General features: G+C 46.4%; 99 protein-coding genes and 2 pseudogenes (2 of these 101 running past the window's edge). 58 read left to right on the top strand and 43 right to left on the bottom strand.

What is annotated here, in order from left to right:
- The 14 genes from ONB37_03565 to ONB37_03500 all read left to right on the top strand — a co-directional run.
- Nucleotides 1–189: the 3' portion of a gliding motility-associated C-terminal domain-containing protein gene (locus ONB37_03565; protein ID MDZ7399225.1), read on the top strand. The gene continues 4,383 nt to the left of window position 1, outside the view; only the last 189 of its 4,572 coding nucleotides appear in the window; its start codon lies beyond the left edge, outside the window; its stop codon occupies nt 187–189.
- A 316-nt stretch (nt 190–505) separates the two neighbouring features.
- The gene (locus tag ONB37_03560; protein MDZ7399224.1) at nt 506–2,257 is read left to right on the top strand and encodes a type IX secretion system membrane protein PorP/SprF; all 1,752 of its coding nucleotides are present in this window, start codon (nt 506–508) and stop codon (nt 2,255–2,257) included.
- Nucleotides 2,258–2,281: 24 nt separating this feature from the next.
- A complete protein-coding gene (locus ONB37_03555; GenBank protein ID MDZ7399223.1) occupies nt 2,282–3,853 on the top strand; it encodes a MotA/TolQ/ExbB proton channel family protein in 1,572 nt (523 codons plus the stop codon).
- Nucleotides 3,854–3,875: 22 nt separating this feature from the next.
- Entirely contained in the window at nt 3,876–4,283 is a 408-nt protein-coding gene (locus tag ONB37_03550; GenBank protein MDZ7399222.1) for a biopolymer transporter ExbD, read from the top strand.
- Nucleotides 4,284–4,310: 27 nt separating this feature from the next.
- Complete coding sequence (locus ONB37_03545; GenBank protein MDZ7399221.1) at nt 4,311–4,724, top strand: biopolymer transporter ExbD; 414 nt, start codon at nt 4,311–4,313, stop codon at nt 4,722–4,724.
- Nucleotides 4,725–4,738: 14 nt separating this feature from the next.
- On the top strand, nt 4,739–5,812 hold the full coding sequence (locus tag ONB37_03540; protein MDZ7399220.1) for a hypothetical protein: 1,074 nt from the start codon (nt 4,739–4,741) through the stop codon (nt 5,810–5,812).
- A 486-nt stretch (nt 5,813–6,298) separates the two neighbouring features.
- On the top strand, nt 6,299–6,982 hold the full coding sequence (locus ONB37_03535) for a hypothetical protein (GenBank protein MDZ7399219.1): 684 nt from the start codon (nt 6,299–6,301) through the stop codon (nt 6,980–6,982).
- 760 nt (nt 6,983–7,742) lie between these two features.
- Nucleotides 7,743–9,857: a response regulator gene (locus ONB37_03530; GenBank protein ID MDZ7399218.1), complete on the top strand. Its 2,115-nt coding sequence runs from the start codon at nt 7,743–7,745 to the stop codon at nt 9,855–9,857.
- An 83-nt stretch (nt 9,858–9,940) separates the two neighbouring features.
- Nucleotides 9,941–11,158, top strand: a complete 1,218-nt coding sequence (locus ONB37_03525) for a response regulator (GenBank protein ID MDZ7399217.1) — start codon at nt 9,941–9,943, stop codon at nt 11,156–11,158.
- A 61-nt stretch (nt 11,159–11,219) separates the two neighbouring features.
- A complete protein-coding gene (locus ONB37_03520; protein ID MDZ7399216.1) occupies nt 11,220–11,702 on the top strand; it encodes a hypothetical protein in 483 nt (160 codons plus the stop codon).
- A 140-nt stretch (nt 11,703–11,842) separates the two neighbouring features.
- Complete coding sequence (locus ONB37_03515) at nt 11,843–12,214, top strand: hypothetical protein (GenBank protein MDZ7399215.1); 372 nt, start codon at nt 11,843–11,845, stop codon at nt 12,212–12,214.
- A gap of 94 nt (nt 12,215–12,308) precedes the next feature.
- Nucleotides 12,309–13,133 carry a peptidase MA family metallohydrolase gene (locus ONB37_03510; GenBank protein ID MDZ7399214.1) on the top strand — a complete coding sequence of 275 codons (825 nt, stop codon included), beginning with the start codon at nt 12,309–12,311 and terminating at the stop codon, nt 13,131–13,133.
- A 25-nt stretch (nt 13,134–13,158) separates the two neighbouring features.
- Nucleotides 13,159–14,079 carry a lysophospholipid acyltransferase family protein gene (locus tag ONB37_03505; protein ID MDZ7399213.1) on the top strand — a complete coding sequence of 307 codons (921 nt, stop codon included), beginning with the start codon at nt 13,159–13,161 and terminating at the stop codon, nt 14,077–14,079.
- Between the two features lie 139 nt (nt 14,080–14,218).
- Nucleotides 14,219–16,123 carry an ABC transporter ATP-binding protein/permease gene (locus ONB37_03500; protein ID MDZ7399212.1) on the top strand — a complete coding sequence of 635 codons (1,905 nt, stop codon included), beginning with the start codon at nt 14,219–14,221 and terminating at the stop codon, nt 16,121–16,123.
- A gap of 68 nt (nt 16,124–16,191) precedes the next feature.
- Here ONB37_03500 and ONB37_03495 read toward each other — a convergent pair whose 3' ends face one another.
- The 14 genes from ONB37_03495 to ONB37_03430 form a co-directional block, all read right to left on the bottom strand.
- Complete coding sequence (locus ONB37_03495) at nt 16,192–17,136, bottom strand: hypothetical protein (protein MDZ7399211.1); 945 nt, start codon at nt 17,134–17,136, stop codon at nt 16,192–16,194.
- 281 nt (nt 17,137–17,417) lie between these two features.
- Nucleotides 17,418–18,536: a DUF3108 domain-containing protein gene (locus ONB37_03490; protein MDZ7399210.1), complete on the bottom strand. Its 1,119-nt coding sequence runs from the start codon at nt 18,534–18,536 to the stop codon at nt 17,418–17,420.
- 18 nt (nt 18,537–18,554) lie between these two features.
- Nucleotides 18,555–19,073 (bottom strand): low molecular weight protein arginine phosphatase, encoded by a 519-nt coding sequence (locus ONB37_03485; protein ID MDZ7399209.1) that lies wholly within the window; start codon nt 19,071–19,073, stop codon nt 18,555–18,557.
- Nucleotides 19,063–19,707 carry an L-threonylcarbamoyladenylate synthase gene (locus ONB37_03480; GenBank protein ID MDZ7399208.1) on the bottom strand — a complete coding sequence of 215 codons (645 nt, stop codon included), beginning with the start codon at nt 19,705–19,707 and terminating at the stop codon, nt 19,063–19,065. Before ONB37_03480 ends, ONB37_03485 begins: the two co-directional genes overlap by 11 nt.
- A gap of 17 nt (nt 19,708–19,724) precedes the next feature.
- Complete coding sequence (locus tag ONB37_03475; protein ID MDZ7399207.1) at nt 19,725–20,432, bottom strand: NTP transferase domain-containing protein; 708 nt, start codon at nt 20,430–20,432, stop codon at nt 19,725–19,727.
- A complete protein-coding gene (locus ONB37_03470; GenBank protein MDZ7399206.1) occupies nt 20,433–21,551 on the bottom strand; it encodes a CDP-glycerol glycerophosphotransferase family protein in 1,119 nt (372 codons plus the stop codon).
- Between the two features lie 304 nt (nt 21,552–21,855).
- Nucleotides 21,856–22,881 (bottom strand): lipopolysaccharide heptosyltransferase II, encoded by a 1,026-nt coding sequence (gene waaF, locus ONB37_03465; GenBank protein ID MDZ7399205.1) that lies wholly within the window; start codon nt 22,879–22,881, stop codon nt 21,856–21,858.
- Between the two features lie 54 nt (nt 22,882–22,935).
- Nucleotides 22,936–24,042, bottom strand: a complete 1,107-nt coding sequence (locus ONB37_03460; GenBank protein MDZ7399204.1) for a glycosyltransferase — start codon at nt 24,040–24,042, stop codon at nt 22,936–22,938.
- Nucleotides 24,024–24,770, bottom strand: a complete 747-nt coding sequence (locus ONB37_03455) for a glycosyltransferase family 2 protein (protein ID MDZ7399203.1) — start codon at nt 24,768–24,770, stop codon at nt 24,024–24,026. The genes ONB37_03460 and ONB37_03455 overlap by 19 nt, the downstream gene beginning before the upstream one ends.
- A gap of 82 nt (nt 24,771–24,852) precedes the next feature.
- Complete coding sequence (locus tag ONB37_03450; GenBank protein MDZ7399202.1) at nt 24,853–25,698, bottom strand: glycosyltransferase; 846 nt, start codon at nt 25,696–25,698, stop codon at nt 24,853–24,855.
- A 225-nt stretch (nt 25,699–25,923) separates the two neighbouring features.
- Nucleotides 25,924–26,868 (bottom strand): hypothetical protein, encoded by a 945-nt coding sequence (locus tag ONB37_03445; protein MDZ7399201.1) that lies wholly within the window; start codon nt 26,866–26,868, stop codon nt 25,924–25,926.
- A gap of 205 nt (nt 26,869–27,073) precedes the next feature.
- Nucleotides 27,074–28,960 (bottom strand): DUF2079 domain-containing protein, encoded by a 1,887-nt coding sequence (locus ONB37_03440; GenBank protein ID MDZ7399200.1) that lies wholly within the window; start codon nt 28,958–28,960, stop codon nt 27,074–27,076.
- A gap of 229 nt (nt 28,961–29,189) precedes the next feature.
- Entirely contained in the window at nt 29,190–31,253 is a 2,064-nt protein-coding gene (locus ONB37_03435) for a GxGYxYP family putative glycoside hydrolase (GenBank protein MDZ7399199.1), read from the bottom strand.
- A 121-nt stretch (nt 31,254–31,374) separates the two neighbouring features.
- Nucleotides 31,375–33,525, bottom strand: coding sequence for a S9 family peptidase (locus ONB37_03430; protein MDZ7399198.1), 2,151 nt, complete (start codon nt 33,523–33,525; stop codon nt 31,375–31,377).
- 400 nt (nt 33,526–33,925) lie between these two features.
- Between ONB37_03430 and ONB37_03425 the strand changes: the two genes are divergently transcribed.
- Both ONB37_03425 and ychF (ONB37_03420) read left to right on the top strand, forming a co-directional pair.
- Entirely contained in the window at nt 33,926–36,163 is a 2,238-nt protein-coding gene (locus tag ONB37_03425; protein MDZ7399197.1) for a heavy metal translocating P-type ATPase, read from the top strand.
- A 708-nt stretch (nt 36,164–36,871) separates the two neighbouring features.
- A complete protein-coding gene (gene ychF, locus ONB37_03420) occupies nt 36,872–37,942 on the top strand; it encodes a redox-regulated ATPase YchF (GenBank protein ID MDZ7399196.1) in 1,071 nt (356 codons plus the stop codon).
- A gap of 297 nt (nt 37,943–38,239) precedes the next feature.
- Here ychF (ONB37_03420) and ONB37_03415 read toward each other — a convergent pair whose 3' ends face one another.
- The 4 genes from ONB37_03415 to ONB37_03400 form a co-directional block, all read right to left on the bottom strand.
- A complete protein-coding gene (locus tag ONB37_03415; GenBank protein ID MDZ7399195.1) occupies nt 38,240–39,406 on the bottom strand; it encodes a hypothetical protein in 1,167 nt (388 codons plus the stop codon).
- Entirely contained in the window at nt 39,406–39,852 is a 447-nt protein-coding gene (locus ONB37_03410; GenBank protein ID MDZ7399194.1) for a hypothetical protein, read from the bottom strand. The genes ONB37_03415 and ONB37_03410 overlap by 1 nt, the downstream gene beginning before the upstream one ends.
- A 127-nt stretch (nt 39,853–39,979) precedes the next feature.
- Nucleotides 39,980–40,321, bottom strand: a complete 342-nt coding sequence (locus ONB37_03405) for a helix-turn-helix domain-containing protein (protein ID MDZ7399193.1) — start codon at nt 40,319–40,321, stop codon at nt 39,980–39,982.
- A gap of 293 nt (nt 40,322–40,614) precedes the next feature.
- Nucleotides 40,615–40,944, bottom strand: a complete 330-nt coding sequence (locus ONB37_03400) for an IS30 family transposase (protein ID MDZ7399192.1) — start codon at nt 40,942–40,944, stop codon at nt 40,615–40,617.
- An 866-nt stretch (nt 40,945–41,810) separates the two neighbouring features.
- On the opposite strand from ONB37_03400, the gene ONB37_03395 reads away from it, so the two are divergent.
- The 4 genes from ONB37_03395 (at nt 41,811) to ONB37_03380 (ending at nt 47,445) form a co-directional block, all read left to right on the top strand.
- Nucleotides 41,811–42,656: a lysophospholipase gene (locus ONB37_03395; protein MDZ7399191.1), complete on the top strand. Its 846-nt coding sequence runs from the start codon at nt 41,811–41,813 to the stop codon at nt 42,654–42,656.
- A gap of 152 nt (nt 42,657–42,808) precedes the next feature.
- A complete protein-coding gene (gene glpK, locus ONB37_03390; GenBank protein ID MDZ7399190.1) occupies nt 42,809–44,260 on the top strand; it encodes a glycerol kinase GlpK in 1,452 nt (483 codons plus the stop codon).
- A 100-nt stretch (nt 44,261–44,360) separates the two neighbouring features.
- The gene (locus ONB37_03385; GenBank protein ID MDZ7399189.1) at nt 44,361–45,914 is read left to right on the top strand and encodes an FGGY-family carbohydrate kinase; all 1,554 of its coding nucleotides are present in this window, start codon (nt 44,361–44,363) and stop codon (nt 45,912–45,914) included.
- Nucleotides 45,915–46,128: 214 nt separating this feature from the next.
- Nucleotides 46,129–47,445: an acyltransferase gene (locus ONB37_03380; protein MDZ7399188.1), complete on the top strand. Its 1,317-nt coding sequence runs from the start codon at nt 46,129–46,131 to the stop codon at nt 47,443–47,445.
- A 414-nt stretch (nt 47,446–47,859) separates the two neighbouring features.
- On the opposite strand, the gene ONB37_03375 is transcribed toward ONB37_03380, so the two are convergent.
- From ONB37_03375 to ONB37_03345, 7 genes are all read right to left on the bottom strand, one after another.
- Nucleotides 47,860–48,312, bottom strand: a complete 453-nt coding sequence (locus ONB37_03375) for an N-acetyltransferase (GenBank protein ID MDZ7399187.1) — start codon at nt 48,310–48,312, stop codon at nt 47,860–47,862.
- Complete coding sequence (locus tag ONB37_03370) at nt 48,290–49,522, bottom strand: aspartate aminotransferase family protein (GenBank protein ID MDZ7399186.1); 1,233 nt, start codon at nt 49,520–49,522, stop codon at nt 48,290–48,292. Before ONB37_03370 ends, ONB37_03375 begins: the two co-directional genes overlap by 23 nt.
- A complete protein-coding gene (argB, locus tag ONB37_03365) occupies nt 49,515–50,297 on the bottom strand; it encodes an acetylglutamate kinase (GenBank protein ID MDZ7399185.1) in 783 nt (260 codons plus the stop codon). Before argB ends, ONB37_03370 begins: the two co-directional genes overlap by 8 nt.
- Nucleotides 50,294–51,313 carry an N-acetyl-gamma-glutamyl-phosphate reductase gene (gene argC, locus ONB37_03360; protein MDZ7399184.1) on the bottom strand — a complete coding sequence of 340 codons (1,020 nt, stop codon included), beginning with the start codon at nt 51,311–51,313 and terminating at the stop codon, nt 50,294–50,296. The genes argB and argC overlap by 4 nt, the downstream gene beginning before the upstream one ends.
- Before the next feature lie 262 nt (nt 51,314–51,575).
- On the bottom strand, nt 51,576–52,790 hold the full coding sequence (gene argJ, locus ONB37_03355; protein ID MDZ7399183.1) for a bifunctional glutamate N-acetyltransferase/amino-acid acetyltransferase ArgJ: 1,215 nt from the start codon (nt 52,788–52,790) through the stop codon (nt 51,576–51,578).
- 247 nt (nt 52,791–53,037) lie between these two features.
- A complete protein-coding gene (locus tag ONB37_03350) occupies nt 53,038–54,195 on the bottom strand; it encodes a hypothetical protein (protein ID MDZ7399182.1) in 1,158 nt (385 codons plus the stop codon).
- A 329-nt stretch (nt 54,196–54,524) separates the two neighbouring features.
- Nucleotides 54,525–55,700, bottom strand: coding sequence for a phosphatase PAP2 family protein (locus ONB37_03345; protein ID MDZ7399181.1), 1,176 nt, complete (start codon nt 55,698–55,700; stop codon nt 54,525–54,527).
- A gap of 346 nt (nt 55,701–56,046) precedes the next feature.
- On the opposite strand from ONB37_03345, the gene ONB37_03340 reads away from it, so the two are divergent.
- Entirely contained in the window at nt 56,047–56,493 is a 447-nt protein-coding gene (locus ONB37_03340) for a hypothetical protein (protein MDZ7399180.1), read from the top strand.
- Nucleotides 56,494–57,012: 519 nt separating this feature from the next.
- Here ONB37_03340 and ONB37_03335 read toward each other — a convergent pair.
- Entirely contained in the window at nt 57,013–58,854 is a 1,842-nt protein-coding gene (locus tag ONB37_03335; protein ID MDZ7399179.1) for a phosphoenolpyruvate carboxykinase (ATP), read from the bottom strand.
- A gap of 1,495 nt (nt 58,855–60,349) precedes the next feature.
- Here ONB37_03335 and ONB37_03330 point away from each other — a divergent pair.
- A pseudogene (locus ONB37_03330) lies at nt 60,350–61,217 on the top strand (C10 family peptidase).
- A 463-nt stretch (nt 61,218–61,680) separates the two neighbouring features.
- Nucleotides 61,681–62,772: a redox-regulated ATPase YchF gene (gene ychF / locus ONB37_03325; protein ID MDZ7399178.1), complete on the top strand. Its 1,092-nt coding sequence runs from the start codon at nt 61,681–61,683 to the stop codon at nt 62,770–62,772.
- A gap of 367 nt (nt 62,773–63,139) precedes the next feature.
- Here ychF (ONB37_03325) and ONB37_03320 read toward each other — a convergent pair whose 3' ends face one another.
- From ONB37_03320 to hutI, 17 genes are all read right to left on the bottom strand, one after another.
- A complete protein-coding gene (locus ONB37_03320) occupies nt 63,140–63,988 on the bottom strand; it encodes a PHP domain-containing protein (protein MDZ7399177.1) in 849 nt (282 codons plus the stop codon).
- Between the two features lie 190 nt (nt 63,989–64,178).
- Nucleotides 64,179–65,240, bottom strand: a complete 1,062-nt coding sequence (nadA, locus tag ONB37_03315; GenBank protein MDZ7399176.1) for a quinolinate synthase NadA — start codon at nt 65,238–65,240, stop codon at nt 64,179–64,181.
- A complete protein-coding gene (gene tatC / locus ONB37_03310) occupies nt 65,230–65,994 on the bottom strand; it encodes a twin-arginine translocase subunit TatC (protein MDZ7399175.1) in 765 nt (254 codons plus the stop codon). The genes nadA and tatC overlap by 11 nt, the downstream gene beginning before the upstream one ends.
- A 359-nt stretch (nt 65,995–66,353) precedes the next feature.
- Nucleotides 66,354–66,995 (bottom strand): hypothetical protein, encoded by a 642-nt coding sequence (locus tag ONB37_03305; GenBank protein ID MDZ7399174.1) that lies wholly within the window; start codon nt 66,993–66,995, stop codon nt 66,354–66,356.
- 18 nt (nt 66,996–67,013) lie between these two features.
- Entirely contained in the window at nt 67,014–68,060 is a 1,047-nt protein-coding gene (locus ONB37_03300) for a hypothetical protein (protein ID MDZ7399173.1), read from the bottom strand.
- Between the two features lie 441 nt (nt 68,061–68,501).
- Complete coding sequence (locus ONB37_03295; GenBank protein ID MDZ7399172.1) at nt 68,502–69,143, bottom strand: RnfABCDGE type electron transport complex subunit A; 642 nt, start codon at nt 69,141–69,143, stop codon at nt 68,502–68,504.
- 30 nt (nt 69,144–69,173) lie between these two features.
- Nucleotides 69,174–69,770 carry an electron transport complex subunit E gene (locus tag ONB37_03290; protein ID MDZ7399171.1) on the bottom strand — a complete coding sequence of 199 codons (597 nt, stop codon included), beginning with the start codon at nt 69,768–69,770 and terminating at the stop codon, nt 69,174–69,176.
- A 161-nt stretch (nt 69,771–69,931) separates the two neighbouring features.
- On the bottom strand, nt 69,932–70,534 hold the full coding sequence (locus tag ONB37_03285; protein MDZ7399170.1) for an RnfABCDGE type electron transport complex subunit G: 603 nt from the start codon (nt 70,532–70,534) through the stop codon (nt 69,932–69,934).
- Nucleotides 70,531–71,646: an RnfABCDGE type electron transport complex subunit D gene (locus ONB37_03280; GenBank protein MDZ7399169.1), complete on the bottom strand. Its 1,116-nt coding sequence runs from the start codon at nt 71,644–71,646 to the stop codon at nt 70,531–70,533. Before ONB37_03280 ends, ONB37_03285 begins: the two co-directional genes overlap by 4 nt.
- Before the next feature lie 33 nt (nt 71,647–71,679).
- Nucleotides 71,680–73,017 (bottom strand): electron transport complex subunit RsxC, encoded by a 1,338-nt coding sequence (gene rsxC, locus ONB37_03275; protein ID MDZ7399168.1) that lies wholly within the window; start codon nt 73,015–73,017, stop codon nt 71,680–71,682.
- A gap of 127 nt (nt 73,018–73,144) precedes the next feature.
- Nucleotides 73,145–73,591 carry a transcriptional regulator NrdR gene (gene nrdR / locus ONB37_03270; protein ID MDZ7399167.1) on the bottom strand — a complete coding sequence of 149 codons (447 nt, stop codon included), beginning with the start codon at nt 73,589–73,591 and terminating at the stop codon, nt 73,145–73,147.
- A 17-nt stretch (nt 73,592–73,608) separates the two neighbouring features.
- A complete protein-coding gene (locus tag ONB37_03265; GenBank protein MDZ7399166.1) occupies nt 73,609–74,901 on the bottom strand; it encodes a serine hydroxymethyltransferase in 1,293 nt (430 codons plus the stop codon).
- Between the two features lie 65 nt (nt 74,902–74,966).
- The gene (rpiB, locus tag ONB37_03260; protein MDZ7399165.1) at nt 74,967–75,407 is read right to left on the bottom strand and encodes a ribose 5-phosphate isomerase B; all 441 of its coding nucleotides are present in this window, start codon (nt 75,405–75,407) and stop codon (nt 74,967–74,969) included.
- 690 nt (nt 75,408–76,097) lie between these two features.
- A complete protein-coding gene (locus ONB37_03255) occupies nt 76,098–77,384 on the bottom strand; it encodes a tetratricopeptide repeat protein (protein MDZ7399164.1) in 1,287 nt (428 codons plus the stop codon).
- 377 nt (nt 77,385–77,761) lie between these two features.
- Nucleotides 77,762–78,985 carry an outer membrane protein transport protein gene (locus tag ONB37_03250; protein MDZ7399163.1) on the bottom strand — a complete coding sequence of 408 codons (1,224 nt, stop codon included), beginning with the start codon at nt 78,983–78,985 and terminating at the stop codon, nt 77,762–77,764.
- Between the two features lie 89 nt (nt 78,986–79,074).
- A complete protein-coding gene (locus ONB37_03245; protein MDZ7399162.1) occupies nt 79,075–80,271 on the bottom strand; it encodes a DNRLRE domain-containing protein in 1,197 nt (398 codons plus the stop codon).
- Nucleotides 80,268–81,587 carry an imidazolonepropionase gene (gene hutI / locus ONB37_03240; GenBank protein ID MDZ7399161.1) on the bottom strand — a complete coding sequence of 440 codons (1,320 nt, stop codon included), beginning with the start codon at nt 81,585–81,587 and terminating at the stop codon, nt 80,268–80,270. Before hutI ends, ONB37_03245 begins: the two co-directional genes overlap by 4 nt.
- Nucleotides 81,588–82,321: 734 nt before the next feature.
- Between hutI and ONB37_03235 the strand changes: the two are divergent.
- From ONB37_03235 to ONB37_03065, 35 genes and pseudogenes are all read left to right on the top strand, one after another.
- Nucleotides 82,322–82,435: pseudogene (locus ONB37_03235) on the top strand (zinc ribbon domain-containing protein).
- 34 nt (nt 82,436–82,469) lie between these two features.
- Entirely contained in the window at nt 82,470–82,616 is a 147-nt protein-coding gene (locus ONB37_03230; protein MDZ7399160.1) for a hypothetical protein, read from the top strand.
- Between the two features lie 115 nt (nt 82,617–82,731).
- Nucleotides 82,732–83,016 carry an HU family DNA-binding protein gene (locus ONB37_03225; protein ID MDZ7399159.1) on the top strand — a complete coding sequence of 95 codons (285 nt, stop codon included), beginning with the start codon at nt 82,732–82,734 and terminating at the stop codon, nt 83,014–83,016.
- Between the two features lie 206 nt (nt 83,017–83,222).
- Nucleotides 83,223–83,996 (top strand): class I SAM-dependent methyltransferase, encoded by a 774-nt coding sequence (locus ONB37_03220; GenBank protein MDZ7399158.1) that lies wholly within the window; start codon nt 83,223–83,225, stop codon nt 83,994–83,996.
- A gap of 965 nt (nt 83,997–84,961) precedes the next feature.
- On the top strand, nt 84,962–86,188 hold the full coding sequence (gene xseA, locus ONB37_03215) for an exodeoxyribonuclease VII large subunit (protein ID MDZ7399157.1): 1,227 nt from the start codon (nt 84,962–84,964) through the stop codon (nt 86,186–86,188).
- Nucleotides 86,189–86,192: 4 nt separating this feature from the next.
- Nucleotides 86,193–86,405: an exodeoxyribonuclease VII small subunit gene (gene xseB / locus ONB37_03210; protein ID MDZ7399156.1), complete on the top strand. Its 213-nt coding sequence runs from the start codon at nt 86,193–86,195 to the stop codon at nt 86,403–86,405.
- A gap of 315 nt (nt 86,406–86,720) precedes the next feature.
- On the top strand, nt 86,721–87,605 hold the full coding sequence (locus tag ONB37_03205; protein ID MDZ7399155.1) for an NAD(+)/NADH kinase: 885 nt from the start codon (nt 86,721–86,723) through the stop codon (nt 87,603–87,605).
- A 334-nt stretch (nt 87,606–87,939) separates the two neighbouring features.
- The gene (gene mutS, locus ONB37_03200; protein MDZ7399154.1) at nt 87,940–90,564 is read left to right on the top strand and encodes a DNA mismatch repair protein MutS; all 2,625 of its coding nucleotides are present in this window, start codon (nt 87,940–87,942) and stop codon (nt 90,562–90,564) included.
- Nucleotides 90,565–90,635: 71 nt separating this feature from the next.
- The gene (locus tag ONB37_03195; GenBank protein ID MDZ7399153.1) at nt 90,636–91,616 is read left to right on the top strand and encodes a hypothetical protein; all 981 of its coding nucleotides are present in this window, start codon (nt 90,636–90,638) and stop codon (nt 91,614–91,616) included.
- Nucleotides 91,617–92,241: 625 nt separating this feature from the next.
- Nucleotides 92,242–93,111, top strand: coding sequence for a YicC family protein (locus ONB37_03190; GenBank protein MDZ7399152.1), 870 nt, complete (start codon nt 92,242–92,244; stop codon nt 93,109–93,111).
- 269 nt (nt 93,112–93,380) lie between these two features.
- Nucleotides 93,381–93,647 (top strand): DUF370 domain-containing protein, encoded by a 267-nt coding sequence (locus ONB37_03185; GenBank protein MDZ7399151.1) that lies wholly within the window; start codon nt 93,381–93,383, stop codon nt 93,645–93,647.
- Between the two features lie 12 nt (nt 93,648–93,659).
- Complete coding sequence (gene gmk, locus ONB37_03180) at nt 93,660–94,247, top strand: guanylate kinase (protein MDZ7399150.1); 588 nt, start codon at nt 93,660–93,662, stop codon at nt 94,245–94,247.
- 522 nt (nt 94,248–94,769) lie between these two features.
- Nucleotides 94,770–95,087: a DNA-directed RNA polymerase subunit omega gene (locus tag ONB37_03175; protein MDZ7399149.1), complete on the top strand. Its 318-nt coding sequence runs from the start codon at nt 94,770–94,772 to the stop codon at nt 95,085–95,087.
- Between the two features lie 2 nt (nt 95,088–95,089).
- Nucleotides 95,090–96,295 (top strand): bifunctional phosphopantothenoylcysteine decarboxylase/phosphopantothenate--cysteine ligase CoaBC, encoded by a 1,206-nt coding sequence (coaBC, locus tag ONB37_03170; protein MDZ7399148.1) that lies wholly within the window; start codon nt 95,090–95,092, stop codon nt 96,293–96,295.
- Between the two features lie 237 nt (nt 96,296–96,532).
- Nucleotides 96,533–97,231: a uracil-DNA glycosylase gene (locus tag ONB37_03165; protein ID MDZ7399147.1), complete on the top strand. Its 699-nt coding sequence runs from the start codon at nt 96,533–96,535 to the stop codon at nt 97,229–97,231.
- Nucleotides 97,232–97,348: 117 nt separating this feature from the next.
- Nucleotides 97,349–98,725: a replicative DNA helicase gene (gene dnaB / locus ONB37_03160; protein ID MDZ7399146.1), complete on the top strand. Its 1,377-nt coding sequence runs from the start codon at nt 97,349–97,351 to the stop codon at nt 98,723–98,725.
- Nucleotides 98,726–98,769: 44 nt separating this feature from the next.
- The gene (locus tag ONB37_03155; GenBank protein MDZ7399145.1) at nt 98,770–100,971 is read left to right on the top strand and encodes a bifunctional (p)ppGpp synthetase/guanosine-3',5'-bis(diphosphate) 3'-pyrophosphohydrolase; all 2,202 of its coding nucleotides are present in this window, start codon (nt 98,770–98,772) and stop codon (nt 100,969–100,971) included.
- A 49-nt stretch (nt 100,972–101,020) separates the two neighbouring features.
- Complete coding sequence (locus ONB37_03150; GenBank protein ID MDZ7399144.1) at nt 101,021–101,329, top strand: integration host factor subunit beta; 309 nt, start codon at nt 101,021–101,023, stop codon at nt 101,327–101,329.
- A 123-nt stretch (nt 101,330–101,452) separates the two neighbouring features.
- Nucleotides 101,453–101,911: a Holliday junction resolvase RuvX gene (gene ruvX / locus ONB37_03145; protein ID MDZ7399143.1), complete on the top strand. Its 459-nt coding sequence runs from the start codon at nt 101,453–101,455 to the stop codon at nt 101,909–101,911.
- Entirely contained in the window at nt 101,912–103,480 is a 1,569-nt protein-coding gene (gene lnt, locus ONB37_03140) for an apolipoprotein N-acyltransferase (protein MDZ7399142.1), read from the top strand.
- 505 nt (nt 103,481–103,985) lie between these two features.
- Complete coding sequence (locus tag ONB37_03135; GenBank protein MDZ7399141.1) at nt 103,986–105,011, top strand: hypothetical protein; 1,026 nt, start codon at nt 103,986–103,988, stop codon at nt 105,009–105,011.
- 268 nt (nt 105,012–105,279) lie between these two features.
- On the top strand, nt 105,280–105,912 hold the full coding sequence (locus tag ONB37_03130) for a hypothetical protein (GenBank protein MDZ7399140.1): 633 nt from the start codon (nt 105,280–105,282) through the stop codon (nt 105,910–105,912).
- A gap of 10 nt (nt 105,913–105,922) precedes the next feature.
- Nucleotides 105,923–106,687: an outer membrane protein assembly factor BamD gene (bamD, locus tag ONB37_03125; protein ID MDZ7399139.1), complete on the top strand. Its 765-nt coding sequence runs from the start codon at nt 105,923–105,925 to the stop codon at nt 106,685–106,687.
- A gap of 48 nt (nt 106,688–106,735) precedes the next feature.
- Complete coding sequence (gene nadD, locus ONB37_03120; protein MDZ7399138.1) at nt 106,736–107,332, top strand: nicotinate-nucleotide adenylyltransferase; 597 nt, start codon at nt 106,736–106,738, stop codon at nt 107,330–107,332.
- A 112-nt stretch (nt 107,333–107,444) separates the two neighbouring features.
- Nucleotides 107,445–108,077 (top strand): 1-acyl-sn-glycerol-3-phosphate acyltransferase, encoded by a 633-nt coding sequence (locus tag ONB37_03115; GenBank protein MDZ7399137.1) that lies wholly within the window; start codon nt 107,445–107,447, stop codon nt 108,075–108,077.
- A 263-nt stretch (nt 108,078–108,340) separates the two neighbouring features.
- Nucleotides 108,341–109,018, top strand: coding sequence for a Crp/Fnr family transcriptional regulator (locus ONB37_03110; GenBank protein MDZ7399136.1), 678 nt, complete (start codon nt 108,341–108,343; stop codon nt 109,016–109,018).
- 16 nt (nt 109,019–109,034) lie between these two features.
- A complete protein-coding gene (locus tag ONB37_03105; protein ID MDZ7399135.1) occupies nt 109,035–109,469 on the top strand; it encodes an NUDIX hydrolase in 435 nt (144 codons plus the stop codon).
- Nucleotides 109,470–109,964: 495 nt separating this feature from the next.
- Complete coding sequence (locus ONB37_03100; GenBank protein MDZ7399134.1) at nt 109,965–110,750, top strand: EcsC family protein; 786 nt, start codon at nt 109,965–109,967, stop codon at nt 110,748–110,750.
- Nucleotides 110,751–110,767: 17 nt separating this feature from the next.
- Nucleotides 110,768–111,319: a GNAT family N-acetyltransferase gene (locus ONB37_03095; protein MDZ7399133.1), complete on the top strand. Its 552-nt coding sequence runs from the start codon at nt 110,768–110,770 to the stop codon at nt 111,317–111,319.
- 64 nt (nt 111,320–111,383) lie between these two features.
- A complete protein-coding gene (locus ONB37_03090) occupies nt 111,384–112,049 on the top strand; it encodes a lysoplasmalogenase (GenBank protein ID MDZ7399132.1) in 666 nt (221 codons plus the stop codon).
- A 270-nt stretch (nt 112,050–112,319) separates the two neighbouring features.
- Entirely contained in the window at nt 112,320–112,784 is a 465-nt protein-coding gene (locus ONB37_03085; GenBank protein MDZ7399131.1) for a DUF488 domain-containing protein, read from the top strand.
- A 511-nt stretch (nt 112,785–113,295) separates the two neighbouring features.
- Nucleotides 113,296–113,751 carry a division/cell wall cluster transcriptional repressor MraZ gene (gene mraZ / locus ONB37_03080; GenBank protein ID MDZ7399130.1) on the top strand — a complete coding sequence of 152 codons (456 nt, stop codon included), beginning with the start codon at nt 113,296–113,298 and terminating at the stop codon, nt 113,749–113,751.
- Nucleotides 113,748–114,680 carry a 16S rRNA (cytosine(1402)-N(4))-methyltransferase RsmH gene (rsmH, locus tag ONB37_03075; GenBank protein ID MDZ7399129.1) on the top strand — a complete coding sequence of 311 codons (933 nt, stop codon included), beginning with the start codon at nt 113,748–113,750 and terminating at the stop codon, nt 114,678–114,680. The genes mraZ and rsmH overlap by 4 nt, the downstream gene beginning before the upstream one ends.
- Before the next feature lie 21 nt (nt 114,681–114,701).
- Entirely contained in the window at nt 114,702–115,064 is a 363-nt protein-coding gene (gene ftsL / locus ONB37_03070; GenBank protein MDZ7399128.1) for a cell division protein FtsL, read from the top strand.
- A gap of 142 nt (nt 115,065–115,206) precedes the next feature.
- A protein-coding gene (locus ONB37_03065; protein MDZ7399127.1) for a penicillin-binding transpeptidase domain-containing protein crosses the window boundary here: on the top strand, nt 115,207–115,343 show its 5' portion. 2,014 nt of this gene lie beyond the right edge of the window; the window shows 137 of its 2,151 coding nt (coding positions 1–137); the start codon lies at nt 115,207–115,209; its stop codon lies beyond the right edge, outside the window.

Raw genomic sequence — 115,343 nt, 5'->3', positions numbered from 1 at the left:
GCTCCTGTGCTAAAGCTGTTTGATATCTCAGGTCGAATGATCAATACCACAACGGTTACCCAGGGCTATGAATTTCTCTGGGATGGGAACGATCGCTATGGAAATCCAGCACAACCTGGCGTCTATCTCTACTTGTTGGAGGATCAAAATCGCATCATTGCCCATGGGTATGTGGTGCTGGCGCGGTAGCTCTGCTTGATGAGAGCAGCTTGAGAAGTTCACTCCAAGTTCCAACAGCGCAAATGATCTCTGTCGCGGCACAGAGCGAAATCTTTGGTATTATCAGGCTGATTACGATGCCGGGTTATGTGTTGCGAGGGGTTAGCCGTCGTATTTTCGCATGAAATAGTTACCGAGAACCATTTTCCTCGTGAGATGAGGTTCTGAGAGAAGAACTTAAGCTTATTTGTCTCTTCATTCGAAAAAAGTCGCATAAGAAATTCAGTACAATATCGAGGAGGCCATAAAATTGTCAGGGCAAAGGGCGATCGAGCAGAGGCTGACAATGACACGAACATGTTGGTTTTGGCTGATGGTCGGGATGGTTCAGTTGGTGATAATCTCAACCATCTCGGCTCAAAATTTGATATCCGGTGATCCATCTGATAGCTATAGTGAAGAAACATTGTTCGTCAATCCAGCGGTTGTGCCGTTCCATCGTCACCAGATCATGGTGGGCATGAAGGTTTACCAATTGGGTTTTTTGAAGGGCAATGATTTCGGTCTTCGCAGCAGCTATATCGGTTACTCTTTGCCTGAGGAAAGTTTAGGCTTGCTTAGCTTGGCAGTGACAGGGCAAAACTTCACAGCACCCCTATATGGCCAAACCAATTTTTCGTTGGTGCTGGCAAAGCAGCCAATTCAGCGAGTTGCGGTAGGGTTACGCTATAATTTATTCACCAAATCATATCATCAAAAATATTTTGATATGACTGATCCTGGGGATCCTGTATTTGCTGATGGGACGGTCAAATTTGCCCAGAGCATTGGCGCAGGCGTCATTTTCTTTCCCTGGTCCACAGTTGCGGTTGGGTTTTCGTGCGATCATCTTAATCGTCCTGATATTTCGTTGTCAAAAGATGAGTACCGACAGCCGCTGATTTACGATTGGGGGGTAAGTTATTCGTGGCGGTGGTTCACGGGTTCGCTCTCTTTCAATTATATGCAAAGGCATTGGCAGACGAATTTGTTGGTGGAGGCGCGGCCGGTGGCGTTTTCTGCCTTGAGAGTGGGGGTGGTGCAGCAAGCTGCGAAGATCGGAGCCCGTTTTGAAGTTTCACCTCGGCTTTCATTTAACTATAATTATGATTATCCGCTGTATGAGATCAATCGGCTGAGCAGCGGTAGCCACCAGATCAGTATCATTTATCAACTAGGTCATGATGAAAACTTCATTAACCTGACGCGGAGCCGCTACGATGAAGGTCATTTTCTGCGATTTGACATAGAACCCCAATTTTTTGTGGACATCGAGACGGAGAAACTGGAGATTCTGGCGCAACAAATCAATCATAGCGTGGCGGAAGATGTACCAGTCAGCGCACTTAAAAATCTCGATGCCGAAGAATTAGCTATAAACGATTCGCTGGTCGAAGTATCGAAATTGTATAATCATGGCGGAACGACGAATCAACGGCTGCCAAAGCTGATAACGGCTTCCCGCTACTCGAAAAAATATGAGTCCTGGCTGGCGGAGAACCTGCTTCAGAGAAAGATTGCCTCGGTACGTTTTATCCCTGAGGAAAGCGCAATAGAGCGGGCGAAACACCTGCGCGATTATATGATCAATCATGCGCCGTTTTTAGCAAACCAGATTCAGTTTCAGCCGATGCTCCAATTGGATTCGAATCGGACGACGGTCGGGGATGTTCAGCAACTGAGCAGCCGGCAATATCATTCCCTCACTCCAAAATCGGTCCATTTTAAGATTTCATCAGTCAAGATGCGCAAATATCATGGCCAGTGGAAACTAGAAGTTCGAGATGGGAATCATCAAATCATCAAGACTTTCGCCGCAGAAGCGCCCGTTCCAAAATCGGTTCATTGGGATTGGCGGGATGATCATGGCAATATCATACGCCCTGACGTTTATAGTTATGCTTTTTATTGGCAAGATAAGCAGGGACAATGGCAACATAGTGATGAAAAGTTCTTTTTTGTCCAGAAAATATCGCGAAGGTTGGAGATTGACATTCGATCTCAACCGAAACCTGAACACGTGCCAGGCGGAATTGTGGAAATTAAATTTGTAAATTAGCATCCAATTTTGAGGAGCAGAGATATGATCAACAAGCGCATTGCATTAGCTGCTATTTTCAGCATGTTGTTATTTGTGGCATTTCAGACATTCGTCGCATTGGCTCAAACGCCTGCCAGCGACAGCACTGCCACACAAGCAAGCGGACAAGGCATGAATCCTGATTTGTTGACCAATATTCGAGACTTGAAGTCGCTTTGGGACATTACGCTGCTGGCTGGATTTTGGCGGTATATCATCATTGCCGATTTCATATTGGGGATGATGACCGTGTTCTACAAAGGAACAGAACTAGCGTTGGATCGTCAGCATGCCCGAGAATTAGAACGGCTTGACTTGCGCAAGTCCACTCTAGTTGACATCATCCGGGTGATCAAGAACACCAAGGACAGCATGTTGAGCCGACTGTTCAAGCACATGCTTGACCTTTATCAAACGCGCAAATCTGCCGAAGGATTTAGCAACGAGATTGTCGATTTCGTCCAGATTCAGCAGAGCCGTTTCCAGACGTTCCAGGCCAAGATGGCATTTTTCTCCGACACGGCTGGGGCGCTAGGGCTTTTAGGGACGGTATGGGGAATGTTTCTCACCTTTTTTGGCGGCGATCTTGAAAAACATAAGATCCTCAGCGGAATGGGTGTGGCTCTAGTCACCACCCTTATGGGCTTGGTAGTAAGTGTCTTCTTGAATTTGTTTACCACCCAAACATATAGTTATTTCCGCAAAAGAATTGATCGAGTAACCGATCTCGCCGGGCAATTCCGATTAAGGCTTCATCAGATGGAGCAAACGCTGGATAATTCAATTCCTGATGATGAATCCGAACTGGCTCCTCCAGTGGAGAGTCCAGCATACGACCTATCTGAAGCCGTGATCGCCGCAGTCGATCGTCAATTGAAATCGAAAGAACCGATTTTTGATGTGGCAAATTCGCTGGTGTCCAATCCTCGAAATGGGAATAGCGATTATAAGCTGATACCGATTTCTGGGGATAATCAAGCAGTGATGGTGAACAACCGACTGGAAAAACCGTTAGTGGTTCAGATTTCCAATGGAAATGGGAATGGGGTCGCCGACAAAACGCTGGTATTTGAAGTTGTCAGTGGCAATGGCAAGCTGGCCAATGGCCGAAAACAGCAGGAAGTAACTAGTGATGCCAGCGGCTTAGCACAGGCCGAATTGATCTTAGGTAGTACGGCCGGAGAAAATCGTGTTCAAGTGCGATTGAAAGAGAGCAGTAATTCAGCGATCTATTTCACTGCCTGGGGGAAACCGACTGAACCCGACCGGGTCATTTATGTTTCGGGCAACCACCAAAACTCCGCCGCCGGAAAAGAGCTCAAAGAACCATTCGTTATCAAGGTGGTCGACAAATTTGATAATCCAGTGCCCAATTTGCCAGTCACCTACAAAGTCATCAAAGGAAAAGGATATTTTCCCGAGAAGAAAACCGTTTTCACCACGACGACCGACGAGAATGGCATTGCGGAAGCATATTTTACACTCGGGAGCAAGCCAGGGTTCAACTCTGTCCAAGTGACCGCCAAAGGAATACGAAAGGCGCGACTGGAGTTTGAAGCTCTAGGCCAGGGCTAAGCCATCGGGAGGAACGGACAATATGACCAGCGGAAATGCAACGGTAATTCGTCTCATTGATGTCGTTTTGATCCTATTATTTGGATTCATCTCCATCAGTGAAATCAGCAGTCGAAGCGTGCTGGAACTACCTAAGAGCACCCAGATGGCCTATGTTTATCCAGATAAAGAGGAATTATTGATCATCGGTATTACCAAAGAGGGGAAATTCTTGGTAGAAGACGAGAGCAAAGTCATCACCGATTTCGGCACATTGAGAGAATATGTCGAAACCAAACGGCTGGAGAACATAAAAAACAAAATAGATACTCGCGTGCGGATCCGATCCAATTGGAATACGCCAATCAAGTATACTCTTGCGCTTGCCAACCTATGTGATCAATTAGGTATTCCCAAGGGGGTCGATGTGATTCTTGAGAACAAGAAGTAATTTCTACATATTCCAAGGAATATTGGTATGTTCAGAGCTGGAACAATCATTCGCCTCATAGACGTTGTACTCATCGTGCTGTTCGGATTTTTGAGCATCACTGACGTCAAGAATAAAAGTCAGATCAAGTTACCTTCCAATTATGGTCAGGCGAAACAAGAAGTTGAGCAACAGATCGTGTTTCTTAACATTCAGAATGATCATCATTTTTCGCTGATCAATCAGGAGACGACGAACGAAATTGAAGGGATAGCCGAATTGGAGCAGCGAGTAGTTCAGCTTAATAATGATTATCGCAACAATCATAAGCAGATGATCCTCGTGATCGAGCCAGATGCAGAAACCATGATTCAAACAACGGTAGATGTGATGGACCTCTGTGAGAGGCATCAGATTCTCAAAAATTTGTCCTATCCAAGGATCAATTTGGAACAACAGTAACAGAGGAGAATAGCATGGAATGGATCATTGAAAGATACAATTGGGGCGAGTTGAAAGGCAAAATCACCAATTACCGGCGCATGTGCGATCTCATGGTCGTGCTATTCATCATATTATTGTACATTTTTCTCAAAACTTCAGAGATCCCTCCATTGAACATCCAGTTCACGAAAAAGTATCGCGAACTCGATATTGAGAAAATTTCTCCAGAACGGATCAAGCTGATCAAACGGCACGAAGTTCCTATGCCGAAAGTTCAAAATGAGAATGGGGCGATGGCACAACCAGAACGGGCAGAAATTGTCGACACTGATTTGCTGAATCGGGATGTGACGTCCGTCATCAACCAGCACCCCAATCTTAATTTACTAAATGTCCCAAAGCGGCCGATCTCTCAACCAATTGAGCCGGCCATCTTGCCGGATCAACTGCCGCCAATTCAATTAGAGAAATCGACCGATATTTTGCATGACAATGCGACCCAACTATCGCCCATTTTTAGAGTCGAACCGACGCAGGTGGGGCAAACAGTTGCAATCAATGATGTCGCCGTGAATCAGCACACTGCTGGAAGAAATATCATTCTCTCTCATCATTCTGGTTCAGCAATTGCAGATACCAAAATTTCAGCTGAATCAGGACAGTTGGATATTCAATTGATCAGCGGTGAACAAGCCAAAAAACGCAGCGATATTTCAGTTATCATCGATGACCTGATGGAATGGATGAAAAGACATCCCAGCCAATTCATTCCTGTGGTCAGAAGTTTTATGATGTATGAAACGGGAGATCTTACATCGCGAGTGACTTTTCAGCATCGAGATCGCCGGTTTGAATTTTATCTGCTTTACAAGCCTAATCGCAGGGAAATTCGGATTTGCTTGGTCGAGGGGAATCAATCCACCATGCTAATCGACAGTGGCTTCAAGAAGCAGAGTAATTATTTACGGACTGGGTCGATTACTCGAGGCACGGACCGCGAAATTTTCGCATTCAGCACCAGTCAGTTGCCAGCTAATGAACAAAAGACCATGGAGTTTTATCAAGTATTTTTGACCTGGTGGGATCAGGTCAAGCCGAAGAAATGATCTGGACCAAGATTATCGTGTCGATAGGGACGCCTGAATATGCGTAAAAGCATAGGGGTAAGATAAATCAACCGACAGCTTTTTGGTGGTATAGTCACCTAAAGTTGTCGGTTAGATTTTTCTGGATGGATACAATTCAGTAATTTAATTGCAAAATTCTAAAAAAAGCTGAAATGTCATGCCGTATGCCATTTGACGAAAAGGCAGCTCTAATCTTTAACTTCTTTTGATTTTTAATAAAGGGTATTAAAGAGATTCCTGCATTCGCAGGAATGACACGGCTTATTGCAACTCTGCATTTTACACCAGAAACTAATAAAGCCAGCAGTATCGCAAGCGCGAGCTGATTCGTTTCAAGAGGTGGGACAGATGAAAAGGGCTGGCCGAAATTTTGTCGGATTCATCTATTTTGCACCAATTAAGTAGGCTGATTCATCGCTTCCGATCATCGGAATGAAATATAAAGAAAACTTTGGAGAAAGCAGAATGAAAAATTTTCTTTTTAAAATGTTCATCATCTGTGCGATGGCTGCGCCTTGGTCATTCGCTCAAACGTTCAATTCATCCCAAGCTAGGGTCACTCAGATCAGCGTGCCAATGATGACCATTACAAACCAAAGCTTAATCAAACTGCTGATGGATGAATTCTTTATTCCTGAAACTCTGGTGACCCGGATGGAGATAATTGATGTAGGCAGAAATGGATTTGGTCCCAAGGACCTAGTGCGGGTATATCCGTCGGATGAGATCTATTTTATCGAATACGTTTCGAAAAACGCGCAGGACTTGATGAACAATTGGGAATTCAAAGCCAATTTTCAAATCGTTGCCCAAAATTCAGATCCGAATATGGTAAACGATTATACCGAGCGAAAACCAGCCTACAACATTTTCATATCATTATTGCGAAGCTTGGATAAGAATTATAAAGACCTTCCGATGAAACTCAAGCTGGAGCGCGATTCCACAACGGTGATGTTTGAGATGTGGGATTATAATGAATCAGCGCTAAACTTTCTTCCAAATACCGATTCATCAAGCCCAGGGCGTCGCGGGTGGGACTGGTTTTCAGCAGGAGATAGCACGTATTACGACTGCATTTTCGTTTATAAAACAATTGTCGACACCGTGTATATCTATCGTCCTGGGCCAAAAAGTGATAACAAATGAATCGCCCCCAGCGAAGATGTCATCTCAATTCGAACAATGAATTCTTGCTAACACACCTCTTGAAGGCAATGGTTTCAAAGTTTGATTTAACTCTAAAAATAGGCAAATTGTCTCACCGCAAATTGAAGTTCGGAAAGTGATAAATCAAATTGAAATGGGCTTGGCACAAGCTGCGTATTTTGACCTCATTGCCTCCCTCTCTTAATGGGGGAGAGTTTTAAAAATTGCCTCATTCAATATAAAGGGGAAGGATGAAGAAGGGGCGTCAATGATAGGTCTTATTTTGGTGGATGTTTTAGCGTTTTCACCAGGGATGAAGCATCAACAGCGGGACGTATGAGGATGGGGGAAATTTGAATAACATATGTTGCTATCAGCTTGTTCTTTTTCGGAAGATAAAGGCAACTTTGTTTGGTCGGGCATGGTCAATTAGAAATAGAGGAAAAGCTTGCTGCGGCTTGGAGCAGCAAGAATTCCAATGGCTGTCATAGCGAAGCCGGCGCGATTGAGCAATATGCACCAGATGACGAGATCTTCCGATTAGATACCCAATCTCTCTGGAATGAGCAGAACGCTGCAACTGGCGAAGAAACGGACCAAGATTGCTTGTGAAGCATTGGTTAATGTTGTGTTGGAGGCGCGGAACGGCTTCACAGAAGTGTCAAAAAAAATGCTTGACATCGGATTGAATTTTGATTATATTGGAAATATCTAAACCAGGAGAGAGAGTTCGATTTTGTCCATACAGCGAGAAGATGGTATGATGAATCCAACAGTGCTGGTGGCAGATGGGGATGCCAAGAATTTGCAGATTCTCAAAGAGAACCTTGAGGCCTCAGGTTTTACCGTTATTACGGCTTCCAATGGCAATAAGGCTTGGGAAGAGATCCAGCAATCCCCACCGCAGTTGGTCTTGACCGAAGTGAATTTGCCAGGATTGACAGGTTTTCAATTGTTGGAACGGCTTCAAGCTGATCCTAACACCAAGTCGATCCCGCTGATCTTTTTGACCAATCAGCGCGATATCCAGCAGCGGGTGCGCGGCTTTGAATTGGGGGCAAAAGACTATTTGGTCAAACCGCTTCATGTCAAGGAAGTTGTCGCTCATATTCGAATGGTATTGCGACGGCTGGAGCGAAGAAAAAGCGAGCAGTTGGATGCTTATATGAGATTTTCGGGTCGATTGGATCAACTCACTTTAGCGGATTTGATCGAGAGCTTTGGGGTAGAGAGAAAAACTGGAGTATTGACGCTGAGCAATGGCCGAAGAACCGGGCAAGTCTATTTTCGGGATGGTGCTGTGGTCAATGCCAGCCTGGGTGACATCAAACAAGAGCCTGCGATCTATCAGATGCTGACCTGGAATCGAGGCTATTTCACGATGGTATTCAAGGAGATCGATGTGCCGGACGAGATTTCGGTCAGTAACTTAGGGTTACTGCTCCATGGGATCAAGCGACTGGAACTCCGCGAACAGTTGATCAGCCAATTATCCTCACCGCGAACCGCATTCACCATTACTCCGACATTCAGAATGCTAATTCAGAAAAGGCGAGTCAATGGTGAAATCGCCAATTTTGTGAAGCTGTTTGATGGGAAACGAGAGGTCGATCAGATTATTGAGGATAGCGGTTTGGATGACCTTGTGGCATTGAAACGGATTGTGCGGCTATATCAGCAGGGATTCATTAAGCCGACGATTCCACCAGAGGCCAAGCCACTACCGCAACAGCAGTCAGGCTTGATATCGGAAAAGTTGGAATCGATGGAAGCTGAAGAAGTCTCGTCAGATGAACGTGAATCAGTTGAGACCGAACTGGTGGATAAGATTGAATTGGAGAGTCAGCCGCTTCCTAAGTTTAAAGAGATCGAGCGAGAGATCCGGCCGATCCTTGAGCGGATTGAGCAGGAGAAGCGTGCTGTGACCGTGTCAAAGCCCGAAAGCGAGGCATCCGAGGTTCTGCCCAAAGCGCCAGATGACAGGGCTGCGCCGATTGAACCAGAGCCAATGGAAGCGGATGAATTCGTCCAGCCGAGCCGAGTTCAACGTGATGAGACGGCTGAAATTTCACAGGAGACTTTCGTCGATGAAGAGCTGATTCAGCAGTATAGTATCAGTGCGCGGGAGGATCGGCCCACGGCAATGCGTGATCTCACGTCGCAGGCTGAACCTGAACCGCCTGTTGAGCCGCCCAGCAAGGCGGTCGAGTTATCGGCTGAAGAGGAGCCTCGAGTCATTGCTTCGCTGACTGATCGGGTTCCAGTTGCGGATCGCCCCCCAATATCGGACCAATATGAAAAGAAATTTGCAACATCAGCAGAACAAGCTGCTTTGAAGAACCATATCGTCGTGATCAGTGTGGATGATGATTGCAAAGATGAATTGATGGACATTTTGACGCAAGATCATTTTACGTCGACCAAGATCCAGGCATTAGGTGATATGCAATTGGACGTGGGGAGAATTCGGATCGATGGGTTCACTTCATATCAATTAATTGCGGTGTCGGTGGACAAGCCATTCCATGTCTTTTTAGAGTCGGTGAAATCAAAACTCGCTGGTTTCATATTCGCGGTTGATTGTACCAAGCCTGAGACATGGGAATACAGTTCATATCTGATTCATTCCCTAACAGCGCGCTACCAATTGCCCTATGCGGTCGCTGCGATGAATTTTCTCGATCAAAATAATGTGACGATGGATGTGATTCGATATCAATTTAAATTGGACGAACTCGTACCCTTAATCGCCTGGGATGAAGTAGATAAGTCTTCGATCCGGAAAATCTTAATCGCGGCAACGCGTTCCGCTTCGGAAAACATGATGCGCAAAGCAGCGATTAAGGATATTCGCCTGAAAACCGCCATGATGTAGGAAGAAAGAGCCATTGGGAGTCCTTTCGCATTCAAGCTATTTGAGCGCCGAAAGTTTTGATGACGGATTGATAGGTGGTGGAAATGGAAGATCTGGAAAAGATGAAGAAGATTTTGATCATTGATAACGATCCAAGCTACACTGTTCCGCTGCGCACGGCATTGGTAAAAGCCGGATATGAGGTGACATGCTGGGAGGATGGTTTAAAAGCCATGGAAATGGTGAAAAATCTGCCAGCCGATTTGGTGATTTCTGAAGTCGAGCTGCCCCAATTCAATGGTCATGAATTCTTCAAAGAGATCCGCTCCAATCCATCCCTGAAATCGATCCCGTACATATTTATCAGCAATCAGAAACGAGTGGATGATCGCATCAAGACAATTGAGCTTGGCGTTGATGACTATATTGCGAAGCCGTTTTTCGTCGAGGAAGTGGTCGCCCGCGTGGATGCATTATTTGCCGAGCTTTCGCAGCTCAGCGAAACGCAATCTCAACCGGAGCGGGGATTTTCCGGCAGCCTTTTGGAAATGAATTTAGTCGATCTACTTCAGACGTTAGAACTGGGCAAAAAATCAGCGATCGTGAGATTGACGCATGACTCGCGCGAGGGGTTTGTGTATGTCAAAGATGGTGAGGTGATCGATGCATTGCTTGAGGATCTTGCTCCCGAGCAAGCGCTGCTGAAGATGTTTAGTTGGAATATTGGGAGTTTTGCGGTGGAGATGACCGTAGTGGAGCGCGAGCGACGACTTCAAAAATCCAACAAGGAATTGATTACCGCTGGAATGCGGGAAATCAATCAATGGGAGCAACTGAAAAAGGGATTACCGCCATTGAACACCATCGTTGGCCGGACTGGGGTCAATTCCTATCAGGATTTGAGTGACGAAGAGAGAGAGATCCTTTCGAGCATAGATGGGGCAAAGAGGATTTCCGATATTATCGAGCAGAGCCGCTTTAGCGATGTCACATCATTGGCCATCATCAAGCGACTCTATCAAAAGGGCTACCTGGAGGAAGCTGAAGAGAATTTTGTCAGTTATACCAACAGTTATTTAGCGCGTCTCAAGCAACAGGCTTCTCAAGCTAAGTCGCCTCGGGAGCGGGTGGCAGCAATTATCGCCAATGTGTTTAAAAGTTCCCAGATTGACAATTCGCGGAACGAGCAACCATTCAGCGAAAGAAGGCAACTCCCTGATCGTCGGCGCTATGGCCGCCGGCGTGAAGATCGATTGAAAGAATCCAATCAGATTCGTTTGACAAAAGCTGATTTACTAATGATTCGGGAGCGCTTAAGCTAACTGTCAAACCGATGAGGCATGAAGTGAATTCTACTGTGGGTGAACTGGGGAGGGACTATCTTTGAGGATCGGGGAAGTTGCAATCATCAGTCACGCATCGAATGAAGCAGAAGCTTTTGTCCGTGCAATTTGCCAGCGTATTGATTTCAGCAGCAAATCCGTCAGCTTTGGTCGGTTGGAAGTAAATGAAAATTTGATGCTGCACCTGTATGGGATTAGCGCCGAATTGAATTTGCGCTCATTAGACCTGGTGTCCCAAAAGACACTGGGATTTATTATTATTTTTGACTGGGAAGATAAAAAAGCGCTGGAATTTACCAAATCGATTCTGGACCATTGCTCCAGAAATTTTAATGCGCCGATTGTCGTTGTTGCCAGTATCAAAGATAAAAAAGATCCTCCAATCCCTGATCGCTTTTATCAACTTGAAGGCATCCCCTTATCTGCTGGTTGCAGATTCACCTTCGGGCAAATCGATGATCCCCAAAGTGCTCGAGATGCCATGCGGCTACTGATCAACATGCTTATCGAGAAAGCGTCCTAAGCTCAATGAGTTGAAGCTCGCTTGTTCAGATTCAATTATCAATTGGCATTTTGCTTAATTCGGACGGCAAATGATCGCGCAGGGAAAATTCCCTGCCTTACGGAGTCGGGTTATTTATGGTGCTGGAGTCGAGAATAGAATTGAGACTGAGTGACCGCCTGGAAATCATCTATTATCTGTTTCATGGCAAGAAGGTAAGTGATTTGATCGATAAATTGGATGACTATGGAGTGAGTGGTCTCCAAAAATTTTTATGGGAAAAGACCGTGGAATTCGGGATCGTCTGTCGCGGCAAAAAATTTGATCGCAGAGAAATTACCCGCAAGATGACCCCATCATCTGAATATCAGTTAAAACAGCATTGTTCATTTAGCCTCTATCAATGCAAGGCATCGCAATGTGTTTTTGTGAACTCGAAATGTGCTCGAAAAAAAATAAAAGAACAGGTGGATGTGATGGTGCAGGCGATCTGGGAGTATATTCGATTGGTCAAACAACAGACCCAAATGTGATATGTGGAAAGTTCGTTGCATCTGCTGCTCGATAGTTGCAGTTTTGGTAGGGATCGCATCACCCTATTGCGCTCTGCATCAGAGCTGGCAACAGATGCCAGGTCAGCACTTCATTTGTTATTTTCAAAACGACGAGATCAAAGTTTGTCAGAAACTATTAATAGGCCTCGAATCGGCGTACCAGCAGCTCATACAAGAATTGGGGATTAAGCTCGAAAAAACTATCGCCGTCTATTTAACACCGTCACAACAGATTTTTGATGCTCTGGTGGGTCGGTACGCTCCTCATTGGAGCGATGCCATTGCCGTTCCCACCAAAAATATCATTGTCCTCAAATCCCCAACCTGGAGCACTCCCCCGCACGAATTATTGAGCATCGCAACCCACGAACTGGTTCATATGTTGCTTCATCAGATGTTAAAAGGTCAAGCAATTCCTCGCTGGTTCGAAGAGGGGTTGGCCGTTTACTATTCTGGCGAAAAGCGATATGCCTCAAGCAGCTTGGTCTCTCGCGCCCTTCTGACAGGATCATTGCTCTCTCTGGATGAAATTGACCACGTGCTTGAGTTCCGCGCCGATGTGGCTCAATTAGCCTACCAACAAAGCTATCTGGCAGTGGTATTCTTAATGAAAAATTACGGTGCAGCAGCCATGCGACAGATCATTAACCATCTGGCAATAGGAGAGCCATTCGACGACGCATTGGTCCATAACATCGGCCTCGATCGTTGGGAATTTGAACAGGCATGGCTGAAATACATACAGCACCAATATCGATGGCATTTTTTGGTGGATTTTGATAGTTATCTTTGGATATTCGTTCTGTTGTTGTTCTTAGCAGGATATATGCTAATGCGGCGACGCAATCGGCGCATCTTGGAGCAGTGGGACACCGAAGACGAACGTCTGGTGAATTGATCATTTTAAAAATTTGAATGGGGTCATGATCCAATACAAGATGGAATATTTGTTAAGCCGAATGGTGGGATTGTTTGCGAGACATACATCGCTTCAGTTTGCCCATCGGATCGGCGATCTGATTGGAGATCTATTCTTCTATGTGATTCGGATTCGAAGGGACGTGGCGTATCAGAACTTAAGCGATTGCTTTGGTACTGATAAAAGCCCCCGAGCGTTGCAACTCATTCTGCGGAAGAACTATCGTCATTTCGGCCGCGTGTTGATGGAATTTGCAAGGCTACCGATCCTGAAGCGTGCTGATATCGTGGATCAAATACCCGTCCGAAATATTGAACACTTCGAGGCGGCGAGGAGAAAGCAGCGGGGGTTATTTGTAATGTCTGGCCATTTCGGCAATTGGGAATATATGGCAGCAGCAGTGGCCAACCTGGGCATGCCAGCGTTTTGTGTGTTCAAAGAACAAAAAAACCTTGCGATCGACGGGATGATCAAGGAAGTCCGTATGGGGCTTGGGCTGCAGCCTTTTAAAGTAAAAGGCGGCGCGGCTCGAGGAATATTGAGCGCGCTGAAACAAAAAGGCCTGGTCATCATTTTAATCGATCAAGATGCTGGCAGAAAGGGGATGATGATCGATTTTTTGGGCAAACCAGCCTCTACCAATCCCGGTCCAGCCATCATCGCAATTAAGCATAGGGTCCCTGTGGTCATGGCGTTCGGCGTCCGTGAGGCCGATGGCAAAATCCGAGTCCATTTCGAACCTTTTCCTGATAGCGCTCAATTTGCAGATAATGACGACGGCGTGAAACAATTTATCATCGAATACAATAAAATACTGGAGCGATATATCAGACAATACCCAGAACAATGGTTCTGGATGCATCGACGGTGGAAGACGAAGGCGGTTGATGAGAGGAATCAGTTATCAGTAGCCAGTGATCAGTAATCAGTGATCAGTAATCAGTGATCAGTCTGTTGTTGCCGATTAAGCGTGTTTTTTGAGGAATCGATCAGCGAGTCACCACTGTGATTGCCAATTTTGATAATTCACTTGAACGAGTTAAGACATTGATGGTAGTTTGAAGATGAAGAATTTCTCCCGGTTATTTCGAATCATGCTCCGCCACTGGGTTTATATGGTGGTGGGATTAATTTTTATGTTCGGTTATGCTGCATTGAGCGGTGTGACAATTACCATGGTGATTCCTTTGTTCGACTACATTTTTAAACCGCACGACACTCCCGCCCTTTATCATAATTTATCCCAGCTTTGGGATGCCTTAGTTCAGACAATCGGCATGCTTAAAGAGCAAATTGGCAATTTATTTTCCTTCGCTCGTTCAGCTGATTTCAAACCGATTTCAGAACAGCTTAAACAGATCATGGCTCATACGGAACCATTATTTTTGCTGTATGTCATTTGCGGCACGGTGATCATCATTACGTTGGTGAAGAATCTTTTCTTTTATCTCAACAAGATCATGTTTGCCAATCTGCGGGGAAAGACCATCATGTCGATCCGCAACGCCATGTTCGAAAAATATCTGAAACAATCGCTGGCGTTTTTTAATGCCAATAAGGTCGGCGACAGCATCGTTCGGATGGTCTCTGATGTTGATATTGTCAATGATATGATGCTTTTCCCCTTGTTCAATGTGGTGAGAGATGTGGTTTTGCTTTCAGTCTATATCATCATTGCGCTATCCATCAACGCCCAGTTGTTTCTTTACAGCTTGCTCATTCTTCCGATTTTCTCATTGCTCCTGTCGTTATTGGGCAAAAAAGTGAAGAAGTACTCGAAAAGGATCCAATCCAAATTTTCCGATATGTTCTCCGATATCGAAGAAGTGCTGAATAATATGCGCATCGTCAAGGCCTTTTCGCGGGAGGAGCGAGAGCTGGATCGGTTCAAAGATATCAATCTGAAATATTTTCGATTTTGGAGAAAATCGGTCATCTACGCTGGCATCAATATCCCGCTTTCCGAATTAACTGGCACTTTGATCGGTGTGGTGATCATCATTTTGGGGGGCAGTCTGATCTTATCCCCAGGAAGCAATCTACAATTGGGATCGTTCAGCGCGTTTCTATTAGCGGTTTTTTCCATGCAGCACCCGATCAAAGAACTGACCCAGGCATATGCGAATATCAAGAAAGCTCAGGTGTCGCTGGAACGCATTTTTCATGTGTTAAGCCAGCGATCCGAAATTGTGAATAGTCCAAATGCTATGCCGAAAAAGACATTCGATCGAAGCATTGAACTGAAAAATGTATGGTTCTCATATGATGGTGCTGCTGATGTATTGAAGGATATCTCACTGGAGATCCGAAAGGGCGAGAAGGTGGCCTTGGTGGGCAGTAGTGGTTCTGGCAAGACCACCCTGGTCAACCTGTTGCCGCGAATGTATGATATTACTCGGGGGGAGATCTTGATTGATGGGATCAATATCAAAGATATCGATCTTAAGGATTTGAGGATGCTATTTGGGACTGTGACGCAGGATTCGATCTTGTTCAGCGATACTGTTGGCAATAATATTCGTTACGGTTCACTGCAAGAGATTTCGGATGCGCAGCTCAGAGAGGCCGCACGAATCAGCTATGCAGATGAGTACATTGAGAAGCTCCCGAAAAAATATGATGAAATGCTTTATCAGAAGGGTGCGAATCTGTCTGGTGGGCAGAAGCAGCGGCTTTGCATCGCGCGCGCTGTCGTCAGCAATCCACCGATCCTCATCTTCGATGAAGCCACCAGTGCCCTGGACACCGAGTCTGAGCAAAAAGTGCAGCAGGCGATCGACCAGGCCACCCAAAATCGGACTGTGGTTGTGATTGCCCATCGATTATCAACGGTTCTTGCAGCGGATAAAATCGTGGTTCTCGATCAGGGAAGGATTGTTGGCATGGGCAAGCATCCAGAGCTGTTGAAAACCTGTCCGCGCTATCAGAAGTTGTATCGTTTGCAGTTCAGTGACTACCAAGAAGCATAAACCCATTTTTGAAAGCCAAGGTTGCCAGCGAATTTCTAGTTTGACCGAAATTCATTCTCGCCGAATTTTTACAACGCCTCCAATATTGCAGCTGTCAGCAGCGGGATCATAATTTCGTGATGGCCGATAAAATAGTAGCCTTGGCCCCCAGTTTGGGTCGGCCGTTGGACCACATTGACCTGTGGTCGGTAATGCCGGATCATATCGAAATTGGCAGTGGTGAACCCGTGAGCTGGATAACCCAGATTTCGAGCGATAGAGAGCGCTTTAAGGAACACTTCAGGCAGGATGACGGCTGAGCCGAAATTGAGCACCAGACTGCCTTTTGATAATTTTGCGACTTGCGAGGTAAAGATCTTAAAATCTCGGTAGCTCAACTCCCCCACAATTTTTCCGTCAGTAGATGGATGCTGATGGATGATATCGGTCCCAATGGCGACATGAACGGTGACTGGAATTTTGAGGCGATAGCCAGCCGCCAGAACGCTTAGATGTTTGAACTGGCAATCGCTTTCCCAAATTTTTTTTCCAACCGCTTCCCCCAGACCAAGTCGAAGGCGGTGCCCAGACTCCAAAGCATCATTGATAAAAGCCGGTGTTTCTGCTGCCATGCCAAAGCTCCCATCTTGCAGCGCTTCTGCCACGTCTTCTGAGGTTGTCCCCCAGTTGGCAATTTCAGAATCGTGAATGATCCCAGCCCCATTCAGCGCCAGACAGCGGATGATACCAGCTTCCATCAATTGAATAATGAGCGGGCTAAGACCACATTTGATCACATGAGCACCCATCATAGCAATAAGCTGTCGCCCATCACGGTGTGCCTGGACTGCTGTTTGGACCAAATGTTTGAAATCCGCGCTGACCAAAATTCCTGGCAGCGATGCGAAAAACTGTTGGAACGAAGCGCCGCGTCGGTACGGCTTGGCAAAATCCGTTACGGCCACTTTATTCAAACGTTGTGCGATCGAATATGTGCTGATCTTGTTCAGATCAATTTGCTCATAATCCGACATATCGACATCCCATGATCCTTTTAAGGGAAAAAGATCTCCGAATGGATCCTTCTCTCATTCGCTTCTATTTAGGCTTCTGCAAAATGACCAGTTTGCGAGGAGATGAATGTCATACCTGCGAATTCAGGAGTCTTGTTAACTCTGAAAAATAACAAATCAAAAGATGCCTGCATTCACAGGCATGACATAAATAATTAAGTCGTCTCGTTTTTCAAAGCTAGATCGTTTTTATGACAAAATAAGGCTCTATTACTTGGTGTCATTTCGTGGGAAGGAGGCATTTAATTCGCCTGTTTCCTGGTATTGTTTCGCGCTATCACTCCCTCCATCTCCCTTAGCTCGGCTGTAATATATCCCACTGGGATCTTGCTTTTCATTTGAATTGGAATTCTTCGGTCATCATCGGTGAGCCAAATGATGAGCCTGCCTTTGCTTTTGAACAACCCGCTGGCTCGAAGGATCGGCTCGACAACGACGCAATCGAATTCACCTGCTCTCACTTTGATTCGCTCTTTTTTATGCACCTTTACTTCCATGGGATAGAGCTTATTATCAGAATGATTGTCAATGAAAAGGGATTTGCCGACCTCCAACTTCTGGGTTCGGACGTAATAGAATGAAGACAGGACATCCTGAACGCAGGGGGGGATGCGCATACTATCGCGTTGATTGGTGACTGCCCAGCCGTGGATTTGGTCATACTCGACCAATCGATCGGCCTTATAATTGCCCTCGCGCAGGCTCTTTTGAAAGCGCCAGGTGAACAAGCCCTTTCGATCGACATAAGATTCCACTCGATCTTGGACGCGATAGAACGCTGAAAAAAATGCGCTGGAGCGAGCCTCGGTAACAATTTGATAGACCTCTCTGCCTCTAATTTTGGTGACTTGGGGGATTGCCATGGTTGCGCTTCCAGCAACGATCGCACCATAGCGCACCACGAAAGTCAATTTTTCGCCAACGGTGAAGGCGGAATTTGGAACGATCCGGTCAATGGATTGTGAGGCATCGAAATAAGCAAATTTATCTTTCTTCAGATTGACGGGCAGGAGAATTTTATTTGAAGTATCGAGTGGTGTCGGGATCGGAATTCTGTCATCGCTCAGTAATGTGTCGCCCGAGTCAATGTAACGCTCATCTAACTTTGGTTCGCTGGTTCCCACTCTCGGGTGTTGAGCATGGGGCTTCAACGTTTGCGGGCGCTCTTTTTTCGCTGCAGTATCCGAACTGGCAGTTTGGAGACTTTTTGCTGCTTTTTGGGGTTTTTGGGCCAGCAAAATATGGCTACTGAATAGTGTAACGATCATCATCAGCACCGCTGCGGTCCGGGCCTTCGATCGCCGATACCGATGGATCTCCTCAGCATCAAATTTCTTGTTGTTCGTCCCTGTCTGGCCCATATCTTTCCTCTGCGGTGATTATTTTTCAGCTTCAGCTAATGTCTGGTCAATTAATTTTCTTAACTGAGGCAGAATTCGCTCTAGCTCTTGGTCAATTTGATTGATGACGCGACGATAAGTTCTCAGTCCCTCGCCGATCGGATCCTGAATGCCAAGATTTTTCTGCTTTTTATCTCCTAAATTAAACGCCTTGAGCAAAAAAACGTTTTCTTTGTATTTAGGGAAATACCGTTCCAAAAATTCCTTGTGATGCTCCTCCATGGCAAAGATGATATTGGCGCGAGCCACGAGCGCCTCGGTTATCCCTCGTGAACTGTGATTCGAGATATCAACCCCCTTTTCTTTTGCTGCGGTAACGGCGTGAAGTGTCGCCGGGTTGCCATTTATGCCCAGAGTACCAGCCGATTCCACCCGCACTTTGCTTTTATAAATGGGGTAGAGTTTTTTTTTCAAAAGCCCTTCAGCCATGGGACTGCGACAACTATTGCCAGAGCAAACGAACAAAATTGTATAAGTGGTATTTTCTTTATCTTTCATGGATCTTGAGATGCATAAAATGTTCAATGGTTGATTTAGAAATTGCGCCCTCCCGCAGCAAAATCAGTTGATCACCGCTAATCCCTATTACGGTTGAGGCGATGGGGGAGACGGAAGGTCCGCCATCGATGATCAAGTCAAGTTGATCGCCAAAATAGTTGATAACATCACTGGCAGTGATGGGATTTGGCCGGCCCGATATGTTGGCACTGGTTGACGTGATAGGAACGCCACACTGCCGGAGAAGTTCCAGACAAATGGTGTGAGCTGGGATCCGAATGCCGACCTTGCCTTCAGCGCTGAGCAATGCTGGGGGCAATCCCGGGCGTGCTGGGAGCACCATGGTCAATGGTCCTGGCCAAAATCGTCCTGCCAGGCGTTCGGCGAGCTCCGGCCAATGAACCAGTTGTTTCACTTGGTTCACATCCCCCGCGATCACCAAAATAGGTCGTGAGCGGTCACGGCCTTTCAACTGAAATACGCGGTCGATCGCTGCCGGATTGAACGCATCGGCTCCAAGACCGTACACCGTTTCCGTTGGATAACCGATCACCTGACCGGATAAGATTGCCTGAGCTGCTTGTTCGATCAGCTCTGGTTCGGGATGCTGTGGATTTATCCGGATTAATCGCATCAGACAGACACTAAAATTTACTTCCCGAAAATTTGAAGCGCGTGATGATACGCTTCGGGCGTATCAATGTCGATCCAAAAATCATCCCGCTTCATAAACACGGCTTCCATATCATCTTTCTGGATCAGCCCTTGAATCGCGGCGCTGATCGATTCCTGTTGCAATTTCAATCGCTCCCGCATCGCTTCGAAAAATCGAGGCGTTAATTTGAATACGCCACAATCGATGCCATTGTACTGCTGAATTTCTTTTCCAATATCGAGGATGCGATGACCAGTCACTCGTACTTTGGTGGCATCATCCAAGTCGAATACAGCATCGATTCGGGGATCGACTAAAAGCAAATTTTTCAAGCTGGAGTGACGGACGATCTGATGAATCGCTGATACCGATACAAGATGATCGGACATTGAAAGCAAAAAAGGCTGGCCATTTACTGCTGGTTCAGCCGCCAGCACAGAAATGCCATTGCCTCGCTGCCACTCTGGATTTTCGATCAGGTCAATTTGATAACCGAAGTGATCGTTCTCCGCAAGGTACTCGACGATCAACTCTTTGCGATAGCCGACCACAATGACAAATTCCCGCACCCCAGCGGCCGCGATGTTACGCAGGATCGTCGCCAGAATCGTTTTATTATTGAATGGCATGAGAGTCTTCGGTATCTGATCATTTTGGCCCCAGAGTCGACTCCCCATTCCCGCCGCCACAATTACCGCTTTCATCTATGCCTCCTCTGGATCGTTTTCATGTCCACCCTCTTCATAAAGCTGCTCCATTTTTTTTACCAATCGTTCGGTGGCATGACCATCCAATTTGTAAAAAAAGCGTTCGCGATAGGCATTAGCAGCCTCGATCATGGCGGCTGTGGGATGGAGACATTGTTCCACCGCATCCCGGATCTGCTTCCCGGAGTCGATATGCACGAAGGCTCCTTTGAGAAACTCACGATTATCGATCTCCAGCAACGCCTGCCCATCCGAATGTTTCAGGCGATCGCAGGGCAAATCGAACACAATCCCAAATTTTTCCAGCGCCAGAAAATCAAATACCGTGCTGGAAGCTTCGCTGAGCACCACATCGGCTACCGCGTAATAGGGTACGATATTGTACTCCTCGAATGGGAGCAACACCGCATGATCATATTTTTTCACCCTCCGTTCGTAGATCCGATGTTGCTTATGCGGCGCATATTTGCCCATCCAGCTATAAGGGTGCAATTTCACGATCAAGTTGTAGTCACGAGTTTGCTCAAAGATGTCATCCTTGATCTGGTATAAACAGGTTGGCTTATAAGTTGGTGCAAACAACACCGTTGGCTTATTCGGATTCAATCCCCAGCGCTGCAAAATGGCGGCCTTATCCCGATAGCGTCCTTGAAAATAAAAATCCAACTTGGGCAGTCCAACCAAATGCACCTCGTTTCTGCCGAGCGATGGGGAGTTCAGTAACGACTCGACCCGATGCGGTCCTTCCACAAAGATCTGATAGCGATCATGCGGCACACGCGCCAGGTTGCGATACAAAATCGTCTTGATGCCAGTACCATGATTGACAAATACCAGTAACGTTTTGCCATAGGCACGCGAGTTGCGCAAGGTATCACCCGTGATCACGATGTCGAAACCGCGGGTCTCTTTCGTGAACCGATAGCCGAGCTTCTGCCATTCCTCAATGATCCGATCGCGATATGGGAAATCAAAAATAAAATAGCGTTTTTTCTCCTGATCCAATGAAAACCAAATATCATATTTCTCATCATGCATCAGATATTCGATGATCGGATCAAAAGCAGCTTTGTGATAAGCATAACCGATCTTGAAAAGCAATTTGATTTTTGACAATGAATATCTCCTCTCTTAGTCCCTCAAGAAAATTAATGAAAGCCTATACGGAAATCAGAAAATATGAATTAAAAATGATATTCCGAACGAAGTAAGGAATCTGGTTGCATTAGGATTCTAAGACCTACAGATTTCTCCCCGGCAACTGGCGGGCCGAAGTGACAATGAGGTGAGTTCTCGTTCAAGCACGAATCATCCGAAACTTATTCAGTTTGATTCGCAGAAGTGACACTCTCATGCCTGCAAAATAATCGTTGTGCCGAAGTCAGATATAGGCAACATTACAATTCAAATATCAACTTCTTTAGAACCCCTTATCCTGAAGCTTCGCCTTTACAGCATTGAAGACCATCTCTGGTGAAATCTCCTTCATGCAGCGATGATGTTTCAATGGACATTTTTTCCCACCATGCGAGCTGCACGGCCGACAGTCCAGCTCGATCTCGATGACCTGATCGCTTGCGCGAAATGGATAGAAACCGAAACTGGTCACGGTGGGGCCGAAGATGGCGATCACATCGGTCTTCACCGCATTGGCGATGTGGAGGGGAGCGCTGTCATTGGTCACCATCAGGTCACACCGTTCGATTAATGCAGCCGATTCCAGCACCGTTAATTCGCCAGCAAGATTTACGGCATCTGTGCCAGCACGAATAAAATCGCAGAGCGCGTGGTCATCCGCTCCGCCGATTAAAACGCATTGAATATGCTCTTGCTCAAGCCGTTTTACCAATTCGGCGTAATATTCTTTCAACCAGCGTTTGGTGTACCAGATCGACCCGGGGGCGATTCCGATGATCGGCCGGTGGCGCTCCTTCAGAGGCGCCATGATTTCATCAGCATGCGCGTCCTCGGCTGAGGACCAATGCAGTTCGGTTTGCATATCAAATTTTTGGCTGGTGAATGGCTCAATTAAGCGCAACACCTTCTGAATTTTGTGCATGCCACTGACATGAGGCACCGAATGGGTCAATAATTTTTGTCGTGAGAAACCCAGTCGAACTGGAATGCGGCCCAATACCATTATCAATGCCGAAGTCAGGGAGCTTTGAACTGAAATCGCCAAATCATATCGGCGTTTTTGGATCTCAAAGATCAATCGGACGAAAGAAGAAATTTTATTTCTTAGCTTGCGCTTATTAAATTCTAATATGTCGCTGATGTAGGGGTTATATTTCAGCACGGCGCTGGTTTCAGGGATTAAGAGCACCTCCAGCCGCGCATTCGGCAGAACAGTGTTAAGAGCGCGGAGCAGGGGAGTGATCAGAATTACATCCCCTAAGAACGCTGTCTGAATAACCAACACCCTTTTAAAGTTTCGATGCAGCAAACGATCCCTCGTCCCTTTCAATACTAAAGCAGAGTTTAGCGATCCGAGCAACGGTCATTCCGAAAGCAGGGTTTGATAGAGCTTCAGGTTGTTTTTGACCGTAATAGCGATATCGAATTTTTTAACTGAACGCAAGGCATTTTTTCCAAGCTCAATCCGAAGCGCTGGATCGTTAATCAGTGTTATTAACGCGCTTGCCAAAGCGGTTTCATCTTGTGCTGGTACCAACCAACCATTATAGCCGTGTTCAATGATTTCGGGAATGCCACCACTTCTGCAAGCGATGACCGGCAACCCAAGTGCTTGCGCATCCAAGAGTGAAGTGCCCAGCCCTTCCTGTTTGGAAGCCAGCACAAAGATATCGAAATTCTTAAAAAAATCTCCGATGTTCGTGCGATAACCTGGCAGAACGAATCGTTGGCCAAGGCCCAATTCCCGATGAAGTTGGAGGATTTTATCCCGTTGTGATCCATCGCCCACTGCACAGAAGGTGACATGGTCCAGGGTATTGCAGACGATCTTTGCTGCGCGGAGCAGTGTCGGATAATCCTTATGCCCAGCCATAGCTGCAACTGTTCCGATCAGCATGTGGTCGACTGGGATGTTAAATTGAGCTCGGAAATCAGCAGATGGTTTTATCTGATCGAATTTATGGAGATCAACGCCGCTGTGGATGGTCACCAACTTATCGCTGGGTATGCCATCTTGGAGTAGAACTTGGCGAATAGCTTCTGAAATACAGACGATGCGATCCAACCAACGATGCCGGTATTTAAGCCGGCTGAGCCAATTCCGCTGAATATGAAAATCCACCCTGCGAACGGCGATCAGTTTCAGCGATCGCAAAAACAGTTTGGCCCACAAACCGATGCTTAGGGCGTGGCTCGAATGCAAATGCAAGATACGAAAGCCATGACGTCGACACAATGCTGCAACTCGGCGACCTGCGATAACATCTCCTTCTCCTAAGATGCGCAGCGGGAAAAAAGGAATTCCCTTGTTCTGGCAGAACTGACCTATCGCTGAATTTGGCCCTCCAACCATGGCAGTGGCATAGCCGCTGCGATGCATGGCTTCAATAAGATAAGCAGCTTGTTGTTGGCCTCCCCGCCAGTTCAGTTCCGTGTCGAGATGCAAAACCCTTATCGCTGATTTTCCCATAGCTTCAAATATTTTAGATAAACGCCGAACGCTGAATTATAGCAAAGAACGAACCCGATTCGACCGTCCCGAAAACCCTGCTGCAAAAAGTACATCTTGATAAATTTGACCACGCCCCGTGCCACTGCGCCGAAAAGCGAGGAGGATCGATGCTGTGCCATGAGTTTGATCAAACCCAATTCGGTGTAACGATTCATTCGGTCGATATGAGAGCGAATGGTCGGATAAGTGTAGTGCAAAATCGGTTGTTCAATTTTTGCTACTGAGCCATTCACACTCACCGATTCATGGACGATGCTGTCGTTGAAATTGCCATAGCGGCGATCGAACAACCGCAACGGATAATCCCGTTGCCAACCGCAGAATCGAATTGGCTGGCCCAGGTAAAAGGACTGGCGCTTGATACGATAGCCAAGAAACTTGGGCTGCTGCAAAATCTTTCGAATTTCCGATTGCAAACCTAAGCTCACTTCTTCATCCGAATCAATTGATAAAATCCAATCATGAGAGGCAGCGTTGACTGCCAATTGTTTGAGCGGCCCAAAGCCCAGCCATTCGGGCTGAGAGATCACCTTTGTCGCGTATTGCCGACAGATTTCGGGCGTCCGATCGGTCGAGCCATTGTCAACCACCACGATCTCATCCGCCCATTGTACCGATTTCAGACAGCGCTCGATGTTATTTTCTTCATTTTTTGTGATGATGGCGACTGATAGTTTTTCGGACATGGGCAAACCAAGCTCTCAGAACGATAACAGATATTATAACTGACCGGCCGCGACAAGCGACCGTCCAGTGACTGCCTAAAATTTAGTTAAGATTCCGAATGACCAATTCCTCATTCCCCAAAGGATTATCGAGTCCATATTGGCAGCGAAACTCCCCACGATTAATGGCGTTGATGCGCTGCCTATAATATGTCAAATTCACGCGCGTGCCGTTCTGATGATGGGGGGCATGAAATAGATGCAATGGGAATTCATTGCAAAATGGATTTTTTCCACGAATACCAGCAGCATATAGCCGGCGCCCCAAATCGTCATCTTCGTTGCCCCAGCCTTGGTAATTTTCATCGTAACCGTTGATCGCCACAAAGTCATCGCGATTGATGGCTACTGCACCTCCGCGCAGTTTTGGACCTCGATGCAGCAAATGCAATGACCGAATGATCTGATAAAATTTATCCTTGACATATTGCCTTTTTATTTTTTGCCGCTGAGCTTCTGTGACAATTCCTTGCCAATCCCCTCGCTCAATCAGCTCTGGCGTCACCAATTGGCTCTGATCAGCGGTCAAGCGCACCGGATATGAGACACAAAATCGGCGCTCGCGGCGTTCCTTCACACAAATCTCCAAAAAGGATCGATTCAAAACAATATCTTGGTCGATAAAAATGAAATAATCGCCTGTTGCATGTCTTGCCCCATTGTTTCGACATTTTGCCAATCGAAACCCCTGGTGTTTCTGACTGACATATTTTACTGAGAAGCTAAAGCCGCGAATAATGCTTTGAATAGGCCCCAAAATGTCTTCCTCCGAACCATCATCTGTGAGGATCAATTCGTGAGGTACGAGAGTTTGAAACCTTAGCGACCATAAGCATTTCGTTAATAGATGAGCACGGTTATAGATTGTGATAATAACCGAAATTTTCAATCAAGAGCCTCCTTATCGCCCTACCATGATCTTACAAAATTGCTGGTCCATGATCCAATACCCAAAAATCAATAATAGATTCCATTAGCTTTTTTGGCATTTAACGAAGTTGCAAATCACCACAACCAAGCTTTTCCCGAGTCGTAATTTGGGGCTAAATTTAGCCTGAAGGTCGCAAAATTGCTTTAGACACTATATGGCAAAACGTGACCTCAAAGCGAAGCATCAAACTCTCAACAAATGATAATTTTGAAACCCTCCAATCTGCCGACCTCCCATCAAGTGCTGTTCGATCCAGGACAGCAACCGATATTTCAATCGCTCATGTTTGTGCGGTGCGCGATAAGGATTGGGCGGGCCCGAATATTGCAATTTGTCCTTCCAATCCATTTGGGCAATCCGATCCAACATTACTTTGGGATGAGTTCCTTTGAAAACCGCCAGACGATTTAACGGACCATAGTCAAATTCCTTAGGAACTTTCTCATAATAATCCCGAGCGCGTTTCGATCCCCAGTGCACTGAGTCCAGTGCTCGTCTTTTATTCTGCATGAGACGAGGCGGCCGAACCCAGCCGTAGTGGTAAATTTCGGCATCGACCTTAGCGACTTTCAATTTGTGATGTCCGCGTTCCTGACGTGGATTATCATAATAATCGAATCGGCGAAATGACTGCGCGCTCTGCCAGGAATATATGTCGGGCCGGTTGCGGATGATTCGGATCTCGTACGGATACCAGCCATGACTCGATTGATAATGATCGTAATCCCCCCAAAAATGCTTATAGCGAAATAATAGACCTTCAACGTCTTTGTTGTTCAGCAGTTCCTCACAGCGGGCCTGAATAATCGGCAAGTAGCGTTCATGAACCACCTCATCCGCTTGCAAATAAAAAAGCCAATCCCCATTACAAGCAGCCTTGGCAATATTGGTCTGGATCGCGTTGATCACACCTTTGGTGAAATATCGTTCTTCCCAAACCGTATCGATGATTTTGATTTTTGGATCCCCAATTGCCAAAATCTGTTCCCGGGTGGTATCATCAGGATCCCCTTGGCCGACCGCAATCACGAATTCATCGACGATGGGCAAAATGGATCGTATCGATTCGACCACTGGATAATACAATTTAATCCCATTTCTCACAAACGAGAAGCCGCTGATCTTCATTGAAATTCCCTGTGCTGGTCCAAAAAATCGCCTACTAATTTAGAACAATTCGGTTAAAAAGCAAGTCTTTTTTGGGCGATTGGGAGAGTTGGTGAATGGGAAATTGGTCTTGTGGGGAATCAGGCAACTGGAAGACTGGCGATTTTGCTACTTCACGATTGGGCAAGCTGGATAATGACCGAATGAAGTTTGAGTCGATATTTCCTCAGTGAAAATTGAAATCGAACAGATAGTGCTGTCGCGATGGGTTGCTGAGGGAAAGCGACGCGATTATCGAGCATATCTTTGCCTCTGGATTTTTAGGTCGATCGATGAACAAGTGATCGGCGATGATTTTTTCAGTTGGCCAATTCGCCAAAGGCATGCGAGTAACAAGGGGCTGATCAGGGATACTCTGAAGCGTATCTGGAAGCTTCAGATAATAACTGAGCTTGGCTGTTGGAGCAAGTGGTTTTGATTTCTTCCAGTAGAGCATAAAATGCGCTTGTTGTTTGCCGATATAAACCGGCTGCCAGCCAATGAATTCCAATCCTTCATCAAATACGCAACTATCAACAGCAATCATTGCGTCTGGCACGGTATCGAGGGCAAAAAATTGCTCGGCAAGCTCCGAGCGATTCGATAATCTCTGGAGGCAATAAACGTTATCTTCGACCCAGAGCACATGCAACGATGTGTCCTCAAGTGCGGCGCGAGTCCAATGGTTCATTGCAGGGAGTCTGCGGATTCGGGCGGTGCCCACCAGGTTTTTGATTTCGACATCGGGCCGATTGAACTCCAGCACCACGATGTCAGCTTCGGAACTGCGCTCGGGAAAGTGATAGAGTTCGCGCCGGTTGGCCAGATGGGATCCTGCGCGAGCAGTGGTAGAGACCGAAAGATGAGCAGGGATAGCATGAAGCCGCTGAGATAATTTGCGATGGCTCTCAGTCACCTGCCATGTTTTATTGAGGCGCAAGATTGAAAATTGGGTGGTGGAAACGATCGAGGCCAATGCGATTGCAATGCTGAACGCGAGAGTCACTCTCAGCTTATGATGATGAAATGATCTGTTCAGTCGCTGACTTAAATTGGCCAGTCCGCTGATGGCTGCCAAAAAGATGAACGGCGTGATGGTAGCGGTATAATGATATTCGATCTGATGCATCTGCGGCCATCGGCTCATCAGGTTTAAAAGCAACGTCGGCGCTGCAATGAGCAGAACGTCAAACGATAGGAAGCACAAGCCGATGACTGGCAAGACCAATTTCGCCAAGTATTTGACATTTTCTTGAGACAATAGCAATTGAACAATGGATGAAAAAGTTTGTATGGGCGAACGAACCAGATGTGTCAATGTCAGGTGTTCCCAGTTCGGGACCATGCTCGTGGTCTGGGCCAGCTCTGGCGCTCCGATGAATTGAAATCGCAGGAAAAAAACGGTCAGCCAGCCAGCGCTGAGCAGCAGCAAAGGGATCGCGATGCGCAAATTCCTTTTTCGGATCCAGGCAAATAGGCCCAAAGAAAAAATGGCCAAGGCTACATCTTCGCGGCAGACCAAACTCAAACCGGCAAAGAAAAGCGTCAAAGATATTTTTGATTGATCGAGATAATAAAAAGTGAATAACAAGAAAGGAGTAGCCAGGGTTAACCCATGCAGATCGAAAAGATTGGCTCCATGCAAAGCTGGATAGAATAAATAAGCAAGCGCGAAGAATACTGCTGCCACTGGCGATGCGAATTTTTTAGAGGCAAATCGATAGATCGGGATTGTACCACAGGCCAAAGTGAGCGCTTGAAGATAGAGCAACAGGGAAGTTGAAGGAATGATCCGATAAATGAACGCCAAGGGAAGGTAAATGATCTCCCAGTGAGCCACTGCCAGTCGTGACGCCGAAAATCCGAGGTTGACGGTTTCATGGAGAATTTTGCCATGAGCCGTGTTCCAGATTGCCTGGAGCATGATGCCCATATCCCACAATGTGGCATTGAAACTCACATATCGGTTTACTGACCAGGTGCCGATGACGATCGTGTAAGTAACGATCATGCCGACCAGCGTGAGGGCAGCGCTCCAGTTGTTTCTTTTTTCATCGAGTTGATTGCAGTTCATGGTGCACACGTTTCTTTTAAAGTAACATTCTCCCTGAATGTCCCTGGTAAGCTATCTGCTTTTTGATAATCAAAATAAAATCCTCAGTAACTTCTTGATGTACATTTCTGTGGATTCCATTTCCATGGAAGAGTCAGACATTGGCTGCAAAAGTAAGGAATTTAAAGCTGATAGTCAATTGAAATAATTGTAATGAAGGGCAGGGCAGGATGCCATCCTGCCCCACAGGTTATTCTAAAAATCGTTCTTTGAAGGTGGGCTGGTTTCCTGCAAGTTTCATGAAGATATCCAAAGGCACCACTTCGAATTCGGAGCCCAATTTATCGAGAATACCTTTCACACGTTTCACATCGCTGGACTCGCGGACATGGACCAAAAGGAAATACGGCCGAGCTGAATTAACCCTGGCCAATTCCTGAAGATCGGCGACGGCCTCGCTCTCGGGTATTGTGGGGGAGAGGTAATAGTCATACGAGATGAGTGGCCGACCATCGCGGCAGGTGAAAGTATATGCTGGCGCGTACCCATTGACAAAGCCGATGGCTTCGGGCATATTTTCGTAGTAAGCATCGACGACCCGACGAGTCAATTCGGTATTTCCTTCAACTGTGGCGCCCTCTGAATAATCCATTATCTCGAACACGCGGAGGTCGAGCTGCTTCATCAGGTCGTTCGCCCTCCGAAGCAAGCCAGGCAATAATTCAGGGGGGACGGCCTTGGGGTACATATAACCTGGCCCAGAGAGGCAGCCGATAAAGTAATCGTTCGGCGTGGCCATAGTGTAGAAATATTCCAAAAGAACGGGCGCTAGCCAGACATAATTCATAATCATCTCCCAGGCGTAGGGGATTTCGCCTCGACCTGGGCGCAGCCAGGCACCAATGCCCATCCCGTCAGATTGAATACAAGTGATATAAACTTTGTTTTTTGGTCTGTAAATTTTTCCAGGGACGATATGATGATTGTTTTTGATCTTGAACCCTGGTGCAAACGGGATTTGATGATCAAAGCTGAAATTGGGCAGGGTATGGAGGCCCTCGACCACATGGCCATATTTAGAGGTCAATTTCACATGGTCGCGCTCCCGATCTTTGGCGTAAGAATGCCAACCCATAACGATCGAGCCAGGTTTCATCTCGCTGAGCAAGCGGCAAGCCAGCTTGTATTCGAGCGTGTCGCTTTCCCTGGTAGATAAATCCTGAAAGAAGACCTGCTTGTAAATACCCCAATCGGCCACCCCTGGTTTCATGATTTTGCCAGCATCGCCGCCCAGCCAGACGATGAATTCTTTGTTGCATCGAGGCCAGTATTGATCATAGGCCCAACTATAAATTTGATAATCGCTCTGACCAACGAATCTTCCCCGAAAATCCTCGATCATCTTCAAACCGGCATTTTCAACCATTGGGATCAATTCAGAACTGACTACCACAGCGCTATCTAAACCGGCCACAGTAAAGGCAACGATCAGCGACGTCCGCACCGATTTATCCCATACCACATAGCCTTTGAGATGGTCTTTGAAAAGGTTCAGCGCCTGCTCGATGCTCGATAGCTCTGTAAAGGTGAAATTGCGTCTATGTCGATAATAATCGAATAACGATGCAGTGTAGACGAACGGCCAATTTTCAGGATAGATGAAATAGAGATTGGGGCCAGAACGGTTGGCGTTCCCTTGGATGCTCAATAGCAGCGCGTTTCGGTCCAGACTGCCAGCTACTTCCCATTCATCTTTGATCCGCATGAAATAGGCTTGCTTCGTGCCAGCGCGCTTGAGTTGATATTGCAACGGCGAGCCTGATGGCCGCGTCGATCGCTCGATGCGGTAGAGCAACACTTCGCCACCTTCAATAAGCTGGTAGCTATGGGTTTCTATCATTGGCTTGTAGCCCTGTGAGCCACGGATTTCGTAGCGGTAGCTTAGTTTCAAAAGTGCACCATCGTTTTCCCACCAGGCTTTGATCTGCCGCTTGCCACCAACTGGCATGGCTAATCCCATGAACACGTTGGTGGGAAATACGCGATCGCGAATAGGAAAGTCCCGCGCGATACCATCGGCATTGATTTGAATCGTATCCGAAAAGCTGCGGCTAGTACCCCATTTCTGGATGAGGGTGATCGATTGATCCGCGATGGCGAAATCGATCGACAACGTCCCATAAAGGCCAATCTCGCTGCTTTTCTCTGGAAGGAGGGTCCATTGACCATTGAAAACGGAGTTGCCCTGTGAAAACATCAGGCCTGGGATGAATAAGAAAATGAGCGATAAAATTACAATTGCCTTTTTCGACATGATATCTCTCCGCTATTCTGTGGGACAGGTTGGCAACCTCTCCTACAGTTTAAGAGACAGGATGGCAACCTGTCCTACAATTCTTGAGGCAGGTTAACAACTTGCCTTATAGTTCAATTGATTAATCTCTAATCCCCAGCAAATCCAACATGAACGCATATTCCATTGCTGTCAGCCGATGGCGCTCGAAGCGGCCTGCTTTGCCGCCATGACCCGCTTTCATATCGGTATGCAGTACGAGAATATTGTTATCGGTCTTCAATTCACGCAGCTTTGCCACCCACTTGGCTGGCTCCCAATATTGCACCTGAGAATCGTGCAGACCGGTGGTGACGAACATATTGGGATAATTTTGGGCGACCACGTTGTCATAAGGCGAATAGGATAACATGTAATCGTAATATTCTTTCTGTTTGGGATTGCCCCATTCGTCGAACTCATTGGTGGTCAGCGGAATGGACTCGTCGAGCATAGTGGTTACCACATCGACCCAAGGCACTGCGGCGATGACACCTTTAAATAGATCGGGACGCATATTGACCACCGCGCCGATGAGCAAGCCTCCCGCGCTGCCTCCCATTGCGAACAATTTTTCAGGATTGGTGAATTTTTCGGCGATCAAACACTCTGCGCAGGCGATGAAATCGGTAAACGTATTTTTCTTTTTCAGCAGCTTGCCGTCCTCATACCACTGTCGTCCCATCTCCTGACCGCCGCGAATATGCGCGATGGCATAAACAAATCCGCGATCTAACAGGCTCAGTCTCACCGAGCTGAAACTGGCATCTGTGCTCGCGCCATAAGAACCATACCCATAGAGCAGCAACGGATTGTTGCCATCTTTCACCAGGCCAACCCGATAGACCAACGAAATTGGAATTTTCACGCTGTCCTTCGCCGTTGCATAAAGCCGTTCAGTTTTATAATTTTTCGGATCGAAACCGCCCAAAACTTCTTCTTGTTTCAGCAACGTCTTTTCTCGGGTTCGCATGTTGTAATCGTAAGTCGAATTCGGGGTAGTAAGCGAGGTATAACCATAGCGCAACAGCTCAGTGTCGAATTCGGGATTGATCGACGCATAGGCTGTATAAGCGGGCTCGCCGAAATCCAGATAATGTTCCGTCCCATCGGTTTGATCAACGACGCGGATCTGTCGCAGACCATTTTTCCGCTCGCCAATGGCTAAATAATTCTTGAACACCTCAATATCTTCCAGCAAAACATCATTCCGATGCGGAATTACCTCGCGCCAATACTTCTTGTTCGTGTTTCCGACGGGTGTCTCCATCAAGCGGAAATTTTTGGCGTTCCAATTGGTCACGATATAAAACTTGTCCTCAAAATGTTCGATGCTATATTCGTGATCTCGTTCCCGAGGATTGAAGATCGTGAATAGGCCTGTGGGATCATCAGCCTCCAGATAGCGATATTCAGTTGATAACGTGCTGGTCGAGTTGATCAAGATATATTTTTTTGATTTCGATCTATAGACATAGGTACTGAATGTGCTGTCTTTTTCATGGAAGACTTCGGCGTCTTCAGCTGGATCCGTTCCCAAGATATGGCGCATGATCTTAAAGGGCCGTAGGGTCGAATCTTTGGTGGCATAGAAAACAGTCTTGTTATCGCTCGCCCAAGCAGCCCCACCAGAGGTGTTGGGAAGCGCATCTGGCAAAAGCTCGTTTGTCTCCAAATTCTTAAAGTAAATCGTATATTTCCGTCGACTCACCGTATCGACGCCGAAGGCAAGAAATTTATTATCATCGCTGACGCTGAGTCCCACCACCTGGTAAAAATCATGTCCTTTCGCCATTTCGTTGACGTTCAGCATGATCTCTTCTTGCGCTTCAAGGCTCCCTTTCTTGCGGCAGTAGATCGGATGTTCTTGGCCCTCTTCGTAGCGGATATAGTAATAATAGCCATTGTCCCTGTAAGGAACGGACATGTCGGTCTGTTTAAATCGGCCGATGATTTCTTTATATAGCTTTTCTTGCAGCTTTTTTGTATGCTTGAGTACCGCATCTTTATAATCGTTTTCTGCCTGAAGGTAAGTAATTACCTCAGGGTTTTCTCGCTCGCGCAACCAGAAATATTTGTCGATACGCGTGTGGCCATGGATGGTGAGCTCTTTGGGAATTTGCTTCGCTTTTGGGGGGACTATATGTTGGCGCTGGGCATGTTGAAATGAACATCCTGCCCAGATCAGCGTGAAAAGAAACGATGTGAAAAAAAGAAAAGCAGTGTTAAGTTGAGAACGGGTTGAGCGTTTCATTGTTCACCTCTTGGGATTGATTGGATGAATTGATTCGTTGTCCATTTTGCGATCTGCTCCGCATTTAATAGAGCTAAAGAAAAGAGCCACCAGGCTCAAGACAATGCTTAGCTATATTCGATTGATTGGCGAAATGAGTGATTTGGGACAATAATTAATTTCGGGAATTTGGCCAATCACTGGAAGAAACAGCGAGCACTGAATTCGCGCTTAAGTTGTCTTCGCGAAAATGGTTTCATCTTAGAGAAATTTTCGGCATAAAATTTTCAAGGATCAAATTTGAAAAAATTTAGTTGCATTATAAACCGGTTTGACGAAAAAGTCAAGGGAAATTTTTAAGTATTGGGAATGCTTTGCTAATTGCTCAATGCTGGGAGAAGCTTTTATTGATGAGTGAGATATGAAATCAGAAAAAATCGAATTGGCTATAAAAGGAATGACCTGCGCAGCTTGCGTGCGTCGGGTAGAAACGGCGCTGAAAAGCGTGGATGGCGTCGTTGATGCGGTGGTCAATCTTGGCACCGAACGGGCGACAATTACCCTGGAGCCAAGAGCGGCCGATATCGAACGGCTGAGAGCTGCGGTCGCCGACGCCGGGTATGAGGCCGAGGCGATCCGTGAGGAGTTCAGTGCGGATTGGGATCGGAGGATCCGAGAGGAGCGATACCGAAAGCAGTTGCGACAACTGATTTTTAGCACCGTGTTGACCTCCATCATCATGATCGGGTCGATGGCAGATATGGTGAGTCACTTGAAAGTCGTCCCACAACAGCCGCTATGGATCATCTTGTTTGCGCTGACCACATTAGTGCTGATCATGTCGGGCAGACAATTTTTCTTCGGCGCATGGAAAGCCTTGCGGCATGGTACGGCTGACATGAATACCCTGATCGCTCTCGGCACTGGGGCAGCTTATATTTATTCAACTGTGGCCACCTTTTTCCCGAATTTTCTGCCAAGCGATTTGCAGCATGTCTATTACGACACAACCGCTGTAATAATAACGCTCATTTTATTCGGCCGATTGTTAGAGGCCCGGGCAAAGGGCCGTACTTCCGAGGCGATCAAAAAGCTCATGGGTTTGCAACCGAAAACTGCTCGGGTGTTTCGAAATGGACAAGAAATTGACCTTCCGATCGAACAGGTTCAGGTGGGAGATCTGGTCCTTGTTCGGCCTGGTGAGCGTATTCCCGTGGACGGTCGAGTGGTGGCTGGTAGTTCTGCTGTGGACGAGTCGATGCTCACTGGAGAAGCATTGCCAGTCAAGAAATCGATTGGGGACACGGTGATCGGCGCCACGATCAACAAAACTGGCTCTTTTCAGTTCAGAGCGACCAAAGTTGGTAAGGACACAGTGCTCGCGCAAATTATTCGGCTCGTCCAAGAAGCCCAGGGCTCCAAAGCTCCAATCCAACGCCTGGCGGATTTCGTCGCAAGTATCTTCGTGCCCGTGGTCATTGGCATCGCAATTTTAGCTTTTTTTATTTGGTGGCGATTTGGACCAGAGCCGAAATTGATCTACGCCCTCGTCACATTCGTGACAGTATTGATCATCGCCTGTCCCTGCGCCTTGGGTTTGGCGACACCTACCTCCATCATGGTCGGGACCGGGAAAGGGGCCGAACTGGGTATTTTAATCAAAAATGCCGAAGCGCTGGAGAACGCACATAAAGTCGATACAATTATCTTTGATAAAACCGGCACGGTGACACTCGGCAAACCAAGCGTAACCGATACGATAGCTATAAACCATTTTGACCCTGATGAACTGTTACGACTGGCCGCTTCTGCTGAGCAAGGCTCGGAACATCCACTCGCTGGAGCGATAATTGGCTCGGCAAAACAGAAGGGATTAAAATTAACTCCTGTGGATCATTTTACGGCTCTACCTGGATTCGGTATCGAGGCAGAGGTCAATGGCGATCGAGTGCTGTTGGGAAATTTAGCGTTTATGAAAGATCGCGGCTTGGAGTTCGCTGAAATTGAGGCGAAGACTGCTGCGTTGGCCGAAGAAGGGAAAACCCCGATCGGGATTGCGCTGAATAATAAAATCATTGGGCTCATCGCTATTGCCGATCCAATTAAACAAGAATCGCCAAGAGCCATCCGAAAATTGCAGGAAATGGGACTGGAGGTGGTGTTAATGACTGGAGATAATCGAAAAACTGCAGAAGCTATTGGACGCCAATTGGGAATTTCTCGCATATTATCCGAAGTTTTGCCTGATGAAAAAGCTGGACAAGTGAAGTCTCTCCAGCAGGAGGGGAAAATCGTTGCGATGGTCGGCGATGGGATCAACGATGCTCCAGCACTGGCCCAGGCAGATGTTGGGATTGCTATGGGAACGGGAACAGACATCGCTATGGAAGCGGGGGACATCGCCCTGATGAAGGGCACATTGACCACTGTGATCACAGCGATTCAACTCAGCTATGCTACCATGCGCAACATTAAGCAGAACCTATTTGGATCATTCATCTATAATACGCTAGGGATACCCATTGCCGCTGGTGTCCTCTATCCATTTTTTGGCCTACTGCTGAATCCGATGATTGCAGCCGCTGCCATGGCCGCAAGCAGCGTCACTGTCGTCTCCAATGCATTGCGGCTGAAGCGCTTCACTCCAGAGCCAGTTTAATTGAACCAATTCATTCGGCAAAGACGGCTCTTGATAAAAATTTGCTTCAGAATTGCAGGATCACAGAAATTTGACCAGATCGCTATCAGTTCCATCGGTGATTCAGAAGTGATAAAGCTTAACTAAGGTTGGCGCCATATCCAAATACCAGAGCATTCCCCTCTATTGTTTAAAAAACGAACCTACCTGCGAAATTCATTGCTTAAAAATTTAGCCGAAAGAATAAAATAAGAATGCTTGACCATCAATCCTAATAAGTTCTTGTTTCAGAATTATCAAAACACGATATATTGTCATGCCTGCCCATGCAGGCATCTCACTTTTGGTTGACTTAAGCATCAGTTAAAAAATAGATTCCTGCATTCGCAGGAATGACATCGTTTCTTTTGATTTCCATTTTTGCAACACAAAGTAGTTAAGGAAAGTCTATTTCTTATTTTGCAAGGTAACGCAATGTAGGATGGCTGAATTCCCATGCAATAACATCCCATCCATGAATCGTCGTTTTAGATAATCGTCATTCTCACTTGAATGATTTCTCGAATGAAGAATTTTGAGCCAAGAAAAAAAATTCAAAAAGCTGGGAACTTCATGATCGGTGGAGCGAATAATGCATGATTTTCTATCAAAAAATTTGATTTTCTGGATAAAATTCAAAATTGAAAATTGGGATAAAACGGTAATTGGTTTCAACATGGGTTTTGTGTTATGAAGCTTGGTTTAATTGGATTGCAACATTCTGGCAAGACAACGATTTTCAATGCCCTCACCCGTTCGCAGGCCGAGGTGCACAACTTTGTGGCGGCCAAGGCCGAGCCCAATATTGCCGTGGTGGAAGTTGGCGACGAACGGGTGCGAACGCTCTCCGAAATGTATCGACCGCAAAAGACAACATTTGCGACGATAGAACTGATCGATTTCATCGGTCTGTCCAGCGGTTCAGCCAAGGATGGGGCTTTTTCGCCCGAATTATTGAATCTGGTGAAGACCACCGATGCACTGGCACTGGTGGTCAAAAATTTCAAAGATGAATTAAATGGCCATTCGTCACCTTTGAAGGATATAGAATTGATCAGCGATGAACTGTTGTTGTTCGATCTGGTCTTCACAGAAACGAGATTGGAGCGGATCGCCCATCAGCTTTCCCGTGGAAAGAAGACTAACGAGCTGCTGTTCGAGCAAAAGACCTTGCAAAGGATCCACGATCATTTGACTGACAGCAAGCCTATCCGCACGCTGGAATTGAGCCAGGACGAGCTGAAGGTCATTCGAGGCTACCAGTATCTGACGCTCAAGCCCTTGCTGGTGATCCTGAATTCGGGCGAAGAAAATTTTGGCAAAGGGAACGGATTGATTCAATCCATCCAAAAGTCCCATGATGTGATCGAATTTGCAGGGAAATTCGAAATGGAGCTGGCGCAGTTCGATAATGAGTCGGATATGCGGCTATTCATGGCAGAGATGGGGATCGAGCAGTCGGCCCGAGATCGGTTGACCAAATTTGCCTATGACATGCTGGGGTATATCAGCTTTTTCACGGTTGGTTCAGATGAGGTGCGAGCCTGGAGCATCCGCAAAGGCTCGACAGCGCTGCAAGCTGCGGGCGTTATCCACACCGATCTGATGCGGGGATTCATCCGTGCTGAGTGCTTCAATTACATTGACCTCATCAAAGCGGGCTCGGAAAAAGCCGTGAAAAGCAACGGCGCTTTTCGGCTGGAAGGCAAAGATTACATCGTTCAGGATGGCGATATTCTGAGCATTCGGTTCAATGTGTAATTTTTTGAAGTTTCTTTCTGAAAGAAAATTGCCAGCAGAACTTATTCATAGCAGGATAATTGACAGCAGAAAGTTTTCAATTGCCTTGTTTAAAATTATCCTGCTATAAATCATCCTAACACAAATCATCCTGCTAAAAATAATTCCGTCCCAAAAATTAAAGTTAGATTAACTCGAATAGCAGGATAATTGACAGCAGAGTGATTTCAATTGCCCTGTTTAAAATTATCTTGCTATAAATCATCCTGCTCCAAATAATTCTCCCCAAAATAAATTTGCTGCCCAATCATTCTGAGGTCATTTTGCGGCGGTGGGATGGTATACCGCATCAAACGTGCTGAGAAAAGTCGAAACTGCTTGCTTTTCCCATTGCGGATAGCCATTGGGGTCTTCATAAAATTTTTGCCAGGCCCAATTCAACACATCAATCGGGGATGGGCACGGCTGGTATGCATCAAATTCGTGTTGGCTGTAGAGGAGCGGCGCAGCTTCTTCCAGCATACTGCGCAGCGTTTCCATAATTGGCGGTTTAAAATCGTCCTGATAAAAGCCAAAATAATCCTCGTTCACAGCAAGAGCATCGGCGATCGCCTGCCACTCTGCGGTCAGCCATTCCGCAACCTTCTCATTGCCAGCGGCTTGGAGAAATTCCGCCAAAAATTTGATGCGAAACCAAGTGAGTGGATGGGTGCTTGTGGTCAATCGTTCAATGGGGAGATGAAACCGATCGATGCCCCACATCTTCAGATACATCGAAAAAGCGTAAATATAACTCAGTCCCCCGATCTGAAATCCCACCGCATCGCAGAAAAGTTCCTGGGTCCAGGTGAACCAGGTTTGGACAATTACTTTGCGCTTTTGGGCATTTTTAGGACCTTTGGCCCCTTGATTGACCATCTCCTGCTTGATGATAGAATCAATTTCATTTTGCAAGTCAAATACCAATTGGTTCATCTCAGGTTCATGACAGGCGTAGAGCAGATGGCCGAATTCATGAAAGAACAGCGGCAAATAGAGCAAACCGTACTGCGCAGACGTTGGCATGAAATAAGTGATGGGATAGCCTATGGAGGGATAAATCCCAATATCGCCATCGCAAAAAGCGCCAGGTATCATACGGGTCTTCGGATGCATCTGATGTAGCCAGTGGATCAGTTTCAAGCAGAGCAAATCCGACTCACGATAGCGCCGCAATGGCGTGACCAAGCGATAATTATAGAGATGAAATTCACGGGTGTGAGTCTGGGTATTGCTGAGAATATCGACGAGGATATTGTCTTTTCCCCTGCTTAAATCTTTCAATGACTGACGCACTTTCTGGCGCAAGCACTGACATGAGGCTTCAATTTGGTCATAATAGGTGGCTAATTCCGGAGCGATCGAACTTTTATCGGGCAAAGCAGCGATCAGTAAATCGATTTCGGCTAACAGGGCTAAATTGGCTTGCTCCAGTATCTCCCGCATTAAAATTCCCCCAGGATGGCAGTGGTATCAGCATGAACATGTTGCTCGATCAACAACCTTAGCTCTCTTAAGCATTCGACCAGGGCTTCTTCATCTTCAGTTTTATCTGAAGCCATCAGCTTGAGAATTTGAGATGGTGATTTCGTAAAGAACTGAGAACGAAATTTCTGATTGTCCCTTCTGGCTGAATAGAAATCTTGCAGCAGTTGTCGCAATCGCTCGTCGGCGCCATGAAGTGTTTGATCATCATTATTTTTTTGGATCAATTGATCAAACGTCGTGATGAAATGAGCGATTTGCTGTTTTGCTTGTTCGACCTCTTGGGATCGTCCACTGTCGGCATCGCCAGCTAATTTCAATTTCGTATGTATCGATAGGGTGTTGATGGCTTCCAGCAGTTGCTGATTCTTAACAAAACTCTGATACGAAATCCAATGATCACTCATGATCCACCTCAATAGTGAACATTCTTATTTGTCCCGACTGGCGTTGTAGCTGGTCAAGGACGAAATAATAAATGCCAAACCTGGACGGTTCTGGGTGGCTTACCATTGGATCGGCCAACCGCTGATGCTAACGCAGCGAGGCAAGTTTGGCATGCAATTCATCCCAGTCTTTTTCATCGAGATTCATCGCATGGGCTTTTCGGAGAAACTCCAGCGCTTTGGGGTTGGAACCGATTAGCTCTTTGATCTCGCTGGGAAGTTTTCCCGTCAGGGAGAGCAGCAATTCTGGTTGGACTCCCAATACCTGGCATATTTTGACGATGGTATCAGCGGCTGGCGGCGGAATGCGGTCGTTCTCCAATTTGCTGATGTAGGAAAAATCGACAGCAATCCGATCGGCCAACTCCCGCTGGCTCATTCCCTTCGATCGGCGGATGCTTCGTAACAGTTCTCCAAATGTCTGATTCATGCGGTGCCCCCCGATGGATCAGTTAATTAAAATTTCATCAAGCGACGTTAAATATACAAAATGTTGAGTTGAATGTCAACTCTTTTTTTATACTAGGTGGATTCAAGTCCCAAGAGCAACCGATGAATTAAAAAATTTCATTGGTTGCTTTGAAATTGAATGATTTTCTGAGTCGATTATTCGGTCGATTTTCAACAAAGAAAATGTCTTGTTCGGTGATCGATCAAAAAATCATGGTTCGTTGTAAAAAAATGTCGAATGGGACCATTGATGTTTTCATTCAGGCCGCGTTCCTAAGAACGATAAGGATGGGCGAAATATACCGACGCCTCCAATGCGGTTGCCAATTGGTGATGTAAAGCAAACTCTTTCCCATTATCGACGGTTAAGGTATGCACCTTATGCTTGAGGCCAGCCAGCTTATCGATAATGGCGGCAGTCACTAACTCGGCGGTTTTATGTGTCACCAGTTTGAGGCAAATGAATTGTGACTTGCGCTCGAGAGCGGACACCATGGCGCAGTGATGATTGGCACCGATGATGGTGTCCAGCTCCCAATCACACTGTCGAAGCTTTTGATCCACCACAGCGGGACGTTGCTCAATGCTAATCCGATTGGGGATTTGTCTGCGTCGGTCTCAGTTGCTGTAGCGCTTGGGTTTCTTTTTGTGCGACCAGCGCAAACGAGGATACAGCGCGCCTCCCGCTCGTTTATCAGCCCAGATATGCTGATAAATGGTGTTGTGACTGATGTGAATATTTTCTTGCAGTTCCAAATAACCCGAGTTTTGCAGGGGACTCCAGTCTTTGCTTAGATAAAACACCACTCGTTCATTGGCGGCGTCAGTGAAACGAACGGTTTACGCTGTCATGAAGCAACGCGCTGCCACCCGCAGCTGGGCTTAATGAGAACGATAACCTTTCAAGCCTGTGGAATGTTTGAGTTCCAGAGAAGCAGTCTGATGTGGGGAATAACTTGGCAAAATTCTAAACCAATTTCTAAGATAGGCCTGAGTCTCAACTCGTTGTTCAAAAGTCTACTATTTATAGCCCATCCAGTGCTCCTGTTAGTTCGGTTTTGTTTCGGCTCGCAACTCAATTAAGTCGGAGTATTAATTGAGATGGATGTTCATTGCCTCTAACAGTTGCACGTAATATTTGAACTCACGGACAATATGAGCGATCGGGGCGACTGAGATCAGCTACGAGGATCTCTAAGTTATTTCTGCATGATATTGGAATTTTCCTGCTTGACAATCTTAGCTCTTTTTGCTATATTAGCGGCAAATTACAATACAAAATGTCAATGGATGAAAAAGATTTTGATTTTCGGAAAGTCGATCGAGGAATCATTTCGGTCTGGTGGTTTCTTCTGATGCATTGGGGATCAGATTTGTTTTGCCTGATTAAGAAGGGTCATTGTTCGGTGAACCGACGTTGCTTGCACGCAGCGATTTTTCGTATCGAAGTGAAATGAGGGAGGAGAAGAATGTCACAATATGCCGAGGGTCGTTTGCAGAGCGAAGATGGTTTGACGTTATTCACCCGAAGTTGGCGGCCAGATGGAGTGGAGACGAAAGCAGTGACGATGATCGTTCACGGACTGGCCGAGCACAGTGGCCGGTATGTTCATGTGGGCGAGTTTCTCGCGGGACGTGGGATTGCAGTAGAGGGCTTCGATCTTCGAGGTCATGGCCAGTCATCAAGTCCTGGAAGCAAAACGTATGTGAAGCGCTTTGATGATTATATTGCGGATGCACATTTGATGTTGCAGCGGCTGATGCAGCGCTACTCCGGGTTGCCGATCTTTGTATTGGGTCATAGTATGGGAGGACTTATCGCCAGCCTGTTGGTAGTAAGTCGACAACCAGCCATTCGTGGTCTGATCCTGAGCGCCCCAGCCTTGAAAATCAGCGATGATATATCACCGGTGTTAATCAAACTATCGGCAATTATCGGCAAATTGCTGCCAAATCTCCCGACCATTAAATTAGATAGCAGTGCCATTTCGCGAGATCCAGAGGTGGTTCATAAGTATGACACCGATCCGTTGAACTATCGCGGTGGTATTCGGGCTAGAACCGGGGCTGAGATCAATCGGGCCACCCAACTCATTCAGCGACAGATGGAAGCGATCCAATTGCCGTTATTGATCCTTCACGGAACGGCCGATCGTCTGGCAGATATAACTGGTAGCAAGCAATTGTACGAGCGGGCGCAGTCCAGCGATAAGGAATTGAAGCTTTACGAAGGATTTTATCATGAAGTGATGAACGAGCCAGAGAAAGAAAAAGTCCTGAATGATATTGCGAGCTGGATCGAAAAAAGGTGCTAATGAGTAGGGAGCAGTAATCAGTGATCAGTGATCAGTAATCAGTGATCAGTAATCAGTGATCAGTAATCAGTGATCAGTGATCAGTGGGGAAGGAGCGGAGTAGCGAGAGAACGGCTGATGGAGGATTGACGGAATAAATTGTGAGGGTTTGGATGTATATTTTAGCAATTGATCAGGGGACGACCGGGACGCGGGCAGTGTTATATGATGAAAAGGGGCGAATGGTGGATAAATCGGATCGGTCATTTCGGCAGATTTATCCCAAGCCAGGTTGGGTTGAGCATGATGCAATGGAGATCTGGCAGACGGTCATCGATACTGTTCAGGAATTATGTGCTCGAAACACCGGCGGAATTGCTGCGATTGGGATCACCAATCAGCGCGAAACGACAGTGATCTGGGATCGGACCACAGGACAACCGATCCATCATGCAATTGTTTGGCAATGCCGGCGTACTGCGGATGTTTGTGAGCGATTGAAACCGAAAGAAGAGCTGGTTCGGCGCAAAACAGGTCTTCCTGTCGATGCATATTTCAGCGGAACGAAAATCAAATGGTTGTTGGAGCATGCGGCTGGGCATCGAATTGAAGATCTGCTGTTCGGGACGATCGATAGCTGGTTGATCTGGAAATTAACCGATGGTCAGGTTCATGCGACCGACTATACCAATGCCTCCAGGACCATGATCTTCAACATTATCGAAAAACGATGGGACGAGGAATTGTGTCAATTGTTGAACATTCCGCTCCACATTTTACCGGCGGTGAGACGGTCCATTGATGATTACGGTCGAGTGACAGCGATCGGTCCGCTGGTTGGTGTGCCGATCTATGGGGTAGCTGGGGATCAGCAGGCAGCGCTCTTCGGGCAGGCCTGTTTTTCACCGGGACAAATCAAAAACACTTACGGGACGGGCTGTTTCCTGCTGATGAACACTGGGGATGAGGCGATTTTTTCGAATAAGGGCATGTTAACTACCCTGGCCGTAGCGGGGGATGGTTCGCCATGTTACGCGTTGGAGGGCTCGGTATTCATCGCTGGGGCGGCGATCCAATGGCTAAGGGATGAGTTGCGGATCATCCAGACATCGAAAGAGAGCGAAGCCGCGGCACTCGCGGTTCCGGACAATGCGGGGGTTTATATGGTTCCCGCTTTTGTGGGGTTGGGCGCTCCACATTGGGATATGCAAGCGAGGGGGGTGATTGTCGGTTTGACCCGCGGCGCCAATCGCAATCACATCGTTCGCGCAGCGTTGGAGGCAATGGCCTATCAGAGCTATGATGTGCTGACCGCGATGGCGGCCGAAACGGGCATGATGGCTGAGAAGTTAGCCGTAGATGGTGGAGCCGTTGATAACAATTTTTTGCTTCAGTTTCAAGCCGATATCCTGAATATGCCCGTAGTCCGTCCAGCCATCATTGAATCGACATCGCTGGGGGTCGCTTTTATGGCAGGATTAAAGGTTGGTATGTGGGAAAGCAGCGAGGAACTATCCCAACTGAAGATGATCGATCGTGAATTCCGACCAGCAATGTCCAATGAACAACGTGAGCAATTACTCAGCGGGTGGCAGAAAGCATTGCGCCAGGCGATGCTCAAATAACGTTCATGCCCATGATAATCTCAATTGGCCTTAATTCAAATCGCTTCTACATGAGGGGTTTGTTATTGATAAACAAAATCGATAATATTGTGAGTGTCTGATGGAAACAATACTGGCGATCGACTGTGGTACGCAAAGCGTCCGCGCGATGTTATTTGATTTTCATGGGAATCTGGTCTTCAAGTCGAAAATAGAAATCGAGCCGTACAAATCGCCGCGGCCTGGCTGGGCTGAACAGGATGCCGAATATTACTGGGATCAACTCTGCGCCGCGTGTCGCCAATTATGGAAACTCTGTGGTCGCAAGCGACCAGAGATCAAGGGCGTGACCCTCACCACGCAACGCAGCACGCTAATTAATGTGGATAAAGATGGCCAGCCGTTGCGTCCAGCAATCCACTGGTTGGATCAACGGCGCATCGATCGGCAGCGAGTGGTCGGGCCGCTGGCTAATTTTGTCTATCATTTGGTAAAAATGGATTACGCGGTCCAATTTGCCCATTCAGAATGCGAGGCCAATTGGATCATGAAACATCAGCCAGAGATTTGGGAACGAACGCATAAGTACCTGTTTCTGTCGGGCTATTTGACTTATAAATTGATCGGCGAGTATCGTGACTCCGTGGGATGTCAGGTGGGTTATGTGCCATTTGATTATCGAAAGATGAAATGGGCTGATAAAGGGCATTTAAATCGGCGACTCTTTCCCATCGAGTTAGAGAAGTTGCCAGAGTTGGTCGAGCCGGCACAAGAGCTGGGCCAAATCTCGAAATTGGCGGCCAAAGCCACTGGTATCCCAGAAGGGATCCCGTTAATCGCAGCGGCAGCGGACAAAGCATGCGAGATTTTGGGCGTCGGCGGCATAACACCCAACATCGCGTGCCTCAGCTATGGGACGACCTGCACAACCTCGATTATGACTTCGAGATACCTTGAAGTGATCCCCTTTATTCCGCCGTACCCCAGCGCCATTCCGAAGACCTACAATACCGAGATCCAAATTTTTCGGGGGTTCTGGATGGTCAGTTGGTTCAAAGATCAATTCGGTCATCCCGAGAGAGAGTTGGCCTCGAAAAATAATGTTGCACCAGAGGCGCTTTTTGACCAATTGATCTCCGACATTCCCGCGGCGTCGATGGGATTGATGTTGCAGCCGTACTGGGCGCCCGGGGTGAAAATTCCTGGACCTGAAGCCAAAGGAGCGGTGATCGGATTTGGCGATGTTCATGGTCGCGCGCATCTGTATCGGGCGATTTTGGAGGGATTGGTCTATGCGCTGCGCGAAGGGACAGAGCGGACTCAGGCGCGATCCAAGGTGAAGATCACCGAGGTGCGCGTCTCCGGCGGCGGCTCGCAGAGCGACCAGGCGATGCAGATCACTGCCGATGTGTTTAATCTTCCTGCCAGCCGATCAAAAGTCTACGAAACATCAGGACTGGGAGCGGCAATCGATGGCGCCGTCGGATTGAAGGTATATCCTGACTTCGCGACTGCGGTGCGGGAAATGACCAGAATTGGTGATGCTTTTGAACCAAAACCAGAACACGCTCGAATATACGATGCCCTATATCATCGGGTCTATAAAAAAATGTATCAGCACCTCAGGCCGCTCTATGAAGAAATTAAAGCCATTACGGGGTATCCAGAGCTGTAAAATTGTCCTTGGCTATGGTTCGGCCATCTCGACCGAGTGCCTTTTTTTGCAAGAATTAAATTTCAAGTCATCTCTTCAAGCCCGCAAACGTGATTTAAGGTCAAAATAAAATTCCAATTTTATTCTGAGCGACTGTGGGGAGCGAAGATTCATTTCTTTTTTTTTAGAATGTCTGGGCTTATTGAAAAGATTTTTCGGTGCTTCGTGCCTCAGAATGACAGGATTTCGCCATGCAATCCCTTGGGGGAACGCGCCTGTGATTGAGGCGGACCGAAAGGCTGAATTTTTCATCGATAATAAAAGCGGCAATGGACCACAAATCGGAGCGTGTGGCGATTTGTATCAATTCGGAGCAATTATGGAAGCGATTGAACTCAGTCCAATTGATTATCTCTTTACAGGTGAAGGTTCTCAGCCGATCACCTTTGCGTTTGTTTATTCTCAAAGATTAGACGCGAAGATTTTGCAGGCCAGTTTGATTGAGGCGTTAGGTCATTTTCCGATATTGCAGAGTCAATTGAGAGCCAGGCGGGCGTCGGATTTGGAGTTTTTCTTGACCGATGGTGGGCTGAGCTTTGATGTCGTGATGTCCCGCCGAGAATTTGCGCCATCGGATCAGATCGACCAATACATTGCACCGGTGAAGACTATCGAGGGGGAACCGATGTCGCGAATTACGCTCACGCAGACGCCGCAGCGCTCGGTTCTGGCGATCAGCCTCTCTCACGCGCTGGTGGATGGATTCAGCTATTTTCATTTCCTCTCCAGTTGGGCGCGCATTTATCGGCGTGAGCCAATTGTATCGCCCCATCTCGATCGGACGGTGCTAAACCCCAATAGTCAGGCTGAACAACCTCTCACTGCTGAGGACATATATACTCGATGTGGCTTATTTTTTGGCGCGGCGAGGCGCGACTCCAAAGCTTCGAAGCAAAATCAGGAGCGCCTTTTTATCAGTGAGGATGAAATTAGAACACAATTAGCGGCTGCGAAACAAACATGTCAAATCCAATGCACTGAAAACGATGTGATTATGGCGCACTTATGGAAACGCTATTTGCCGCAATGGTTTAATGGATCTAATGTCAATAGGTGCTACATAACCTGTCCAGTCGATATTCGAAGGTTGCTCCCCGAATTCCCAAGAAATTATTTTGGGTGTGCCCTATGTTTCGCGACAGCATCGATCTCTCGCGATGAATTGCAGCGCGCTTCTGAGGCTGAGCTGGCGGCATTGATCCGAAAGTCGGTGAATCAAATCAAGCCTCCCTATATTTGGGGGTCAGTGCAAACGCTCAATTCTTTTCGTCTTCAGCATGGGCTGAACGCAATGGCAAAAATTCATTTGCGACACCCCACTCAGGGGATGATTGTCACAAATCTAACCCGCTTGCCAATACGCGAACTGGACTTCGGGGCCGGAACTCCGGAACATTTTTTGGTCTATACTGATATAAGCTCCAGCGCTGCAATTTTGGCCAGTCAGAAAGGGGTTGAGGTCATTGTTGTGCATCCAGATGGTATCGAATGAGTTGATAATTGCTTCAGCAATTCGAAAGCAAATAACGCTTGAAAGAAGATGACCTCCAACAGATCCGTTTTGAATCCGCAGTCACAAATCTTGCATCCTATGTGATTTCAGCCAGCGAGGTTTTCGTACGATTCAATTCCTACCGATTCCACAGAATAAGTCATTGCGATAAGCAGTCCCTCCTGTGATCAAATGCCTTCGAATGCTGGCTTCCTTAGACCTTTGGATCCATAGGACTCCTGCATTCCCAGGAGCAACAAACACTCATTTCTTGGTTGTCCATTTGAGTGAATATTGTGAAGAATTATGAAATTCCAACCCGCTGAGCGGCCAGCGAAAACAAATGAGAGAGTCATGTCTTTTTTAGAAGTCTGATTTGCGACAGGTCATGTGACTCCTTTAGAAAAGCTGTCGTTATTGCATGGATCTGATCAGCGCGACTTCATCGCATTCTGGGAATTTGGGACAATTGAGACAATCCTGCCAGGCCTTATGGGGCAATTCTTTTTTATCCACGCGGACAAATCCGAATTTTTCAAAGAAGCCCGGTTTATAGGTCAGCGTGAAAATTTGAGGCAATGCCAGCTCATAGGCATCTTTGATAAGAAATTCGACTATCTGCCGACCCAATCCTTGTCCGGTCCGCCCCGGTGCAACAGCCACGGTTCGCAGTTCAGCAATATTCTCCCAAACGACATGCAAGGCACCGCAGGCGATCACCTGCCCATTATCCTCGATGACCACGTAGTCCCGAATAGAATTGTAGACCTGAGACAACGATCTCGCTAGCATTTCCCCTTTGGCGGCGTATTGATTAACCATTTTTACTAATTGGGGGACATCTTTAATTTTTGCTCTTCGAACCATTTTTCCCTCTTACAATTTGAATGGACTGAACCAACTTATCGATGGCTTCATCAATGTGGTTCCGTTCGATAATAAGCGGCGGAGTGAGGCGCAAAGTGCTTTCTCCAGCTCGTGCGACGATCAATCCGTTATTGAGACAGGTGGCAATGACCTGTTTAACATCCAGTTTGAAATCGATGCCAATCATTAAGCCGAGACCTCGAATGGCAGTAACTTCTTCAAATGGAGATAGACGCTCAGCCAATTGGGAGATGAGATAGCGGCCATTGTGTGCCACTTGCTGAAGCAAGCCGTGTCCAAGAATTCTGGAAACCGTGTGGGCAGCGACGTGAGCCACCAACGGTCCCCCGCCAAAAGTAGAGCCATGATCCCCAGTTTTGATCGCGCTGGCAACCGCATCGGTCATGAGGATCGCGCCCATGGGCAAGCCCCCGGCAAGGGGTTTCGCCAGAGCGAGAATGTCTGGCTCAATGCCATAATGTTCATAGGCGAAAAATTTTCCAGTGCGTCCCAGACCGCATTGGATTTCATCCAGCACCAATAAGCATTGTTGTTTGCGACAGAGTTCTTTTAAACCCTGCAAGAACTCTGGCTCAGCGGGGTGAATGCCTCCCTCGCCCTGGACCGGTTCCACCATGATTGCCGCCGTCTTTGGGCCAATGCGCGACTCAACATCGTTCAGATCGTTGAAAGTTGCAAATTGAAAGCCGGGAAGCATCGGTTCAAAGCCCTCCCAATATTTTGGCTGGCCGGTTGCCGAAAGCGCGCCCATGGTGCGGCCATGAAACGAACGATTGAATGCGATGATCTCATGACTGTCTTTGCCCCTATTCACGGTGGCCCATTTTCGGGCGATCTTGATCGCGCCCTCGATGGCTTCTGTCCCGCTATTACAGAAAAAAACTTTATCCGCAAAGGAGTGATCCACCAAGAGTTGGGCCAATCGCACCTGGGGTTCTGAATAGTAAAGATTGGAGCAATGCCAGAGCCGGGCCGCTTGTTCTGTTAACGCCTGCTGAAGTTGTGGGTCGCAATGACCCAGCGCATTCACGGCGATCCCAGCTACAAAATCTAAATATGCTTTGCCTGCGACGTCATAAAGATAAACCCCTTTCCCATGGCTGAACACCACTTCGGAGCGGGCATAGGTTTGCAAATGGACCCGATGCTCGGCTTCTATAATCTGTTTTGCATTCATCTTTTTATCCATAAATTGTCGTTCCAGATTTTGCCCGTCGTTCAATTAAATTGCGCAGTGTGCCAGGGCCCTGCCAAGAAGTGATATGGACCCAGGGCACGTGGTTCAGCAATGCCTCGAAGGCCGATTCGAGTTTGGCGATCATGCCATCCTTGATAACTCCATCAGCAATGAGCTTCTTGGCTTGCGAATAATTGATCTGAGACAATATTTTGTCTCCAACTTTTACACCGGGGACGTCGGTGAAATAGATCAGACCCGCGCATTGACATGCTGAAGCGATGGCCGCTGCGGCACTATCGGCATTGACATTATAGCTGTCACCAGCCTCATCGGCAGAAATGGGCGAAATAATCGGCACCCGATGTTGATTCAGACTCTCCAGCACCGGCGATGGGTTCACTTGCTTGATTCGGCCGACAAATCCCAAATCTTTACCATTGCGGCGCATCGGTTCTACGAGCAACAAGCCCTCAGTTTTCCCAGACAATCGACGGCAACTCAGGCCGTTTCGGCTTAACAGCCGTGCGATCCGCTCGTTGATCGTTCCAGACAGCACCTGTTCGACGATGGCGATGTCCTCAGCAGAGGTCACTCGAAGGCCATCGACGAATACCGATTGCCGATTGGCTGCTTTTAGCGCCTGGGAAATTTCGGCGCCGCCGCCATGGACAATAATGAAAGCGATATCTTTGAGCAGCAATTGCTCCTGAGCCAGCTCCTGATAGGCGGATTCGCCATCGAACGCTTTGCCTCCAATCTTCAACAAGATTTTGCTTCGATTCATAATACCCCCATGGTTTCTGGAAAACCTAACATGATGTTCATATTTTGGACTGCCTGCCAACTGGCGCCCTTGCCCAGATTATCGACGGTGGAAAAGATGATCGCTAGATCGGAATCTGGGACTGTGGCAGCGCTCAAGAAACAAAAATTGGAATGATTGGCCATTTTTGAAGCTGGTAAAGCCTGGTCCAAGACTTGGATAAAGGGCTCGTTCTGATAGGCTTCGCTGAGCAGCTTGATCAGCTCCGACTGTTTTAGAGCCGATTTTAGGTGAACATAGATCGTGGAGAACAGGCCGCGAAACATGGGCGCAAGATGCGGGGTGAATATCACCCGCATCGTTCGACCCGCTATTTTTGATAACTCCTGTTCCATCTCTCCCACATGGCGATGGGTCCGTCCCGGCTTATATGGGCTAAAGTTCTCGTGAATTGCCCCAAAATGCGTCGTTTTTGAGGGCGTAGCGCCAGCCCCTGAAACCCCTGATTTTGAATCTACAATAATCTGATCGTTTGCGATGACATCTGCTTTGAGCAATGGAATGACAGCCAACAAAACCGTTGTCGGATAACAGCCTGGATTGCTGACGATCGCCGCTGTTTTTATCTTTTCGCGGTTCCATTCTGGGAGACCATAAACCACATCATGAAGCAGCTCTGGGGCTGGATGTGGAGAATCGCACCAATGTTCATAGCTCGAAGCCGTGTCATATCGAAAATCGGCACCCAGGTCGATCACTCGGACCGATTTCTCTAAGAAAGGCCTGGCCCATTTTGCCGACTGGCCTGCAGGAAGGCATAGAAATACGAGGTCCACTGGAATAGCTATCGCTTGTTGAGCGGAACAAAAGATCCTATCACGATAGTGCGGAAGGTGCGGAAATACCTTTCGTATTGGTTGTCCTTGTTCTTGTTCAGAACTGGCGAAGCTCACCGTGATCTCTGGATGGTGTGCTAATTTCCGCAATAGCTCTTCTCCGGTATATCCGGTAGCGCCGATAATTCCAATGCGTTTCATGAGGAATGCTCCAGAGAATAGTTGATCAAACAAACGTCAAAAAAAATTATTCAGCAACTGCACCAAAAGAAAAAGCATGAACTCCCTTCATGCTCGATAGCTTGCAATGTCTAATGAAATAGAAAATCGCTTTCGGTTCCGAACTGATGTTCTTTCGGTTTGCGATATAAAAGATGATTTCAATTTACTGTCTTTTGGTCACAAAACGATCGCTTTAGCTCGTCACCAAGTTTCCCTTGTCGCGATTCTCTCGATGCCAAATTTATGTATGATACTCCGCGTTGATTTTGATGTAATCATAGGTGAGATCGCAGGTGTAAACCGTAGCAGAAGCCTCGCCGGCACCGAGTGCGACGGAAATGCTGATCTCGGGTTGCTGGAGAGCTTTTTTCATGGCAGCGCGATCAAAAGCGATCGCTGCGCCGTTCTGCGCCACAGGAATATCTGCAAATTTGATCGTGATTTGGTCGGGTACAAGTATTACACCCGATGCGCCCACGGCGGAAATCACCCGTCCCCAGTTTGGATCTTGACCAAAGATAGCGGTTTTTACCAGGAGCGAATTAGCTATGGCTTTCGCCGCCCGAAACGCCTCTGTTCGAGTGGCTGCTTTTAGAACCGTGACGCTCACCAATTTCGTGGCGCCCTCGCCATCCGCAGCTAATTCTTTGGTGATGGCCATAGAAATCGCTCGCAATGCGGATAAAAATTTCTGGTAGTTTTCGCCTCTGGAATCGATAATTGGACTGCCACTCAGGCCATTTGCGAACATGAAGACTGAGTCATTGGTGCTGGTTTCTCCATCAATAGTCAAGGCATTGAGCGTTTCGGCGACGACTTCGGCCAATGCTGCTTGAAGTAACTCGGAAGTGATGGCGACATCTGTAGTGAAAACGGCAATCATGGTGGCAAGCTGAGGATGGATCATGCCGCTGCCCTTGGCTATCGCGCCAATGTGGCATATCTGGCCATTGATCTCGAATGTGATGGCGAAATGTTTGGGCCGGGTATCGGTGGTCATGATCGCTTGAGCCGCCTCATCACCCCCAGTAGGAGAGAGACGCTGACTGGCTTCTGCAATCCCTGAACGAATCAAGTCCATGGGCAAGTAGTGGCCGATCACGCCGGTTGAAGCAACCAATACCAAGGAGGGGTCGAGATTGAGCGCGTTTCCGACTAGCTCGGTCATGAGCTTGGCGTCCGCCAGCCCCCGTTCGCCGGTCATGGCATTGGCGTTGCCGCTATTGATCACCAGCGCCTGAGCGAGACCCCTTTGAACCAGCTTTTGGCTGAGGATAACCGGAGCGGCCTTGATCCGGTTGCTGGTGAACATGGCCGTAACTGACGCTGGGATCTCGCTGACCAGCAAAGCTAAATCCAGACCTTGCTGCTTGATCCCGCAGCGCACACCGCATGCGCGATAGCCACGCGGGGTAGTGATTGAGCCGTTCCAGACGGTATCAGTTTCATTCAACATAGCTGCTCCAAATTTTAAAGCTGCAAATAAAAAAAATTTTTTCTTAAGAGTCAATAATTATTTTTGGCTAAAAAAAAATTTTACATTTCAATGACAATCACGGGGTGACTGAGACAGAAGTCGAAAGATTGGATGGTTGCATAAAAGAAGTGCAGATTCTAAGTCGATGATCATCCGATGCCAGAAGATTTCCAGCATCGGACGATTCAACTAACAGAGTTAACCGTGAGTTGCCGCCGGCCGTTGCTCAAGTCCAAATTTGGTATTCGCTCTGGGCGATGATAACGAGTGCGCTGGAGTCATCGAATTGGAGCTGGACTTTAGCGGGAACGATTTCAGGCTGTATTTCAGGAATGTAAATGCGGTCGATATGGATCACCTTATCGGGAGCCGTGAAGCTTTTCACGCCGACGGCGCCGCCAAAATGATCGCTGCGGCCAAAGGCGATGTGCAGCCCCAATTTTTCGTCGAGCAAAATCTCGCCGATCGGTTTCACGCCGAAATCACCCAGAACGCCGAAGCCGATTTCAGCGATATTGCCATAGGCGGGTTCAGCTTTAATTTTTTGAGCTTCCACAGAGGAGGCAGCACCTGTGCTTATCACCTCGCAAGCGATGTTCTCCTCGATGCGGTAGAGCACAATTTCATCGCCAAATTGAACTGGGAGGATGCCATGGGATAAGCTGGGCTCGCCCTTTTCGCCCTCATAAGGAACGATATAGGCCTCGCCACTGGGTAAGTTACCAGCCACGCCTGGCTCGGGAAAGCGACCAGCGCTGGCATGCGCCGTCCGATAGCGCAGATCGAAATAGACCTGATACTGCTCACCAGTCCTCAAGGCAAAATCCATCGTTACCCCAATCGATTTATCAAGATATTGTTTGATTTGATCGACACGCCGATTGATCTCCCTGTAATCTAATTTGAGCGCCGGGATCATGGCAGCAGAAAAGCCCGGCATGGTCGCCGCGCGAAAATGATATTTTTTAGCTAACAGTTTCAATGGCGCGGTTGTGGAAAACTCAGTCGGCGCCAAAATTATCTGATATCGAGCGAGCTGGGATTCGAACTCGAACGGCTGCCCGAGGGCCGATAAAGTTGAGCCATCTAGCGATGAAACATCGCCATCGTAGAAAAAGGCTTTGGCTGGCAGATCTGCGTTGTTGCTGTGCACGTTCGGATAAAAGATCAGGTCAACACGTTCCAGACCCAGTTCGTTCTTTGCCTGGTTCAATTTCCAATGCCAATCTGAGGCCAGTTCTCGACGCCTTCGCCACTCTGGATTATCAGGTATGATTTGATCTGGAACGTCCACAAGGATCGCCAAGTTTTTATCCTCCTCACGCAAGGAGAATACCGAGCCGATCAGATGTTTCAATTCAGTTTGGGAAAGATTTTCAGTCATAATGATTCCTTCTTTTGGTGATCGCTCTGCGAATGAGATCGTGCCTTGGATTCAGTCTCAACTCCGCAATGACAAAGGAACTCATTCGATCAACAGAATCGCTTGCATAATCGAAAATTGGAAAACTAAAAAGCATGATTGGGGCTTATTCAGATGATCTTGATGTCGATTTCGAATCGAAAATTCCGATCACAAATGTTCATGTTCAGAAAGTACGCTCAGGAAATTCTTGTAGCGTCAAAATTTGGCAAAGGACATCTTTATGATCATTGACTCAGAATGTGCGATCGCATGATGCGGTTAAACCCTGGGTCAGTCTTCTGCTGCGATCATTCATTTGATTTAAATTTTGGGGCTTCGAACATTAAACTGCCCTTCTCGCTGCCCCCTGAAATCTGAATTGGATAAAGCGAATCGATCTGTACCACGGTCTGAACATCAAGTTCGTTGAACAGCCCTCTCAAGTTAACCATGTATATTGCCGACAGCGTATCTCCAATCGTTCTCTGGAACAATTCACTTTGGTACCGATATTTCGGAAAACCGAATCCCTGGGCAATGGTTTTGATCCGAATAGCTTGATCAAAGCGGCCGCTTCGTACGATAATATCGCCGCGATTTAGCGCGAGATGGAGTTTGACAATTTTAAACAACCCTTCTTTATTGACCGAATGAACTGACTCTCGATAGAACGGCTTGGAGAACAGAAAGATGAAGATCAAGATCGCCGTTGCGAGAAGACCGGCAATGGCTATAAGCAATCGTTTTTTGGGGCTGGCAGGGCTGCGCTTTGATTCATGGGCGATTTCGGCAGATTGGACCTCATGCTCCGGGATCTTCAACCCCCAATAAAATAAAATTGCGGCCGTTAAATAGGTGAGCCCTCCAGACCAGACGACATCGGAGAGGAAATGACCGCCCTGGGCCATGCGGGCTAAACCAATGTAGATACCGAGTACCAGGCTAAACAATAAACTTCCGTAAGCCAATGCCCGGCGTCTTTGCTTCCAAAAGTAGTACAAGGTGATGAAAAAAAATCCCATGGAGCAATGTCCGCATGGAAATGACTTGCCTTTGCCTGGGGTACCCGGTTCCCAAATCTCCTTGAATTCCCATTTTCCAGCAAATTCCTGAACCTGGCGCGGGCGAGGTCGCCCCCAATGATCTTTCAGTATTGCATTGACCACCAAACCTGGGCCGATCGCAAGAGTTAAGATGATAAAAAGAAAATGGCGCCGCAGCGTTCTCATTTTCGATCTCATCCAACTCAAAATAAGCCCCACACACGCAAAAAATGTCAAAAGGATCGCGGGCAGTGTTCCATAATGGTAGGCGATCCTCCAACCGAGACTATCCTTTTGATACCAAGCTGACTCTGAACCAGCACGATAAAACAGCTCCTGAACTTTGAAGTCTAATTTGAAATAGGATATAATCAGCGTCAGCACGATGAGGGATATGACTTCGAACAAAACAATCAGGTATTTTGTGTTTTTTACTTCCATGCGGATAATCCGTGCCTAATGCGGTTGATCCCAAATTTATTGGCGATGAAATATAAGAAAACTTTGCTCGGTTCGCAACAACTATTTTTATCAGCTAAGCTATCAGACGGAGGCAAAGACAAGTTTATCGCTTGACAATTCGGTGAAAATTTGCTATAATTTTGCATCACAGAATATGAAATGATCTCAGAATGAAACCATTGAGAGCTTTTCATGCCTGGTGAAGTGAATTTTATTTCCTATGATGGCGGTGATAATCTATCAAACTGCCTCGAATGAAGTGGTTGCAAACCCGAATTGAAAATTCCTTGCAAAAATATGGATCAATTTATCATGAAAGGTGGATATGAAACAATCGAAAACTGATTCTATTCGACCCAATCTGACAATTTGGCTGTCTCCTGCTGGAGCGATCTTGATCCTCATCTGCTTTTTTCTGCCCTGGCTGGAAGTAAGTTGCAGTGGCAAGAAGATCATTGGAAGCGGATTATTTTTTGCACAAAAGGCCGCGCCGCTCTGGTTGATCCCTGGGTTTGCGGTTATCGTCCTGCTATTATTTTTCTGGTACCGAAAAGGACTCCCGCTCGGCTGGTTTAAAGTATTTCTGATGACTTTAGCTGCGCTGGGGATCTTGATGGTAGTGTTCACTTATATTTCGATCGAACAGAAGCTGGGGGGCTTTCTGGTAAAGCGCATCACCAGCCATGAGATCAAGGGTGGATTAATTGGGACAGGGATCGGCTTCCTGCTGATTATCCTTTCTGCGCTGGGGAGTAGTGCACAAAAGAAATGAATGAAATTTCCAAAAAGCTGATATGGCCTAGGAACAAAATTGAGACTTTTTATTGAACCAGATCTATATCTCGATAGCCAATTTCGTGCCTAAAAGAAAACCTTTAAATTTGAACCAAGAATGTCATTCTCATTCGACAACTGGCTATTGGCGTCAACTTAAGAATGAAATGCTATTTTGAGCGATCAGCCAAGGGACTATTAGCGTCCGCATCGGATATTTTGTTTTCGGATACCTCTGAAACGGTCAGCAACTCCTATTAATTGTCATTGATGCCCGAATTAATCCGGGCATTATTGACGAACTCAGATCGTTTTCAATAACCATTTTAACGGTTTTAACATTTTTTGAGCTCAAGTTGACGGTAATGGCCAATCGGCGGATGCTCACAATGACAATCTTTACCCATTCATTCCCTTAGATCCACGCCAAAGGCCAATTGACGGGCCAAAATGATAAAAAAGGGAGTTTTCGTTCAAGCAGTATTTAAAGTCTGTCCGAAAATGCGATGAACCCAATTTAATATCCCACTGGCCTCGGCGGCCGCACCTTGCTGACCCAAGTTTTAGGTGTTGAAATAGTCGTTGCCTCAGATTGGGTCGTATCGGGAATAAAGACTTTCCTCGGCTCAGAGGATTTGGCAATTTGGAACGATTCCTCGGCGATTTTGATGATCTCCGGCTTCAAGCCTTGATTGGCAATGCGCTCGGTGAACTTGCGCCGTCCCTCGACGATGTCTTTTAAATAAGCATCGATCTGTTCCCGCGAGTAAAGTTTAAACGGATTATATTGATCGAGATCGTAGCCCTCGCAATACACAATCTCTTCAGTACCGAAAATCCCCTTTTGATATCTATTCGAACCCCGCAGATCGCCACGCTGAATAGCTGCCATGAGATCGATGGGAACGCGGGTGACCTTGCGGACCAATTGCTTTTTCTTGACACCGTTCTCAACATATTCGTTCAAAATTTCACCGACACCACCAGTGTTGTACTGGAAGAATTGGACTTTCCCCGGATATTTTTCTACCAGATCCATGATGATATTATAGAACCGATTCACCTTACGGGCTTCGGAACCGATGATGAAATCGTCGGTTCCTACGATGCGCACGGACTCACCCGCCTTGGCTGGTACCGTGGCAAAACTGTGGGTGGATTCGCCCCAGAGATAAGCCATGACGCCCTGCTCTGGGGTCAATCGCTGGGCGAACGGCATGATTGTGTTGCGTCGAGTGATGAAGGCGAAGATCAGTCCATCCAGCTCCTCCAGCGATGGCAGGTTTATGGTCTTGGATTCAATGGGCACCAATTTCCTTCCTCGTTTGATGCGCAGTTTGTCCTTCCGGATCACGGCTCGACCATTGGCACATAGCCGTTCGTCGAGAAAATCCGGATTGCCATTGGAATCGATCATCACGTTCTCGTATAGGGCGGTCTTATCGATTAGCGCGTAATACATCGCCTCTTGGAGATTCTTATCCACATCGGTCTTCACGAAGAAATTGGCCTCGCTGCCATAAGCCGAGCCATCGTTTCTCAAAAACACAATATCGTCCTGTGTCGCCTCTGTCCGCTCGCCCTGCTTATAATCCAAGCCAAGTTGATGGCACGACCATGTGGATTTGCCTGTGGCCGTGAGGCCGAACAAGAACACACCATAAACTTTGATCTTATTAGTCTTCACATCGCGGACATAAACCGTTTTGGTGCCAGAATGAAGTCCCAACATCCCATGTTCGTCGGCCCACCACATGGCCTGTCGCAGAAAGCCCTTTTTATCTTCGCCCATGTAGTCGGAGCCAAGGCAGATATTCAAATTGTATTCTGGCAGCGCTAGCACCTGCTGGCGAATTTGATGTTCTTCGGGAATATGAATCATGATGAACTCAGGCCCAGGCCGCTTGCTCGGTTTGAACATAGTATTGCCCCACATATAGGCAATGCGGTAGTTTTTGGGATCGGCAACAGACATGTATAGATTGCAGATGGGATTGAATTCGCTATTATCGCCCATTTGGCGCCGCAAATGAACAAACGGGAGCGTTCGCATATAATAGAGAACCTTGTGCAATTGTTCCGGGGCATTTTCGATCAAATTTTTCTGCACATCGGTCGGGTTAGGCAACCAAACATTTTTGCTGCCCAAATACACGGTTTTGCCTCCCAGGCGGCTGGACATAGCGGAACGCCATCCGTAAGAGCCAAATTTGGTCCTCACCCCAGTCTCCAGCGCCGGCTTCTTCAAATCCTTCAAATCGACATGCTTAATATTCGGTCCGTTCAATAACGGCAGCAGGTTCTCATAAAATCGTCGGTACTCTTCCTCGTGATAGACCACATCGCTCATAAGCTGCATCCTATTTCTTCCTGAAGATGATTAATAGATTTCGAGAATTCAAAACTCATACTGGAATTGATTGATTGGGCGATTGGGTAAATCAGTAATTCGTTATTTAGGTAATTGGGGGAATGAGGCAATTGGGCTATCATCGGCATATTGGGGCTTTTGGTGATCAAAAGGAAATTGACAAAAATAAATTTGGTTAAGAAACCAATAGCGACTTATATAAACACGTTTCATGACGATAGGCTAACAGATCATCGGTGGCCCAAACGCCCCATCTCCAAGTAGCCAATTTCTTCGCTCACCTGATTCGTCAATTTTTTGAAGAAAAATTTACCCAGATAGCCGATCTTTCAATTAGGATCTATGTATCCTCATGAGTCCTTCAGCCCCGCTGAATATCCTAAAAACTTTTGTCGAATATAAGCTTTTTGGGGATAAAAAGCAAATGATTTTTAAAGTGCGATTTGGCTCTTAACAGAGATCATTGGAACACCACCAATTTCAACAAAGATTCAAAATAACCAACTATTTCATTTTTGGAATCATTTTGTAACGTTAAGAAGTTCCATTATTAGAAAAAACGAAGGTAAGCAGAGTCTATAGATTAGCTATTATTTTAACCCCCTTCCCCAAAATAACATGCCTGGAATAGGATTGGACGAATTTTTTAGCAAGAATACCATCGAGAAGAAGATAAATTAAATAGGGCTAGTGTCTATCGATCATAATAGGCTATAAAAGTTTATTGTTTTCTGTTGGCAAATTTAAAGAACAAACTAAAAAATATCGTGCTATCCGCTCAGTAGCGAAAAGGAATGATAATGGAAAAAACGGTATGATTTCCTCCATTCGCGGGATTGAGAAATAGTTGGCGCTGGCAAATGCTGAGAGCGGATGGAAACCGCTGAACTGATTGGGAAGAGTTTCTTAGTGGTTTCGGGGTAACATGATGGATCTTGGTGTTCGGTTCATGCAGAGGGTTCTTGCATTCGCAGGAATGACAATGGAAAAAAGGCTCCCTGGATTTGGGGAGGGCGACAATTCTCATCAGAGAAAGGAGAGGTTCGTTCTATGAAAGAACAGTTCATTTTAGCACCATGCTTTTTTTCATCCCTTTCATTCTCTTCAGTGGAGAAGTTGAAAAAAGGTAGCTTGGACAGTGACTCAAAATTTCGCTTCAAGAAGAAATTCAATTGCTGCAAGACATTTCTCCAATCCAGTTGTCCTCTCGATTGATAAAATTGAGCCCCTAAGCCCCGAGAATTCGGCTAGGACGCTTGGCTATATTGCAGAGCTCGAATCGAAGGGGTTCCTTGTAATCTCAGGCAATACTGACCTTGATCCTGTGATCGCTTACTCATTTCGATATGATTGGAATCCAGACATAAGCCAGGATAATGTTTTTTATCAGATATTGAAATGTGACCTAAAACAGCGAATCGAAATGATCGATCAAATATCCAGCGATGTAAAGGATGCGAGAAATAGCGCATGGCAGTATTTGATGAATGATGATTTGGCTCAGATTAGCAGTTATTTATTCCGTCAATGGCCTCAGGAGGGCACGACCTCCACGGGAGGTTGGGTGGAAACAACCTGGCATCAAGGCTGGCCTTATAACAATTTTTGTCCTATTGATCAAAGCACCACTAATAGAAGTGTTGTGGGTTGTGTGGCCACAGCCCTTGCGCAAGTGATTAACTATCATCAGAGCATTGGGATTTTGCGGTTCAATTCTAATGATGGCTATACGACTTTGACGCGCAAAATCAAATTAGATTCCGACAATGCATTTTATGATTTCCCATCGTTCCAACGCTTAAACGGATATCTTGCTGAATTAAAATCGAAGTATCAGACTAATCGTACTCTGACTTATCAGCATTTGGCAGCGCTAAATTTTTCATGCGGCATTGTGGTTCAAATGTGTTATACGAGCAGCGTTTCAGGATTCGGTCGCTTCCATACTGAAAAAGAAATTTGGATATCCTTTAGCTGATTACAAAGGGAATTTGGTCAATGATAAATCGCCCAGCGACTCATATTATATTTTGCTAGAAAATATGATGAATGGGTTACCTGCGCCATTGGAAATAGGTGTTACTGCTTTTTATCGTTTGCATGCAATTGTTTGCGATGGATACAATACAGATGGTTTTTATCATTTAAATTTTGGCTGGGTAAGCGGGTCTCCCAATGATACTCAAGATGCCTGGTATCTTTTGCCGAATGGCATGCCTGCAGGATACCAATTTGTGATTTCAGCGACGATCAACATCAATCCCGATCATCACTATCCAAAAAAAATAGCTAGCGATAAAGATATCGTCTACCTGGATGGCTGTGTCGTGAGGGATACTTCTCGTTTATAACAGTCAGGGAGCACAAGTGAAAGCTTTGCTTCACGATTTTGTGAAACCAGGGGTTCATCAAGTCATTTGGAATGGAACAAATGACCTAGGTGGCGCTGTCAGCAACGGCTGTTACTTCGTTAAGATGAAAGCAAAGAGTTTCAGTGTATGAAAAAGCTCTTGATCATTAAGTAGCTGAGGCGTGGACCGTGGATGTGGGTGCACACCCAAGATGTGATGTCTAATAAGATTCATAGATGCAGTTGTCTAGAAAATGGACGATGTTTGCTTGGGGTATATATGTTCTACGATTGGGGCCGTGCTGTCTTTGGATGGATTATGGCGGAAATTTATGAATTGGTTCCGAGGTTAAGAATGGCGCGGCGTATTAATTGATTCGCGAGTGAGAAACTTTTCGGCAGATAGGATTGTAAAACGAGCAAAGTTCATCCTGTCATTCACTTATACATGCAAAGAGACGATCATGGGATTTAAATGCGGATTAGTTGGCCTCCCGAATGTGGGAAAATCCACCATCTTCAACGCGCTGACGGCGCTTCAGGTCCCTGCCTCGAATTACCCATTTTGCACCATCGATCCCAATATTGGCATCGTGCCCCTGAAAGATGAACGGCTGGAAACCATAGCCAGGGTCATTGGATCGGCTAAAATCACGCCCACCACGCTGGAGTTTATCGATATTGCCGGTCTGGTGAAAGGGGCGAGCAAAGGGGAGGGACTGGGCAATCAATTCTTGAGCCATATTCAGGGGGTAGATGCCATTGCGCATGTGGTGCGATGCTTTGAAGATGCGAATGTGGCGCATGTCAGTGCCCAGCTCGATCCTATTGCGGATGTTGAGGTGGTGATGACGGAATTGATCATGAAAGATTTGGAGATCGTGGAGCGGAAGCTGGCGCGATTAAGCACAGCAATGAAATCGGGTGATCCGAAGATAAAGGAGCAGTGGGAAATTTTTTCGGAGATCAAGCAAGGGCTTTCCCAGGGGATTCCATTAAAGCGAATGCAGATATCGTCCGAGGCGCGGGAAGCGCTAACCGAGCTGAACCTATTGACGCTGAAGCCAGCGATTTTCATCGCCAACGTCGGTGAGGAAAATTTCAAAGACGACCGATATGCCAAGCAACTGCAAGCCTATGCTGAGCAGCACAATGAGCCATGTGTGGTAGTCTACGGTAAAATCCAGGAGGAAATTGCTCAGCTCGATCCAGAGAGTCAGCCTGAGTTTCTGCGCGAGTGGGGGCTGGATGAACTGAGCCTCCATCAGGTTGTTCGCGCTGGGTATCAAGTGCTAAATTTGATCACTTTTTTTACTGCGAACAAGAACGAGGCACATGCATGGACCATTCCGAGGGGCACGCTGGTTCACAAGGCAGCCGGCAAGATCCATTCCGATTTCGAACGGGGGTTCATCAAAGCTGAGGTGATCAAATATCAGGATCTGGTTCTGCATGGCTCAGAAGCCAAACTGAAAGAATTGGGCTTGGTGGCGATCCATGGCAAGGATTACGTGGTCGAGGATGGGGATTTGATTTTTTATCGATTTCATAATTAATCTACTCCACAAGGTCAAATAAGGCCACATTGTCCAGGCAGGCATCTGCAAGCCTATTAAAGCCAAGCCTCAATTTCTAAAAAGATCCCTGCTTTTGCAGCAATGACACTGTATTCTCCGAATCCTATTTTAATAGAATCAATCGATGCCATAATATAAACTTAATTCTCTGCCATTCTTATTGGCATTTAGCGGGCAGGAATCTGCGAGTGATATGACCTCAATTTAACAAGATTTATAAACCTAGAGAGTGCAACACTTCCTTCAGTCAGTTAGCTTGGTATGACACATTGATAAGGGGCAAGGGGATTAAAGATTTGTTGCTTTTATTGGTCGGAATAAGTCATTCCAAGGGATGTCTCTCAGGTTATTTTCCCAATCTCTCCTTCATTTTTTCCACGAAGCTATACGGGATATTGAATTGGCCGATCATGACTGGGGATTTGTTTTCAGCGTGACAATCCGAGCCACCAGTTTCGAGCAAATGATGTTTTTGAATGATCTCGCGATAGTGGTCCACTTGTTTTTGAGTGTGTCGGGGATGGATGGTTTCTATGCCCTGAAGTCCAAGCTTGATCAGGTCCATCAAACCATCATCGGTTATATCCATTCCGGGATGAGCAATGACGCAGAGACCGCCAGCCTGATTGATCAGAGAAATCGCTTCGCTGGGAGTGATTTTAAATTTGGGGACGCAACAGGGGCAGCCGTCGCCGATGTATTTGTTGAAGGCTTCCTGATAGCTATGAACGTAGCCATCTTCGACCATCGCCTCGGCGATATGAGGTCGACCGATGGAGCCCTGACCAGATTTTTTCAGGATTAAGTCCAGCGACAAATAGATGCCGTATTTTTTGAGCAGCTCCAAAATTTTCTTGGCACGTCCGAGCCGCTCCTGTTGAAAGAAGGCAATATATCGGTTCAAATGTTGATTCCGATGATCGATAAAATAGCCAAGCAAGTGGATGTCGAATGGACGGGAACGGGCGGACAATTCGACTCCTGGGATGAACTCAATGCCCTGATGTCGGCTATAGTGAAGCGCTTCCTCAAGGCCGGCGATATCGTCGTGATCGGTGATACTGATGGCTTTCAAGCCGATCTTTCTGGCGTAGTCAATGATCTCCTTTGCGGAAAATGCGCCATCTGAACGGTTGGAGTGAATATGGAGATCCACTTTCGACTGAGAAACAATGTGATAGGATGATGCGTTCACGAAAAATTCGTTCTCTATATTTATCAATTCTCAAGGCTTGTGAAATGAGCAAATCGTGAATCTGAAAATGTCGCTCCTATCAATGCTGGAGTCCCACTGCGTCGCTGAAGCAGCCTTTGAAAGGATGCCTGCTTCTGCAGGTATGACATTATTTGTTAATCTCTGTAATTTTTCACAATTCTGTGCCAGTTCATTTGATCTGCAGCATTCGGTCTATCGCTATTCGGGCATAACCTTTGACCAGCTCGGGGACAGTGACGATATTCACCTCACCAAGATGCTCGAGCGTCCAGCACAAGTTAACCAGATTGATCTTGTACATATTGGGACACAGCGAGCGGGCAAGGGGGACAATTCTTTTATCGGGATGCGTTTTTGCCAGCCGTTGGACCAAGTTCAGCTCGGTGCCGATCGCAATGACAGAGCCAGTGCTGGCTTGTTCGACAAATTTTATGATAAAGGACGTTGACCCCGCTGCATCCGCTGCGTTGACGACTGGTTCTGGGCACTCGGGGTGAACGACAATTTTTGCCGTGGGGAAAGCATTTCTGATCGTTGCTATATGGTTGAGATTGAACCACGTGTGGACATGACAATAGCCATTCCAAAGGATGAGCCGGGCTTGTTCGATCTGATCAATTGTATTGCCGCCGCGGGGGAGGGCAGGATCCCAGATGATCCGCTGCTCCTTTGGGATGCCGAGCTGATTGGCCGTATTGGTGCCTAGATGCCGATCTGGGAAAAAAAGTACGCGTTGCGATTGCTGAAAGCCCCATTGCATGGCAGCCAAGGCATTGGAAGATGTGCAAACCGTTCCGCCGTGCTCGCCGCAAAACGCTTTGATCTCGGCCGAGGAGTTGATATAGGTAATGGGCGTGATCTGAGTGTCTCCGCAGATTTCAGTGAGTTGTTGCCAGGCAAGTTGAACATCATCTAACTCTGCGAAATTGGCCAAGGGGCACCCTGCGGTCAAATCAGGCAATTGCACGATCTGATCGGGCCGCGAAATGATATCGGCAGCTTCGGCCATAAAATGAACGCCGCTGAACACAATGAATTGAGCCGCCGTTTGCTGGGCAGCTTGCTGACAGAGTCCAAATGAATCTCCCCGGAAATCGGCAAATTCGATCACCTCATCGCGCTGATAGTGATGTCCGAGAATCACCAGTCGCTGTTGCATTTGGGATTTTTTGGTCAGGATGCGTTCTCGAAGCTCAGCTTCTGTAAGTTTTCGATAGTCATCAAGAACCATTATCGGTTGTTTCCTCCATTTTTATTTGGTCCTTTGATTTTTTCCTTGGCAGAGCTGCCCGAGAAACCCAGATACTGATCTCGTAGAGGATCATTAATGGTACTGCCAAAAGCAACTGGCTGATAATATCAGTTGTGGGCGTGAGCACAGCCGCAGCGATGAAGATGGCGACGATGCCATAGCGCCGCTTGGTCCGCAGAAATTGTGGGGTGAGCAAGCCCAATTTGGTCAGGAAAAAAGATAGCAATGGCAACTCGAACACAATGCCAAATACCAAGATCAACAGGGTGATGAATTTCAAGTACTCTTTGATCTGGATGGTCGGGGTAAGCTGATCGCTGGCAAAGCTCAATAGAAAGTTCAGACCATAAGGGATCACGACGAAATAGCAAAACAAAGCCCCAAGTAGGAAGAAAAACGTGGAGAAGAACACGATGCGGATGGTATATTTGCGCTCTTTTGCATATAGCCCGGGTCGTACGAATTGCCAGAGTTCGTAGAAGATAATTGGCAAACTGAGGATCAGTCCTGCGAACAGCGAAATAGTGATATAAATCATGAAGCCTTCCTGGGGCGAGAGGAAGATGAGCTTGTCTTCTCGCGGAAATGGGCGCAAGAGAATCGCCATGATCTGTTTCGAAAAGATATAGCTGATGATGCTGAGACTGAAAATGGCGATGATGCATCTCAACAGACGCTGCCTGAGCTCTTCGAGATGATCCAGGAATGGCATGACCTTTTCGTTCTGGTCCAAGTTTTTCTCTGATTCCGGTTGAGATGATGAGTGTTCTTTTTCTGACATGGTTAATTTTATATAGATAATCAAGAAATGATACGTAATTGCCGATAAAATTGATTAGACCTCTGGCGATCGCGTTGAATAGTTTATCAATGCGATTTGGTATCGAAAATAGAAACTTTGACACGCGAGTCACCAGGGATGAAAAAAATGATCAATCTCAAACAAAAATTCTTATTTTGAATTTCACTGCATCTGGTTCAAAATTGAGCGGATGCCAATTTTTAAAATGCATGATGGTGGTCGAAATCGAGTTATTTATACTTCATGAAATCCATCGAGGTTCAATCGAGTTGAATGGAACGAGATTGGAATCAATTAATTTTGAACAGCCCAGCCTGGTTTGCACCAAGGAGACCTGCTTGATAGGAGCGATCATCCACTGGGGAAAGGATGCCAACACTGCGTTCCGAAATAATCGAGATGCGACGTAATTGATCAAGTCGTTGGGCAATTTGCTCCAGGCCGTAATCTTCGGTCATCCAATGGAGGCGATCGAAGCCAATCAAGTTCAGTGGTCCAGCGTAAGCGCGCAAGGTTTTTTCGGCAGCGACGTTGAAATAGTGCTCGAAATAGGACATGACTAATTCGCGGATCGAGCGATACACTGGCTCGCGGAAACGCAGGCCGACGAAATTTGATTTCGCCACAGCGCCCCAATAGCCATCGAATTTAAAAAGAGCGAGCAAATGGTCATCGTCGCGTTCATTGGGGAGCAGATCGAGAATGAGCGGAGGGAAGCCCAGACGGCGCAGCATGGCCGCGGCAAATAGTGCCCCGTCAAAACAATGGGCAGTGCGATCTCGCAATACACGGAGCGGACAGCGATAGAACGAATCGGTACTATACGGCAGTGTATCGAGAAAGCGTTGAATATCAATCGGAGCAGCGAATCTCTCAATGACAGCGCGCTCTGGATTTGTTAGTTGCTGAAAAAAATCCTCGATGTTATTCATATCCACTCCTCCAACCATTCACTCGGCTGCTGATCTGATGATACTAAGCATTTCCTGATAATCCGGCTTATTTAATTCTTCTGAGAGTTGGTTGTATATTTTCAGAAAATTGCCACGACCAGCGTTGCCGATATAGACGTAATCCTCATCTTCGCTAAATTCGATGTTCCGCTCTCGGAGCTCCGCGAAGACCTTGCTTTTCAGTTTGAAATATTGGTCAATCAAATCGGTGAACTTGCCATCGATGGTCAAGAATGCTGCGGCGAATTTTTTGTTCGCTAAAATCTGGTCATATATCTGAGGATATTCTTCTCGTGCAAGCATCAAATATTTTAGCGTATAGAATTTGAACTCGACATGGGCGTAATAAGTCCCATTTACCGCGGAGAAAAATTCCAGCCAATAGCTTGGTTTCTTTTGGGCTTTTTCGGCATAATAATCGAATAAATCAATGTCAGTTCTGGTACCATGATAATAAGCGTTCCACTCGTCCAGAAGCCCGTAGATGCCATCCACCTGAGCTCCCAGGGCTGCTGAGGAGGGAAAAATATAGGTCTCATACCGCAGCGATCGGAGCGGTTTGGGAACGACTCGATGAATCTCCTTGGTTGGAAAAACTGGAGTTTGTGGCACCAAAATAGAGCGAAGACTGTCAATGTAGTAGAGCAAATATTTGCTCCCAAAATTATAGAAGATATTAGGGTTTTGTTGAAGGTACTGATACACCACGGTCCTCGTATAACCGTGGCAGACCTCATGAACCAAGGTATTGAGCGAACCAACGATATCACTATCAGAAGTGCCATCGATGTATCGAAGCAATGATCCTTTTTCTCCAAGGTTAATCGTTACCCGGCCCAATTGAAATGCTCTTGGCGATTTCAGATATTGTTCGACAAGGTAATAGCTATTGGGGCTATATTTTTGCAGAAAATACCAGACCCTTGCCTCGACGTTTTGCTCATTGCTCGAAACAAGCGTGGGCCATATTAAGAACAGTGGCAATAACGCTATTAAAAATATCAGCGCGATGAGGTGCTGGCAGCGATTGATACGGTGATCCATGGTTGTGTTTACCTTTGTTTGGTATTGCTTTTGATAGATTTTCTTTTAGTTTTTATTTCTGGCCCAAGCTTTTTGCTTGTGTTTTCCTTCAGGTTCTTGCTCGGATGTGTCAATAGCAAGAACCAGGGCGGGCTCATCATCGAGATGAACGAGAGAGACTGAAATCCAAACTTCTCGCTGATCAAATGGCCTTCCAGAGGCTATGTTTTCCGTCCTCATGAGCTCACCCTGGTCATGAGGAGAGATATTTGCCCCGATGAACGGGTTTCAGTGCAATAAACAAAAAAGAGAAAAATCGGGGTCCAAATTTTAAGGAAAAGCAGCGTGGATGCGCTGCTGGAATTTGAATGGTATTCAGACCGCTATCGGCAGTTTGCCTGCAGCTGATCCCCTCAGGTGCAAATTTTGCCCTCAGGGGAGAGAGCCGATTTTTCGTCTAAATTATTTTATTTTCAATCCGGAGAATCCCAGGAAGGCGATTGCCATGAGACCTGCCATGATGAAAGCGATTGGAACCCCTCTGAGCGGAGCAGGAACCGGCGCTAGTTCGAGCCGTTCACGGATTCCGGCCATGAGGATGAGCGCAAGCATGAATCCGACGCCGGCGGAAAAGCCATGGACGATACTTTCGATGAAGTTGAAATTATATTGTGGATCTGGGCTGACATTTAGAATTGCTACCGCCAGGATGATGCAGTTCGTGGTGATCAATGGAAGGTAGATGCCCAGCGCTTTATAAAGGGTCGGGCTGAATTTCTGGATCACCATCTCGACGAACTGGACCAGGGATGCGATGACCAAGATGAAAACGATGGTCCGCAAGAAAGTCAGATCTGGAGCCTGATGTGAGGCAAAGAGATATTTAAAAATGGAAGTAGTGGGTTGAAGCAAATAATTAAAAGCGATCCAGGTGACGGCAGAGGCCATGACGAGCACGAAAATCACTGCCATCCCCATGCCGAGGGCGGAGTCCAATTTCTTTGAGACACCCAGATAGGGGCACGTGCCCAAAAATCTGGCGAATACGAAATTATTGATAAAAACCGCAGTAATGATGATGATGAACAATTCTCTCAAATCCATGACAATGCTCCTTCAAATCTGAACAGTCGCCTAATGAGCGCGCTTTTTTTCCAGCCAATTGAAGAAACCGATGAATAGGCCTAAGGTAAGAAATGCCCCAGGCGGCAAAATGAGGATCAGCATCGGCTCGAAACTGGTTCCGAACACCGGGATGCCCCAAAGTTTTCCAGTCCCAAGCAATTCGCGAACGATAGCCACCAAGCTTAGAGCAAAAGTGAAGCCGAGCCCCATGCCAAGCCCATCGAGGATCGAGAGCAAGACGCCATTTTTGCTGGCAAACGCCTCGGCTCGACCAAGAATGATGCAGTTTACGACGATCAATGGGACGAATACGCCTAAGGATTTGCTGAGGGTCGGGGCAAATGCCTGGAGCGATAGATCGGTGATCGTCACAAAAGTGGCGATGACGACGATAAAGATCGGAATGCGGATCTTGTTGGGCACACCCTTGCGAATCAAGGAAATGATGAAATTGGAGCTAAATAGTACAAAGGTGGCCGCAGCGCCCATGCCAACAGCGTTTTGCAACGAATTGGAAGTGGCCAGCGCTGGACAAAGCCCTAACAGCACTCTGAAAATAGGGTTTTCTTTATACAACCCTTTGAAAAGCTCATATGATGCTGACATAGCGATTTCCTATCGTTGTTGAATTTTCCTAATATTCGAGGCAATGAATCGTTTCTATCGACAGATCAATTATTGGTTATTGCAATTTTATTTCTTCTGAAACCCAAGAATGACCCCAATAACTGAGCACTGATCACTGATTACTGATTACTGATCACTGATCACTGATTATTGATTGCTGCTGGTGTTTTTTTCACCTCACCTATTTGCTGCTGCAATTTCAGGAAGCTGTTTTTGATCGAGTTGGTGACGGCGCGGGAAGAGATGGTCGCCCCGGTGATGCTTTCAATGGTGCCCCCATCCTTATCCACCGCGATTTGATCGGCGAATTGGTTAAGAAATTGGCGCTGAAAATAGGGCATGGTCTCCCCGTGCCGGATTTCCTCGATTTTCGTGCCTAAACCTGGGGTTTCCAATTGCCGCAAAATCTTTATGCCGACAATCCTTCCAGTGGTATCGATTCCGACCATGGTTTCGATCTGGCTAGAATAGCCATTTTCCATGGCGAGGAACGCATATCCGACGAGCTGCTGTTTTGAGCTATCCCGGTAGCCGCGATAAAAATGAATTTGTTTGGAAGTGGTGTCAGGTTCGATCACGCCGTTTGCGGCATCGGGCAGAGCAGCCGTCAGTGCTAATGCGGTAACCAGCCGTTTTTGTTCTTCGATACGCGGTTTAGTGATGTTATTGACGATTGAAAGGGCAGCTCCAGCCAATGCAGTAACCAATAACAAGATCAATCCCAGTTTCACGATGTCTTTCATTTGTTCTTCACCTTTCCAAATGTTTTTGGCTTGGTATAACGATCGATCAGCGGGACAGTGAGGTTCATCAATAGAATCGAATAAGAGACGCCCTCGGGGTAGCCGCCGATCAAACGGATCAGCACTGTAATGATGCCACAGCCAATGCCGAAGATGTAACCTCCAGCAGAAGTGACTGGCGAAGTCACCATATCAGTAGCCATATAGAAAGCACCCAGCATTAGCCCGCCAGCTAAAACATGGAACAAGGGATCCCCACTGAATAGCCCATCTACACCGCCGAAGATCCAAGAGAGGATGGCGACGGTGCCGATATAGCTGAGCGGAATTCGCAGGCGAATGTAACGCTTATAGATCAGATAAATGGCGCCAATTAAAAGCAGAAATACCGAAGTCTCCCCGATACACCCGCCGATTTTGCCCCAAAACAGATTGCCATACGAATCATAAAGCTGGCTAATGGCTTCATGGGCAGTTTTCACTTTTTCTGTCATGCTCGGATCATCGGCAAATCGGAGGATGGCGTCTTTTTGCTGCTTGAACACATTAAGCGGCGTGGCGGTAGTAATGACATCGATCCCAGAAAGGCTAAATTTTCCCGTTGGATCTGGCGTGTAAAGCGATAATTTCGATAGAAATTGTGCCAGACCAGGGTGATGAGTAATCCACTCTAACGGTCTGGTTTTGAAGATGGTCATGTGAGTTGGCCAAGAGGCCAATAAGAAAGCCCGGCCTAATAGGGCCGGGTTCATGGGATTATATCCCAAACCACCGAACGGGATTTTGCCGATGGCGATGGCAAAAGCAGAGCCGATCAGCGGGATCCACCACGGGACTTCAGCGGGGACGTTCATGGCCAAAAGGATTCCAGTGACCACGGCGCTGCCATCTCGAACCGTGATGGGCTTTTTCATCAATTTTTCAATAATCGCTTCGGTGGCAACGGCGCTGGCAACAGCTACCAACATGACCCAGCCTGCATGAGGGCCGAAAAAATAGATCGCACCCAACATCGCTGGGATCAGCGAGATCACGACGCCGTACATGATTTTCGGAATTGACTCTTGATCAGCAATATGAGGAGAAGCAGTCACGAACCATTTTTTTTCCATACCACGGATTCCTTATCTCATTCAAAGAGGCCATTAAGCTGCTTTCGCTTTCATCATCTTGGTCACTTCCAGTTTGCCGAATTTAATATGATGGACGTGACGGATTTTCGAGGGACAAACAAAGGCGCAGGAGCCACATTCGATGCAGTCCAACACACCCAGCTCCCTTGCCTCGTCGAAGCGCTTGTATTCGACCAGCCTGGCTAACGTATTTGGGAGGAGATTCATGGGACAGACCTCGACGCAGCGGCCGCAACGGATGCACGGCTGGGGCTCAGCGATACGCGTCTCTGATGAGGTTAACGCCAGAATGCCCGAGGTGCCTTTCGTGACTGGGACTTCGAGGGTGTATTGGGCGATCCCCATCATCGGTCCGCCATTGATGATTTTTACCGTATCGTCACTGAGACCGCCACAAAAATCGATCAGATTTTGAAATGGCGTCCCAATGCGCACCCGCAGGTTCTTCGGCTGTCGGATGCCCCTGCCTGAAACGGTCACTACCCGCTCATACAGCGGTTTATTCAGCGCAACTGCCTCGTAGACCGCCTTGGCTGTCCCCACGTTATGGACCAAGCAGCCCACATCCATGGGCAAACCACCAGCCGGAACCTTGCGATTCGTGATGGCTTTGATCAATTGCTTTTCAGCGCCCTGTGGATATTTGACATTGAGCGCCACTACCCTCAGGTTGTCTCCAGCTTCATTGACCAATTTTTGAAATACAGCAATGGCATCGGGCTTGTTCTTTTCAATTGCAATATAGCCATTTTTGCAGCCCAGGATTTTCATGATGATTCGGACGCCTTCCAGGATTTCATTGGGATGTTCCAGCATCAGCCGATGATCGGCTGTGAGATAGGGTTCGCATTCGGCTCCGTTCAAAATGAAAGTATCGATGGGCTTATTAGCTGGGGGAGAAAGCTTGACATGGGTAGGAAATGCCGCGCCGCCCATTCCAGCTAACCCAGCTTGCTGAATTTTCTTCTTCATTTCTTCCACATCCAGTGCCAGATAATTCGCCACTGGACCAATGTTGGGAGACATTTCATCCTTGCCATCGCTTTCAATCACGATGGCTAAGGCCTCACCTGCCACAGGATGGGGACGTTTTTCGATTGCTTTGACTTTGCCAGAGATTGAGGCATGAGAAGGAACGGAAACAAAGCCCTTGGCCTCACAAATTTTATCCCCAGTGCGCACCATATCGCCCACAGCGACAATCGGCTCTGCTGGCGCTCCCAGATGCTGCTGCAATGGAATCACTACATACGAGGGCAATGGAAGTGCTTCAATGGCTTGTTCTTCAGATAATTCTTTACGCTCTGGCGGATGGACACCGCCCTTGAACGTTAATCGCTTCAGTCTCATTTTACCTCACATTATGATGAATGCATAGATGAAAAACGTTGTACGAGACAACAATCATAAAATTCCTCAGCATAAGATAACAGTCTCATTAAGCTGACAACTTTTGTTTGATCGGATTGAATGAGCGCTACTTGAGTCCCTGAATTTCATTGATGAATTCATCCATCGCCTGAAAATTGCGGTAAACCGAGGCGAATCGCACGTAAGCTACTTGATCGAGTTTTTTGAGCTGCTCCATGACCATTTCGCCGATTTCCTTGGAGGTGACTTCCTCCTTCGATTGATCTTTTAGCGAGTTCTCGATATAGCTCACCACAGCATCGATTTGCGCCATGGAAATAGGGCGCTTGGTACAGGCCAGAAGGATTCCCTGTTTCAATTTTTCTCGATTGAAAGCCTCGCGACGCTGGTCACATTTGATGACCAAAATCGGGTTCTCTTCGACATATTCTTTGGTGGTGAACCGCCGTTTACAAGAAAGACATTCGCGCCTGCGCCGAATGACCTTGCCATCACTTTTGGCTCGCGAATCGATGACTTTGCTATCAGAAGTACCACAAAATGGACAACGCATATCTAGCCTTCGGCTGGTTAGAATTCAAATTGGTAGAGCGGGAATTGTTGACAAAGCTCGTACACTTTGGATCGCACCTGATGATAAACGGTCTCATTGCCGATATTGGTCAACACTTTATTGATCAAATCGCCGATCTCAATCATTTCTTTCTCTTTCATGCCCCGAGTGGTAAGTGCGGGAGTCCCGATGCGGATCCCGCTGGTCACGAATGGGCTTTGATCATCGAATGGGACCATATTTTTATTCACAGTAATCCCCGCCTGTTCCAGAGCAGTTTCAGCCTGCTTGCCTGTGAGCCCTTTATTGCGCAAATCGACCAGCATGAGATGGGTATCCGTGCCATTGGAAATCAAATGATAATCGAGGCTGATTAGTTTTTGTGCCAACGCTTTTGCGTTGTTAATGACCTGCTGCGAATAAGCCTTGAACTCTGGGGATAACGCCTCTTTAAAAGCGACAGCCTTTGCAGCAATGACATGCATCAACGGCCCGCCTTGAAATCCAGGGAACACATTGGAATCGATGATCTGTCCCCAAGTCTTGAGCGTTCCCTTTGGCGTTCGCTGACCTAAATCATTTTCCGTGTCCTTGCCGACCAAAATCAATCCGCCACGCGGCCCACGCAGCGTTTTATGCGTGGTAGAAGTGACGGCATGACAATAGGGGATAGGGCTGCCAATCAGCCCGGCAGCGATCAGCCCGGCAGGATGGGCGATGTCAGCGACCAGTTTGGCACCCACTTGATCGGCAATTTCTCGGAACGCCGCGTAATCGATCTCCCGTGGATAAGCGCTAGCGCCAGTAATGATCAATTTCGGCCGCTCTTTGAGCGCCAAGTCCCGCACCTGATCCATGTCGATGTACCCAGTCTCGCGATTCACCCCATAGGAGACGATACGAAACAATCGACCTGAAAAATTCACCGGGCTGCCATGAGTGAGATGCCCTCCATGATCGAGGTTCATTCCCATCACAGTATCCCCAGGGTTAGCAAAGGCAAAGTAAGTGGCGATATTGGCCTGAGACCCAGAATGGGGTTGCACATTGGCGTATTCGGCGTTGAACAATTTCTTAGCGCGTTCGCGAGCCAGCTCCTCAGCAATATCCACATAAGCGCAGCCGCCATAATAGCGCTTGCCTGGATAGCCTTCCGCATATTTATTGGTCATGACCTGCCCCATTGCCTGTAATACGGCGAGGCTCACAAAATTCTCCGATGCGATCATCTCTAATTTATCATTCTGTCGAGCAACTTCCAATTTGATCGCCTCATAGACTTCTGGATCAACTTCTTTCAAATTTTTCATGATCGTTCCTTTTGTTCGATAATTCATTTGAGATCAAAATTACTACGGATCTTGGATCCCGCATGTTAACATCCAGTCAATTGATGAATTTTGACCACGCGTCGCAAATGTCGTTCGCCCTCGAAAGGAGTTTTCAACCAGATTGCTACGATCTGCAAAGCCAGATCGTGATCGATGATTCTCCCGCCCAAGACAAGCACATTGGAGTTGACATGCCGCCGGCTTTGCTCAGCCATCTCCAGAGTAGTGCACAGCGCTGCGCGGATGCCTTTAACTTTATTGGCGACCACCGACATGCCGATCCCAGTTCCGCAGACCAGTATCCCACGGTCCGCCTTGCCTTTCGACACCGCCCGCGCTGCCAAAATGCCATAGTCAGGATAATCGACCGAGTCAGTTTTGAAAGTACCAAAATCTTCTACACTGAGACCAAGTTGGTCTAAAAACTGCTTGATCTTCATCTTCAACTCGAAGCCAGCATGATCCGATGCTAATGCAATGATCATAGGAGATTTTTGGCTCACATCAACAGTTTGAATTTCTTCCCGAAAAGGGAGCGAAAACAACGATCATTTTTCTTTTCAATCTTCTCGAAAAGGTCAGCAGGTTCGTTCCTTATCTCGGTACATCTCGGCCTAATGAAACAATTTTCCTTAAATACTATGATCTGACTGGCACCTTGAAGCCAGGACTCGAAGGCACTCAAGCGCAAGCGCTTGGTCTTTCAAGGTATTTATATCATTGTTAAATTTTTTCGATTCCTTTCTTGTCTTCAGCGAGACGAATATTTTAAAAAAATAGGAGTCAGCTCGTCCACCAATGATGAGCCCGGCATCTTTTGATTTGTCATATCATTGGGCAAAAGAGACTCCTGCATTTGCAGGAGTGACATTTTCGTTCAATATTGTTTGATCGCGAAACAAGTTCCATTGCTTGGAGCGATTGAATCAACGGTGTTACAGTTCATTGGGACTGATTCCATCGGTTGCAGGGATGGAATCAGTTAAATAGTTTGATTCTCTCTGCACTCAGCTTTTTGGACAGAATTTTAGATCAAAAAACATCCGTTGACGAGATCGTATAGCACAGGAAAAGCGAGCAGAGAAATGAGAATGTGACATTCGCTGAATGCCCTTTTTGTAAGACAAACGAGTTCAGTCGAAGCGGTTGGCGACAGCCGCTTCGACTGAGAGAATTTATTTATAGATCCAATCGTAGCAGGGATCTTTGGGTTTTGTTTGTCCTTTGTGAAAAAATAGGTCTTCTTTGGTGGGTCGAGATTGACTCACGTAGTTCATTTTCCTTTCAGCCAGGTCTCGGAATTGTGGGTCCTGGGCAGCTTTCGAGTATTCCTGATAGGCCAGATCATAAATGAGCTTATCATCGAACTCGGGCATTTTTTTGCCGCGAGCGGTGTAGCATTTTTCAGCAGCGCTTTCATAGATTTCACCAATTACAATGCGGGCCAAGCCGTATTTCGGATCGATACTGAGCGCTTGTCGAGCGTAATTGCGCGCTGTCGGGAACTGCCCCAACTCGCGGTACGAGGTGGCCATATCGCACATCACTTTAATATTATCTGATTTCAACTTGAGGATCTCATTATAGACATTGATGGCACGCCGGAAGTCACCGCGATTTTGCAATGCATTGCCCAAATACTCCATGGCAGTGACATCATTGGGCTTGAGCTTCAGCATCAATTCCAGATTCAGTATGGCATTGTTGAAATCCCCAAGATTAAAATATTCTCGGCCGAGATTGAATAAATTTTCGGCATTATTGGGATCAAGCCGTTTGACTTCTTCCATGCGCTTGATGGCTGCTTCAGAATCCCCAGTGGTTTTATAGAGCCGGCTAAGTATCTTCTGCGTGTCCTGATCTTTTGGGTCTAGCTCGGCTGCCTTTTCGAACGCCTGGGTGGCTTCTTGGATTTGATTGGTCTTGATGTACAAATTCCCGAGAGCCTTCCAATCGGCTGGCCGCGAAGGATCTATCTCCGTAGCTTTTTGGTACTCTGCGATGGCCTCCTCGGTTTGCCCACGACTATCTAAAAAATAAGCCAGGGTTCGATGCAAATAGGCATTTCCTGGATATGCTTTCACGCCCATTTCCAGTACGATCTGAGCTGAATCAGGTTTATTCAGCTTGATATAGGAATCTGATAATAACGCATATTTTTGATCTTTGAATCGTTCGATGGTGTCAAGCTCAATGACTTTCCAGAACGGATTGATTGCACTCTCATAATTTTTGTTCTTGTAATGCTCAAATGCAGTGCTCCAGGTCTTATTAAGTTCATATTCATAAACCTTGCGCAACGAATCCCGAATGGCCTTTTGTCGCGCATCGTCGATCACGGGTCCAGTTTGTTGGGTGGTTGGTGCACAATGAAAGTTCACTAAGACTGCAATGACGAACAGGGCGAGTGTGAGTAGCATCCCGAAGAGCCGAAACGGACTTAATGCATTCAAAGTCCTCATTGTTCTTCTCCTTGATTCAGTGTGATAATTATAGCTGATTTGACGATTAACATATTTTAAGGGAGTTGAATTTAAAAACTTTTTTTTAAAATGCAAGAAAAAAGTTAATTCATTTCAATCTTCTTAGCTATTGGTCGCGATAAAAGCAAAGATGTCTTAATTTCGATTAATATCTAAATAAAGCGCATTGACCGCTTTCTGCTCCACAATAATGAAGACCGCAACAATGGTCATATCCGTTCGTGGAGCTATCAAATTTTGACAGCATAACGATTCATAGGGGGATTCCTTCATTCGCAGGAGTGACATTATCCGATTAAAATATGAATTTTGAGACTAAGACCATTTCTCGATTCAGCAAAGCCGATTGAACACTATTATCTCCGAACGAACCATTTTTCACCAGTAGCAACTGAGATTACCAATTGGAAAATATCTTCTTTGACTGGGTTGATCGAAAGATCGCCGCGCCAGGCGTAGCGGAGCGCAACGTCCATTCTCCCCCAGCCTTCGGAATAGGGGAGCCCAACCCCCAGACTGATACCGTATTCCTCCACTGGTTCACCTTCAGTTTTGAAATTCAATTGTTGATAAGAGAAACCAGCGCGGTAGCTCATCCGATCATAATAGCTCGCGATCATGTTTTTACTAGGCAATCGTTCGATTCCCAAGCCCCATCGGTAGCTATCCCGATATTCAGATGATAACTGAGAATCGGTGGTCAATTCCGACCATGGCTGAAGGCTGAAATCGGAACTGAATAGCAATTTTTCTTTCAATTTGAACGAAAGACCAGCACCCCACATTCGAGGGACCGTTACATGTTTCTGATCCTTTGTGAATTGATCGACTGTGTAGACTGATGAAGATTTTTGAGTGTAATTAATGAGTTCGTCGCTATATTTTAAGCGGTATGGATTAGAAAAAATGCCTCCCAGGTAGAGCTGCGAGACAGGCTGAAACACGATTCCGATGGTCCAGTTCATGCCATGCATCTTGCGAGTCAATCGATTGAAAGAGTCCCAGAACAGATCGGAGACATAATCCACCGACCAGGTTTGTTCGAATTTACCGAAATTGACATTGAGATTGCTTCCTAGATAGATTTCTTTTGCCATTGCGAAACCGAAACCGAAAGAGATTTTGTTCAGTCCGCCTTTGGCTCTCAATCGTTTTGTGAAACCGAAATCATTAATACTGCCGGGTTCACTGTACTCATAATCGTATTGGCTGGATGGAATTAGGCTGATGGCTGTCACGAGCTTTTGGTATTGGAGCGGGACAGCGAAAGCGATTCCGTTCAGATTGGTGTATTTGGTGAACCCGTCGGCCTGGTGAGCCGTGCTCCAAATGCCTTCGTGAATAAAATCACCAGATAATCGTGCGATAGGCATAAAGACGAGACCGGCAGGGTTCAGCACATTGATTTGGTAAAAATCTGGCACCGCGATTAGACAATGGCCCATGGCGATCGCTTGGGCGCTGGACACAAGCTTCATCTCACCCAAGCCGCGGGAATTATAAAATGAACCCGCAAGAACCTTGCTTGCGACTAACAATGTGATAATGATGAGGAATAATTTCGAATAGCGTTTATTCATTCTTTCGATCTCCAGAATTTTAGGAATCTGATTGATCAAATCGATAAGGTTTATTGCGACGATGATTGAGACCAATTCACCCAATCGGCTCAAAATTCTTGCCTCGCTGGGGTCGTGTAGTACAGTTCAAGTCGTGGCTGCAGATTGGTCAAGCCGGATTTCGATGAATAAAAAGCGACCCGTGCCAGAGATTGAGTCTCGTTGAGTGAGCGCACCAAAAAGCCATAATTGGGGAAATTATTATTCAACCATCCTTGAACGACTGAAGTGACATCAAAGGTCAGCGTGCTATCGCTTAGCGTACCAGTGAATCCGCTGGTGGATGGATTTTCATCGATTTCACCTTTGATGGTGCTAATCTCAGCTTTCCGCAAGATGTAAGTTTCGCTGGCGGCTGAAATGCTTGGGAAACTTCGGCCGCTGTTGACCACAATTTTCAAAAGCGCTCGGTTGATATGGGTCGTTGAGTCCAACTGACTGAGATCAAATCGGATGACGCTTCGAAAAGCCAGCCCTTTTCCAACATAAATGAAATTTGGATCGAGCCCACCAGTCACTTCATTTGGGTTGATAACCAAGAAGGCGTCTGCTGAAGCAGTCACTGTGGTGGTGTCGCGAAACGATGCGGACGAATCTTTTGGAGTATAGATGAAAGTCAGTTGTGGTTTTACAGTCGCATCTGCGTTTTCAACGGAATAGAAGCTCCGCAAGCCAATGAGGCTGGGGCTGGTGATCCAAATGCCGTAATTGGGCGCTCCAGTGGTCGTATCCGCCCAATCAGTTACCAATCCGGCATCCAATTGGAGAACGATTTTGCCCACGGAATCAGGCGCCACAGTCTCAATTTTCAAATATGGGCCGAAAAATGGTAATTGATCCAAATAGGCTTCAGGGTCCTGCTCATTGTCCCATTGATAATTGGCTCGATAGATCGCCATGTCGAAAGCACGATCGGGGCTCAACAATGTCGAATCGATTGTATTGGATTTTAAATACAGCTTAGCCTCATGGATCCGAGCGCTATCTGGCAAATTGCTGAATTTGAGATAAATGGCCAGTCGGTAATTCTGATAATTGCCGATCAATAAATTATATCCATTGCCCGTATTGATCGTGCGGCTGAAACCTGTTTCACTTCCGAACGAGGTGAATATGGTGGTATTGGCGATTTGTCCTTCTCTATTACCGAACAAAGTTTCGTAGCCGGTGGGCAAAGGGCGATCCTTTTGACAGTTGAACAATACTATTAAACCGAATAGCAGTAGCCAAAATCTCCGTTGTATCATATTATGCCTCTCATGAGTTGAAATTCTTGCTGAGTAAAAACCAATTCCCCATTTTTAATGACCTGATCCACCAAATTCACACCAAAGTGATATGGCAGATACTGATAATTCGGGATATTCCAGATGACCAAATCAGCGGCGGCATCGGGTTCCAGGCATCCTAGCTTGCCGTTGCGATCCACGGCTTGGGCCGCGTGGAGTGTAGTGGCCAACCAAGCCTCTTCTGGTAGCATTTTCATATAAATGCAGCCAAGCGTCATCATCATGGGCATGGATTCGGTCATGCAACTGCCGGGATTGAAATCGGTTGCCAGTGCGACTGGCAGACCAGCATCGATCATTTGTCTTGCGGGAGCGTATTGGCGCTGGCCGAGGAAAAACACAGCCCCTGGCAGCAAAACGGGCACTGTACCTGCTTGTTTGAGCTGGTCAATGGCGGATGGGGTGATAAAATCGAGATGATCGGCGGAAACCGCGCCCAATTTCGCCGCCAAAGCAGCACCACCGCTGTCAGTGAGTTGATCCGCATGAATCTTTATCTTAAATCCGTGATCTCGGGCTGCCGTTAAAATTTTCTCAGATTCTTTCAGGTCGAACACATGGGTTTCACAAAAGATATCGCAAAACTCTGCCAAGTTCCTTTCGGCAACCAGGGGGATCATTTCGTTGATGATCAGATCGATATATTGATCGCGCCGCTGGCGATACTCATCGGGGATCTCGTGCGCTCCGAGAAAGGTCGGGATCAAATCGATGGGATGCAGTCGATTCAGTTCTTGAATCACTTCCAGAGATTTGATTTCATCCTCGAGAGAAAGACCATAACCGCTTTTCGCCTCGATCGTGGTAGTCCCAAGGCTAAGAAACCGGTCCAGATGAGGGAGGGCATGCTTGATCAATTGATCCTTGGAGGCGGCCCGCAATTGTCGCACGCTCAGTCGAATGCCCCCACCAGATTCGGCTATTTCTTGATAAGTTTTGCCCTGGCACCGCATGATGAACTCTGCCTCGCGAGTGCCATAGAAAATAGGATGGGTATGAGCATCGACAAAGCCAGGAGTCACTATCCGATCCGCCGCATCGATTACCTTGCTATTTGGATTGGTGCGAAGCTGATCCGGCATCGTTTCCATCAAACCATAGCGCGCAATTTTTCCATCGCGGACTGCTACATAGCCATTTTCAATAATCTGAAGCCGGCTTTTGTCATGATCGATCGCTGGAACAAGCAATTGTTTCGCATTAATTATCAGTAGATCTACATCGAGCAAAGTGTTATTCCTCTCGTTCTGAGGGATTGGCTGAAGATTCATCATCCTTCTTATAAGAAACGCGTCTTTCAGCTGAAATCGACGCGCACCATTCGAATATCAAGGCTTAGCCTGACTTTATCGTGAAGTTTGATCAGTTCACAATGGCAATTTGGAATTTTTTAGCTGGTCAATATATCAATTTTTTTTCTAAATGCCAACGAAAATATTTCATCAGTGCACATTTTAAACTCAGGTGTTCCAAATTAGGTTTCAAACACAACCTTTCAGCCCATCATCTCAAATCAGATATTAATTGACAAAAGGCATCTTGCCGGTATGAGCAATCATGCAAAAAGCGATACCATTTTGTGCATCAACTCTCCTGGTTGATCCATAGGTGTTCCGCTGTTAAATTGATCGTCAGTTTGTGTGTTGGAATCAATTCTGGACTTCAAAAATTAAGCGATCTTGATCTCCAGCGATTACCGGGCAGAACGCAATTGGGCGATCGGATCCATAAGAGTTTGATTCATCCATAAGACCAAAGAATGGATCTTTTCCATTTTCGCTATTGACTTTTAAAATATATTTTAGTATTTTTATGGCTTCAAAATCTAAAAGTTATCTGATTTTTCAAAGAGGATTGACAAATTTATCGAAAAACATTGGCTGGATTTTTCACTAGCATGGCTCAGGCAACAAATGACTGCTAAAAGGCTGTGTATTTCTTGGCTTGGAGTTGATAAAAAGATAAAATTTGTCTCATCTGATTCGCTTAAAAAATGAAGGTGATCGAAATGCCAATATATGAATTTCAATGCCTCGATTGTTCACTGGTGTTCGATGAGCTTATCAGCAATACCAATCAATCGATAAAAGTGACTTGCCCTGGATGTCACTCGGATCGTGCTCAGCGATTGATGTCCGCGTTCGGATTCAGTTCTGGTGGCAAAACCGTTGCAAGCAGTGCCTCCTCATCGTGTAGCAGTTGTAGCAGCAGCAGTTGCGCCCATTGTCATTAACGGCGTGAAAATGGATGAGCTAAAATTGGATAGCCCCTGTTGCAGCGGCGAAGAAATGCGAGCGCAATGAATTTGGGGGTTAAATGAGTGAATGGATCTCTGCAAATTGGGTTAATGATCTATAAAATCAGATTGACTCGAAATGCAGGGACAAACAAATCTGGATCAGAGAAAAGGGGACTGCAATGACCAAAGCCGATTTAGTCGATATCATTGCTGAGGGAACGGGATTGACCAAAGTGGAAACAGCCGCTGTTGTGGATGGGTTGTTTGCTACTATGCGTAATGCGTTGAAAGCAGGGCATCGCATCGAAATCAGGGGATTTGGTCGATTTCAAGTAGTACAACGCTCGGAAAGGATTGGCAGAAATCCAAAGTCCGGGGAAACGGTGCGCATTCCTGCCTATAAAACAGTACGCTTCAATTGTTCGAAGTTATTGCAGGATGCCCTAAACCGGCCAGGGGACTAAAAATCAATGGGTGCAAAATAGCACAATTGTAGGAAACCTCGGATAATTCAAGGAAGTCCACTCGAGTTGATCTAGCTCGTGGCAGATCTGCTCGGCAAAAGTTCATGCCAGAATGCAATAATCATTCGCTGTGGGAAAGATTTTTGTGAGTTGATCTGCGCGTTAACGGTGGGTTGTGTGGGATGATCGGTTAGCGAGAAATTTTTATGGTTCGTTTAGATCGGTTCGGCCAGGCAGCCAACCATGATCGAAAGGCCTATCTTGACTATCAAGTTCAGATTGGTCAATATTACTTGGAGCATTTCGTCTCTCCCTTTGCCCAAGGGAAGCAGGTGTTGGATATTGGTTGCGGTGAAGGAGGCGTCCTGACGGCGTTTGAACAGGCTGGTTATCAATGTACGGGCCTGGAATATAGTTGGGATAGATTTAATTATGCGCGGGAAAAGGGCGGTTCATCGATTCGATTCATTCATGGAGATATCGAACAACTTGTGCTTCCAGAGCAATTCGACGTGATTTTGATATTGGATGTGATTGAGCATCTCGTCCGTAAGGTGGAGGCGCTGCAAAATATCAGACGAATGCTTTCGCCTCAGGGAATCGTCGTTCTCACATTCCCGCCATTTTGTTCAGCCTTCGGCGGGCATCAGCAAGTGATGCGGTCCGTTCTGAAATACATTCCGTTCGTTCACTTAGTTCCTGGCAGAGTTTATCGCTGGTTATTGGAGCGAGTGGAACGGCAGAATGTGGAGGCGCATTGGCGCAACTACCAGACTGGCCTTCGGATTTGCGATTTCGAGCAGATGATCCAGCAGGTTGGTTTTCGAATTATCAAGCGGATTAACTACCTGGTCCGGCCACGCCAGGCGCTCAGATTTGGCATGAAAATCAGGGTTTATAAGGGGAAATATCTGCTGGAATATCTAACTACCGGCGCCGAATATGTTCTGGCCAAAAGTGAAACGTCCGAAAACAATTAATAATTGCGATTATCAATTTGTCATCCCCCTAATTTTTCCCCGCCAGTTCCGAGGCGGGTTTCAGCGGATATTGATTTTCAACTCTCAAGGAAATTACTAATTCAACGCCATTCAGGTGATGCCAAATGCCTGAAGGGAGATAAAGCTCTTTTGATCTATATTCGATCAGGAATATTGGTTTTTTGGCTGGTTTCGTTATTTATTTTCATTCGAGAATAGCTCATTTTGCAAAGCTCTATAAAATTTCAGCAGATTGGAGGTGAATCCGATGCCGAGCGGTAAAAAGAGAAAACGACATAAAATTGCCACGCATAAGCGCAAAAAGCGACTCAGAAAAGATCGACATAAAAAGAAATTGAGATAACAGCGCTGCTGGGATCGTGTCGAATTTTTTGCCACGAAGACTCACCAATAGGAACGCGTTCTGGAGCTGCATGAGGAGCCGGCTGTCCGACCAATTTGTTGGTGTGCTCGATGAATTATGCTGGTTGAGATCGATATCCCATATTCAAGACGGTCGAATGGATGCCAAGTCGCTTTTTAAAAAAGAGCAGTTTCGTCCACTGTTCAGGTGAGCTGTGGGGCGCTTTGTGGGGTGGTGTCTTCGTGGTTTAAAATTTTTAAAGCTAACGCTCTCATGAATGAGCCTTAGCAACGAAAGAGTCTCGCCCCCCTTTCGTGCATGGAAATATGACTGCATGGCCTCAAAAGTTTAATGAGATAGCCAATTGATTTGATCTAATGTTGAACCGGAATGTTTTCCCGCGGCCCAAAAACGCCAGCCCCCAATGATTTTGAACTTGAACCGGTACCATGAGTCGAATGACATTAAACGGTTCATCGCTTCTGCACCTCAAGCAAGAAGCTTTTTCAGCGCGCGAGAATTGCCAGAGTGTTCGCAATTCCCTAATCCCATAGCCTTAGCAACTACTGAATTGCTACCAAAATTTCAGGACGGATCATCGATGGATGAAATTCACTCCGAACTTGCTCCCGAGCATATCTATTCGGTGGGAGAGCTAACCCGAGAGATCAAATTATTGTTGGAGACCACGATCCCCATTGTTTGGGTTATGGGGGAGATATCGAACCTAAAATTCCATTCATCGGGTCATCTTTATTTTTCGCTGAAAGATCGGGATTCCCAGCTTGTTTGCGTGATGTGGCGGTCCCGAAATATCGGATTGTTTTTTACACCTCAGGATGGGATGAAGGTGCTGGCATTGGGCAAGGTGACCGTCTATGAAAAGCGCGGTTATTACCAGTTCGACGTGATCAAAATGCAACCGGCTGGGATCGGGGAGCTTCAGATGGCGTTCGAGCGCTTGAAGAACAAACTGCAGCAAGAGGGGCTATTCCGAGCCGATCTGAAAAAGCCGCTACCGGCCTATCCGTGGCGCATTGGTATTGTGACATCACCAACTGGAGCTGCCATCCAAGATCTGGTCAACATATTGAACCGAAGGTTTCCTGGAATCGAAATTATTTTGCGACCAGTGAAAGTCCAGGGGGAGGGCGCAGCCGACGAGATTGCGATGGCCATTGATGAGTTTAATGAATATGGCCAGGTGGATGTGTTAATCGTCGGTCGGGGGGGCGGCTCCTTGGAGGACCTATGGGCGTTCAACGAAGAGGCGGTGGCGCGGGCGATTTTCCGTTCGAAAATACCAATTATTTCGGCTGTGGGACACGAGGTCGACTTTAGCATCAGCGATTTTGTAGCAGATTTGCGGGCGCCAACCCCCTCTGCGGCTGCCGAGTTAGCCGTCCCTGATCGAAACGAGGTGCTGAATCGCGTGCTGCAATATCGAAAGCGAATCGTGGAGATGTGCGCCAGTTTCATCCAACTCCAGCGGGATAAATTGAACAGCTTGATCACCAGTTATAATTTTCTCAGGACTCCAGATCTGGTCCGACAATACCAACAGCGACTGGATGAGCTGACACACAGCCTGCAGCTTGCCGCAGAGCATCGAATTCAGCTTTTATCCCAGCAGGTTCATAACTTATCGCATCGGCTACAAGCGCTTGCCCCAGAGTCGGTCCTGAAACGGGGTTATAGCATCTGTTATCGCGTCAAAGATCATCATGTGGTCACACATGCCCATTCGCTTCAGGTCGATGACCAAATTCGGGTGCAATTCTATCGGGGACAAATATCTGGTAAAGTCGAGCAAGTGATGGAGGAGTAAACTCATGGCAGTCAAAAGCTTTGAGCAAGCGATGGAGCAGTTGGAGCAGATCGTAGACCAAATGGAGCAAGGTGATTTAACGCTGGAAGAAACACTAGCCAAATTCGAAGAGGGAATGAAACTGTCTCAGTTTTGCTTGGAGAAGCTCAACCAAGCCGAACAAAAACTGAAAAAATTGGTTAAAACAGAGGGGGGATTTCAACTTGAAGCCATCTGAGCGAAGTGATGAGCGGCTGGTAGGTGTGGCAGATACTAATACGTGTCCTGATCAATTATTGGGCTCTTCCTTTTAGAAAGTGCTTACAGGGATGGGGTTAAGTCAGAAATTTACCCCAGGCAGCTTATGATTTGGACTCATATCGTTTTTTCATGCAGCAGAATTTTGTACAAATGCGATTGCTACAGAACCACAGGCAGCCATATTGAAGAGCACTGAGGAGCTAAGGGCACAAGTGACAAACTCTGAGATAGTGAATCTTGTAATTCACTGATCCGCGCTTGATCAGTGCAATTAAATGATGAGCGGGGGCTCATGGATATGATATTCGGCATCACTGGCAATACCACCAAAGGCATGATTAAAGGGGTAATCCCGGAGCTTATCCAATGGTTGGAACAGCACAACTGCAGCTTTATTCTCGATGTGGACTTGCTCAATTCACTCAGTTTAGATTCCCTAGTGAAAAGCGCCAGATTGAACGAAATAGGCCAGATGTGTGATATGGTGCTTGCATTTGGCGGGGACGGTACGATTTTGGCGACAGCCCGAGTTGTAGGGGCTTCTGGTGTTCCGATTTTGGGCGTGAACTTAGGGGGCAAATTGGGATTTCTCGCTGAGGTCATGATAGAGGATCTTTATCATTGTCTGAATGATGTTTTAAGAGGGGAGTATCTCGTTCTGGAGCGCCTGGTTCTGGAAACGAGAATTAGCCAGTCATCTGGTGAAAAGATCAGCTATGCGCTCAACGATGTGGTCATCGATCGCGGCGGCTATAGTCGGGTGATCCGCATCGATGTTTATATCGATGAAGAGTATTTGAACACTTATCTAGGGGATGGGATTATTATCGCCACACCGACTGGTTCGACTGCTTATTCATTATCTGCTTACGGGCCTATTTTAGTGCCGACTTTGAACTGCATTATCATCAATCCGATTTGTCCCCATTCATTGGGAGTGCGCCCGATTGTTATCCCAGATCATTGTGAAATTCGTGTTGTGCCTCATCTCGAGGGAAAAATTGTAACCCTCAGCGTGGATGGGCAGGTGAGCCATCAGTTCACGAAAAATGAAGGTGCAGCGATCTTTATCCACAAAGCCAATTACAAAGTCAAATGGATCCGAGCCAAAAACCGAACGTTTTATGATCTGTTGCGCGCCAAATTGAACTGGGGGGTAGATCGGCGCACCGTTTAGAATAGGATGGCTCAAATGATTTGTTCACTAAATGAGTTTTCGTTTCCGATCATCCCATGCAAAAGCATTTCTGTGAAAGGCGGTCTTTGATCCCACTGAATTAAGATGATCCAATATTTTCATCAGATGAAATTTTAAAATGCATTGAATAAAGAAATCCCAGAGATAGGATTCGGGAAGCATTACCAGATAAAACGAGGAAAGAATCAGGATTTATTTTTAATGAATTCTTTGATTTTTTTCTTCATCTCGACCTCCTAGAATTAATTTTGTTTAATCAATAGTTCTCGGCTTTGCAGAGAGTCATATTGAGAGGATTTGATCGTACTTTTATATGAAAGCTAATTCCAGCACAACGCCGCTCCTCGAACAGTATCTTGCCATTAAGGCGAAACATAAAAACGCCATTTTGTTTTTTCGGATGGGCGATTTTTATGAGATGTTCTATGAGGATGCCAAGATTGCTTCGCAGGTGTTGGGAATCACCCTGACTTCGCGGGCTCATGGCAAAGCCGCGGATGTTCCTTTGGCAGGGTTCCCGTATCATGCGCTCGATAACTACCTCACTAAGATGATCAAAGCAGGATATCGGGTGGCAATCTGCGAACAGGTGGAAGATCCGAAAACCGCCAAAACTATTGTCCGACGCGATGTGGTGGAGATAGTTACTCCAGGGACCACGTTTTCCGATGAACTGCTGGTTTCCAATCGTAACAATTATCTGGTAGCTCTGGCATTCGCGAAAGAGATTTGTGGTATGGCAGCAGTGGACGTGACAACTGGGGAATTCTTTGTGACCGAATTCCCCAAGGAGAAAATGCGAGAACAGGTGCTATCGCTTTATCCCGCTGAGATCGTAGTAGCAGAGACGCAGCTCCTTTATGCAACCAAAATCTTGAACGCAGAAAATGTATTTTTTACTGCCAGGGAGGATTGGATTTTCAGCCGCGATTATGGGTATGAAATTTTAACTGAGCATTTTAAAACTGCATCGCTGAAAGGTTTTGGGTGCGAGGACCTGGATGCAGGCATTGCTGCGGCTGGGGCGATTCTACATTATCTCAAAGAGAACCAAAAAAATCAACTGGGACATATTACTCAACTCAAAAGACGCTACAATTCCGATTACCTGACATTGGATCCGACGACCCAGCGCAATCTTGAGCTCGTACAGTCCTTGACGCAGCGGGATCAGCGAGGGACATTGATTTCAGTATTGGATCGCACCAAGACCGCGATGGGAGGCCGACGCTTAGTGAATTGGATGCTCAACCCACTCAACCAGCAGAAACCGATCGAATACCGCTTGAACGCTGTAGAGGAGTTCTACCAAAACGATCGCATGCGGCAGGATTTGAGGGAGCTGCTTGGGAAATTGGGCGATCTGGAGCGGCTGGTTTCCCGTGTAACCACGAACCGCGCTAATGCTCGGGATCTGATCTCGTTGAAATCTGCCCTGAAGCTCGTGCCGGAATTTCAGGCAAAGCTGGCACCTGCAGAGTCGGAATATGCGGTCCACATTCGCGAACACTTACAACCGCTTGACGCCGTAGTTGATGAGATCGAACGGGCGATTGTCGATGATCCACCTCTGGCAACCACAGAAGGTGGATTGATCCGTACGGGGTATCATGCGGAACTGGACCGATTGCGCGAGATCGCTTTTTCGGGAAAGGATTGGATCGCCCGGCTCCAAGCTTCGGAGCGCGAACGCACTGGCATTCCATCTTTAAAAGTGAATTACAACAAAGTATTCGGTTACTATATCGAAGTGACCAATCCTCATTTGGCCAAAATCCCAAATGAGTATATTCGGAAACAAACTCTCGTCAACGCTGAACGTTTCATCACCCCAGCGTTAAAAGAATATGAAGAACAAGTGCTCGGCGCCGAAGAAAAAATCATCAATCTTGAATTTGAGCTATTCGATCAGGTGCGGCAATTGGTGGCGCAAAACGTAAAAGCTATTCAACAGAATGCGACGCTGCTTGGCGAATTAGACTGCCTGTTGAATCTGGCTCAAGTGGCACGTGATAATCACTATTGCAAACCGATCATTACGACCGATGATGAGATCGTCATCAAGGATGGTCGTCATCCTGTGGTGGAGAAATTGCTCCCAGCAGGCCAATCATTCGTGCCAAATGACGTCCATTTGAACAACACGACCGATCAAATTTGGATCATTACCGGCCCAAATATGGCGGGCAAATCAACCTACCTTCGCCAGGTAGGGCTGATCGTCCTCATGGCCCAGATGGGCAGCTTTGTCCCAGCCAGTCATGCGAAGATCGGGCTGGTGGATAAAATCTTTACCCGCGTGGGGGCTTCGGACAATTTAGCTGGTGGCGAAAGCACGTTTCTGATGGAGATGAACGAGACCGCCAATATCTTAAATAATGCGAGCCCGAAAAGTCTTATTTTGCTGGATGAAATCGGCCGCGGAACCAGCACATTCGATGGATTATCGATCGCGTGGTCGGTGACTGAGTATTTGCACAATCACTCAAGCGTCGCTGCTAAAACGTTGTTCGCTACCCATTACCATGAATTAACGGAACTTGCTCTGATACTCCCACGTGTAAAAAACTACAATGTAGCGGTCAAGGAATGGGGGGACAAGGTAATCTTCATTCGGAAGATCGTCCCAGGGGGATGCGATCACAGCTACGGCATTCAAGTTGCTCAATTAGCTGGCCTGCCGAAAGAGGTAATACAGCGAGCCAAAGAGGTGTTGGCCAACCTTGAAGCCGATGAGTTGACCCCGAATGAAATGCCGCGGCTGGCGCGCCATTACCAGAACAAAAAACATCCAGAAGCAAAGCTTCAACTCGATTTCTTTGCCCAGCAACAACAACAATTGGTGGAGGAAATCAAGAAGCTCGATGTCAATCGTCTCACCCCAATCGATGCATTGAATAAATTGTATGAACTGAAAAAGCTAATCAGCGAGAATTAAATATGCGGATCTTGTCATTAATCTTGGTTTTGTTGCTGTTCAATCCGATGAGCAGTATAGCAGGGAAAATTGTGAAAGCGAAATATGCCGGCGAGTTCATGTCTATTGGGGTTGGGGCAAGAGCATTGGGCATGGGGGGTACTTTTGTGGCCATATCCGAGGATATAACCGCTGGATATTGGAACCCGGCCGCCCTTGCAAAGCTCGAATACCCTCAATTAGCGGGCATGTACGCAGAGCAATTTGCAAGGATGGTGAATTATAACTACGCTGCTGTCTCGCTCCCTATGCGAACCTTGAGCGGCATCTCGCTATCGTTGATCCGATTGGCGGTGGATGATATTCCCAATACCACGGACGCGCTTCTCGATTATGGCCTCGATGGCATTCCTAATACAGGCGATCCAGGCGAAGGGAATGGCAAAATCGATCCAACGGAAACCATTGATGCCAATAAAATTTTTTATTTCAATTCGGCCCAATATGCAATCTATTTGAGCTATGGCATTCGACACAGTGAAAATTTCTATTATGGCGGTAATGTGAAAATGTTGCATAAGGGCATCGGTGAAAATTCCGCGTGGGGCATGGGATTTGATATTGCTGGTCTCTGGCGAGCGCTGCCGAATTTGAATGTAGGTTTCAATTTGCAAGATCTCACTACAACTTTGCTGGTGTGGGACACTGGTCGGCAGGAGGCAATTATTCCAACAGCGAAATTAGGGATTGCCTATTTCTGGACGAACAAAATCATTTCTGGCCAAATTATCCCTGCCGTCGATATCGATGTGCGATTCGAGAATCGTCGCTATGCAGCACAATCACATCTGGGACCAACGAGTTTTGATTTCCATATCGGCGCCGAATATCGATTTCGACAAATGCTTGCTATGCGAGCGGGCTGGGACATTGGTCATTTTACCGCTGGTATAGGGATTAAGCTTCCCCGGCTCAATGTCGACTACGCGTTTCTAAGCCACCAGGATCTTGGGAACACGCATCGCATCTCCTTAATTTTGACACTTGAGGAACAAAAATTCCGACGCAAATAAACTGATCTTGCGTGCTGAAAAAGCGCTTATAATGATAGCTTTGATCAAAACATACAAACGATGCCAAGATTGAATAATAAACAGGTGAATTGATGTGGTGATCTAAGTTTTTTCATTGCTCCATTACTTTCTATAATCTATTCATTGTCTGAAGACATCCGCAAAGTTAAATAAGGAGGTCCCTGGGAATTGAATTTGTAGAATTAAGCTCCTAATCTACCAGAAATGGTTGCCCATAAAAAACCGAAATCATCCGAAAGATGAATCTCTAGAGATCGGTTCTGTACCTGGGTATCGGTTTTATGGGAGCGATTTTTGCATTTTATTTGGTTTGCTGGAATTTCAGGTGAAATAAAAAATTTTTCGCTCACCAGTCTCTGATTGCAGAATTGCTCCCCTAATAGAATCCGGAACGATTTCAGCTACTATATGTGGTGTCTGGAATGATGAAAAGGTCTTAATAAAGACCTTTTTTCTTTGTGGGCCGGAAGATAACCCTTTAGAAAAAAAAAGAAAAGCTCAAAAAAAGATTTGACAAATTCAAAAAAAATTTGTATACTTAGCACTAAATTTAATTTGTTATTTATTATTGATGATAGACAACGGCTAAAATATGATTGTTAGTATGACTGGTTATGGCCGAGGCGAGGTGAAGAATGAAGAATGTGAGATTGTGGCAGAAGTTCGCTCGGTTAATAACAGATTTCTTGACGTCCAGATGAAATTGCCGCGCAACTACTTTCATTATGAGCAAGAGGTCAAGAACATCATTCGAAATTATGTGACGCGCGGCCGGATCAATGTTTATGTTGGGCTAAAACTCAACACTGAAGAGAATGGTGCGGGACTGGTAATCAACCGCGAGCCAGCCCGAGTTTATTGGAAATTGCTTCAGCAATTAAAAAAAGAATTCAAGATTCGGGGAAGGATCAAGTTAGAGCACTTGCTCCAATTTCCAGATATAATTAGCTATGAAGAGGGAGCAGGGGCTAATGAAGCTATTTGGCACGCGATCGAGCAAGCGATAATCATTGCGATGGAGAATTTGCAAGAAATGCGGCGTCGCGAGGGTCAGGAACTAGCCAAGGATCTTGAAGGTAGAATTCAACTGCTGGATAAACGTATTGCTCAGATCGAGGCAATTTCATCAAGTCGGATGGGAGAAGAATTAGCCAAGCTGCGCCAACAGATTCAGGCCATTCTGCCGATCGAAGGGGTTGATGAGGCGCGATTGGAGACCGAAATCGCATTGATGATCAATCGAATTGATGTGACTGAAGAATGCGTTCGATTTCACAGCCATAATAAGATGTTTCTCGATGTGATGGTGTCGGAAGATGTGGTCGGTCGGAAACTTAATTTTTTGCTTCAAGAGATGACTCGGGAGGCAAATACCATCGGTGCCAAAGCCAATCATGCAGATATCGCCCATCTTGTGGTAGAGATCAAGGAAGAAGTGGAGAAAATCAGAGAGCAGGTGCAGAACATCGAGTAGTGCTGTGCAGAGGTCCAGCAGCGATTCGGTGTTGGCATGTGGTTGGAGGGGATAATTTGGGGCGCGATGTTGCAAGTGAAATGCATCGAATCAGGAAATAATGTCCCTGCTGTTGAGAGGCTGATCGTTTTTGCGGCTCGAGAATTTCCCTCCAGACTGATTCGTCTGGTGGAGGGGATTATCTGGGCGCTGCCACGCTGATAAATGAGTAGATCAATAGATCGCTTCAATCACATGAACCGTGGAATTCAAAGTTGTGGAAGAAAACAATGATGATCAGTATTGGTTTCAAGAACTACGTGAATCTAGATCAGATTGTGTCCATCATAGCACCAAATTCAAAGCCGATTAAAAATATGATTACAAATGCTCGAGAGAATGGGAAATTGGTTGACGCTACTATGGGCAAAAAGACCAAATCGGTGATCATCACGAGTAGCGATCATATTGTGTTATCGGCAAATCTGCCTGATACCATTGTGCATCGGATTCATGAGCTGACTGGTCGAACCAATGGCGCAGAGCCAGGTGAATGATCGGCGGGACAAATGCAGGGATTATTGATTATTTTATCATCTCCATCTGGAGGAGGTAAAACTTCTGTCATCCAAAAAATATTAGCGCGCGATCCCGAGAGATTTGTTTATTCTATCTCAGCAACCACCCGAAAACCGCGCCCTGGCGAGATCGATGGAAAAGACTATTTCTTTATGACAGAGTCAGAATTTCGGCAGGGGATCGAGAATGGAAAATTTTTAGAGTGGGAATCGGTTCATGGTCATCTTTATGGTACGCCCCGAGATTATATTGACTCCTGTTTAAAGAAAGGGAAGCACATTCTTTTTGATATTGACGTGAATGGTGCTCTAAAGGTCGCCAAAGTTTTGCCAGAACAGACGCTCACCATCTTTCTTGCGCCGCCTTCGATTGAAACGTTAATCCAGCGGCTAAAAAGTCGCAACACTGATTCAGCCGAGGAGATTAACACCCGGCTGCAACGGATCCCGATGGAGATGGAAAAGGCCCGGTTGTTCGATTATGTCGTAGTAAACCAAGATTTGGATACGACCGTAGCGCAAGTGCTTGAAATCATCGATAATTTTTCGAAACAGAAATCTGATGCCCTAGCGCAATGAGATGAGCTTTGACATGAAAAGGGGAGCTAAAGATTTTCTTTTGGATTAATAATCATAGCGCAGTGAGATGGTGATTGAAAATTTGACTCTTTGGCTTCACTCTGATCCTTTCCTGAAAATTGAGGGAGATGAGAGGCTGTGGCTTGTCGGGTTCTGGGTTTGAGTACGGATAGGAGTTCAAGTCTATAACCATAAAGCAGGGGTTGTGAAATTCTGATTTTGAACGATGATCAACTTCATTTCGACCATCTATCGATAGACGAGGCGGATAAAAAAATTCGGTTGGCGGTTGATCTTTTGCAAGTTGATGGGCAAGGTTAAAGTTTTATGCACTAAAAATACAGGAATGGAGAAAGATATAGATGGGGATTATCTGATATTCATATGAAAGCGAGGCAAAGATTTTGAATGAGGATGAGTTTTAGCAAGACATTGATTCGAGATTTTGAGTGGTAAGCCAAATTGGATTGCCAAAATAACATATCAGGACAAATTCATTAAATGCGCAGGAGGTTTTAAAAAATGTCCAGCACACTTCCGTTGAACGAATTAGAGAAGTTGAGCAATAATATTTATGAGGCGATTATAGTGATCGCAAAGCGAGCACGACAGATTAACGAGGAACAGAAGCGATTGATCGATGTAGAGACTCAGATGGATGATTCGGTCGATGATTATGACGATGATGAGGAAATGCGCGAAACTGAAGAACCAGAAGCGACCAAGAAGAAGGTCCTCAAACTGCCCAAGCCCACGGAACAGGCGATCCAAGAGATGTTAGCTGGGAAAATTAAGTGGGATTATGGCTTGGAACCTGAGATGGAAGAACGTGAGAATTGATAATGCTCTCTGGGGCCAAAATACTGGTGGGTGTGACGGGAGGCATCGCTGCCTATAAGACTGCGGAGCTAATTCGCGAGCTAAAGCGTCACGGGGCTGTGGTGCGAGTGGTCATGACGCGCGCTGCCACTGAATTTGTTACTCCATTGACTTTTGCGACGCTATCTGAACACCCAGTGCTGAGCGAGATGTTTGGCAGCCAAGACGCCGGGGCAGGGACGATTCACATTGAGGCGGCACGTTGGGCAGATGTGATTGTCATTTGCCCAGCCACCGCGAATACCATTGGCAAAATTGCCGTCGGCCTGGCAGATAATTTATTGACCACTTTGGTGATGGCGACCACGAGTCCAGTGATTTTCTGTCCAGCCATGAACAAGGAAATGTACCAAAACACCATCGTCCAGCAAAACATTGATCAACTCGTTAAGAAAGGGTATCACATCGTGCCTCCTGGTTCTGGGGAACTTGCTTGCGGTGAAATCGGTTGGGGACGGTTAGCCGATATTCCAGCTATCATTGATAAGATCAAAATGGTGGTGTTAGGAACTCATCGGTTGGCTGGCAAGAAAATTTTGGTCACCGCTGGCAGAACAGAAGAACCACTCGATCCAGTCCGTTTCATCACCAATCGATCCACTGGCAAAATGGGATTCGCCATTGCAGAAATGGCAGCATTGAACGGGGCAGAGGTGACGCTGATCAGCGGACCAAATCAGCTCCGAGCGCCCGTTTTTGTCAACTATGTTTCGGTCCAAACCGCAGATCAAATGGCCGATGCTGTTTTGGGGGCTGCATCACAGCAAGATGTCATTATCATGGCAGCGGCAGTTGCTGATTTTAAGCCCGAACAATATTCACTGCAAAAAATAAAAAAGAGTGATATTGCCGGGTCGCTTCGGTTGGTAAGAACCCGAGATATTCTAAAAGAACTTGGTCGCACTAAGCAGAATCAGATCTTAGTTGGATTTGCGGTTGAGACCGAACACGAACTTGAACATGCTCGAGAAAAGTTGATCGAAAAAAGACTCGATCTAATAGTTGTAAATAACCCGCTTTTACCCGGAGCAGGATTTGGCACAGATACCAATCGGGTGACGCTACTTGACGCAGCCGGCGGCAGCGAAGAGCTGCCACTCATGACGAAACATCAGGTCGCACAACAGATTTTAGCTCGGGTGATCCGGATGATCGAGGTGCGAAAATGATGGGTAGCTGTTGTTGTGAGAGGTTGGCATTTTCCACTTTGTGAAGAATCCAGTAATGATTGAAGACGAGTAAAACTGGGAAGAGCTTTGGGAAATTCATTGTAGTGAATCTTGTGGAGGGTGACAAAACTGACGCTTGAATTTTTGTATAGGCATTGAAAGAGTCTTTGGTAGGGGTTGATTTTTCAATTGCTGAAGTTGCTTTTGTCGCGGACCCAGAGAAAGGTGATTAGAGGAATGGAACATCCGCTTCAACAAGGGATCATCAATTTGCTGGAGGAGTTAAGGCGCTACTTGCGCAGCCAGCAGGAACTTTATGGCGATGAAATCTACGTGCGATCGGCTCAGCCGATGGTGCCCGAAGCAACTGCCCCTTCCCGACGAGATACCCTGTTAAAGTTCTACTACGAAGTGAAGGATTGTCAAAAGTGCGGTTTAGCGCGTCATAGAACCCGGTTGGTATTTGGCAGCGGCAATCCCAATTCTTCGATCCTGTTAATTGGCGAAGCCCCAGGGTTTCATGAAGATCAACAAGGGAAGCCGTTCGTCGGCAGTGCTGGTCAGCTATTGGATCGCATTTTGGCTGCAATTAATTTGTCGCGGCAGGGCATTTTTATCACCAATGTGGTGAAATGTCGTCCGCCCAATAATCGAGATCCATTGCCAGAAGAGTGTGAGGCTTGTAGTTATATTTTAACGAGGCAAATAGAAATCATCGAGCCGAAATTTATTTTGCTGTTGGGACGGATTGCGGCTGGAAGTTTACTGAAAACTGATGAACCTTTGACCAATTTGCGCGGGAAGGTTTATCAACTGAGGGATGCGCAAGCTGTAGTGACCTATCATCCAGCAGCATTGTTGCGAAATCCAGCGCTGAAACGGGGAACCTGGGAAGATGTGCAATTGTTTCAGAAACTATTTCAGGGAAATTCATAGAAAAACGCTATATATCTCGGTTCAGCATGGCATAAGATTTGAAGCATTGTGGTGAGAATGATAGCCTGAGCAGGCGAACAGCACGGAAGGATTGTTGGAGAGAGTGGGTGAATCACCATGGAAGTAGTGAGGAAAGAAGAGGCAAAGATACAACGGCTACCGCCGCAAGACATCGAGGCCGAGATGGCGGTGCTGGGCGCCATGTTTTTGGAACGAGATGCTGTGGGAAAGGCGATTGAGATTTTAGACGAATCGTGTTTTTACAAGACGGCGCATCAAAAGCTATTTAAGACAGCGGTGGAGCTGTACGATCATCAAGAGCCGATTGATGTGATCACAATGGCGGATGCGCTGAAAAAGAAAGGGATATTAGAGGAAGTTGGTGGCAATTATTATTTGATCCAATTGGCGGAGAAAGTGCCTTCGGCAGCCAATGTGGAACATTATGCCAAGATCGTGCTGGAGACAGCGCTTTTGCGACGTCTGATAAATGTGACCACGGATATTACGAACCGGGCGTATGAGCATAAGGGCGACGTTTATAGTTTATTAGATGCGGTGGAGAAAGAGATCTTCGTGCTCTCCGATCGTCGGTTGAAAAAGGGCTTTGTCTCCATTTATCAAACCATGCACGAGACGTTCGAGCGGATCGAGAGTTTTCACGGCAAAAAAGGCGGGGTTACTGGGGTACCATCTGGATTTACGGAGTTGGATGAAAAGACCTCTGGGTTTCAGAATTCAGATTTGATCGTGGTAGCTGGTCGGCCGTCAATGGGCAAAACCGCCTTCTGTCTAAATATTGCCCGCAACGCTTCAGTGGGGCATGGGATTCCAGTGGGGATTTTCAGTTTGGAGATGGCGGCGTATCAATTAGCGATGCGCATGTTATGCAGTGAGGCGCGGGTGGATTCGCACGCCGTGCGAACTGGGAAATTGCCCCCTGAGGATTGGCAGAAATTGAGCTTATCCGTTGGGGTATTGGCAGAGGCACCGATCTATATCGATGATACCCCAGCGATGAGCATCCTTGAGATCAAAGCTAAAGCAAGACGGCTGAAATATGAAAAGAATATCGGACTGTTGATTATCGATTATTTGCAACTGATTCAAGGCCCTCCGCAGAGCGAGAGCAGACAACAGGAGATCTCTGCTATTTCTCAAGCATTGAAAGCATTGGCCAAAGAGCTAAATATACCGGTGATTGCGTTATCGCAACTGTCGCGAGCAGTGGAATCTCGCGGCGGCGATCGCCGGCCGGTGCTGTCGGACTTGAGGGAGTCGGGAGCAATTGAGCAGGATGCGGATGTCGTCATTTTCATTTATCGGCCTGAAGTTTATGGTCGAACCGAACAAGAGGGGATCGCGGAGATTATCATCGGGAAACAACGGAGCGGCCCTATTGGGACGGTGAAGTTAGCGTTTGTCAAAGAGTATGTGCTGTTTGCAAATCTAACCAGGATATATGACGAGCACGAGCCCCAGCAGCCGTTTTAGCAATGACATCATGAAGTTGCATCATAAAACTGGTTGGATCAACAATGGAAGAGAAATATGAAAAAGAGCTGGAGAACCTGATTTGTAAAATAGGTCAGTACAATAATAATTTCGATGTAGAATTATTAAAGAAAGCCTATACCTTCAGCTATCATGCGCATCAGGACCAATTACGAAAATCGGGAGAGCCATATTTTGAGCACCCGCTTGAGGTTGCTAAGATTTTGGTGGATCTGCGCCTGGATTTAGGAACGATTTGTGGTGGCCTGCTCCATGACGTGGCTGAAGATACTGGGGTCACGTTGGACGAGGTAGCAGAGCAATTCGGCGTGGAGATAGCCACCCTGGTCGATGGGGTCACCAAGATCAGCGAGTTGAAGTTTGATAGTGTGGAGATGCTCCAAGCGGAAAACTTCCGCAAAATGATCATTTCCATGATCAAAGACATTCGGGTGATCTTGATCAAGTTCGCGGATCGTCTTCATAACATGCGGACCATTGAGTTTTTGCCTGAGAAGAAGCAGAAGCGGATCGCCCGCGAAACGCTGGATGTCTATGCGCCGTTAGCCCATCGGCTCGGCATCGCCAAATTGAAGTGGGAATTGGAGGACTTATCGTTCAAGACACTCAATCGCCAGGCGTATGAAGAGCTGGTCAACAAGGTGGCTGAGAAACGGGATGAGCGGGAGCGATATATTAAGCGCGTGGCTGCGCCGATCCAGAGAGAGCTGAAGCGGCTTGGTATCCAAGCTCGAATCAGTGGTCGTCCGAAAAACTTTTACAGCATTTACATGAAGATGTTGCGCCGACGTCTGCCTTTCGAAGAGATCCAGGATCTTCTGGCAGTCCGGGTGATCGTCAATAAAGTTGAAGAATGCTATTTTGTGCTGGGGGTGGTGCATAGTTTATTCACTCCGATTCATGAGCGGTTCGATGATTATATTGCGACCCCGAAATCAAACATGTATCAATCGCTTCACACCACGGTTATTGGTCCAGATGGCAAGATTGTCGAGATTCAAATTAGAACCGAGGAGATGCATCGGACCGCTGAAGAAGGAATTGCAGCCCATTGGCGGTACAAAGATGGCAAAGTCAAGGAAGATGAGCTGGACAAGCATTTTGTCTGGCTGCGCCGGGTGTTAGAATGGCAGCAGGATGCGCCGGACTCCAAAGAGTTCATGGAAAATCTAAAGATTGACCTGTTCCAGGACGAGGTGTTCGTTTTTTCCCCTCGGGGCGATCTGTATCGGTTGCCAGCAGGCTCGACGCCCGTAGATTTTGCCTTTGCGATTCATACTGAATTGGGGTATCATTGTCTCGGAGCCAAGGTCAATAGTCGCATTGTGCCGCTCAATTACCAACTGCGCAGCGGAGATACCGTCGAGATCATCACCTCGAGCAGCCAGCATCCAAACCAGGATTGGATCAAATTTGTCAAGACATCGAAAGCCCGCAGCAAGATCAAGCGCTGGATCAAAGATTCGATGTTTGAACAAAGCGTAAAGCTGGGCGAAGAGATTTTTCTGAAAGAGCTGAAGAAATACAATTTAAAAAAAGATGATGAGGAACTCAGTGAGATTGCGCAGAGCTATGGATATTCCGAAGTAAATCAACTGTACGCCGCGATCGGTCGCGGGGATATTGCGATTCATGGCGTGATGCAAAAGCTTGCCCCCGAACGAATTGATCAAATGAAAGACGAGACGTTAATCAAGCGGTTCATTCGTCGGGCGAGAAGTTCGGATAAAGGGGTTCGGGTGCAGGGCATCGAAAACATGTTGATCAATTTTGGCAAGTGTTGTCAACCAGTCCCAGGAGATCAAATCATTGGTTTCATCACAAAAGGAAGGGGGGTGGTGATCCATCGTACTGATTGCAAGAACATCTTAAACTTGATGAAAGATCCTGAGCGAAATATTGAAGTAGAATGGGACGTGGATCGCGATAAGCGCTTTATGGTTCGATTGTACATGGTCGCGCATGATCGTCGAGACTTTTTACGCGATGTCACCGAAGCCATTTCATCAACCGATGCCAATATCGTCAACGTGGTTTTGAAGACAGAAGACATGTTTGTGCATAATAATATGCTCATCGAAGTGCGCAATCTCAAGCATTTGACGACTATTATTGGGAAGATCAGTAAAATAAAAGGCATCATAACTGTGGAACGCCTGAGTGGGACAGACACCGGCTTCAAGCGATTGGATTTGTCAAATTTGATGCAAGAAGCTGAAAATTAACCGAAGCAGATACCAATTCACTATTAATGCAAAATAAGGAGCAGAATCGATGAAACAGACCATAACCAAGAAGGATGTCGCCAAACGCACCGCCAAACTGGTGGGGGAAAAGATTTACCTAACCGAGAAAGTGGTTGATGGAGTATTCACGACGTTAAGAGAATTCATGTCCGAGGCCGATCCAGAGATTCGCATTGAAATTCGGGATTTTGGTGTATTTGAAGTGAAGACCACAAAGCCGAAGCCGAAAGCCCGCAATCCAAAAACTGGGGAAATTATCTACGTGCCAGCGCGACGCAAGACCCATTTCAAGGCGGGCAAATTGCTCAAAGAAGTATTGAAACAACCGTTAGAATGATAATCATGGGATCGATGAGGCCGCCAGTTGTTACACTTTTGCTGGCGGCTTTGCCTTATCCAGATAATACTTATAAAAAACTGAATAGCCGAAAAAATCATTTTTAGTGAATCGAGCAAACGGATGAACACAACCGGCCGAATATTGGGGATCGACTATGGTGTTCGCCGGTTGGGAGTGGCGATTAGTGATCCGATGCGGACTATTGCCCAAGGTTTGCCAACCATCAAGATTTCAGGATTGCAACAGATGCTGGCCGAATTGGAAGCTATTATCATTGGACAGCAAGTCACTGAGATCGTCGTCGGTTGGCCGTTAAACTTGAAGGGCGAGGCCACGGTCGCTGCGCAACAAGTGGATCGGTTTATCCAGCAATTGCAACAGCGGTTCCATTTACCGATCCATCGCTGGGATGAACGCTGGAGCTCGATCGAAGCCCAGCGGACCATCCATCAATTCGACAAATCGCCAAGCCGGCTTAAAGCAAAAGTCGATCAAATCGCCGCTATCCTGATCCTCCAGTCGTTTCTGGATTATCTTAGGATCCAAAATCAAAATCGCAACCAAGAGCAACAAGCTTAAATGAAAAAAGACCTGCTACTAACGCTATTGTTCAGCGTATTGTTATCTTTCTCATTCCCCCCATACCGATTGGGTTTTTTGGCTTATGTCGCGCTTATTCCGTTCTTTTTGCTCCTGGAGCATAAAAATTTAGCTCAGACGATCAAATGGGGTTATCTTGCCGGATTATTCATGAATATCGGCACACTGTGGTGGATCAATCTGGTCACAGTCCCTGGCGCAATTGCTGCTATTCTTTATCTTCCTATTTACATGATCATTTATGCGGTGCTTCATAACTTTCTCAGCAATCGGCTTGGGCCAAAATATCTTTACTGGTGCATTCCGTTCTTATGGACTGGGGTCGAATATCTCCGTTCATTGGGCGTACTGGGATTTCCGTGGTGCTCGCTGGCGTATACTCAGAGCTATTATTTGAACCTGATCCAATATGTGAGCATTACTAGTGCATACGGCGTTTCGTTCTGGGTTGTAACGATCAATGTCGTCATTTGGCTCATCCTGAAAAACAGCTCCAATTTTAAAAAGTTGGTGATCTATTATCTGCTGCTCCTTTTGCTATTTATCTTGCCTTGGATTTATGGCCGAATGGTAATTCCAAAAGAGCAGCCAGCTCCAGACAATAGCATCAAAGTTGGACTAATTCAGGGAAATATTGATCCCTATGTCAAATGGAACGATGCCTTTTTGGCTGAGAACTGGCGGATTTATCATGAGCTTACCTTGGCCGCCGCTCAGCAACATCCGCATCTCATCATTTGGCCAGAGACCGCAGTCCCCGATTACCTGCGAATTTCAAGCCTATTTCTTCCCAATATTCGCGAGATGTTGCAGCAGATCAACACGCCGCTCATCACTGGCGCACCAGATTTTCAATACATGGAGGACCAAAGCTATCTGACATTCAACGGCGTGTTTCTCTTGACACCTGATGACCCAGGGTTTCAGATCTATCACAAGATTCACTTGGTGCCATTTGGCGAACGCGTGCCATTTACTGAATCATTGCCTTGGTTAAAGGAATTCCTGGAACGACTTGAGATGGGTGAAGGAAATTTTTCTCCGGGACAAAAAATTGTCTCCTTCGATGTGCCGATCACCCAAACAATCCCTGACTCATCGATAGAGCAATCTCGACGGCGATTCCTAAAAATCCCAGTTATTATCTGCTTCGAATCCTTGTTCCCAGAACTGGTGCGAAGCTTCATTTTAAACGGTGCCGATATTCTGGTCATCATCACTAATGACGCTTGGTTCAAGCGCAGTGCCGCTCCGTACCATCACGCTCAGATGGCAATATTTCGCGCTATCGAAAACCGCGTCAGCATCGCCCGATGCGCCAATACCGGGGTATCGATGTTCGTCGATCCCTATGGTCGAACGTTGAAGGCATCGCCAATCTTTCAAGCTCTATATCTGGTTCACGATCTCCCGCTGCGGAAGACCACCACTTTTTTTACTAAGCATGGCAATCTCTTCACCCTGTCAATTTCGCTGTTGAACTTGGTTCCCCTTATGTTCGCCCTGATTAATCGTCCCAAAACCATGCTAACAAGTTTGGACAGTTGATCGTGTGATGAAAGATCCTGCAACGTTTCATTGAGTCTCTCGTCTAAAATGAACGACCGATAGGATCGCTAAGTTACTACCTGATAATCAAAGTGCAGCGAGGCCTATCACGACCTTGTATTAGGGACGGATTGCAGCTCGTGGTTTGATCTACCGCAATGTGCAGTAAAAGCCGAACGTCTTATGCTTGGAGTTATCTGGTGCGATCAGTAATTTTTAATACTACATTGGGAACAGAATCTCTCATATTGGTGAACTGCTGGAAGCAGTAAAGGCAATTTGAAATAAAAATAGGATCGAGTCCAAATTCGTGGATTTCTCTCTCAGTAGTTTGGTCTTAGAAATATGAGAAAACAATGTTGATCATTCGATCAATTAATTACCATCGTACCAAAGCTTCAAATTATCGAAGTTTCATTAAAATGATGAGCTCCTCTTGATCATCTCAGAAGATCGAGACGGAAAAAAGCTCTCATGAAAAATGTAATGCGTTGGAGTTGTTGCTGTGTTCAAGATGAAGTTCAAATTTGTTTCTTGCTTGATCCTGCTCACTTGGCGTTGCGGGTTAGGGCAACAGGATTACTATTTCACTTTCAGCACCATCAAAGCGCGGCCGATCGCCATGGCAAGTGCTTATACAGCCATGGAGGATAATATCGTATCGGCGAATTTCAATCCCGCAACGCTCAGTTTCTACCGCTTCGACAAAGCGCATCGAATCACCCTGTTCTTCAATCCGATTGCGCCGACTGGCTTATTTTCAACCAATCAAGAGGTAGACCTTGGCACGAAGCGTCCAGTGAGCGATCGGCTGAAGACTATCCTATTGGCGGTCAAGGGGATTGCGGTGACTGCAAATTTTCTGGATCTGGCATTGTTATTGAATGAACAAGTGATCAACACGACGGTCCTACGGGAACAGCGACAATTTTTTCAGGACGGTGCGACTTGGGATAATAGTTACCATTCGCTGATTGCCAGACTTAAGCTGGCTGATCGCGTGTCTTTGGGATTCTCCAGCAGCGTTTATCGTCAGATAATAGGAGGTCAGGCACACAGCGGCTGGGGGTTCAGCTATGGCATCTTGTTAAAGCCATCCCCGCGGATGAATGTTGGGCTTGCTTTTATTGATTTCCCAAACAAGATCGCTGAAGTTCGCCTACCTTTAGAGCGGCTTTCAGATCAGACCATGAACATCGGTATTTGCTATCGACCATGGTCGAATGCGACTGTTTCGTTGGATGTCCGAAATCTTACTGAAGACGATCGTAAAGGTGTTCGAGAAATTCATCTCGGATTTGAGCAAAATCTCTTTTCGGTGGTGGCACTCCGGACTGGATATTTTCAGGAGCGATTTGCCTCGGTGCGGATTTTCTCCGCTGGCATCGGGCTGATCGATTCAAATATTTTTGTATCCGAGGAGAACAAATTTAATCATCCACAGTTTATGGTCAATTATGCATTTCTTTATCAAAAAGAACAGGTTCAGTTTGCGCGATGGCATGTCCTCTCGTTGCTGATTCGCATCTGAGAACTGAAACCAAGAACCAATACCTATTTAACCGTCAATTGTAAAAATCTGAAGGTCTATTCTTTTTGCGATCAGAGAGTCGGCTCGCACGAGCTCTTCCAAATACTACTTTGAGGCTCGCATCGAAATTAGGTTTTTTTGAGTTATTCAGTTGATTCGCAGACGTGAAAATTTCAAATTTGCATCATGGCAAGAGAGCAATCAAAATGATCTGGCATGAAGCAGGCGGAACTTTATTACCCTAATAGAGTATCAATGAATTGATTTTATGGGAGCCTGGAGCAAATATTACAAGGCGCTGCTTCTGCTGTGGTTGTGTGTTCAGCTATTGCCCAGCCGAGTCGGGTGCCAGCCATCCGATAATCTGACGGTATGCAACGAGCTGATCGATGCCATCGCCAACACAATTTTTGAGCGGCTGCCCAAGGGACAAAACATTTCGATTTTGATTCGGTCACCGTACAATTCTCCCAATGATACGAAATTATTGGTTGAGAATGGGATCATCAAAAATTTCTTTCAACGCGGTCTAACGACCATCTATCTGGAGAAAAGCGATTCAATCCCAACCTTTATTCTGGATTATCAGATTCTCGATTTCTCTGTGAATTATGCTCGAGGGATGCAAAAAAAATTCATTCAGCGGGGCATAAAGCTGCATCTCAAAATGCGCGCCACAGAAGGCAGGTCTGGTCAGGTACTTTGGGTGGATGAGTTTCAGCAACGATTTGAGGATCAAGTCCGAACTCGTGACGTGTCGAATTTGGAGCATAGTTCGATCCCTTTAACTCAAGGCAAGTTGCCCGAGCAAAACGGACTAAGAGTTTATCTCGAGCCGATGATTATAACGGCGGCAACTGCTACCATCATCTACTTATTTTTCCGGTTGCGGAGCAAATAGAAGGATTTATATGAGACACAATTTTCAGTATTACACGATCTGGGTGTTATTGATAATAATTGTTGTCGCGACATGCAGCCGACAGAAGATTAGGCCGAATATATCCATCGAAGAGCGGATGAAAGTCGCAGAGAAATTGTTCAACGATGGTGATTATTTGGAAGCCCGAACCCAGTTTCGGATTGTTATTCTGAATTCGCCAGGCGGGAGTTTGAGCGACAAGGCCCAATTCTATTATGCAGAATGTCATTTTCGATTGAAGGAATACATTTTAGCGATAGCTGAATATGAGAAATTGATCCGCATGTACGCCAATAGCGAATATGTAGACGATGCGCAATTCCAGATCGGATTGAGTTATTTTCGATTATCACCAAAGGCAGCGTTGGATCAGACATACACTGAAAAAGCGATTGAGGAATTTCAGAAATTTTTAGAGGATTTCCCACAAAGCGAATTAGCCCCCCGAGCAAAAGAATACATGAGAAAATGTCGTGAGAAGCTAGCGCTGAAGAATTTTAAGAATGGCGAATCATACCGGAAGCGCGCGCTCTATCGTGCTGCGCTGATATATTATGACTATGTACTCGATAACTATTATGACACCAAATATGCAGAACTATCACTTTGGCAAAAGGCAGAATGTTATCGCTTGTTAGGTGAAATCGATCACAGCCAGAAATTCTATAAGCTGTACATGGAAAAATATCCGCAAGGCAGCAAAAGCACTCGAGCCAAGGAGTTCTTATCTATTCTGAAAACTGATAACAAGTGAAATGTTCTGGCAGACCTGGTAGATGCGAAACCCCAGTCATTGCCAGGGATGGAGGGAGCGATTAAAATCGGATTATTTGGTGGATCGTTCGATCCGATTCACAACGGTCATCTTCTTTTAGCCAACTGGACCAAAGAGAAACTGCGCTTAGAGAGAATCATTTTCATCCCAGCAGCCATTCCGCCGCACAAACAACAGACGCCCTTAACAAATGCGACTCACCGTTATCGCATGGTCCAACTTGCCATCGAATCTTTTCCCGATTTTGAGGTTTCCGACATAGAACTTCAAAGAGGGGGGATTTCCTATACCATTGATACGATTTATTATTTCAAGAAGAAGTTTAATTTGTCGCGTCGGGATCTTTATTTGATTATTGGCGCAGACAGCCTAATCGATTTCAAGAATTGGAGATCCCCCTATAAAATCATCGCCAATTGCCAATTGGTAGTGCTGCAACGGCCCAATGTCGATTTAACCAAAGCAGAAACAGTGTATCGGCAGCATGCCATCATTTTATCCTCTCCCTTGATATCTATTTCTGCAACAGAAATCCGTCAGCGCATCAGAGAGGGCCTCCCCATCACTGAACTCGTCCCTGCCAAGGTTGAGCGCTATATTTATGAATTCGGTTTATATCGCTAATTGATGATATTTTTTCATCTGAAAAAAAATATGCTTGATTTTATCCAGTTGAATGTTTAATTTTTAATCTTCAATAAAACATGAGTGCAATAAACTAATTCATCGGTCTAATATGATCTATTGGATTTCAGCTTTCATACTTAAGCTCTTTGCCAAGATCTATCTTAGGGGAAAGGGATATGGCCGAGAAAATTTCCCAGAAAAAGGGCCTTACATTGGGGTGGTCAATCACAACAGCAATCTTGATGCTGTCGCCATGGCTCTGGTGATAAAGCATCGAGTTCATACCATGGCTAAGGATTCGCTGTTTCGCGTGCCAGTGCTAAAATGGTGGCTCAAAGCTGTAAATATGTTCCCAGTAGTTCGCGATGCTTCGGATCAAGCTGCATTTGAACATGCTTTGAACCTACTAAAAAACGGCGAAATCCTTTTTATGGCCCCAGAAGGGACCCGAAAAAAACAGCCTGGGGAACGCTTACGACCGAGGACCGGGTTCGTTCGTCTGGCGCAGCTTACTGGGGCTCCAGTCGTTCCAGTGGCAATTTGGGGCACGGACCGAGTTCTGCCGCCGAAAGCCTGGTTCCCGCGACCTGCCAAGGTCCGGGTCCGTGTGGGAAAGCCGATCCAATTAGAAAAAATTGAAGTCTCCCTGGAAAACAAAGACCAGTTGCAACAGCAAGCCAACATGGTGATGGATGCTGTTTATCAAATGCTCGAAGAGTTCGATCGAACCGAATCCAGATAGCTATGGCGTGAATCAAAGAGTCACACCTCATGGATCTCGGTATCATTTTGCATGGTAGTTAAGAAATGCGAGGAAACCCCTGCTTTCGCAGAAGTGACGTTTGTATTTTCTTCGATTGTTCATGTTGCGAAAAACTTCTGGCATCTTATGAAGTGAGCATAAATCTGGATCACATGGCAGCGTTGGGACAAAGTTTCTGAATAGAGATGTTTTATTGATCAATCTTTTAATTCGTGAAGCTAACCACTCATTGGGGAGGGCACATGGAAACGTATTTGTTAAAAAGAGTACCGCTTTTTTCCAAATTGAGTGAGGATGATCTTGAGCGAATTCGCAAACTATGTGTAACGCAGCATTATGACAAGGACCAGATCATTTTCATCGAGGAAGAGGCTGGCAACACCCTGTTTCTCATTCAAAAGGGACGGGTGAAAGTATCGCGAACGACTGATGATGGCCGAGAAGTGATCCTTTCGATTCTTCAGCATGGCGATTTTTTCGGAGAGCTTTCGTTAATCGATGGGAAGGCTCGTTCAGCCAGCGTAACCGCTATTGAGGATTCCGAGGTATTAATTCTGCGCCGCGCGGACTTTTTGAGATTATTGGAGGAATATCCCCAGATTTCCATCAGCTTGATGAAGGAATTAGCTGGCCGGATTCGGAAGAGCGACACGCAAATTAAGAGCCTCTCGCTCCAGGATGCGATGGGCCGAGTTGCTTCATCTCTCATTCTGCTGGCTGAAGATCAAGGAAGGTTCAACAAAGAAATGGTGGTCATACCCCGCATTCCATTGCAACAGGATCTGGCGAATATGGCAGGAACTTCCCGAGAGACCATTTCTCGCGTTTTCCGCCAATTGCAGCAAGAAAATTGGATTCAGCGCACTGGCCGAAAGGTTACGATCTTAAATTTCCCTCAATTCAAAAAGAAATTTAGCTAATTAGGACCGACAACGAATGACACGGAGCTATCCCTCGGCGCCGCTGGTTGGAGTGGGCGTTATTACATTTAATTCTGAAGGACAAATCTTGCTTGTGAAGCGCGGCAACGAGCCCGCCAAATCCTTATGGTCGCTCCCAGGTGGCCTGGTAGAGCTCGGCGAGCGCGTTCGTGATGCTGGTATTCGCGAAGTAAAAGAGGAATGTAATATCGATATCGAACCCCTGGACGTCATCTCGGTAGTCGATTTGATTCTTCAAGATGCCGAAGGAAAAATCAAATATCACTACGTGCTGATCGACTATCTGGCTAAGTTCGTTTCAGGTGAACTGAAACCCCAATCCGATGTCATTGCAGCCCATTGGTTCTCTCGGGATCAATTAGCAGATCTGGATATTCCCGAAGTCACCAGAGAAGTGATCGAAAAAGCCTTTAAATTGGGTCTGGAATAAAAAGGCACCAGACGAAGCACTTCGTTCTCATCCCTCACATTCATGGATCATCATGGTGCTTTGATGCATTAAGAAAAACATTGCTGCTTCAGCAGATACAAAGATGTTGCTGATAATTTAGAGAAGGTGGAGCATCGCGATGTAAAAGACGTAGACCTCACAAATTCGATGATGTTTCTAAAATAATTTGACAAATTACCTTGCTCACTGGTAGAAATAAATATCGCAGGAGAGTTATACATTATCGACCTTAAATGTCCCTGCAATCTCCTGTTCCTCTAAAGCAGGATAGATTGAATCAATTTCTTTTGATTAATAGATGTTAAATAGGGCTAAGAGATGAGTTGAAGCCCAATGAAATATTCTAAAATGGGATGAAATTTATGTTGGTTTTGCTTGATCAGAGCGCTCATGGTAACCACTGAATGAATAAATGAGAGCACAGTGAAATCAGGCAACTTTTTAACAATATTGAAAAGCAATTATGTCTGACGCATGAGAATTTCTCTTGAGGATTTTGCTGCTTTGCGTGAGGCAAAGCGATTATTGGAGTCCCCCAGCTTTGCTGCGAAAATTAGTCACAAACTAGGCCTACCAATTGAGCGGGGCTTGGAGTTATTACCTGAAAATTGGGCTCAGCTGATCCAATTAGCGACTCGAAAGGCGATTGAGAAAGCACTTCGGATAGCCATCAAAACGATCGATAGTGGCAGGCCGATTCGGCGCACAGATCTTTTCCACAAACTCGCGGTGGCAGCCTCGGGGGCTACTGGGGGAGCGTTCGGCTGGATGGGTTTTGCGATGGAATTACCAGTTTCAACTGTGATCATGTTACGTTCGATTGCAGAGATTGCGCGAGCTGAAGGTGAAGATATCAATTCCGCAGAGACGATGTTGAATTGTTTACAGATTTTTGCACTTGGCGGGCCAACTGAGCAAGACAACGCAAGCGAAACCGGCTATTATGCAGTTCGAGCCGCCCTTTCCAAGGCGGTCGCTGATGCTGCCCGACACATCGCCAGCCGCGGCTTAGCGGAAGATGGGGCCCCAGTATTGGTGCGCTTGATTGCATTGATCGCCTCTCGATTCGGAGTAGTTGTGACGGAAAAGGCAGCAGCCATGGCAATTCCAACCATTGGCGCAATTGGAGGCGCGATCATCAATACGATATTCATCGATCATTTTCAAAATATTGCTCGCGGCCACTTTACCATTCGGCGGCTGGAGCGTAGATATGGCGCTAATTTGGTCAAAAAGGAATATCAAAAAATCATCACCTGACGAGCGAATCAACCAAAATGAATCCAATTCCTGAATTGAAAACTAACCGTCTCACACTTCGACCTTTCACCCTGGCCGATGCCCCGATGGTCCAAAAATTGGCAGGCGAGTACGAGGTAGCCCGCCGGACACTGAATATTCCTTACCCTTATGAGGATGGTGTTGCAGAAAAGTGGATCAGTAAACACGCGGATCTTTTTGCCAAAATGGAGCAGGTGATTTTTGCCATCATCCATCGTAGTGGAAATTATCTGATCGGCGCCATCGGGCTATCGAGCATTAGTCAAGAGCATGAAACCGGTGAGGTCGGCTATTGGATCGGAAAGCCCTATTGGAATCAGGGCTATTGCACCGAAGCGCTTGCGCAAGTCCTGCGATACGGTTTTGAAGAATTGGGGCTAAATCGGATCTACGCGAGACATTTTAAAAGCAATCCAGCCTCGGGTCGTGTCTTGCAGAAAGTACACATGAGATACGAGGGATGTCAGCGCCAGCAATTTAAAAAGTTCGGCCAGTTCGAAGACGTGGAGCTATACGGTATTTTGCGCCACGAATTTTGGAGTAGATGACTCGCCCACCGGTGCGACTGACAAAACGCTCATCCGCGCTTACAAAATAAAATAGGAAAAATCGATGTCGATCTATTATTACCCATTTATCGGAGCGCTGATCCTTGTAGTGAGCTTGCTTATACGGGCTGAATTTGCCGAGAAAATCAAACAAATCTATATTTTTAAACCCACGGCAACGGTCCTAATAATCATCATTGCCGGGCTGTCTTTGTTCACGCCAGAACCCCACCATTTAAGCTATAATTCTGGAATCCTCGTCGGTCTGATCTTTTCTCTTGCCGGGGATATTGCGTTGATGTTCAAATCTGCTCGGGCATTTTTATTTGGTTTAGTATTCTTCCTCATTACGCATATCATCTATTCCATCGTTTTTACCGCACACAGCGGGTTTGTTCGCATGGATTGGGTCACCGCGATCGTTTTGCTTGTGCTGGCAATCTTGATCTATATCTACCTATATTCTGGCTTAGGAGAGATGAAGCTTCCAGTCATGTGCTATGTTTTGGTCATTAGTTTTATGATGCATCGCGCTCTCTCGACTTTTTCTGGGACTTTTTTCAATGCGAATCAAGCTTGGGCCATTGCTTTAGGGGCTGGACTATTTTACCTGTCTGATTTAATCCTGGCCATCAATAAGTTTAAAAGACCACTCAAGTACAATCGCCTAAGCCTGGCTTGCTATTTTAGTGGCCAATTGCTCATCGCTTTGAGCACAGGCCTGTTTTAAAAACTATCTGCTGTTTCGCGAAATGGAATTGATCTAAAAAGTGGCTATTGCAAATGCACTAATTTATTGTCCCCTTAAGCAAAGGTTCATGACGAAACCTATCCATCCGCTTAAATAACGGTCCCAAAATGGTAGTATGGCCATCTGCCAATGATTTTTAATTTGGGAAAAAAACGTCGTTGCGATCGAAAAAAGCTTACAAGATTTTCAGGTATTTCAAAAAGTCAGAAAGTTCGATCTGGTCCATTAAAAATTTCAATTCAACAGCTAATGTCGGATATTAAGAAAACAATTTATTCAATTGGACACTCCACTCATCCCATCGAGCATTTCCTTTATTTGCTTCAGCGATATGGCATCGAGGTGATTGCCGATGTCCGACGCTTTCCGTCTTCAAAGTCCAATCCACAATATCAATTGGAGCAATTAAAGTGCGAGCTCGCGCGAAGTGGAGTTGAATATCATTGGTTAGGTGATGCTTTAGGCGGTTTTCGCAATGGAGGCTATCTGGAATACATGAAAAGTGAATCGTTTTTAAAGGGGATCGAGCAATTGACCTCCATTGCTGAATCAAAGCGCACGGCCATCATGTGTGCTGAAAAACTATTTTTCCGATGTCATCGGCGCTTCATTGCAGATCATTTGGTCCTGCTCGGATGGCGCGTCATCCATGTCCTTGATGAAAATAAGAGCTATCCTCATATCTCCTCTAACACCATTATAATGCAATTGTGAGCTCTTATTGACCAAGAAAGAAAGAGAGGCTGAGCCAGTTCCCGCCTAACAAATCTCATTTCCAGCCAGTGCAAAATTCCCCATAAAAAATAACAAGAGTCCTCTCCGTTCTCCATAATCGTCCAAAAAATAGTTGATTTTTCCGAACCATAAATGGTAATTGCAAACAAGAGCTGAAACGATTCCAGGGGAAAGGCTTCAAAAAAAACGTTCGCTTGGGAAAAAATTTTTTAATAATTGCATTTTTTGCTTGACAATAAGAAAAAAAAAGTGTATAATTGTGGGAGAAAAGGGGTAAAAATGGGTAATAAAACCAAAAAAATGGTTGAAAGTGTGGCCAATTGATGAAGGAATGGGGGATTGATGGAAGAGTTTTAAAGCAATAGTGGTGGCGGCACAGGGAGGGATGGGCATAAGGGCGAAAGCATTGATATAGGCGTTGAGTAGAAAATTTTGAAAATGATTGTGCGGGCCAATTTTTTCATTCATCGGAGCTGAGAGGCGAAAAACGATGCCACTATTTATCGGAGAGTTTTTTTATACGCTAGATGATAAAGGCCGAGTGAATATTCCGGCGAAATTTCGAAAGGCGACATCTGAAAATGCCGATAGCACTTACATTATCCAATATGGCAGGGATAAATGTCTCTATGTTTATCCGATGGATGTTTATGAGAAAAAGATCATTGAAATCATAGATAAGCTCTCAGAGGCGGATCCGTTGCATCGCGCTTATATGTCGATGCTCGGGTCGAAATCGATTGATGTGACATTGGATAAGCAGGGTCGGATCACGATTCCTCCGAAATTTTTAGAATATGCAGGGATCGAGAAGGACGTTCAGATTGTAGGTGCCTACAATCGTATCGAGATATGGGACCCTAAAATTCGAGAGAGATATATTCAGGAGATCGAGCAATCAGGCATTGATCTTGAAGAGAAAATAGCGAGCGAATTAAGTCAGTGATTCCGCAGGAATTTCATACCCCAGTATTGACAGAGGCGGTGGTGGCCTACCTGATCGGCAACCCATCGGGCATATACATTGATGGGACGGTCGGAGCTGGGGGACACAGTCGAGCCATTTTGAATCGTTTGACAGCCAACGGGCGGGTGATTGGGATCGACCGGGATGATCGGGCGCTGGAGGAGGCGGGAAGAAATCTTGCGCATTACGGATCGCAAGTGATGTTATGTCGTGGCAATTTTGCGGAGTTGAAAGGAATTTTGGATTCGCTCGATATTGATTTGGTGGATGGGATTTTATTGGATTTGGGAGTTTCCTCGCATCAAATCGATACGCCAGAGCGAGGTTTCAGCTACAATGCTGATGGACCATTGGACATGCGAATGTCTCGCGATGGTTCGTTGACAGCAGCTCAGTTAATCAATCAATATTCGGTTGCGGAGCTGGAAAAGATAATTAGGGAGTACGGCGAGGAGCGCCGGGCTCGTGCGATCGCTCGCGCCATTGCTAGATACCGAGCGCAACAATCGATCGCTACAACGCGCCAATTGACAAGGATCATCGAATCCAGCGTGCCGCACTCCCATCGGATCAAGACCCTAGCCAGAGTTTTTCAGGCGTTGAGGATTGCAGTGAACGATGAATTGACTCATTTATCCCGATTCTTGACCAGCTCACTCAGTCTGGTGCGGTCTGGTGGCCGAATAGTGATCATCGCTTATCATTCGCTAGAGGATCGATTGGTCAAAGAGTTTTTCAGTGAGCAAGCGAATCCCTGTATTTGTCCAGCGGACCTGCCGAGCTGTGTCTGTGGCAAACAACCGACAATTCGTTTGCTTACCCGAAAGGTAGTAAGACCGTCCGTCCAGGAAATTGCGCTCAATCCCAGAAGCCGCAGCGCCAAGTTAAGGGCGGCTGAGAAAATTTAAGGGAAATCATAGAGAGCGATTATGTCAGGTTATGTGAAACGTCGTCGCACATTGGTTCGCAGCATTGATCAGGTACAGCAAGAATTGGCACGGCCGACCAGCCGGTGGCTGGTGCTGGTCGGAATCCTGATCATCGCATTGATTCTCGTCGGCTTGGTCTGGCAAAAGGTGAAGATCGCTCAATTGATCCAGGAAATCGAACAATTGGAAAAGCAGCTCACTTATTACAAAGAGACTAACGAGAAGTTGCAGGGCAGGGTATTGCATCTATCTCGGGAGGATCGAATTGTCTCCATTGCTCGCACAAAATTGAACATGAGCTATCCGCCGTATGAGATCGTTCGGATCCCCATGATCAAGCATGGATCCGAAGTGAACAAATGAGAGCATCAAATAATAGGGACACAGATTAGATCATTGTCGCTTTCAGATCGTTTCGCCAGCATCTCAAAATCAATTCAGGTCAATTTTTGAAGCAATTGTGCAGTTTAAATTGAGGAACAAGCCAGGGTGAAAGCGCCTAACCATGAAAACGAGAATAACAGCAGATCAAAGCAGCCTAAGACGAATCATCGCGTTGGTGTTGGTGGCGTTACTATTTTTTATCGTCCTGGTGATGCGATTGATACAGATTCAGATAGTGGAGCGAGGTAGCTACGTGGA

This window comes from candidate division KSB1 bacterium (genome assembly GCA_034506395.1).
Classification (GTDB): Bacteria; Zhuqueibacterota; Zhuqueibacteria; order Thermofontimicrobiales; family Thermofontimicrobiaceae; genus Thermofontimicrobium.
The sequence above is the reverse complement of the archived record's forward strand: the minus strand, read 5'-3'. Positions and strand labels throughout refer to the sequence as shown.

What these genes read in the sequence shown, in the direction of transcription:
- ONB37_03300 (MDZ7399173.1), bottom strand. Translation starts at nt 68,060, where the DNA reads ATGGATCACCGTATCAATCGCTGCCAGCACCTCATCGCGCTGATATTT.
- ONB37_03350 (MDZ7399182.1), bottom strand. Translation starts at nt 54,195, where the DNA reads ATGACTGAAAATCTTTCCCAAACTGAATTGAAACATCTGATCGGCTCG.
- ONB37_03370 (MDZ7399186.1), bottom strand. Translation starts at nt 49,522, where the DNA reads ATGGATAAAAAGATGAATGCAAAACAGATTATAGAAGCCGAGCATCGG.
- nadD (MDZ7399138.1), top strand. Translation starts at nt 106,736, where the DNA reads ATGGAGGGAGCGATTAAAATCGGATTATTTGGTGGATCGTTCGATCCG.
- glpK (MDZ7399190.1), top strand. Translation starts at nt 42,809, where the DNA reads ATGTATATTTTAGCAATTGATCAGGGGACGACCGGGACGCGGGCAGTG.
- ONB37_03555 (MDZ7399223.1), top strand. Translation starts at nt 2,282, where the DNA reads ATGATCAACAAGCGCATTGCATTAGCTGCTATTTTCAGCATGTTGTTA.
- nadA (MDZ7399176.1), bottom strand. Translation starts at nt 65,240, where the DNA reads ATGGTTCTTGATGACTATCGAAAACTTACAGAAGCTGAGCTTCGAGAA.
- ONB37_03475 (MDZ7399207.1), bottom strand. Translation starts at nt 20,432, where the DNA reads ATGAAAGCGGTAATTGTGGCGGCGGGAATGGGGAGTCGACTCTGGGGC.
- ONB37_03205 (MDZ7399155.1), top strand. Translation starts at nt 86,721, where the DNA reads ATGGATATGATATTCGGCATCACTGGCAATACCACCAAAGGCATGATT.
- ONB37_03430 (MDZ7399198.1), bottom strand. Translation starts at nt 33,525, where the DNA reads ATGAAACGCTCAACCCGTTCTCAACTTAACACTGCTTTTCTTTTTTTC.
- ONB37_03105 (MDZ7399135.1), top strand. Translation starts at nt 109,035, where the DNA reads ATGACACGGAGCTATCCCTCGGCGCCGCTGGTTGGAGTGGGCGTTATT.
- ONB37_03545 (MDZ7399221.1), top strand. Translation starts at nt 4,311, where the DNA reads ATGTTCAGAGCTGGAACAATCATTCGCCTCATAGACGTTGTACTCATC.
- ONB37_03500 (MDZ7399212.1), top strand. Translation starts at nt 14,219, where the DNA reads ATGAAGAATTTCTCCCGGTTATTTCGAATCATGCTCCGCCACTGGGTT.
- ONB37_03335 (MDZ7399179.1), bottom strand. Translation starts at nt 58,854, where the DNA reads ATGCAGCTTATGAGCGATGTGGTCTATCACGAGGAAGAGTACCGACGA.
- ruvX (MDZ7399143.1), top strand. Translation starts at nt 101,453, where the DNA reads ATGAACACAACCGGCCGAATATTGGGGATCGACTATGGTGTTCGCCGG.
- ONB37_03285 (MDZ7399170.1), bottom strand. Translation starts at nt 70,534, where the DNA reads ATGAAAGACATCGTGAAACTGGGATTGATCTTGTTATTGGTTACTGCA.
- ONB37_03415 (MDZ7399195.1), bottom strand. Translation starts at nt 39,406, where the DNA reads ATGCGGGAGATACTGGAGCAAGCCAATTTAGCCCTGTTAGCCGAAATC.
- argJ (MDZ7399183.1), bottom strand. Translation starts at nt 52,790, where the DNA reads ATGTTGAATGAAACTGATACCGTCTGGAACGGCTCAATCACTACCCCG.
- ONB37_03440 (MDZ7399200.1), bottom strand. Translation starts at nt 28,960, where the DNA reads ATGAACTGCAATCAACTCGATGAAAAAAGAAACAACTGGAGCGCTGCC.
- ftsL (MDZ7399128.1), top strand. Translation starts at nt 114,702, where the DNA reads ATGTCAGGTTATGTGAAACGTCGTCGCACATTGGTTCGCAGCATTGAT.
- ONB37_03095 (MDZ7399133.1), top strand. Translation starts at nt 110,768, where the DNA reads ATGAATCCAATTCCTGAATTGAAAACTAACCGTCTCACACTTCGACCT.
- ONB37_03490 (MDZ7399210.1), bottom strand. Translation starts at nt 18,536, where the DNA reads ATGGGCCAGACAGGGACGAACAACAAGAAATTTGATGCTGAGGAGATC.
- ONB37_03435 (MDZ7399199.1), bottom strand. Translation starts at nt 31,253, where the DNA reads ATGTCGAAAAAGGCAATTGTAATTTTATCGCTCATTTTCTTATTCATC.
- ONB37_03220 (MDZ7399158.1), top strand. Translation starts at nt 83,223, where the DNA reads ATGGTTCGTTTAGATCGGTTCGGCCAGGCAGCCAACCATGATCGAAAG.
- nrdR (MDZ7399167.1), bottom strand. Translation starts at nt 73,591, where the DNA reads ATGCGTTGTCCATTTTGTGGTACTTCTGATAGCAAAGTCATCGATTCG.
- ONB37_03385 (MDZ7399189.1), top strand. Translation starts at nt 44,361, where the DNA reads ATGGAAACAATACTGGCGATCGACTGTGGTACGCAAAGCGTCCGCGCG.
- ONB37_03560 (MDZ7399224.1), top strand. Translation starts at nt 506, where the DNA reads ATGACACGAACATGTTGGTTTTGGCTGATGGTCGGGATGGTTCAGTTG.
- ONB37_03405 (MDZ7399193.1), bottom strand. Translation starts at nt 40,321, where the DNA reads ATGAATCAGACATTTGGAGAACTGTTACGAAGCATCCGCCGATCGAAG.
- ONB37_03525 (MDZ7399217.1), top strand. Translation starts at nt 9,941, where the DNA reads ATGGAAGATCTGGAAAAGATGAAGAAGATTTTGATCATTGATAACGAT.
- ONB37_03185 (MDZ7399151.1), top strand. Translation starts at nt 93,381, where the DNA reads ATGATGATCAGTATTGGTTTCAAGAACTACGTGAATCTAGATCAGATT.
- ychF (MDZ7399196.1), top strand. Translation starts at nt 36,872, where the DNA reads ATGAAGCTTGGTTTAATTGGATTGCAACATTCTGGCAAGACAACGATT.
- ONB37_03175 (MDZ7399149.1), top strand. Translation starts at nt 94,770, where the DNA reads ATGTCCAGCACACTTCCGTTGAACGAATTAGAGAAGTTGAGCAATAAT.
- lnt (MDZ7399142.1), top strand. Translation starts at nt 101,912, where the DNA reads ATGAAAAAAGACCTGCTACTAACGCTATTGTTCAGCGTATTGTTATCT.
- ONB37_03495 (MDZ7399211.1), bottom strand. Translation starts at nt 17,136, where the DNA reads ATGTCGGATTATGAGCAAATTGATCTGAACAAGATCAGCACATATTCG.
- ONB37_03340 (MDZ7399180.1), top strand. Translation starts at nt 56,047, where the DNA reads ATGAAACAATCGAAAACTGATTCTATTCGACCCAATCTGACAATTTGG.
- ONB37_03115 (MDZ7399137.1), top strand. Translation starts at nt 107,445, where the DNA reads ATGATCTATTGGATTTCAGCTTTCATACTTAAGCTCTTTGCCAAGATC.
- hutI (MDZ7399161.1), bottom strand. Translation starts at nt 81,587, where the DNA reads ATGATGAATCTTCAGCCAATCCCTCAGAACGAGAGGAATAACACTTTG.
- ONB37_03245 (MDZ7399162.1), bottom strand. Translation starts at nt 80,271, where the DNA reads ATGATACAACGGAGATTTTGGCTACTGCTATTCGGTTTAATAGTATTG.
- dnaB (MDZ7399146.1), top strand. Translation starts at nt 97,349, where the DNA reads ATGGAAGTAGTGAGGAAAGAAGAGGCAAAGATACAACGGCTACCGCCG.
- bamD (MDZ7399139.1), top strand. Translation starts at nt 105,923, where the DNA reads ATGAGACACAATTTTCAGTATTACACGATCTGGGTGTTATTGATAATA.
- ONB37_03480 (MDZ7399208.1), bottom strand. Translation starts at nt 19,707, where the DNA reads ATGCGATTAATCCGGATAAATCCACAGCATCCCGAACCAGAGCTGATC.
- ONB37_03110 (MDZ7399136.1), top strand. Translation starts at nt 108,341, where the DNA reads ATGGAAACGTATTTGTTAAAAAGAGTACCGCTTTTTTCCAAATTGAGT.
- mutS (MDZ7399154.1), top strand. Translation starts at nt 87,940, where the DNA reads ATGAAAGCTAATTCCAGCACAACGCCGCTCCTCGAACAGTATCTTGCC.
- ONB37_03510 (MDZ7399214.1), top strand. Translation starts at nt 12,309, where the DNA reads ATGCCAGGTCAGCACTTCATTTGTTATTTTCAAAACGACGAGATCAAA.
- ONB37_03375 (MDZ7399187.1), bottom strand. Translation starts at nt 48,312, where the DNA reads ATGGTTCGAAGAGCAAAAATTAAAGATGTCCCCCAATTAGTAAAAATG.
- ONB37_03485 (MDZ7399209.1), bottom strand. Translation starts at nt 19,073, where the DNA reads ATGAAAGATAAAGAAAATACCACTTATACAATTTTGTTCGTTTGCTCT.
- ONB37_03425 (MDZ7399197.1), top strand. Translation starts at nt 33,926, where the DNA reads ATGAAATCAGAAAAAATCGAATTGGCTATAAAAGGAATGACCTGCGCA.
- argC (MDZ7399184.1), bottom strand. Translation starts at nt 51,313, where the DNA reads ATGAAACGCATTGGAATTATCGGCGCTACCGGATATACCGGAGAAGAG.
- ONB37_03460 (MDZ7399204.1), bottom strand. Translation starts at nt 24,042, where the DNA reads ATGGGAAAATCAGCGATAAGGGTTTTGCATCTCGACACGGAACTGAAC.
- ONB37_03150 (MDZ7399144.1), top strand. Translation starts at nt 101,021, where the DNA reads ATGAAACAGACCATAACCAAGAAGGATGTCGCCAAACGCACCGCCAAA.
- ONB37_03455 (MDZ7399203.1), bottom strand. Translation starts at nt 24,770, where the DNA reads ATGTCCGAAAAACTATCAGTCGCCATCATCACAAAAAATGAAGAAAAT.
- argB (MDZ7399185.1), bottom strand. Translation starts at nt 50,297, where the DNA reads ATGAATCGAAGCAAAATCTTGTTGAAGATTGGAGGCAAAGCGTTCGAT.
- ONB37_03345 (MDZ7399181.1), bottom strand. Translation starts at nt 55,700, where the DNA reads ATGGAAGTAAAAAACACAAAATACCTGATTGTTTTGTTCGAAGTCATA.
- coaBC (MDZ7399148.1), top strand. Translation starts at nt 95,090, where the DNA reads ATGCTCTCTGGGGCCAAAATACTGGTGGGTGTGACGGGAGGCATCGCT.
- rsxC (MDZ7399168.1), bottom strand. Translation starts at nt 73,017, where the DNA reads ATGAGACTGAAGCGATTAACGTTCAAGGGCGGTGTCCATCCGCCAGAG.
- ONB37_03305 (MDZ7399174.1), bottom strand. Translation starts at nt 66,995, where the DNA reads ATGAATAACATCGAGGATTTTTTTCAGCAACTAACAAATCCAGAGCGC.
- ONB37_03540 (MDZ7399220.1), top strand. Translation starts at nt 4,739, where the DNA reads ATGGAATGGATCATTGAAAGATACAATTGGGGCGAGTTGAAAGGCAAA.
- ONB37_03130 (MDZ7399140.1), top strand. Translation starts at nt 105,280, where the DNA reads ATGGGAGCCTGGAGCAAATATTACAAGGCGCTGCTTCTGCTGTGGTTG.
- ONB37_03155 (MDZ7399145.1), top strand. Translation starts at nt 98,770, where the DNA reads ATGGAAGAGAAATATGAAAAAGAGCTGGAGAACCTGATTTGTAAAATA.
- ONB37_03100 (MDZ7399134.1), top strand. Translation starts at nt 109,965, where the DNA reads ATGAGAATTTCTCTTGAGGATTTTGCTGCTTTGCGTGAGGCAAAGCGA.
- ONB37_03380 (MDZ7399188.1), top strand. Translation starts at nt 46,129, where the DNA reads ATGACAGGATTTCGCCATGCAATCCCTTGGGGGAACGCGCCTGTGATT.
- xseA (MDZ7399157.1), top strand. Translation starts at nt 84,962, where the DNA reads ATGGATGAAATTCACTCCGAACTTGCTCCCGAGCATATCTATTCGGTG.
- mraZ (MDZ7399130.1), top strand. Translation starts at nt 113,296, where the DNA reads ATGCCACTATTTATCGGAGAGTTTTTTTATACGCTAGATGATAAAGGC.
- ONB37_03165 (MDZ7399147.1), top strand. Translation starts at nt 96,533, where the DNA reads ATGGAACATCCGCTTCAACAAGGGATCATCAATTTGCTGGAGGAGTTA.
- rpiB (MDZ7399165.1), bottom strand. Translation starts at nt 75,407, where the DNA reads ATGATCATTGCATTAGCATCGGATCATGCTGGCTTCGAGTTGAAGATG.
- ONB37_03190 (MDZ7399152.1), top strand. Translation starts at nt 92,242, where the DNA reads ATGACTGGTTATGGCCGAGGCGAGGTGAAGAATGAAGAATGTGAGATT.
- ONB37_03535 (MDZ7399219.1), top strand. Translation starts at nt 6,299, where the DNA reads ATGAAAAATTTTCTTTTTAAAATGTTCATCATCTGTGCGATGGCTGCG.
- ONB37_03265 (MDZ7399166.1), bottom strand. Translation starts at nt 74,901, where the DNA reads ATGAAAAATTTGAAAGAAGTTGATCCAGAAGTCTATGAGGCGATCAAA.
- ONB37_03550 (MDZ7399222.1), top strand. Translation starts at nt 3,876, where the DNA reads ATGACCAGCGGAAATGCAACGGTAATTCGTCTCATTGATGTCGTTTTG.
- ONB37_03295 (MDZ7399172.1), bottom strand. Translation starts at nt 69,143, where the DNA reads ATGGATTTGAGAGAATTGTTCATCATCATCATTACTGCGGTTTTTATC.
- ONB37_03090 (MDZ7399132.1), top strand. Translation starts at nt 111,384, where the DNA reads ATGTCGATCTATTATTACCCATTTATCGGAGCGCTGATCCTTGTAGTG.
- ONB37_03085 (MDZ7399131.1), top strand. Translation starts at nt 112,320, where the DNA reads ATGTCGGATATTAAGAAAACAATTTATTCAATTGGACACTCCACTCAT.
- ychF (MDZ7399178.1), top strand. Translation starts at nt 61,681, where the DNA reads ATGGGATTTAAATGCGGATTAGTTGGCCTCCCGAATGTGGGAAAATCC.
- gmk (MDZ7399150.1), top strand. Translation starts at nt 93,660, where the DNA reads ATGCAGGGATTATTGATTATTTTATCATCTCCATCTGGAGGAGGTAAA.
- ONB37_03255 (MDZ7399164.1), bottom strand. Translation starts at nt 77,384, where the DNA reads ATGAGGACTTTGAATGCATTAAGTCCGTTTCGGCTCTTCGGGATGCTA.
- ONB37_03290 (MDZ7399171.1), bottom strand. Translation starts at nt 69,770, where the DNA reads ATGTCAGCATCATATGAGCTTTTCAAAGGGTTGTATAAAGAAAACCCT.
- ONB37_03530 (MDZ7399218.1), top strand. Translation starts at nt 7,743, where the DNA reads ATGATGAATCCAACAGTGCTGGTGGCAGATGGGGATGCCAAGAATTTG.
- ONB37_03280 (MDZ7399169.1), bottom strand. Translation starts at nt 71,646, where the DNA reads ATGGAAAAAAAATGGTTCGTGACTGCTTCTCCTCATATTGCTGATCAA.
- ONB37_03250 (MDZ7399163.1), bottom strand. Translation starts at nt 78,985, where the DNA reads ATGAATAAACGCTATTCGAAATTATTCCTCATCATTATCACATTGTTA.
- ONB37_03395 (MDZ7399191.1), top strand. Translation starts at nt 41,811, where the DNA reads ATGTCACAATATGCCGAGGGTCGTTTGCAGAGCGAAGATGGTTTGACG.
- ONB37_03505 (MDZ7399213.1), top strand. Translation starts at nt 13,159, where the DNA reads ATGATCCAATACAAGATGGAATATTTGTTAAGCCGAATGGTGGGATTG.
- ONB37_03445 (MDZ7399201.1), bottom strand. Translation starts at nt 26,868, where the DNA reads ATGAAGATCAGCGGCTTCTCGTTTGTGAGAAATGGGATTAAATTGTAT.
- ONB37_03225 (MDZ7399159.1), top strand. Translation starts at nt 82,732, where the DNA reads ATGACCAAAGCCGATTTAGTCGATATCATTGCTGAGGGAACGGGATTG.
- xseB (MDZ7399156.1), top strand. Translation starts at nt 86,193, where the DNA reads ATGGCAGTCAAAAGCTTTGAGCAAGCGATGGAGCAGTTGGAGCAGATC.
- ONB37_03410 (MDZ7399194.1), bottom strand. Translation starts at nt 39,852, where the DNA reads ATGAGTGATCATTGGATTTCGTATCAGAGTTTTGTTAAGAATCAGCAA.